The 110273-nt window shown below is 67.4% G+C and carries 111 protein-coding genes, 4 tRNA genes and 8 pseudogenes (2 of these 123 only partly in view); 74 read left to right on the top strand and 49 right to left on the bottom strand.

The genetic code is table 11. The features are described from left to right. From AAG689_RS17120 to pdxA, 3 genes and pseudogenes are all read left to right on the top strand, one after another. Positions 1 to 810 (top strand): annotated as a pseudogene (locus AAG689_RS17120) (MFS transporter); it begins 528 nt to the left of the window's first position. After that, positions 807 to 1556 carry a Nif3-like dinuclear metal center hexameric protein gene (locus AAG689_RS17115; RefSeq protein ID WP_406623007.1) on the top strand — a complete coding sequence of 250 codons (750 nt, stop codon included), beginning with the start codon at positions 807 to 809 and terminating at the stop codon, positions 1554 to 1556. Before AAG689_RS17120 ends, AAG689_RS17115 begins: the two are co-directional and overlap by 4 nt. A 60-nt stretch (positions 1557 to 1616) precedes the next feature. Continuing rightward, a complete protein-coding gene (gene pdxA / locus AAG689_RS17110; RefSeq protein ID WP_406626361.1) occupies positions 1617 to 2636 on the top strand; it encodes a 4-hydroxythreonine-4-phosphate dehydrogenase PdxA in 1020 nt (339 codons plus the stop codon). Between the two features lie 30 nt (positions 2637 to 2666). Here the strand turns inward: pdxA and mscL are convergent, their stop codons facing one another. Beyond that, the gene (gene mscL, locus AAG689_RS17105; protein WP_020229062.1) at positions 2667 to 3095 is read right to left on the bottom strand and encodes a large conductance mechanosensitive channel protein MscL; all 429 of its coding nucleotides are present in this window, start codon (positions 3093 to 3095) and stop codon (positions 2667 to 2669) included. A gap of 137 nt (positions 3096 to 3232) precedes the next feature. On the opposite strand from mscL, the gene petA reads away from it, so the two are divergent. The 6 genes from petA to AAG689_RS17075 all read left to right on the top strand — a co-directional run bounded on the left by petA (position 3233) and on the right by AAG689_RS17075 (position 7418). Continuing rightward, positions 3233 to 3832: a ubiquinol-cytochrome c reductase iron-sulfur subunit gene (petA, locus tag AAG689_RS17100; RefSeq protein ID WP_024001596.1), complete on the top strand. Its 600-nt coding sequence runs from the start codon at positions 3233 to 3235 to the stop codon at positions 3830 to 3832. Positions 3833 to 3846: 14 nt separating this feature from the next. Continuing rightward, positions 3847 to 5268, top strand: a complete 1422-nt coding sequence (locus AAG689_RS17095) for a cytochrome bc complex cytochrome b subunit (protein ID WP_406623006.1) — start codon at positions 3847 to 3849, stop codon at positions 5266 to 5268. A gap of 16 nt (positions 5269 to 5284) precedes the next feature. Then, positions 5285 to 6040, top strand: coding sequence for a cytochrome c1 (locus AAG689_RS17090; protein WP_406623005.1), 756 nt, complete (start codon positions 5285 to 5287; stop codon positions 6038 to 6040). A 95-nt stretch (positions 6041 to 6135) separates the two neighbouring features. Further along, the gene (locus AAG689_RS17085; RefSeq protein ID WP_013517797.1) at positions 6136 to 6747 is read left to right on the top strand and encodes a glutathione S-transferase N-terminal domain-containing protein; all 612 of its coding nucleotides are present in this window, start codon (positions 6136 to 6138) and stop codon (positions 6745 to 6747) included. Positions 6748 to 6769: 22 nt separating this feature from the next. Beyond that, positions 6770 to 7276 (top strand): ClpXP protease specificity-enhancing factor, encoded by a 507-nt coding sequence (locus AAG689_RS17080; protein WP_406623004.1) that lies wholly within the window; start codon positions 6770 to 6772, stop codon positions 7274 to 7276. 66 nt (positions 7277 to 7342) lie between these two features. After that, positions 7343 to 7418: transfer RNA gene (locus tag AAG689_RS17075), tRNA-Thr, on the top strand. 39 nt (positions 7419 to 7457) lie between these two features. Here the strand turns inward: AAG689_RS17075 and AAG689_RS17070 are convergent. Continuing rightward, positions 7458 to 7756 (bottom strand): annotated as a pseudogene (locus AAG689_RS17070) (hypothetical protein). Positions 7757 to 7793: 37 nt separating this feature from the next. Between AAG689_RS17070 and AAG689_RS17065 the strand changes: the two are divergent. From AAG689_RS17065 to AAG689_RS17045, 5 genes are all read left to right on the top strand, one after another. Further along, on the top strand, positions 7794 to 8741 hold the full coding sequence (locus tag AAG689_RS17065) for a M23 family metallopeptidase (protein ID WP_406623003.1): 948 nt from the start codon (positions 7794 to 7796) through the stop codon (positions 8739 to 8741). A gap of 136 nt (positions 8742 to 8877) precedes the next feature. After that, on the top strand, positions 8878 to 11634 hold the full coding sequence (gene secA, locus AAG689_RS17060; protein ID WP_406623002.1) for a preprotein translocase subunit SecA: 2757 nt from the start codon (positions 8878 to 8880) through the stop codon (positions 11632 to 11634). A gap of 62 nt (positions 11635 to 11696) precedes the next feature. After that, a complete protein-coding gene (argJ, locus tag AAG689_RS17055; RefSeq protein ID WP_406623001.1) occupies positions 11697 to 12926 on the top strand; it encodes a bifunctional glutamate N-acetyltransferase/amino-acid acetyltransferase ArgJ in 1230 nt (409 codons plus the stop codon). Between the two features lie 54 nt (positions 12927 to 12980). Next, positions 12981 to 13853, top strand: coding sequence for an ATP-binding protein (locus AAG689_RS17050; protein WP_406623000.1), 873 nt, complete (start codon positions 12981 to 12983; stop codon positions 13851 to 13853). After that, positions 13850 to 14275 (top strand): NUDIX domain-containing protein, encoded by a 426-nt coding sequence (locus AAG689_RS17045; protein WP_020229073.1) that lies wholly within the window; start codon positions 13850 to 13852, stop codon positions 14273 to 14275. Before AAG689_RS17050 ends, AAG689_RS17045 begins: the two co-directional genes overlap by 4 nt. A gap of 63 nt (positions 14276 to 14338) precedes the next feature. Here the strand turns inward: AAG689_RS17045 and AAG689_RS17040 are convergent, their stop codons facing one another. The 8 genes from AAG689_RS17040 to AAG689_RS17005 all read right to left on the bottom strand — a co-directional run bounded on the left by AAG689_RS17040 (position 14339) and on the right by AAG689_RS17005 (position 21124). After that, a complete protein-coding gene (locus AAG689_RS17040) occupies positions 14339 to 14560 on the bottom strand; it encodes a DNA gyrase inhibitor YacG (RefSeq protein ID WP_406622999.1) in 222 nt (73 codons plus the stop codon). Between the two features lie 5 nt (positions 14561 to 14565). After that, positions 14566 to 15321, bottom strand: coding sequence for a cell division protein ZapD (zapD, locus tag AAG689_RS17035; RefSeq protein ID WP_406622998.1), 756 nt, complete (start codon positions 15319 to 15321; stop codon positions 14566 to 14568). Positions 15322 to 15362: 41 nt separating this feature from the next. Further along, a complete protein-coding gene (coaE, locus tag AAG689_RS17030; protein ID WP_406622997.1) occupies positions 15363 to 15974 on the bottom strand; it encodes a dephospho-CoA kinase in 612 nt (203 codons plus the stop codon). Between the two features lie 2 nt (positions 15975 to 15976). Beyond that, positions 15977 to 16855 (bottom strand): prepilin peptidase, encoded by an 879-nt coding sequence (locus tag AAG689_RS17025; RefSeq protein ID WP_406622996.1) that lies wholly within the window; start codon positions 16853 to 16855, stop codon positions 15977 to 15979. A gap of 3 nt (positions 16856 to 16858) precedes the next feature. Continuing rightward, on the bottom strand, positions 16859 to 18076 hold the full coding sequence (locus tag AAG689_RS17020) for a type II secretion system F family protein (RefSeq protein ID WP_406622995.1): 1218 nt from the start codon (positions 18074 to 18076) through the stop codon (positions 16859 to 16861). 19 nt (positions 18077 to 18095) lie between these two features. Next, positions 18096 to 19832, bottom strand: coding sequence for a type IV-A pilus assembly ATPase PilB (pilB, locus tag AAG689_RS17015; RefSeq protein ID WP_406622994.1), 1737 nt, complete (start codon positions 19830 to 19832; stop codon positions 18096 to 18098). 209 nt (positions 19833 to 20041) lie between these two features. Beyond that, positions 20042 to 20118 (bottom strand) — tRNA-Pro (locus AAG689_RS17010). Positions 20119 to 20140: 22 nt separating this feature from the next. Beyond that, a complete protein-coding gene (locus tag AAG689_RS17005) occupies positions 20141 to 21124 on the bottom strand; it encodes a polyprenyl synthetase family protein (protein WP_406622993.1) in 984 nt (327 codons plus the stop codon). Between the two features lie 168 nt (positions 21125 to 21292). Here AAG689_RS17005 and rplU point away from each other — a divergent pair, with 168 nt between their 5' ends. The 6 genes and pseudogenes from rplU to proB all read left to right on the top strand — a co-directional run bounded on the left by rplU (position 21293) and on the right by proB (position 24262). Continuing rightward, positions 21293 to 21604: a 50S ribosomal protein L21 gene (gene rplU, locus AAG689_RS17000; RefSeq protein WP_024001616.1), complete on the top strand. Its 312-nt coding sequence runs from the start codon at positions 21293 to 21295 to the stop codon at positions 21602 to 21604. Between the two features lie 15 nt (positions 21605 to 21619). Next, positions 21620 to 21877 (top strand): 50S ribosomal protein L27, encoded by a 258-nt coding sequence (gene rpmA, locus AAG689_RS16995; RefSeq protein WP_011804286.1) that lies wholly within the window; start codon positions 21620 to 21622, stop codon positions 21875 to 21877. 73 nt (positions 21878 to 21950) lie between these two features. Then, positions 21951 to 22387: pseudogene (locus AAG689_RS16990) on the top strand (hypothetical protein); the annotation flags it as partial. Then, a complete protein-coding gene (locus AAG689_RS16985; RefSeq protein WP_406622992.1) occupies positions 22355 to 22735 on the top strand; it encodes a GTPase in 381 nt (126 codons plus the stop codon). The pseudogene AAG689_RS16990 and the gene AAG689_RS16985, both read left to right, overlap by 33 nt. After that, a complete protein-coding gene (locus AAG689_RS16980; protein ID WP_406622991.1) occupies positions 22705 to 23046 on the top strand; it encodes a hypothetical protein in 342 nt (113 codons plus the stop codon). Before AAG689_RS16985 ends, AAG689_RS16980 begins: the two co-directional genes overlap by 31 nt. A 76-nt stretch (positions 23047 to 23122) precedes the next feature. Then, positions 23123 to 24262, top strand: a complete 1140-nt coding sequence (proB, locus tag AAG689_RS16975; RefSeq protein WP_406622990.1) for a glutamate 5-kinase — start codon at positions 23123 to 23125, stop codon at positions 24260 to 24262. A 52-nt stretch (positions 24263 to 24314) separates the two neighbouring features. On the opposite strand, the pseudogene AAG689_RS16970 reads toward proB, so the two are convergent. Then, positions 24315 to 24984 (bottom strand): annotated as a pseudogene (locus AAG689_RS16970) (RNA pyrophosphohydrolase). A gap of 90 nt (positions 24985 to 25074) precedes the next feature. On the opposite strand from AAG689_RS16970, the gene AAG689_RS16965 reads away from it, so the two are divergent. Together AAG689_RS16965 and AAG689_RS16960 are read left to right on the top strand one after the other, a co-directional pair. Continuing rightward, positions 25075 to 26820 carry a proline--tRNA ligase gene (locus AAG689_RS16965; RefSeq protein ID WP_406622989.1) on the top strand — a complete coding sequence of 582 codons (1746 nt, stop codon included), beginning with the start codon at positions 25075 to 25077 and terminating at the stop codon, positions 26818 to 26820. After that, positions 26817 to 27485 carry a lytic transglycosylase domain-containing protein gene (locus tag AAG689_RS16960; protein ID WP_406622988.1) on the top strand — a complete coding sequence of 223 codons (669 nt, stop codon included), beginning with the start codon at positions 26817 to 26819 and terminating at the stop codon, positions 27483 to 27485. The genes AAG689_RS16965 and AAG689_RS16960 overlap by 4 nt, the downstream gene beginning before the upstream one ends. Here AAG689_RS16960 and AAG689_RS16955 read toward each other — a convergent pair. The 6 genes and pseudogenes from AAG689_RS16955 to hemA form a co-directional block, all read right to left on the bottom strand. Further along, positions 27458 to 28786, bottom strand: coding sequence for a hemolysin family protein (locus AAG689_RS16955; protein WP_020229138.1), 1329 nt, complete (start codon positions 28784 to 28786; stop codon positions 27458 to 27460). The two genes, AAG689_RS16960 and AAG689_RS16955, sit on opposite strands and share 28 nt — an antisense overlap. A 99-nt stretch (positions 28787 to 28885) precedes the next feature. After that, positions 28886 to 29896: an AAA family ATPase gene (locus AAG689_RS16950; RefSeq protein ID WP_406622987.1), complete on the bottom strand. Its 1011-nt coding sequence runs from the start codon at positions 29894 to 29896 to the stop codon at positions 28886 to 28888. A gap of 147 nt (positions 29897 to 30043) precedes the next feature. Beyond that, complete coding sequence (grxD, locus tag AAG689_RS16945; RefSeq protein ID WP_020229136.1) at positions 30044 to 30373, bottom strand: Grx4 family monothiol glutaredoxin; 330 nt, start codon at positions 30371 to 30373, stop codon at positions 30044 to 30046. Positions 30374 to 30440: 67 nt separating this feature from the next. Next, positions 30441 to 31265, bottom strand: a pseudogene (gene prmC, locus AAG689_RS16940) (peptide chain release factor N(5)-glutamine methyltransferase); the annotation flags it as partial. A gap of 43 nt (positions 31266 to 31308) precedes the next feature. After that, positions 31309 to 32391, bottom strand: a complete 1083-nt coding sequence (gene prfA, locus AAG689_RS16935) for a peptide chain release factor 1 (protein WP_024001618.1) — start codon at positions 32389 to 32391, stop codon at positions 31309 to 31311. Positions 32392 to 32491: 100 nt separating this feature from the next. Continuing rightward, a complete protein-coding gene (gene hemA, locus AAG689_RS16930; RefSeq protein ID WP_020230560.1) occupies positions 32492 to 33805 on the bottom strand; it encodes a glutamyl-tRNA reductase in 1314 nt (437 codons plus the stop codon). A 72-nt stretch (positions 33806 to 33877) separates the two neighbouring features. Here hemA and AAG689_RS16925 point away from each other — a divergent pair, with 72 nt between their 5' ends. Next, complete coding sequence (locus AAG689_RS16925) at positions 33878 to 34156, top strand: hypothetical protein (RefSeq protein WP_406622986.1); 279 nt, start codon at positions 33878 to 33880, stop codon at positions 34154 to 34156. Here the strand turns inward: AAG689_RS16925 and AAG689_RS16920 are convergent, their stop codons facing one another. Next, positions 34157 to 35050 carry a LysR substrate-binding domain-containing protein gene (locus tag AAG689_RS16920; RefSeq protein WP_406622985.1) on the bottom strand — a complete coding sequence of 298 codons (894 nt, stop codon included), beginning with the start codon at positions 35048 to 35050 and terminating at the stop codon, positions 34157 to 34159. A gap of 104 nt (positions 35051 to 35154) precedes the next feature. Between AAG689_RS16920 and AAG689_RS16915 the strand changes: the two genes are divergently transcribed. Together AAG689_RS16915 and AAG689_RS16910 are read left to right on the top strand one after the other, a co-directional pair. After that, positions 35155 to 36144, top strand: coding sequence for a tripartite tricarboxylate transporter substrate binding protein BugE (locus AAG689_RS16915; RefSeq protein ID WP_406622984.1), 990 nt, complete (start codon positions 35155 to 35157; stop codon positions 36142 to 36144). Next, entirely contained in the window at positions 36144 to 37037 is an 894-nt protein-coding gene (locus tag AAG689_RS16910; RefSeq protein ID WP_406622983.1) for an N-formylglutamate amidohydrolase, read from the top strand. Before AAG689_RS16915 ends, AAG689_RS16910 begins: the two co-directional genes overlap by 1 nt. A 54-nt stretch (positions 37038 to 37091) precedes the next feature. Here AAG689_RS16910 and AAG689_RS16905 read toward each other — a convergent pair whose 3' ends face one another. The 6 genes and pseudogenes from AAG689_RS16905 to ugpB form a co-directional block, all read right to left on the bottom strand. Beyond that, the gene (locus AAG689_RS16905) at positions 37092 to 39536 is read right to left on the bottom strand and encodes a DUF3772 domain-containing protein (RefSeq protein WP_406622982.1); all 2445 of its coding nucleotides are present in this window, start codon (positions 39534 to 39536) and stop codon (positions 37092 to 37094) included. A 68-nt stretch (positions 39537 to 39604) separates the two neighbouring features. Then, positions 39605 to 40345 (bottom strand): annotated as a pseudogene (ugpQ, locus tag AAG689_RS16900) (glycerophosphodiester phosphodiesterase); the annotation flags it as partial. After that, positions 40342 to 41352 (bottom strand): sn-glycerol-3-phosphate ABC transporter ATP-binding protein UgpC, encoded by a 1011-nt coding sequence (ugpC, locus tag AAG689_RS16895; protein WP_406622981.1) that lies wholly within the window; start codon positions 41350 to 41352, stop codon positions 40342 to 40344. The pseudogene ugpQ and the gene ugpC, both read right to left, overlap by 4 nt. Positions 41353 to 41414: 62 nt before the next feature. Next, entirely contained in the window at positions 41415 to 42269 is an 855-nt protein-coding gene (gene ugpE, locus AAG689_RS16890) for a sn-glycerol-3-phosphate ABC transporter permease UgpE (protein ID WP_034691679.1), read from the bottom strand. Positions 42270 to 42274: 5 nt separating this feature from the next. Continuing rightward, complete coding sequence (ugpA, locus tag AAG689_RS16885) at positions 42275 to 43156, bottom strand: sn-glycerol-3-phosphate ABC transporter permease UgpA (protein WP_406622980.1); 882 nt, start codon at positions 43154 to 43156, stop codon at positions 42275 to 42277. 131 nt (positions 43157 to 43287) lie between these two features. Further along, a complete protein-coding gene (gene ugpB, locus AAG689_RS16880; RefSeq protein ID WP_406622979.1) occupies positions 43288 to 44598 on the bottom strand; it encodes a sn-glycerol-3-phosphate ABC transporter substrate-binding protein UgpB in 1311 nt (436 codons plus the stop codon). Between the two features lie 241 nt (positions 44599 to 44839). Between ugpB and serA the strand changes: the two genes are divergently transcribed. From serA to AAG689_RS16765, 23 genes and pseudogenes are all read left to right on the top strand, one after another. Beyond that, positions 44840 to 46069: a phosphoglycerate dehydrogenase gene (serA, locus tag AAG689_RS16875; RefSeq protein WP_406622978.1), complete on the top strand. Its 1230-nt coding sequence runs from the start codon at positions 44840 to 44842 to the stop codon at positions 46067 to 46069. Between the two features lie 15 nt (positions 46070 to 46084). Next, the gene (locus tag AAG689_RS16870) at positions 46085 to 46972 is read left to right on the top strand and encodes a LysR family transcriptional regulator (protein ID WP_406622977.1); all 888 of its coding nucleotides are present in this window, start codon (positions 46085 to 46087) and stop codon (positions 46970 to 46972) included. Positions 46973 to 47051: 79 nt separating this feature from the next. Then, entirely contained in the window at positions 47052 to 49040 is a 1989-nt protein-coding gene (locus AAG689_RS16865) for an aconitase family protein (protein WP_406622976.1), read from the top strand. A 23-nt stretch (positions 49041 to 49063) separates the two neighbouring features. Continuing rightward, positions 49064 to 50032, top strand: a complete 969-nt coding sequence (locus AAG689_RS16860) for a tripartite tricarboxylate transporter substrate binding protein (RefSeq protein WP_406622975.1) — start codon at positions 49064 to 49066, stop codon at positions 50030 to 50032. 9 nt (positions 50033 to 50041) lie between these two features. Next, positions 50042 to 50539, top strand: coding sequence for a ribonuclease E activity regulator RraA (gene rraA / locus AAG689_RS16855; RefSeq protein WP_406622974.1), 498 nt, complete (start codon positions 50042 to 50044; stop codon positions 50537 to 50539). Positions 50540 to 50675: 136 nt separating this feature from the next. After that, positions 50676 to 54596: a DUF3683 domain-containing protein gene (locus AAG689_RS16850; RefSeq protein WP_406622973.1), complete on the top strand. Its 3921-nt coding sequence runs from the start codon at positions 50676 to 50678 to the stop codon at positions 54594 to 54596. After that, positions 54593 to 55018: an HIT family protein gene (locus AAG689_RS16845; RefSeq protein WP_020230578.1), complete on the top strand. Its 426-nt coding sequence runs from the start codon at positions 54593 to 54595 to the stop codon at positions 55016 to 55018. Before AAG689_RS16850 ends, AAG689_RS16845 begins: the two co-directional genes overlap by 4 nt. Positions 55019 to 55080: 62 nt before the next feature. Beyond that, positions 55081 to 55479 carry a gamma-butyrobetaine hydroxylase-like domain-containing protein gene (locus AAG689_RS16840; protein WP_406622972.1) on the top strand — a complete coding sequence of 133 codons (399 nt, stop codon included), beginning with the start codon at positions 55081 to 55083 and terminating at the stop codon, positions 55477 to 55479. 78 nt (positions 55480 to 55557) lie between these two features. Continuing rightward, positions 55558 to 56289, top strand: a complete 732-nt coding sequence (gene ubiE / locus AAG689_RS16835) for a bifunctional demethylmenaquinone methyltransferase/2-methoxy-6-polyprenyl-1,4-benzoquinol methylase UbiE (protein WP_406622971.1) — start codon at positions 55558 to 55560, stop codon at positions 56287 to 56289. 37 nt (positions 56290 to 56326) lie between these two features. Next, positions 56327 to 57343 (top strand): Tim44 domain-containing protein, encoded by a 1017-nt coding sequence (locus AAG689_RS16830; RefSeq protein WP_406622970.1) that lies wholly within the window; start codon positions 56327 to 56329, stop codon positions 57341 to 57343. Between the two features lie 48 nt (positions 57344 to 57391). Continuing rightward, positions 57392 to 57940 carry an SCP2 domain-containing protein gene (locus tag AAG689_RS16825; RefSeq protein WP_020230582.1) on the top strand — a complete coding sequence of 183 codons (549 nt, stop codon included), beginning with the start codon at positions 57392 to 57394 and terminating at the stop codon, positions 57938 to 57940. Next, complete coding sequence (gene ubiB, locus AAG689_RS16820) at positions 57937 to 59502, top strand: ubiquinone biosynthesis regulatory protein kinase UbiB (protein WP_406622969.1); 1566 nt, start codon at positions 57937 to 57939, stop codon at positions 59500 to 59502. The genes AAG689_RS16825 and ubiB overlap by 4 nt, the downstream gene beginning before the upstream one ends. 38 nt (positions 59503 to 59540) lie before the next feature. Further along, positions 59541 to 60991: pseudogene (locus AAG689_RS16815) on the top strand (sodium:solute symporter family protein). Positions 60992 to 61044: 53 nt separating this feature from the next. Then, positions 61045 to 61188: pseudogene (locus tag AAG689_RS16810) on the top strand (FmdB family zinc ribbon protein); the annotation flags it as partial. 183 nt (positions 61189 to 61371) lie between these two features. Further along, positions 61372 to 61995 (top strand): DUF502 domain-containing protein, encoded by a 624-nt coding sequence (locus AAG689_RS16805; protein WP_406626360.1) that lies wholly within the window; start codon positions 61372 to 61374, stop codon positions 61993 to 61995. A gap of 47 nt (positions 61996 to 62042) precedes the next feature. After that, positions 62043 to 63854, top strand: a complete 1812-nt coding sequence (gene aspS / locus AAG689_RS16800) for an aspartate--tRNA ligase (RefSeq protein ID WP_406622968.1) — start codon at positions 62043 to 62045, stop codon at positions 63852 to 63854. 67 nt (positions 63855 to 63921) lie between these two features. Then, positions 63922 to 64374, top strand: a complete 453-nt coding sequence (gene nudB, locus AAG689_RS16795; RefSeq protein WP_406622967.1) for a dihydroneopterin triphosphate diphosphatase — start codon at positions 63922 to 63924, stop codon at positions 64372 to 64374. After that, positions 64371 to 65144 (top strand): endonuclease/exonuclease/phosphatase family protein, encoded by a 774-nt coding sequence (locus AAG689_RS16790; RefSeq protein WP_020230589.1) that lies wholly within the window; start codon positions 64371 to 64373, stop codon positions 65142 to 65144. Before nudB ends, AAG689_RS16790 begins: the two co-directional genes overlap by 4 nt. 3 nt (positions 65145 to 65147) lie before the next feature. Next, entirely contained in the window at positions 65148 to 66377 is a 1230-nt protein-coding gene (gene clsB / locus AAG689_RS16785) for a cardiolipin synthase ClsB (protein WP_020230590.1), read from the top strand. A gap of 89 nt (positions 66378 to 66466) precedes the next feature. Then, positions 66467 to 67183 carry a GTP cyclohydrolase I gene (gene folE / locus AAG689_RS16780; protein WP_406622966.1) on the top strand — a complete coding sequence of 239 codons (717 nt, stop codon included), beginning with the start codon at positions 66467 to 66469 and terminating at the stop codon, positions 67181 to 67183. Further along, positions 67183 to 67605, top strand: a complete 423-nt coding sequence (locus AAG689_RS16775) for a BLUF domain-containing protein (protein ID WP_020229597.1) — start codon at positions 67183 to 67185, stop codon at positions 67603 to 67605. The genes folE and AAG689_RS16775 overlap by 1 nt, the downstream gene beginning before the upstream one ends. A 64-nt stretch (positions 67606 to 67669) precedes the next feature. After that, positions 67670 to 68551 (top strand): EamA family transporter, encoded by an 882-nt coding sequence (locus tag AAG689_RS16770; RefSeq protein ID WP_406622965.1) that lies wholly within the window; start codon positions 67670 to 67672, stop codon positions 68549 to 68551. Next, on the top strand, positions 68548 to 69369 hold the full coding sequence (locus AAG689_RS16765; RefSeq protein WP_406622964.1) for a DUF429 domain-containing protein: 822 nt from the start codon (positions 68548 to 68550) through the stop codon (positions 69367 to 69369). The genes AAG689_RS16770 and AAG689_RS16765 overlap by 4 nt, the downstream gene beginning before the upstream one ends. Here the strand turns inward: AAG689_RS16765 and AAG689_RS16760 are convergent. Beyond that, positions 69356 to 70033, bottom strand: a complete 678-nt coding sequence (locus tag AAG689_RS16760; RefSeq protein ID WP_406622963.1) for a hypothetical protein — start codon at positions 70031 to 70033, stop codon at positions 69356 to 69358. The genes AAG689_RS16765 and AAG689_RS16760 overlap by 14 nt on opposite strands. Before the next feature lie 52 nt (positions 70034 to 70085). Next, positions 70086 to 70697, bottom strand: a complete 612-nt coding sequence (locus tag AAG689_RS16755; RefSeq protein ID WP_406622962.1) for a hypothetical protein — start codon at positions 70695 to 70697, stop codon at positions 70086 to 70088. An 82-nt stretch (positions 70698 to 70779) separates the two neighbouring features. On the opposite strand from AAG689_RS16755, the gene AAG689_RS16750 reads away from it, so the two are divergent. After that, on the top strand, positions 70780 to 71421 hold the full coding sequence (locus AAG689_RS16750; protein ID WP_406622961.1) for a LysE family translocator: 642 nt from the start codon (positions 70780 to 70782) through the stop codon (positions 71419 to 71421). A 57-nt stretch (positions 71422 to 71478) separates the two neighbouring features. On the opposite strand, the gene AAG689_RS16745 is transcribed toward AAG689_RS16750, so the two are convergent. The 8 genes from AAG689_RS16745 to AAG689_RS16710 all read right to left on the bottom strand — a co-directional run bounded on the left by AAG689_RS16745 (position 71479) and on the right by AAG689_RS16710 (position 78815). After that, entirely contained in the window at positions 71479 to 72882 is a 1404-nt protein-coding gene (locus AAG689_RS16745) for an amidase (protein ID WP_406622960.1), read from the bottom strand. Beyond that, entirely contained in the window at positions 72879 to 74372 is a 1494-nt protein-coding gene (locus AAG689_RS16740) for an ABC transporter substrate-binding protein (protein ID WP_406622959.1), read from the bottom strand. The genes AAG689_RS16745 and AAG689_RS16740 overlap by 4 nt, the downstream gene beginning before the upstream one ends. A 46-nt stretch (positions 74373 to 74418) precedes the next feature. Continuing rightward, the gene (locus tag AAG689_RS16735) at positions 74419 to 75273 is read right to left on the bottom strand and encodes an ATP-binding cassette domain-containing protein (protein ID WP_406622958.1); all 855 of its coding nucleotides are present in this window, start codon (positions 75271 to 75273) and stop codon (positions 74419 to 74421) included. Beyond that, on the bottom strand, positions 75270 to 76235 hold the full coding sequence (locus AAG689_RS16730) for an ABC transporter ATP-binding protein (RefSeq protein ID WP_406622957.1): 966 nt from the start codon (positions 76233 to 76235) through the stop codon (positions 75270 to 75272). Before AAG689_RS16730 ends, AAG689_RS16735 begins: the two co-directional genes overlap by 4 nt. Positions 76236 to 76242: 7 nt before the next feature. Beyond that, a complete protein-coding gene (locus AAG689_RS16725) occupies positions 76243 to 76728 on the bottom strand; it encodes a type II toxin-antitoxin system VapC family toxin (RefSeq protein WP_406622956.1) in 486 nt (161 codons plus the stop codon). Beyond that, positions 76725 to 76988, bottom strand: a complete 264-nt coding sequence (locus AAG689_RS16720) for a ribbon-helix-helix protein, CopG family (protein WP_406622955.1) — start codon at positions 76986 to 76988, stop codon at positions 76725 to 76727. Before AAG689_RS16720 ends, AAG689_RS16725 begins: the two co-directional genes overlap by 4 nt. A 64-nt stretch (positions 76989 to 77052) precedes the next feature. Beyond that, positions 77053 to 77868, bottom strand: coding sequence for an ABC transporter permease (locus tag AAG689_RS16715; RefSeq protein WP_406622954.1), 816 nt, complete (start codon positions 77866 to 77868; stop codon positions 77053 to 77055). Continuing rightward, the gene (locus AAG689_RS16710; RefSeq protein ID WP_406622953.1) at positions 77865 to 78815 is read right to left on the bottom strand and encodes an ABC transporter permease; all 951 of its coding nucleotides are present in this window, start codon (positions 78813 to 78815) and stop codon (positions 77865 to 77867) included. The genes AAG689_RS16715 and AAG689_RS16710 overlap by 4 nt, the downstream gene beginning before the upstream one ends. A 96-nt stretch (positions 78816 to 78911) precedes the next feature. On the opposite strand from AAG689_RS16710, the gene AAG689_RS16705 reads away from it, so the two are divergent. Next, positions 78912 to 79169 (top strand): YfhL family 4Fe-4S dicluster ferredoxin, encoded by a 258-nt coding sequence (locus AAG689_RS16705; RefSeq protein ID WP_020229583.1) that lies wholly within the window; start codon positions 78912 to 78914, stop codon positions 79167 to 79169. A gap of 79 nt (positions 79170 to 79248) precedes the next feature. Here AAG689_RS16705 and pth read toward each other — a convergent pair whose 3' ends face one another. The 7 genes from pth to AAG689_RS16670 all read right to left on the bottom strand — a co-directional run bounded on the left by pth (position 79249) and on the right by AAG689_RS16670 (position 84915). Further along, positions 79249 to 79860, bottom strand: coding sequence for an aminoacyl-tRNA hydrolase (gene pth / locus AAG689_RS16700; protein WP_406622952.1), 612 nt, complete (start codon positions 79858 to 79860; stop codon positions 79249 to 79251). A gap of 73 nt (positions 79861 to 79933) precedes the next feature. Further along, the gene (locus AAG689_RS16695) at positions 79934 to 80566 is read right to left on the bottom strand and encodes a 50S ribosomal protein L25/general stress protein Ctc (RefSeq protein WP_020229542.1); all 633 of its coding nucleotides are present in this window, start codon (positions 80564 to 80566) and stop codon (positions 79934 to 79936) included. A 100-nt stretch (positions 80567 to 80666) separates the two neighbouring features. Continuing rightward, positions 80667 to 81629 carry a ribose-phosphate pyrophosphokinase gene (locus tag AAG689_RS16690; RefSeq protein WP_406622951.1) on the bottom strand — a complete coding sequence of 321 codons (963 nt, stop codon included), beginning with the start codon at positions 81627 to 81629 and terminating at the stop codon, positions 80667 to 80669. A 53-nt stretch (positions 81630 to 81682) separates the two neighbouring features. Further along, positions 81683 to 81759, bottom strand: a tRNA-Gln gene (locus tag AAG689_RS16685). Between the two features lie 23 nt (positions 81760 to 81782). Further along, positions 81783 to 82649, bottom strand: a complete 867-nt coding sequence (ispE, locus tag AAG689_RS16680) for a 4-(cytidine 5'-diphospho)-2-C-methyl-D-erythritol kinase (RefSeq protein ID WP_406622950.1) — start codon at positions 82647 to 82649, stop codon at positions 81783 to 81785. Positions 82650 to 82651: 2 nt separating this feature from the next. Continuing rightward, positions 82652 to 83116, bottom strand: coding sequence for an outer membrane lipoprotein LolB (locus AAG689_RS16675; protein WP_406626359.1), 465 nt, complete (start codon positions 83114 to 83116; stop codon positions 82652 to 82654). 17 nt (positions 83117 to 83133) lie between these two features. Then, positions 83134 to 84915 carry a tetratricopeptide repeat protein gene (locus AAG689_RS16670; protein ID WP_406622949.1) on the bottom strand — a complete coding sequence of 594 codons (1782 nt, stop codon included), beginning with the start codon at positions 84913 to 84915 and terminating at the stop codon, positions 83134 to 83136. Positions 84916 to 84962: 47 nt separating this feature from the next. Here AAG689_RS16670 and mutM point away from each other — a divergent pair, with 47 nt between their 5' ends. From mutM to mutY, 3 genes are all read left to right on the top strand, one after another. After that, positions 84963 to 85778, top strand: a complete 816-nt coding sequence (gene mutM, locus AAG689_RS16665) for a bifunctional DNA-formamidopyrimidine glycosylase/DNA-(apurinic or apyrimidinic site) lyase (RefSeq protein ID WP_406622948.1) — start codon at positions 84963 to 84965, stop codon at positions 85776 to 85778. 67 nt (positions 85779 to 85845) lie between these two features. Beyond that, entirely contained in the window at positions 85846 to 87810 is a 1965-nt protein-coding gene (locus AAG689_RS16660) for a dynamin family protein (RefSeq protein WP_406622947.1), read from the top strand. Then, a complete protein-coding gene (mutY, locus tag AAG689_RS16655; RefSeq protein ID WP_406622946.1) occupies positions 87807 to 88841 on the top strand; it encodes an A/G-specific adenine glycosylase in 1035 nt (344 codons plus the stop codon). Before AAG689_RS16660 ends, mutY begins: the two co-directional genes overlap by 4 nt. Positions 88842 to 88951: 110 nt before the next feature. Here the strand turns inward: mutY and rapZ are convergent, their stop codons facing one another. From rapZ to AAG689_RS16635, 4 genes are read right to left on the bottom strand one after another with little or no spacing between them, the layout of a single operon-like run. After that, a complete protein-coding gene (gene rapZ / locus AAG689_RS16650; protein ID WP_406622945.1) occupies positions 88952 to 89815 on the bottom strand; it encodes an RNase adapter RapZ in 864 nt (287 codons plus the stop codon). Between the two features lie 5 nt (positions 89816 to 89820). Beyond that, positions 89821 to 91488: a DNA repair protein RecN gene (recN, locus tag AAG689_RS16645; protein ID WP_406622944.1), complete on the bottom strand. Its 1668-nt coding sequence runs from the start codon at positions 91486 to 91488 to the stop codon at positions 89821 to 89823. 2 nt (positions 91489 to 91490) lie between these two features. Next, positions 91491 to 92387 carry an NAD kinase gene (locus tag AAG689_RS16640; RefSeq protein ID WP_406622943.1) on the bottom strand — a complete coding sequence of 299 codons (897 nt, stop codon included), beginning with the start codon at positions 92385 to 92387 and terminating at the stop codon, positions 91491 to 91493. A gap of 7 nt (positions 92388 to 92394) precedes the next feature. Further along, on the bottom strand, positions 92395 to 92673 hold the full coding sequence (locus tag AAG689_RS16635) for a hypothetical protein (protein ID WP_406622942.1): 279 nt from the start codon (positions 92671 to 92673) through the stop codon (positions 92395 to 92397). A 199-nt stretch (positions 92674 to 92872) separates the two neighbouring features. On the opposite strand from AAG689_RS16635, the gene AAG689_RS16630 reads away from it, so the two are divergent. The 18 genes from AAG689_RS16630 (at position 92873) to AAG689_RS16545 (ending at position 105849) form a co-directional block, all read left to right on the top strand. Next, positions 92873 to 93265 (top strand): hypothetical protein, encoded by a 393-nt coding sequence (locus tag AAG689_RS16630; RefSeq protein WP_406622941.1) that lies wholly within the window; start codon positions 92873 to 92875, stop codon positions 93263 to 93265. Then, positions 93262 to 93477 carry a hypothetical protein gene (locus AAG689_RS16625; RefSeq protein ID WP_406622940.1) on the top strand — a complete coding sequence of 72 codons (216 nt, stop codon included), beginning with the start codon at positions 93262 to 93264 and terminating at the stop codon, positions 93475 to 93477. The genes AAG689_RS16630 and AAG689_RS16625 overlap by 4 nt, the downstream gene beginning before the upstream one ends. Continuing rightward, the gene (locus tag AAG689_RS16620) at positions 93474 to 93713 is read left to right on the top strand and encodes a multiprotein-bridging factor 1 family protein (RefSeq protein WP_406622939.1); all 240 of its coding nucleotides are present in this window, start codon (positions 93474 to 93476) and stop codon (positions 93711 to 93713) included. The genes AAG689_RS16625 and AAG689_RS16620 overlap by 4 nt, the downstream gene beginning before the upstream one ends. A gap of 577 nt (positions 93714 to 94290) precedes the next feature. Beyond that, on the top strand, positions 94291 to 95553 hold the full coding sequence (locus tag AAG689_RS16615) for a replication initiation factor domain-containing protein (RefSeq protein ID WP_406622938.1): 1263 nt from the start codon (positions 94291 to 94293) through the stop codon (positions 95551 to 95553). A gap of 24 nt (positions 95554 to 95577) precedes the next feature. Continuing rightward, positions 95578 to 95904 (top strand): hypothetical protein, encoded by a 327-nt coding sequence (locus tag AAG689_RS16610; protein ID WP_406622937.1) that lies wholly within the window; start codon positions 95578 to 95580, stop codon positions 95902 to 95904. Positions 95905 to 95913: 9 nt separating this feature from the next. After that, positions 95914 to 96120 (top strand): hypothetical protein, encoded by a 207-nt coding sequence (locus tag AAG689_RS16605; protein WP_406622936.1) that lies wholly within the window; start codon positions 95914 to 95916, stop codon positions 96118 to 96120. 72 nt (positions 96121 to 96192) lie between these two features. Next, the gene (locus AAG689_RS16600; protein WP_406622935.1) at positions 96193 to 96468 is read left to right on the top strand and encodes a hypothetical protein; all 276 of its coding nucleotides are present in this window, start codon (positions 96193 to 96195) and stop codon (positions 96466 to 96468) included. Then, positions 96459 to 96602: a hypothetical protein gene (locus tag AAG689_RS16595; protein ID WP_406622934.1), complete on the top strand. Its 144-nt coding sequence runs from the start codon at positions 96459 to 96461 to the stop codon at positions 96600 to 96602. Before AAG689_RS16600 ends, AAG689_RS16595 begins: the two co-directional genes overlap by 10 nt. Before the next feature lie 66 nt (positions 96603 to 96668). Continuing rightward, on the top strand, positions 96669 to 96881 hold the full coding sequence (locus tag AAG689_RS16590; protein WP_406622933.1) for a major capsid protein: 213 nt from the start codon (positions 96669 to 96671) through the stop codon (positions 96879 to 96881). Positions 96882 to 96883: 2 nt separating this feature from the next. Beyond that, positions 96884 to 97222, top strand: a complete 339-nt coding sequence (locus tag AAG689_RS16585; protein WP_406622932.1) for a hypothetical protein — start codon at positions 96884 to 96886, stop codon at positions 97220 to 97222. A 67-nt stretch (positions 97223 to 97289) separates the two neighbouring features. Continuing rightward, entirely contained in the window at positions 97290 to 98636 is a 1347-nt protein-coding gene (locus AAG689_RS16580; protein ID WP_406622931.1) for a virulence factor TspB C-terminal domain-related protein, read from the top strand. A gap of 4 nt (positions 98637 to 98640) precedes the next feature. Beyond that, positions 98641 to 98934: a DUF2523 domain-containing protein gene (locus tag AAG689_RS16575; RefSeq protein ID WP_406622930.1), complete on the top strand. Its 294-nt coding sequence runs from the start codon at positions 98641 to 98643 to the stop codon at positions 98932 to 98934. Beyond that, positions 98931 to 100118 carry a zonular occludens toxin family protein gene (locus tag AAG689_RS16570; RefSeq protein WP_406622929.1) on the top strand — a complete coding sequence of 396 codons (1188 nt, stop codon included), beginning with the start codon at positions 98931 to 98933 and terminating at the stop codon, positions 100116 to 100118. The genes AAG689_RS16575 and AAG689_RS16570 overlap by 4 nt, the downstream gene beginning before the upstream one ends. Before the next feature lie 684 nt (positions 100119 to 100802). Beyond that, entirely contained in the window at positions 100803 to 101372 is a 570-nt protein-coding gene (locus tag AAG689_RS16565; RefSeq protein WP_406622928.1) for a recombinase family protein, read from the top strand. Between the two features lie 99 nt (positions 101373 to 101471). Next, on the top strand, positions 101472 to 102476 hold the full coding sequence (gene hrcA, locus AAG689_RS16560; protein ID WP_406622927.1) for a heat-inducible transcriptional repressor HrcA: 1005 nt from the start codon (positions 101472 to 101474) through the stop codon (positions 102474 to 102476). Positions 102477 to 102526: 50 nt separating this feature from the next. After that, positions 102527 to 102603: transfer RNA gene (locus AAG689_RS16555), tRNA-Ile, on the top strand. Positions 102604 to 103207: 604 nt separating this feature from the next. Further along, positions 103208 to 105367 (top strand): GNAT family N-acetyltransferase, encoded by a 2160-nt coding sequence (locus AAG689_RS16550; RefSeq protein ID WP_406622926.1) that lies wholly within the window; start codon positions 103208 to 103210, stop codon positions 105365 to 105367. Continuing rightward, the gene (locus AAG689_RS16545; protein WP_406622925.1) at positions 105364 to 105849 is read left to right on the top strand and encodes an ASCH domain-containing protein; all 486 of its coding nucleotides are present in this window, start codon (positions 105364 to 105366) and stop codon (positions 105847 to 105849) included. The genes AAG689_RS16550 and AAG689_RS16545 overlap by 4 nt, the downstream gene beginning before the upstream one ends. A gap of 235 nt (positions 105850 to 106084) precedes the next feature. Here AAG689_RS16545 and AAG689_RS16540 read toward each other — a convergent pair whose 3' ends face one another. From AAG689_RS16540 to AAG689_RS16530, 3 genes are all read right to left on the bottom strand, one after another. Continuing rightward, entirely contained in the window at positions 106085 to 106336 is a 252-nt protein-coding gene (locus tag AAG689_RS16540; protein ID WP_406622924.1) for a hypothetical protein, read from the bottom strand. Positions 106337 to 106483: 147 nt separating this feature from the next. Then, the gene (locus AAG689_RS16535; RefSeq protein ID WP_406622923.1) at positions 106484 to 106684 is read right to left on the bottom strand and encodes a helix-turn-helix domain-containing protein; all 201 of its coding nucleotides are present in this window, start codon (positions 106682 to 106684) and stop codon (positions 106484 to 106486) included. 193 nt (positions 106685 to 106877) lie between these two features. Continuing rightward, positions 106878 to 107168 carry a hypothetical protein gene (locus AAG689_RS16530; protein WP_406622922.1) on the bottom strand — a complete coding sequence of 97 codons (291 nt, stop codon included), beginning with the start codon at positions 107166 to 107168 and terminating at the stop codon, positions 106878 to 106880. A 137-nt stretch (positions 107169 to 107305) separates the two neighbouring features. Here AAG689_RS16530 and AAG689_RS16525 point away from each other — a divergent pair, with 137 nt between their 5' ends. Both AAG689_RS16525 and AAG689_RS16520 read left to right on the top strand, forming a co-directional pair. Further along, positions 107306 to 107659, top strand: a complete 354-nt coding sequence (locus tag AAG689_RS16525) for a hypothetical protein (RefSeq protein ID WP_406622921.1) — start codon at positions 107306 to 107308, stop codon at positions 107657 to 107659. Positions 107660 to 107786: 127 nt separating this feature from the next. Continuing rightward, positions 107787 to 107948: a hypothetical protein gene (locus AAG689_RS16520; protein ID WP_406622920.1), complete on the top strand. Its 162-nt coding sequence runs from the start codon at positions 107787 to 107789 to the stop codon at positions 107946 to 107948. 12 nt (positions 107949 to 107960) lie between these two features. Here the strand turns inward: AAG689_RS16520 and AAG689_RS16515 are convergent, their stop codons facing one another. Beyond that, positions 107961 to 109148, bottom strand: a complete 1188-nt coding sequence (locus AAG689_RS16515) for a hypothetical protein (RefSeq protein ID WP_406622919.1) — start codon at positions 109146 to 109148, stop codon at positions 107961 to 107963. A 96-nt stretch (positions 109149 to 109244) separates the two neighbouring features. On the opposite strand from AAG689_RS16515, the gene AAG689_RS16510 reads away from it, so the two are divergent. After that, positions 109245 to 110273 (top strand): IS3 family transposase gene (locus tag AAG689_RS16510; protein ID WP_406622737.1). Its coding sequence is split into 2 segments (ribosomal slippage): positions 109245 to 109500 and positions 109500 to 110273, totalling 1125 coding nucleotides; it runs 95 nt beyond the window's last position; the frame shifts between segments, so codons are not numbered across the junction.

Raw genomic sequence — 110273 nt, 5'->3', positions numbered from 1 at the left:
GGCATCTTCCTGGGCTCCATCCTCGGCGTGTGGCTCAACAGCACCTACAGCCAGGCGGAGATCCACGACTGGGCCTGGCGCATTCCGTTCATCCTGGGCGGCGTGTTCGGGCTGGTGTCGGTGTACCTGCGCCGCTTCCTCGAAGAAACGCCGATCTTCAAGGAACTGCAGGCGCGCAAGGCCGAGGGGCGCGAACTGCCCATCAAGACCATCCTGCGCGACCACCGTGAGGCCTGCGTGCTGGTGGCGCTCATGACCTGGGTGCTCTCCACCGCCATCGTGGTCGTGGTGCTGCTCGCGCCGTCCTATCTGCAGAAGATGTTCCACATCGAACCGGCGCTGGCGCTCAAGGCCAACGCGGTCGCCACGGTCACGCTCACGCTGGGCTGCGTGTTCTGGGGCTGGCTGTCCGACCGGGCCGGTACGCGCGCCGCCATGATCGTCGGCTGGCTGGGCATGAGCACGACCTGCTACTGGTTCTACCTGGGCCTGCCGGGCGATGCGGCCTCGCTCGTCTGGCAATACGGCCTGGCGGGCTTCTTCGTGGGCGCCATTGCGCTGCTGCCGGTGGTCGGCGTGCGTGCTTTCCCTCCGGCGGTGCGCTTCACGGGCCTGTCGTTCGCCTACAACCTGGCCTATGCCGTGTTCGGCGGGCTCACGCCCATGCTGGTGTCGGTGTAGCAGCAGGCCGACGTGATGGCGCCCGCGCACTACGTGGGCGCGATGGGCGTGCTGGGCGCGGCCATCGGCTTCTGGCCGCTGGCCTGCCGGGGCTGGCAGGCACGATCGGCAGCACAATTGCGGGCATGACCACGCGACAGGAACTGCTCTCCCATTTCGACGCGCTGCTGCAGCCCGAGCGCTTCAAGGACTACGGCCCCAACGGCCTGCAGGTCGAGGGCCGGCCCGAGATCCACCGCATCGTCAGCGGCGTGACGGCCAGCCGCGCACTGATCGATGCTGCGATCGCTGCCGGTGCCGATGCCATCTTCGTGCACCATGGCCTGTTCTGGCGCGGCATGGACGGCCGCGTGACCGGCTGGATGAAGCAGCGCCTGCAGCGGCTGCTGGCGCACGACATCAACCTCTTCGCCTACCACCTGCCGCTGGACGCGCACCCCGAACTGGGCAACAACGCGCAGCTCGGCCGCGTGCTCGGCTGGCAGGCCGACCAGCGCTTCGGCGAGCAGGAGCTGGGCTTCGCCGCGCCCGCCGATTTCGCCGGTGCCGTCGATCTGGCCGCCCATGTGCAGGCCGTGCTGGGCCGCAGCGTGACGTTGGCCGAGCCCGAGGACGCGCGCCCCATCCGCCGCGTGGCCTGGTGCACGGGAGGCGCGCAGGGCTTCTTCGAGGCCGCCATCGTCGCAGGGGCCGACGCCTTCCTCACCGGCGAAATCTCCGAGCCCCAGGCCCATCTGGCGCGCGAGACGGGCGTGGCCTTCATCGCCGCGGGCCACCATGCCACCGAGCGCTACGGCGCGCCCGCCGTCGCGGCGCACGTGGCGGCGCAACTGGGGCTGTCGCATGAATTCATCGAGATCGACAATCCCGCCTGACTATCGTTTTGATAGCTGCTTGCGCTTGTGCATCAAGCGCTGGAGGCTGATTTGACCAATATTCCCCTCATCGCCATCACACAGGGCGACCCCGCAGGCATCGGCCCCGAGATCGTCGCCAAGGCGTTCCGCGACGCGCCGCACGAGATGCGCGGCTGCTTCGCCGTGGGCGACGTGGCCACGCTGCGCCGCGCCGCCGCGTGCATCGGGCGGCCTGGCGTGCCCGTGGCCTGCATCGACGGCCCGCAGGACGCGCATGGCGTGCCGCCGCGCTGCCTGCCCGTGCTGCAGTTGCCCGGCCTCGCGGGGCCGGCGCCGTGGGGCGTGGTGAGTGCGCAGGCCGGGCGCGACGCGGCCGCCTGCGTGGTCTGGGCCGCGCGCGCCGCGCTGCGCGGGGAGATCGCCGCCCTGGTCACTGCACCGCTGCACAAGGAGGCGCTGGCCGCGGCTGGCGTTGACTTTCCCGGTCACACCGAGCTGCTGCAGGCCGAGGCCGCGCACCACGCGGGCGTGCCCGTGGCACGCATGCCGGTGCGCATGATGCTGGCCAACGACGAACTGCGCACGGTGCTGGTCAGCATCCATGTCTCGCTGCGCGAGGCGATCGCCGCCGTCACGCCGGACAACGTGCTGCAGACCCTGCGCATCACGCATGCGGCGCTGTCGCGCAGCCTGGGCCGCGTGCCGCGCATCGGCGTGGCAGGGCTCAACCCGCATGCAGGCGAGGGCGGCCTGTTCGGCCGCGAGGAGCTGGACGCCATCGCCCCGGCCATCGCCGTGGCGCGCGCCGAGGGCATCGACGCGCACGGCCCGCATGCACCCGACACCGTCTTCATGCGCGCACGCAGTGCGCCCGGGCGCGCGGGCGAGTTCGACGTGGTGCTGGCCATGTACCACGACCAGGGGCTGATCCCCGTGAAGTACCTCGGCGTGGACAAGGGCGTGAACGTGACGCTGGGCCTGCCGCTAGTGCGCACCAGCCCGGACCACGGCACTGCGTTCGACATCGCGGGGCAGGGCGTGGCCGATGCCTCCAGCCTCGTCGAGGCCGTGCGCATGGCGCGCAGGCTGGCCGCGTAAAAAAGCCCGCTCATCGGCGGGCTTGGGGGTTCAGCGCTTGAGGCTGTCGCGGATCTCGCGCAGCAGCTGGATGTCCTCCGGCGTGGCCGCCGGTTCGGCCGGCGCGGGAGGCGCCTCGCGCTTGAGGCGGTTGATCTGCTTGACCATCATGAAGATGATGAACGCGAGGATGACGAAGTTCACCAGCACGGTGATGAAGCTGCCATAGGCCAGCACGGGCACGCCGGCCTTGCGCAGCGCATCCAGCGTATGCGGCGTGCCTGCGGGCACGCTGCCCAGCACCAGGAACAGGTTGGAGAAATCCAGCTTGCCGAACACGAGGCCGACGACAGGCATGATGAGGTCGCTGACCACCGAGTCGACGATCTTCCCGAATGCCCCTCCGATGATCACGCCCACGGCCAAGTCGATCACGTTGCCCTTGACCGCAAACTCCCTGAATTCTTGTGCGATGCCCATGCCACTCGTCCTTTGATATAGATGAAAACACTGAAGTATTGCCTAGCTTACTGGGGTTCACCGCGTTGGAATAACCATTTTCACTCCGCTACAATTTGCGGTTGACCCCCCAATAGCGATGCATACCGAGGATCCCCATGAGTGAAACTCCGATCGACTCCAGCAAGCGGACGTGGCTGATTGCGTCCGGCTGCGCTGGTGCGGTGGGCGGCGTGGCGACCGCCGTTCCTTTTGTGAGCACGTTCCAGCCGTCCGAAAAGGCCAAGGCTGCGGGCGCTGCCGTCGAGGTGGATATCTCGGGGCTCAAGCCCGGCGAGAAGATCACCGTGGAATGGCGCGGCAAGCCCGTGTGGATCGTCAAGCGCACGCCCGAGCAACTCGCGGAGCTGCCCAAGCTCGACAGCCAGCTGGCCGACCCGCAGTCCAAGCGCAATCCCGCCGAGCTCACGCCCGAATACGCGCGCAACGAGTGGCGCTCCATCAAGCCTGAGGTGCTGGTGGCCGTGGGCATCTGCTCGCACTTGGGCTGCTCGCCCTCCGACAAGTTCACGCCGGGCGCGCAACCTTCGCTGCCCGACGACTGGAAGGGCGGCTTCCTGTGCCCCTGCCATGGCTCCACCTTCGACATGGCCGGCCGCGTGTTCAAGAACAAGCCCGCGCCCGACAACCTCGAAGTGCCGCCGCACACGTACCTGTCGGAGACCAAGCTCCTGATCGGTGAAGACAAGACGGCTTGAGGGAGACAGAACACATGGCTGCTTACCGCGAATTCAAGGAACTCTCGCCCAACGCCTCGGCGGGCGCGAAGGTCACCAACTGGCTGGAGAACCGTTTCCCCACGGCCTTCGATGCCTACAAGGTGCACATGTCGGAGTACTACGCTCCGAAGAACTTCAACTTCTGGTACATCTTCGGCTCGCTGGCCCTGCTGGTGCTGGTGATCCAGATCGTCACCGGCATCTTCCTCGTGATGCACTACAAGCCCGATGCCGCCAAGGCGTTCGAGTCGGTCGAGTACATCATGCGCGACGTGCCCTGGGGCTGGCTGATCCGCTACATGCACTCCACTGGAGCTTCCGCCTTCTTCGTGGTCGTGTACCTGCACATGTTCCGCGGCCTGCTCTACGGTAGCTACCGCAAGCCGCGTGAGCTGGTCTGGATCTTCGGCTGCGCCATCTTCCTGGCCCTCATGGCCGAGGCCTTCATGGGCTACCTGCTGCCCTGGGGCCAGATGTCGTACTGGGGCGCACAGGTGATCGTGAACCTGTTCTCGGCCATCCCCTTCATCGGCCCCGACCTGGCGCTGCTGATCCGTGGCGACTACGTGGTGGGCGACGCGACGCTGAACCGCTTCTTCAGCTTCCACGTGATCGCTGTGCCGCTGGTGCTGCTGGGCCTGGTGGTGGCGCACTTGCTGGCGCTGCACGACGTGGGCTCCAACAACCCCGACGGCATTGAGATCAAGGGCCCCGGCAAGCCGGTGGACGAGCACGGCCATCCGCTGGACGGCGTGCCCTTCCATCCGTACTACACGGTGCACGACATCCTGGGTGTATGCGTGTTCCTGTTCATCTTCTCGGCCGTGGTGTTCTTCGCACCCGAGTTCGGCGGCTACTTCCTGGAGTACAACAACTTCATTCCCGCCGACCCGCTGAAGACGCCTTCGCACATCGCTCCGGTGTGGTACTTCACGCCGTTCTATTCGATGCTGCGTGCCATCACGAGCGAGATGATGTATGCGCTGATCGCCTGCGTGGTGCTGGGCGCGGGCTACGGCATCCTCAAGGGCAAGCTGCCCGGCTTCGTCAAGGGCGGCATCGCGATCGCCGCCGCCGTAGCCATCGTGCTCATGCTCTCCATCGATGCCAAGTTCTGGGGCGTGGTGGTGATGGGCGGCGCCGTGGTCATTCTGTTCTTCCTGCCCTGGCTCGACCAGAGCCCCGCGCGTTCGATCCGCTACCGTCCAGACTGGCACAAGTACCTGTACGGCGTGTTCGTGATCGTGTTCGTGATCCTGGCCTACTTGGGGGTGCAGCCGCCCTCGCCGATCGGCGAGCGGGTGTCGCAGGTCGGCACGCTGTTCTACTTCGGTTTCTTCCTGCTCATGCCCTGGTGGAGCCGCCTGGGCGAACCCAAGCCCGTGCCCGAGCGCGTGACCTTCGCCCCGCATTGAGCTGGAGAACACAACAATGAAGAAACTCATCCTCACGTTGATCGCTGCGCTGGGCATTGCCTCGGGCGCGCAAGCTGCCGAAGGCGGTATCGCCTGGGACAAGGCGCCCGTCAACACCAGCGACACGGCTTCGCTGCAGAACGGCGCCAAGCTGTTCGTCAACTACTGCCTGAACTGCCACTCGGCAGCCTTCATGCGTTTCAACCGCCTCAAGGACATCGGCCTCACCGACCAGCAGATCAAGGACAACCTGCTGTTCACCACCGACAAGGTGGGCGAGACCATGAAGTCCGCCATCGACCCGCGCCAGGCCAAGGAGTGGTTCGGCGCCAACCCGCCGGACCTCACCGTGATCGCGCGCTCGCGCGCCGGACATGGCGGCACGGGTGCGGACTATCTCTACACCTTCCTGCGCACCTTCTACCGCGACGACACCAAGGCCACCGGCTGGAACAACCTTGCCTTCCCGAGCGTGGGCATGCCCCACGCCCTGTGGCAACTGCAGGGCGACCGCCGCCCGGTCTTCGAGGAGCATCAGAGCCACGGCAGGGTGGAGCATGTCTTCAAGGGCTGGGAGCAGGTCTCGGCCGGCAGCATGACGCCGTTGCAATACGACCAGGCCGTGGGTGATCTCGTCAACTATCTGCAGTGGATGGGCGAGCCGGCGCAAAATACGCGGGTTCGCATCGGCGTCTGGGTGCTGATCTTCCTGGGCGTCTTCATCGTCATCGCCTGGCGGCTGAACGCGGCGTTCTGGAAGGACATCAAGTAAGCGCTAGACTCTCGCCGCGCTTTCCCGGCGCTGCCATGCCTGTACAGAGTGGGTGCTACAGCACCCACTCTTTTGATTTTTAGGAGCTGCCCACCATGATGGTGCTTTATTCGGGTACGACCTGCCCCTTTTCCCATCGCTGCCGTTTTGTCCTGTTCGAGAAGGGCATGGACTTCGAGATCCGCGATGTGGACCTGTACAACAAGCCCGAAGACATCAGCGTGATGAACCCCTACGGCCAGGTGCCCATCCTGGTCGAGCGCGACCTGATCCTCTACGAGTCGAACATCATCAACGAGTACATCGACGAGCGCTTTCCGCACCCGCAGCTGATGCCGGGCGACCCGGTGGACCGCGCGCGCGTGCGCCTGTTCCTGCTGAATTTCGAGAAGGAGCTGTTCGTCCATGTGAACACGCTCGAATCCCGCGCCACCAAAGGCAACGAGAAGGCGCTGGAAAAGGCGCGCGCCCACATCCGCGACCGCCTGACCCAACTGGCGCCCGTGTTCCTCAAGAACAAGTACATGCTGGGCGAAGGCTTTTCCATGCTGGACGTGGCCATCGCGCCGCTGCTGTGGCGCCTGGACTACTACGGCATCGAGCTGTCGAAGAACGCCGCCCCCCTGCTGAAGTATGCGGAGCGCATCTTCTCGCGGCCGGCCTACATCGAGGCGCTGACGCCGTCCGAAAAGGTCATGCGCAAGTAAGCCGCATTCGTCGCCGCGCATCATGAACGCCCAGGATTTCACTTCCACGCGCCCGTACCTCATCCGGGCCCTGTACGAGTGGTGCACGGACAACGGGTTCACGCCCTACCTCGTCGTGCGCGTCAACGACTCCGTGCAGGTACCCCGCGAATACGTCAACAACGGCGAGATCGTGCTGAACGTGAGCTACGACGCCACGAGCGCGCTGCAGCTTGGCAACGATTTCATCGAGTTCAAGGCCCGCTTCGGCGGGGAGCCGCGCGACATCATGGTGCCGGTACGCCGCGTCGTCGCCATCTATGCGCGGGAAAATGGGCAGGGTATGGCCTTCCCGCTGGAAGACGACGTGGTGGCGCCCCAGGATGAGGAGCAAGCCACGGGTGTGGCCACTGTAGCCCCCAGCGCGCCGGAACGCAGCCCGGTGCAGCTCCAGTCCGTGGAGAGCGTGGCAGACGACGGCGAGGAGCCGCCACGTCCGCAGCCGCCTGCTGGCAGCGGTGCCCGACCGTCCTTGAAGCGGGTCAAATAACGCCGTTTCCCGCCGGAGTGCCGAGGGTGAAAACCCCGGCATTTGGCGGCTAGAATGAAGCCTCTCGCCGGTTTAGCTCAGTTGGTAGAGCACCCGCCTTGTAAGCGGTAGGTCGTCAGTTCGAATCCGACAACCGGCACCAACTTCCCCACCGCTTTCGCCCATCGAGCCACCCACCGGCTCAGGTTTGAATTTTCAGGCGAATGGAGGTAACCTCCCACCCCCGATTGCGCAGTTGCGCCTGAAATGCCGGCAGCAACTGCCGCACCTTGGCTGCTGCCGCATTGCTCCGCACCAGCAGGCACCAGCAGGTGCCTTCGATCGGCCCGGCTTGAAGCGCGGGCCGGAGCAAGGGGGAATCAATGTCTCGATGGCTTTCAGCCGGTCGCTGGACTCGCGGGTCAGCGCAGTCAATCGGGCCAGGGTGGGTGACTCCTGGCTGGCCTGCTGGAGCGAGATGGCGTAATGGCGGCGGTTCATGGCAAGAAAGTGATCGCCAACGGAGGGGACACACGTTGTGCATGTGATTATCACGGATGCCCGGCTGGCACGAAGCCGGGCCATACACCTCGGAGGGGGCCAACTGGCCGTGGCTGCAACCCTGCTGTGCCTGCTACTGATGCTGGCTGCGGCCGGTGCGCACCACTGGCTGCGGCAATGGCCCGGCACGGACGGGGGCGCGCCGGCGGCGATGCAGGAGGATGCCCAGCAGCGTGAGCGCTTCATGCGGGCCAACATCGATGCGATGGCCCGCAAGCTGGGGGAGATGCAGGCACGGCTGATGCAGCTTGAATCGCTCGGCGAGCGCGTGATGGGCCTGGCCGGCATGCCGCCGCTCGATACTTCCCGCGTGCCGGGGCAGGGTGGTGCCCTGGTGTCGGGCCATTCCCTGAGCATGCAGGAGCTGGACGCGGCGCTGGACGACCTGGCGGCGCTGACGGACCGGCGCGTAGACCTGATGACCGTGGCGGAGTCGCGTTTGTTCGACCAGCACATCCGCAAGCACCTGGTGCCCACGCAGGCCCCGGTGCTGGGGCGCTCGGTGGGCTCGCCGTTTGGCTGGCGCATCGACCCGCTCACGGGGCAGTCGGCCTTGCATACCGGCCTGGACTTCCCCGCCGACACAGGCACGGCGATCGTGGCGGCGGCCGGGGGCGTGGTGATTGCGCAGGAATACCACCCCGCCTACGGCAACATGGTCGAGATCGACCACGGCAACCAGTTGATCACCCGGTACGCGCATGCTTCCCGCACGATGGTCAAGCTGGGAGACCTGGTCCGGCGCGGGCAGAAGATCGCCGAGGTCGGCACGTCGGGGCGCTCCACCGGTCCCCACCTGCATTTCGAGGTGTGGGTGCAAGGCGTGCCGCAGGACCCGCAGAAATTTCTGACCGCCGGCCAGGACGCGCGGGAGGTGCCCGTGGCGGCTGCCCGCCCTGCCAAGGCTGATGTTGCACGACGGTAGAATCCTCGATCCGTGCCCCGCCGTTCCCGCGTTGCAGTTGCTTGCAATCCAGGCGGTGGCCCCCATCTGAATTCATTCATCTTAGGGATTCCGGCCGCTCTGCCGCTTTCGTGATGCGCAGCGCGGTCCTGTTCGCATGGCCACCAACTTTCTCACCAAACTATTCGGCAGCCGCAACGACCGGCTGCTCAAGCAATACCGCAAGACGGTCGCTCGCATCAATGCGATGGAGCCGGAATACGAGAAGCTGAGTGACGAGGCGCTGCGCGGCAAGACGCAGGAATTCAAGGACCGCATCGCCAAGGGCGAAACGCTCGACGCGCTGCTGCCCGAGGCCTTTGCCGTGGTGCGCGAGGGCTCCAAGCGCATCATGAAGATGCGCCACTTCGACGTGCAGCTCATCGGCGGCATGGCGCTGCACCACGGCAAGATCGCCGAAATGCGCACGGGCGAGGGCAAGACGCTGACGGCCACGCTGCCCGTGTACCTGAACGCGCTTTCGGGCAAGGGCGTGCACGTGGTGACCGTGAACGACTACCTGGCCGGCCGCGACGCGCAGTGGATGGGGCGCCTCTACAACTTCCTGGGCCTCACGGTGGGCATCAACCTGCCGCAGATTCCGCGCGAGGAAAAGCAGGCCGCCTACGGCGCCGACATCACCTACGGCACGAACAACGAGTACGGCTTCGACTACCTGCGCGACAACATGGTCTACGACGCGCGCGAGCGCGTTCAGCGTGCCTTGAACTACGCCATCGTGGACGAGGTGGACTCCATCCTGATCGACGAGGCGCGCACGCCGCTCATCATCAGCGGCCAGGCCGAGGACCACACGGCCATGTACGTCTCCATCAACAAGGTGGTGCCGCTGCTGGTGCGCCAGGAGGGCGAAGCGGACCCGCGCACAGGCGAGGGCGTTGTCAAGCCGGGCGACTTCACGGTGGACGAGAAGACCCACCAGGTGTTCCTGACCGAGCAGGGCCACGAGAACGCCGAGCGCATCCTGGCCAGCCAGGGGCTGCTGCCCGAAGGTGCCTCGCTTTACGACCCGTCGAACATCTCGCTGGTGCACCACCTGTACGCGGCGCTGCGGGCCAACCACCTGTACCACCGCGACCAGCACTACGTGGTGCAGAACGGCGAGATCGTGATCGTGGACGAGTTCACGGGCCGCCTGATGGCCGGCCGCCGCTGGAGCGAGGGCCTGCACCAGGCCGTCGAGGCCAAGGAGGGCGTGGAGATCCAGGCCGAGAACCAGACCATGGCCTCGATCACCTTCCAGAACTATTTCCGCCTCTACGGCAAGCTCGCCGGCATGACCGGCACGGCCGATACCGAAGCCTACGAGTTCCAGGAAATCTACGGTCTGGAAACCGTGGTCATCCCCCCCAACCGCCCGAGCAAGCGCGACGACCAGCTCGACCGCGTGTACAAGACCACGCGCGAGAAGTACGAAGCGGCCATCGCCGACATCCGCGAGTGCCACGAGCGCGGCCAGCCGGTGCTGGTGGGCACTACGTCGATCGAGAACTCCGAAATCATCGACGACCTGCTGAACAAGGCCGGCCTGCCGCACCAGGTGCTCAACGCCAAGCAGCATGCGCGCGAGGCCGACATCGTGGCCCAGGCGGGCCGCCCCGGCATGATCACCATCGCCACCAACATGGCGGGCCGCGGCACCGACATCGTGCTCGGCGGCAACGTGGAGAAGGCCGTGGCCGCGCTGGAGGCCGACGAATCGCTCTCCGAAGCCGAACGCACCCAGCGCATCGAGGAATTGCGCGCGCAGTGGAAGCTCGACCACGAGAAGGTCACGGCGCTGGGCGGCCTGCGCATCATCGCCACCGAACGGCACGAGTCGCGCCGCATCGACAACCAGCTGCGAGGCCGCTCGGGCCGCCAGGGCGACCCCGGCTCCTCGCGCTTCTACCTGAGTCTGGACGACCAGCTCATGCGCATCTTCGCGGGCGACCGCGTCAAGGCCATCATGGACCGGCTGAAGATGCCCGACGGCGAGGCCATCGAGGCGGGCATCGTCACGCGCAGCATCGAGAGTGCGCAGCGCAAGGTCGAGGCGCGCAACTTCGACGTCCGCAAGCAACTGCTCGAATACGACGACGTCGCCAACGACCAGCGCAAGGTCATCTACCAGCAGCGCAACGAGATCCTGGATGCGCCCGACCTGGCCGGCCTGATCTCGGCCATGCGCGACGACTGCCTTACCGACGTGGTGCGCCAGTACGTGCCTGCCGAATCGGTCGAAGAGCAGTGGGACCTGCCGGCGCTGGAGAAGGCGCTGGCCTCCGACTGGCAGGTGCCGCTGGCGCTGCAGCAGGAGGTCGAGGGCTCCGAAGCCATCACGGACGATGAAATCCTGCAGAAGGTGCTGGACGCCGCGCGCGCCGCGTTCGACGGCAAGGTGGCCCAGGTGGGTGGCGACAATTTCACCCAGTTCGAGCGCATGGTGCTGCTGCAGAGCTTCGACACCAGCTGGCGCGACCACCTCAGCGCGCTCGACTACCTGCGCCAGGGCATCCACCTGCGCGGCTATGCGCAGAAGCAGCCCAAGCAGGAGTACAAGCGCGAGGCGTTCGAGCTGTTCCGCCAGCTGATCGACCAGGTCAAGAACGAAGTCACGCGCGTGATGATGACCGTTCAGGTGCAGTCCAGTGCACAGGTGGACGAGGCCGCCCAGGCGCTAGAGCAGCGCGGCGAGAACATCGGCAACGTGACCTACAGCGCGCCCAACGAATCCGGCGGCGTGGACACCACCATCAACGCCGACGGCGCTGCCGCGCTCAACCTGCCCGAAGGCGTGCGCGTGGGCCGCAACGATCCCTGCCCCTGCGGCAGCGGCAAGAAGTTCAAGCAGTGCCACGGCAAGCTGGCCTGATGCTTTCTCTGGACTGAACACGGGCTGCGGCCCGTGTTTTGCATTTTTCAAGGACGACGACCATGCCCGTGAATCTCTCTGCTCCCATCGCATCCGACCTGCATGCCGTGCCCGGCGTGCGCATCGGCGTGGCCGAAGCCGGCGTGCGCAAGGCCCACCGCAAGGACCTGACCGTGTTCCTGCTCGATGAAGGCGCCACGGTCGCGGGCGTGTTCACCAAGAACCGTTTCTGCGCTGCGCCCGTGCAGGTCTGCCGCGAGCACCTGGAGGGCGGCCAGGCCATCCGCGCGATGGTGGTCAACACCGGCAACGCCAACGCCGGCACGGGGGCCGACGGCCTGGCGCGCGCCCGCGCCACCTGCGCGGCGCTCGCGGGCCGCCTGGGGCTGGACGCGCAGCAGGTGCTGCCGTTCTCCACCGGGGTGATCATGGAGCCGCTGCCCGTGGACCGCATCGAGGCCGGCCTGCCCGCCGCGCTGGCCGATGCGCAGCCCGCGCACTGGGCGCGCGCGGCCGAGGGCATCATGACCACCGACACGCTGCCGAAGGCGTTCAGCACGCAGGTACAAATCGGCGGCACCACGGTGACCATCACCGGCATCTCCAAGGGGGCAGGCATGATCCGGCCCAATATGGCGACCATGCTGGGCTTCCTGGCCACCGATGCGTGCATCGCTCCCGCACTGGTGCAGCAGCTCGTGCGCGAGCTGGCCGACCAGTCCTTCAACCGCGTGACCATCGACGGCGACACGTCCACCAATGACTCGTTCGTGCTCGTCGCCACGCACCAGGCCGCGCACGCGCCCATCACATCGCTCGATAGTGACGAAGGTGGCGCGCTCAAGGCCGCGCTGCTGGAAGTGGCGCAGAAACTCGCCCAGGCCATCGTGCGCGACGGCGAGGGAGCGACCAAGTTCATCACCGTGCGCGTCGAGGGCGGCCGCACCGGCGAGGAATGCCGCCAGGTGGCCTACGCCATCGCGCACTCGCCGCTGGTCAAGACGGCCTTCTTCGCCAGCGACCCGAACCTGGGCCGCATTCTCGCGGCCGTGGGCTATGCGGGCATCGAAGACCTCGACCAGACGCTGATCGACCTGTACCTCGACGACGTGCACGTGGCCGTGCAGGGCGGGCGCAACCCCGCCTACCGCGAGGAGGATGGCCAGCGCGTGATGAAGCAAAGCGAGATCACCGTGCGCGTGGTGCTTGGGCGCGGTGACGCGGCCGACACCGTCTGGACCTGCGACCTGAGCCACGAGTACGTGACCATCAACGCCGACTACCGCTCCTGATTGCTATTTGTTTAATAGCTGCTTGCGCTTGATGCGCAAGCGCTAGAGGCCAAAATGAACGAAAAATTCGACCACTTGCTGCTGCGCGCCGAGCAGCTCATCGCCCGCATCGAATCCGTGCTGCCCCAGCCGCTCACCGCGCCCGACTGGAGCCAGTCCGTGGCCTGGCGCTACCGCAAGCGCAGCAGCGGCCACGGCACGCTGGAACCCGTGCGCCAGGTGGCGGTGATGCGCCTGGACGACCTCAAGGAAATCGACGCGCAGAAGGAGAAGGTGCAGCGCAACACCGAGCAGTTCGTCCATGGGCGCACAGCCAACAACATGCTGCTGACGGGGGCGCGCGGCACGGGCAAGTCCTCGCTCATCAAGGCCTGCCTGCACCAGTACGCGCCGCAGGGCCTGCGCCTGATCGAGGTGGACAAGGCCGACCTGACCGACCTGCCCGACATCGTGGACGTGTGCTCGGGCCGGCCCGAGAAATTCATCGTCTACTGCGACGACCTGAGCTTCGAGGAGGGCGAGGCGGGCTACAAGGCGCTCAAGTCCATCCTCGATGGCTCGGTGGCCGCGGCCACGCCCAACGTGCTGGTCTACGCGACGAGCAACCGGCGCCATCTGCTGCCCGAGCAGATGAAGGACAACCTGAGCTACACCACGTCGGCCGACGGCGAGATCCACCCGGGTGAGGTGGTGGAAGAGAAAATCTCCCTGTCCGAGCGCTTTGGCCTCTGGGTGAGCTTCTACCCGTTCAGCCAGGAGGAATACCTGGCCATCGTTGCGCAGTGGCTGTCTGCGCTGGGCGTGTCGCAGGCCACCATCGAGGCGGCGCGGCCCGAGGCGCTGGTCTGGGCGCTGGAGCGCGGCTCGCGCTCGGGCCGTGTGGCCTATCAGTTCGCGCGCGATTTCGCGGGGCGCCAGGGCGCATGAGCCGCAAGCACACCGAGGTGGCCGTCGGCATCCTGTTGCGGGATGACGGTGCGCTGCTGCTGTCCACCCGGCCCGAGGGCAAGCCGTATGCGGGCTACTGGGAGTTTCCTGGCGGCAAGATCGAGGCGGGCGAGACGGTGGAGCAGGCGCTGCGCCGCGAGCTGATCGAGGAGCTGGGCGTGACCATCGGCCCTGCCGAGGTCTGGAAGGTGACGGAGCACGACTATCCGCACGCGCTCGTGCGCCTGCACTGGTGCAAGGTGCATGCATGGCAGGGCGAGTTCGAGATGCGTGAGGGCCAGGCGATGCGCTGGCAGCAGTGGCCGGTGCAGGTGCGGCCCGTGCTGCCCGGTGCCTATCCCGTGCTGCAGTGGCTGGCCGAGGAACGCGGCGAGGCGTTCGACCCGTCCGTGCTGGGTTGATTATCAAAAATCATAGCTGCCAGCGCTTTTCCAGCAAGCGCTAGAGGCTGATTTCTTGCCTATTCAGGAAGCGCGCTTGGGGTCGCCGTATTCGGCGTCCTCGGGCGGCGCTTCGGCCGGCATGCGGAAGTCCTCGTTGGCCCAGGCGCCCAGGTCGATCTGCCGGCAGCGCTCGCTGCAGAACGGGCGGTAGGGGTTGGCCGGGCTGTAGAGGCTGGGGCCGCCGCAGGTGGGGCAGGGCACCTGCCGGGCGCTGGAGGAAGGCTGCTGGGCGGATGTGGCCATGGCGTTCAAGCGCACAGCGTCAGCTCGAAGAACGCATCTTCGGTGCTGGGGGCCAGGCGCCCGTTTTCTTCCTGGCGCATCAGGCGCACCGAGACGATGAGGCGGTTGCCGCTGATTTCGGGGATCACCTGCAGGGCCGGATCCAGCGCCAAGCGCAGCAACTGGAACGTGCGCCCCTGCGGCAGGTTTTGCTGGAACTGTCCGCGCTCGGCCGCCACCTTCTGCGGCAGGCCCGCATCGCGCATGAGGCGCAGCAGCAGGTAGACGGATTCGGCCAGCGGGCCCAGGCTAGCGGCCCAGGTTTCCAGATCGTGCTGCCGCTCCTGGGGCGCATGGTGCTGCCAGGCGTAGTAGGCCGGCAGGTCGAAGCCGCAGGTGCCGCCCGGGATGCCCATGCGGCTGCGGATGCTCATGAGCCAGTCGTTCTCGGTGAGTGCCTGGCCGGCTTTGCCGTTCTGGCCGTTGAGCGCGGCAAAGCAGTGGTCCAACTGGCCGATGACGCCGTCCAGCGCGGCTTCCGAAATGGAGGGGTTGCCCCGGTAGCCGTCGAACTGGTGCTTGTGCCGCTCCAGGTCCTTGAGCACGTCGGCCTTCAGGTCGGCCCGTGCCGCCACGTCCATGATCTCGAACATCGTCACCAGCGCGTAGTGGTGGTCCAGCGGATGCGCGCGGGGCATCAGCTCGCCGAGCCGGCGGAACAGGTGCTCGAGCCGCAGGTAGGTTCTCAGCCGCTCGTTGAAAGGGTATTCGTAAAGGATCACGCTAGGGGGTTCCTGGGGGTGCACGGAACTGCGCCTGGCAATCATAGCCCGAACGATGCGGCGATCCCGTGTACCTTTGTGTGCAAATCCGCGAGCGTCAGGCCGTCGTTGTAGACCACGATGTCGGCCGCCGCACGGCGCACCGCGCGGCTGCTCTGCGTGGCCATGATGGCCTGCACGGCATCGGGGCCGAGCCCGCTGCGCGCCTGCACGCGGGAGATCTGTGTGGCCTCGCGGCAGTCCACCACCAGCACGGCATCGAGTTGGCGAGGCCAGCGGGGCGATTCCGTCAACAACGGGATGTCGAGCACGATGAGGCGGTGGCCGCCCAGGCTGGCCTCATGCACGGCCTGTGCGATGGCGTGGCCCACGAGCGGGTGGACGATGGCTTCGAGCCGCAGCTTGGCGCCGGCGTCGGCGAAAACCAGCGCGCGCATGCGGGCGCGGTCCAGTGCGCCCTGGGCGTCGATGTAGTCGGCGCCGAACGTACTGCGGATGGCGGGGACCGCTGCGCCCCCGGCTTCGGTGACGGAGCGCGCGATGCTGTCGGCATCGACGAGCGCTGCGCCGAACGTGCCCAGCATGGCGGCCACGGTGCTCTTGCCGCTGCCGATGCCGCCCGTCACGCCCAGCCGGAAACTGCGGGGCGGCATGCTCAGAGCCCCAGCAGGGCCAGGATGGCCTGCATGATCTGCTGCGGGCCCCAGAGCATGGCGGCGATTCCCGCGCCCGCGAGGAAGGGGCCGAAGGGGACGTACTTGCCCTCGCGCAGGTGGCTGGCCAGCTTCATCGCAATGCCCACGAGCGCTCCGATGACCGATGCGATCAGGATGATGGGCACCAGCGCCTGCCAGCCGAACCATGCGCCCAGTGCGGCGAACAGCTTGAAGTCGCCATAGCCCATGCCTTCCTTGCCGGTCGCGAGCTTGAAGCCCCAGTACACGGCCCAGAGCGACAGGTAGCCGCCCACGGCGCCCAGGATGGCGTCGGCCGGCGTGACGTCGATCCATCGCAGCGTGGCTGCGGCCAGGCCAGCCCAGAGCAGGGGCAGGGTAATGTCGTCCGGCAGGAGGGTGGTGTCCCAGTCGATGAAGGCCAGGGCCACCAGGGCCGCACAGAAGCCGCACCAGGCTGCCGTGGCCGCGGACCAGCCCCAGTGGGCCGCGCAGGCGTAGAACAGCGCGCCCGTGAGCAGTTCCACCAGCGGATAGCGTGCGCTGATGCGCGTGCCGCAGCCCGAGCAGCGTCCGCGCAGGCCGATGTAGCTGAGTACTGGGATGTTCTCGTACCAGCGCACCTCATGCCCGCAGGAGGGGCAGCGGGAGCGTGGCGCCCAGAGGTTGAAAGTCTCCGTGGGAACGGGGGCGGCCCCTTCGGGAAGCAGGCCGGCATCGCGTGCGTACTGGTCGCACTCCGCTGCCCACTGGCGCTCCATCATGCGGGGCAGCCGGTGGATCACCACGTTGAGAAAACTGCCGATCAGCAGGCCCAGGATGCCGACCAACGCGGCGTCCCATTGCGAAGAGCCCGTCATCGGTCAGACCACCTGGCCCAGCTTGAAGATCGGCAGGTACATGGACACGACGATGCCGCCGATGATCGTCCCGAGGAACACGATGATGATAGGTTCCATCAGGCTGGACAGCCCGGCCACCATTTCATCGACTTCCTGCTCGTAGAAGTCGGCCGCCTTGCCCAGCATGTGGTCGATGGAGCCCGATTCCTCGCCGATGGCGCACATCTGCAGCACCATCGAGGGGAAGACGTTGGCATTGCCCATGGCGGCCGTGAGGCTTGTGCCGGTGGAGACTTCCTGCTGGATCTTGTCCGTGGCGATCGCGTACACGGAGTTGCCGGAGGCGCCGCCCACCGAATCCAGCGCCTCCACCAGCGGCACTCCGGCAGCGAACATGGTGGACAGCGTGCGCGTCCAGCGCGCGACGCAGGACTTGTCGATCAATGCGCCGAAGATGGGCAGCTTCAGCAGCAGGCGGTCCATGAAGCGTTGCATCTTCTCGTTGCGTCTCCATGCCTGCATGAAGAAGTAGAAGCCGCCGCCGATCACGCCGAAGATCAGGTACCAATAGGACACGAAGAATTCACTGATCGCCATCACGAACAACGTGGGAGCCGGCAGATCGGCACCGAACGAGGTGAACACCTCCTTGAAGGCGGGGATCACGAAGATCATGATGATGGTCACCACCACGAACGCGACGATGATCACCGAGATTGGGTACATCAGCGCCGAGCGGATCTTGCCCTTGATGGCCTCCGTCTTTTCCATGTAAGTCGCCAGCCGGTCCAGCAGCGTTTCCAGGATGCCGGCCGCCTCGCCCGCCTCGACGAGGTTGCAGTAAAGGCTGTCGAAGTACATGGGGTACTTGCGGAAGGCCGCGTTCAGCGAAGTACCCGTCTCCACGTCGCTGCGGATGTCGTTGAGCAGCTTGGTGACGCTGGCGTTGGCATTGCCGCGCCCTACGATGTCGAAGGCCTGCAGCAAGGGCACGCCCGCCTTCATCATGGTGGCCATCTGGCGCGTGAAGAGCGCGATGTCCTTGGGCTTGATCTTCTTGCCGGAGCGCATCCGGCGCTTCTTGATCTTCGTGGGCAGCACGCCCTGGCGCCGCAGGGTGGCCTTGACCTGGTTCTCGCCCGAAGCGCGTACCTCGCCGCGGACGACCTTTCCGCTGCGGTCCTTGCCCTCCCACTCAAAGACGAAATCCTTGATGTCCCTCGATGTTGCGGTTGCCATTGGTGTCGTTCCGTCGCGATTATTCGTTGGTGACGGCCAGAACCTCTTCGAGCGAGGTCAGGCCGATCTTCGCTTTGTGCAGGCCGGACTCGCGCAGGGAGCGCACCCCTTCCAGCCGGGCCTGCTCCGCGATTTCCAGGGCACTGCCGTCGCGCAGGATGATGCGTTGCGTCTCTTCGGAAACGGGCATGACCTGGTAGATGCCTACGCGTCCCTTGTAGCCGTTGTTGCAGGCGGAGCATCCGACGGGCTTGTAGGTCACCCAGGAGCCATCGATTTCTTCCTCGCGGTAGCCGGCCTCCAGCAGGGTTTCATGCGGAATGTCGGCCGGGGCCTTGCAGTTGGGGCACAGGCGGCGCGCGAGGCGTTGCGCGGTGATCAGGATGACGCTGGATGCGATGTTGAAGGGGGCGATCCCCATGTTGCGCATGCGCGTCAACGTCGTCGGTGCGTCGTTGGTGTGCAGGGTCGAGAGCACCAGATGGCCTGTCTGTGCGGCCTTGATCGAGATGTCCGCGGTTTCCAGGTCCCGGATTTCGCCGACCATGATGATGTCCGGATCCTGGCGCAGGAAGGCCTTGAGCGCCGTGGCGAAGGTAAGCCCCGCCTTCTCGTTGACGTTGACCTGGTTCACGCCCGGCAGGTTGATTTCCGACGGGTCTTCCGCCGTCGCGATGTTGACGCCGGGCTTGTTCAGCAGGTTCAGGCAGGTGTAGAGGGACACCGTCTTGCCGGAACCCGTGGGTCCGGTCACCAGAATCATGCCGTAGGGCCGGCCGATGGCATGCAGGAGCCGTTCTTTTTCTTCGGGCTCGTACCCCAGCGCGTCGATCCCCAGCTTGGCGCTGCTCGGATCGAGGATACGGATCACGATCTTTTCGCCGAACAAGGTCGGCAGGGTGCTTACACGGAAGTCGATCACCCGGTCGGGGCCCACCTTGAGCTTCATCCGGCCGTCTTGTGGCACTCGTTTCTCGGAAATATCGAGGCGGGAGATGACCTTGATCCGGGAAGCCAGCTTTTCCTTGATCGCAATGGGAGGCGAGGCGATTTCCCGCAATTCCCCGTCGATGCGAAAGCGCACGCGGTAATGGTGCTCGTAAGGTTCGAAATGCAGATCGGATGCCCGCATGTTGAACGCGTCCAGCAGCATCTTGTGCAGAAACTTGACGATGGGGGCATCTTCGACCTCGGTGGTCGCTGCCTCGTTGCTTTCCGATGCCTCTTCGACGGGAATGTCATCGAATTCAAAATCCCCGCCACTGGTAATCGTGTCCAGGGTTTCGCTGACGCTCTTGGAGGTCGCATCGATGAGTTTGATGAGCTTGTCGTGCTCGGCGATGATCCAGTCCACGCCCATCTGGGTCGTGAATTTGATCTTTTCCGCAGCCTCCTGGTCCGTGGGATCGGCCGTTGCGACGATCAGGCGGTTATTGCGCTTATTCAGCGCGACCACCTTGTAAGCCTGGCACAGCTTGGCGTCCAGCAAATCCTTGGGAATGCGCAGCGGATCAATAGCGCTGATATCCACCAAGGGCGCGCCGAAAATCGCAGACACCGTATGTGCCAAATCGCTGGGTGTGATCGTGTTGGATCCCGTCAATTCAGCGATGAAATTGGTGCGGCTCGTTTGTGATTTTTTGTAAATATCCTCGGCGGATTTCTGGCTCAGTTTTCCCACAGACATGAGCGCCCGCGCCAAGCCTGGCAGAGCAATAGAGGGAGACTCTTTCTGAGGGGTACCTACGGCAGCCATGTAACCAGCGGATTCTTAAGACGGAAAAGGAAACCCGCCTATCATCGCCGATGATTTATGGCATGTACAGGTGTGCTCGTCGGTATGCGTTGCCTGGACAACAGGCAGGCCATAAGCCGGGTGTTGGAGGCCGCTTGGTTGACTGTGTTCGGGTGAACAAAAGCGGCGAAAGAAGGGCTCTTGTCATCCAAGCCCAAGACATGCAATCCTGGTCGGGGTGAGAGGATTCGAACCTCCGGCCTCTACGTCCCGAACGTAGCGCTCTACCAGGCTAAGCTACACCCCGCGAGATGCTGGGCCGCCAAGTATCAAACTCGGCGCTCCAGCAGCTGAGCCGCTAATTGTAGCAAACCTTCAGTATAAGAATTGGATGGCAGTGGCGAAAGTGCCTCCATGGCCAGCCGGGCCTGGGTCGCGGCGGCTTCACGCGTGGCGATGAGGGCGCCGGTTCGCCTGACGATGTCGATCACGGCGGGCAGTTCGTCGGTAGAGCCTGTTTCGATCACGCGGCGCAGCAGCGCGCGTTCGGCGTCGCTGCCGCGTTGCATGGCGACGATGAGGGGCAGGGTCACCTTTCCCTCACGCAGGTCGTCACCCAGGTTCTTGCCCATCTCCTGGGCATCGCCGTCATAGTCCAGGACGTCATCGATCACCTGGAAAGCGGTTCCGAGTGCTTGGCCATAGGCGGCGCAGGCCTGCTCGATGGCAGGGGGGCTATCGGAGAGGATGGCCGCGAGCCGGGCGCTGGCTTCGAACAGCTTGGCGGTCTTCGAGCGGATCACGCCCAGGTAGCCTGCCTCGTCCAGCGAGGCGTCGTGCGTGTTCATGAGCTGCTGCACCTCGCCCTCGGCAATCACGTTCGTAGCGTCGGCCAGGACCTGCATCACGCGCATGTTGCCCGTGTCCACCATCATCTGGAAGGCGCGTGAATAGAGAAAGTCGCCCACCAGGACGCTGGCGGGATTGCCGAAGTTCTCGTTGGCGGTGGGGCGGCCTCGGCGCAGCGTGGATTCGTCTACTACGTCGTCGTGCAGCAGCGTGGCCGTATGGATGAACTCGACCACGGCGGCAAGGTTGAAGCGTTGAGCGCCCTGGTACTGCAGCGCGCCGCTCATCAGCAGCAGGAGTGACGGGCGCAACCGCTTTCCGCCTGCCGAGATGATGTATCGCGCCACATCGCCGACCAGCGCGACCGAGGACGTCAAGCGTGAAGCAATGACCTTGTCCACCTCCTGCATGTCGTCGGAAATCAGGGCGAGGGTGGCGGCGGTGCGGGGGGAGTTGGCGGCCAAGGTGGTTGAGGGCTGTGGTGTAAACGAATGATTATAGGAAGCGGTGCCGCATCTCCCGGGAGCACTCGGGTGCCTGCCTTGGTGGTCCTAGGCACGAAAAACAGGTTGTTGTACAATTCGCGGTTCTGCGGAAATCCTTTCGCAGAACTCCAGATCAAAGAGGTTTACATGTACGCGGTCATAAAAACCGGTGGCAAGCAGTATCGCGTTGCCGCTGGCGAAAAAATTAAGGTAGAACAGATTGCTGCGGAAGTGGGCCAGGAGATCGTGATCGACCAGGTTCTGGCTGTCGGCAACGGCGCTGAACTCAAGGTGGGCACGCCCCTGGTGTCCGGCGCAACCGTGAAGGCCACGGTCGTGGCGCACGGCAAGCACGACAAGGTGCGCATCTTCAAGATGCGCCGTCGCAAGCACTATCAGAAACGTCAAGGCCATCGCCAGCAGTTCACCGAGCTGCAGATCGAAGCGATCGCCGCTTAAGCAGGAGCTGATGTCATGGCACAGAAAAAAGGCGGCGGCTCTACGCGAAACGGGCGCGATTCCAAGCCCAAGATGCTCGGCGTGAAGGCCTATGGCGGTGAATTGATCAGCGCTGGCTCGATCATCGTGCGCCAGCGCGGCACGCGCATCCACCCCGGCGTCAACGTCGGCGTGGGCAAGGACCACACCCTGTTCGCGCTGGTGGACGGCCACGTGTCGTTCGGCACGAAGGGTGCACTGTCCAAGCACACGGTGAGCGTGACTCCGGCCTGAGGCCCGTCGCTGCTGGCTCTACCCAAAGCCCCGCTCGTCGGGGCTTTGTCGTTTCCGGAAGCTGTGCTCCCGGATGGCTTTTGTAAACTGGATACCCATGAAGTTCGTCGACGAAGCCTTTATCGACGTTGCCGCAGGTGACGGCGGCAATGGCTGCGTGTCGTTCCGGCACGAGAAATACAAGGAGTTCGGAGGTCCCAACGGCGGAGACGGTGGCCGCGGCGGCCACGTGTTCGCTTTGGCCGACCCCAATCTCAACACGCTGGTGGACTTCCGCTACTCCCGCAGGCACGAGGCCAAGCGGGGCGAGCACGGCATGGGCTCCGACATGTTCGGCGCGGCCGGCGCGGACGTCACGCTGAAGATGCCCGTCGGCACCATCATCAGCGACGCGGATACGGGCGAGGTGCTGTACGAACTGCTGAACCCCGGCGAGGTCACCATGATCGCCAAGGGGGGGACGGCGGCTTCGGCAACATGCGCTTCAAGAGTGCCATCAACCGCGCGCCCCGGCAGAAGACGCCCGGCTGGCCCGGCGAGAAGAAGAACCTCAAGCTGGAACTCAAGGTGCTGGCCGACGTGGGCCTGCTGGGCATGCCCAACGCGGGCAAGTCCACCTTCATCGCTGCCGTTTCCAACGCGCGTCCCAAGATCGCGGACTATCCTTTCACCACGCTGCACCCCAACCTCGGCGTGGTGCGCGTGGGGCCGGAGCAGAGCTTCGTGGTGGCCGACATCCCCGGCCTGATCGAAGGCGCTTCGGAGGGGGGGGCCTGGGGCACCAGTTCCTGCGGCACCTGCAGCGCACCCGCCTGCTGCTGCACGTGGTGGACTTGGCGCCGTTCGACGATTCCGTAGACCCGGTGGCGCAGGCCAAGGCCATCGTCGGCGAGCTCAAGAAATACGACGCGCAGCTCTACGACAAGCCGCGCTGGCTGGTGCTCAACAAGCTGGACATGGTGCCGGCCGAGGAGCGCTCCGCGCGCGTGAAGGACTTCGTCAAGCGCTTCAAGTGGAAGGGCCCGGTGTTTGAAATCTCCGCCCTGACGCGCGAAGGCTGCGAGCCGCTGGTGCAGGCGATCTTCCAGCACGTGCACGCCCAGCAGCAGGCGCTTCAAGCCCCGGTCGAGGTGGATCCCCGCTTCGCGGACGGCGAGACGCAGGCTTGATGGTGGCGTTGGTGCTATTGATTCAATAGCTGGTTGCGCTTGATGGATAAGCGCTAGAGGCTGATTTCATTCAAATATGGTTTCCAGTGTATTGCGCGATGCGCGGCGTATCGTGGTCAAGGTGGGGTCGAGCCTCGTCACCAATGAAGGACGGGGTCTGGACGAGGTTGCCATCGGCGAGTGGAGCCGCCAGCTCGCGGCGCTGGTGCGCGGCGACGGCGGCGCGACACGCGAGGTCATCATGGTCTCCAGCGGCGCGATCGCCGAGGGCATGAAGCGCCTGGGCTGGGCCACGCGCCCCAGCGAGATCCACGAACTGCAGGCCGCTGCCGCCGTCGGGCAGATGGGGCTGGCGCAGATGTACGAAACCAAGCTGCGCGAGCAGGGCATGGGCAGCGCGCAGGTACTGCTCACCCACGGCGACCTGGCCGACCGCGAGCGCTACCTGAACGCCCGCTCCACGCTGCTCACGCTGCTGCGCCTGGGCGTGGTGCCGGTCATCAACGAGAACGACACCGTGGTCACCGACGAGATCAAGTTCGGTGACAACGACACGCTGGGCGCGCTGGTGGCCAACCTGGTGGAGGCTGATGCGCTGGTCATCCTGACCGACCAGAAGGGGCTCTACACGGCCGACCCCCGGCGCGACCCGGCGGCGCAGTTCGTCCATGAGGCCCAGGCGGGCGACGCCGCGCTGGAGGCCATGGCCGGGGGCGCGGGCTCGTCCATCGGCAAGGGCGGCATGATCACCAAGATCCTGGCGGCCAAGCGGGCCGCTGGCTCCGGCGCCTCCACGGTGATCGCCTGGGGGCGCGAGCCCGACGTGCTGCTGCGCCTGGCGCGCGGCGAGGCGATCGGCTCGCTGCTCGTGGCGCAGACGCAGAAGACCCAGGCGCGCAAGCAGTGGATGGCCGACCATCTGCAGCTGCGCGGCTCGGTGACGGTGGATGCCGGCGCCGTGGCCAAGCTGCTGGGCGAGGGCAAAAGCCTGCTGCCCATCGGCATGGTGGCCGTGGAAGGTGACTTTGCACGTGGCGACGTGATCGCCGTGCGCGACGCGGGCGGCTCCGAGATCGCGCGCGGCCTGGCCAACTACGCCAGCGCCGAGGCGCGGCTGCTGTGCCGCAAGCCCTCTACGGAGTTCGAGCGCCTGCTGGGCTATGCGGCGGAGCCGGAAATGGTGCACCGGGACAACCTGGTGCTGACCCACGCCTGAGTTGTGGTGTGCGCATCCCGCGGAAAGTGCGGGACTGCGCTATGCCAGTAGCCTATTCGTCAACGACGGGAGGCGTTTCCGAGAGCGGGGCGGGCATGCTGCTCTGCGGATCGGGGTCGAAGCTGGCGCCCGGAGGCAGTTCCATGCCGGGCTTGACGAACAGCGAACCCGAGCGGTGCAGGGCGGCCGGGCCGCCGCTCTCTGGCTCACGCGAGCGCATGCCGCTGCGCAGGTAGCGGTTGCGCTGTTCGTAGCGAGGAGGAAGCGCGCGAGTTCCGTCAGCGCCATTTCATAGACGCCGCGCTTGAACTCGACCACCACGTCCAGCGGCACCCAGTAGTCGTTCCAGCGCCAGGCGTCGAACTCGGGGTGGTTGGTGGCGCGCAGGTTCAGGTCCCAGTCGTGGCCCAGCAGTTGCAGCAGGTACCAGATCTGCTTCTGTCCCTTGTAGTGGCCGCGCGCATCGCGGCGGATGTACCGGTCCGGCACTTCGTAGCGCAACCAGTCCCGGGTGCGGGCGATCACACGTACCTGGTTGGGGCGCAATCCCACCTCTTCGTGCAGTTCGCGGAACATGGCCTGCTCCGAGACTCTCCGCGGTCGATACCGCCTTGAGGGAACTGCCAGCTGTGGGTGCGTATGCGCTTGCCCCAGAATACCTGGTTTCTTTGGTTGAGCAGGACGATGCCGACGTTCGGCCGGAAGCCGTCGCGGTCAAGCATAATCTAACCCCAAATTTTTAAAACTGTGGTCATTATGCACGCTGCCCCGCCTGCGGCAAGCGAGGGCGCCACGGTCGCCAGGTTCGTTCGATGAAAGCTTCCCAATTCTTCGTTTCCACCTTGAAAGAGGCTCCGGCCGATGCCGAGGTCGTCAGCCACAAGCTCATGATGCGCGCCGGGCTCATCAAGAAGCTGGGCGCCGGGATCTACAACTACATGCCCATGGGGCTGCGCGTGATCCGCAAGGTGGAAGCCATCGTGCGCGAGGAAATGAATCGCGCGGGCGCCGTGGAGTGCACCATGCCCGTGGTGCAGCCGGCCGAGCTGTGGCAGGAGACGGGGCGCTTCGAGAAGATGGGCCCGGAGCTGCTGCGCATCCAGGACCGCCATGGGCGTGACTTCGTGATCCAGCCCACCAGCGAGGAAGTGGTCACTGACATCGCACGCCAGGAGCTGCGCAGCTACAAGCAGCTGCCCAAGAACCTCTACCAGATCCAGACCAAGTTCCGCGACGAGCGCCGCCCGCGCTTCGGCCTGATGCGCGGGCGTGAATTCATCATGAAGGACGCCTACAGCTTCGACCGTGACCAGGCCGGCGCCAAGGCGAGCTACCAGGTGATGGCGCAGGCGTACCGCCGCATCTTCGACCGTTTCGGGCTGCGCTACCGCGCCGTCGCGGCGGACTCCGGTGCCATCGGCGGCGACCTGAGTGAGGAATTCCAGGTGATCGCCGCCACGGGCGAAGACGCCATCGTCTACTGCCCGGCCAGCGACTACGCGGCCAACATGGAAAAAGCCGAGGCTCTGGCGCCTGCCGGGCCACGTCCCGCCGCCAGCCAGCCGCAGGCGCTGACCCCCACGCCCGGCAAGAGCACCTGCGCCGACGTGGCCGCGCTGCTGGGCGTGCCGCTGGCCACCACGGTCAAGTCGCTGGTGCTGGCCACCGACCAGGCCAACGAGTCCGGCGAAATCGTCAAGAGCCAGGTGTGGCTGCTTCTGCTGCGTGGCGACCACGACATGAATGAAGTCAAGGTCTCCAAGGTGCCCGGGCTGGATGCGGGCTTCCGCTTCGCCACCCTGGCCGAGATCGAGGAGCACTTCGGCTGCAAGCCCGGCTACCTGGGCCCGCTCGGCCTGAAGAAACCCGTGAAGACCGTGGCCGACCGCGAGGTGGCCGTGATGGCCGACTGGATCTGCGGCGCCAACCAGGAAGATCACCACATCACCGGCGTGAACTGGGGCCGCGACCTGCCCGAACCCGACCTGGTGGCCGACCTGCGCAACGTGGTGGCAGGCGACCCGTCGCCCGACGGCAAGGGGGAACTCGCCATCGAGCGCGGTATCGAAGTCGGCCATGTGTTCTACCTGGGCACCAAGTATTCCAAGGCCATGAACGCCACCTTCCTCGGCGAGGATGGCAAGCCCGCGTTCTTCGAGATGGGCTGCTACGGCATCGGCGTGACGCGCCTGCCGGCCGCCGCCATCGAGCAGAACCACGACGAGCGCGGCATCATCTGGCCCGACGCGATCGCGCCGTTCACTGTGGTGCTGTGTCCCATCGGCATGGACCGCAGCGACGAAGTCAAGGCCGCCGCCGAGAAGCTCCATGCCGAGCTGCTGACCGCGGGCGTGGACGTGCTGCTGGACGACCGGGGCGAACGGCCCGGCGCCATGTTCGCCGACTGGGAGCTGATCGGCGTGCCGCACCGCGTGGTACTGTCGGACCGCGGCCTCAAGGAAGGGCAGGTGGAATACCAGCACCGCCGCGACGCGGGGGCCACCAAGGTGGCCGTGGGCGAGGTTTTCGATTACGTGAAGAACCGCTTGAAGGTATGAACAACGAGGGGATTGCACGGCGCGGCGGACTGTCGCGCCGCGCCTGTTTGGCATCGCTTGCGGCCGGTCCGGCCGCGTGGCTGGGCGCGCCTGCGGCATCCCATGCGGGCAGCCAGCTGGAAGAGCCGCTGATGGATTCCGTGCGGTCGGCACTCACCTCCGCCGTGGCCGACCTGGCGCCGCCCGAGCCGCTCTTCGCCAGCACCGAGGCGCGCCTGTCGTACCTGCGCTGGCTGGGCACCATGAGCGACCGCCTGCGCAGCCGCAAGCCCGACTGGGAGGTGCGCCGCGATTTCCTGCAGACCGCCTGGTACGAGGCCAAGCGCGCGGGCCTGGACGTGTCCCTGGTCATGGGCCTGATCCAGGTCGAGAGCGCGTTCCGCAAGTTCGCCGTTTCGCCCGTGGGCGCGCGCGGCTACATGCAGGTGATGCCGTTCTGGACGCGCGTGATCGGCGACGGCGATGCGGCCAAGCTGTTCCACATGCAGACCAACCTGCGCTTCGGCTGCGTGATCCTGCGCCACTACCTCGACCGCGAGCGCGGCGACCTATTCATGGCGCTGGGCCGCTACAACGGCAGCCGGGGCAAGGCGCCTTACCCGAGCGCCGTGTTCGCGGCGCAGCGCAACTGGTTCTTTCAGGAGCGCATCGCCTCGGCGGCCTGAGTGCCGGCCGCAGTTGGCTCCAGCCGCGAGACCATCACCTGGTCGATGCGGTAGCTGTCCACGTCCAGCACCTCGAACTTGTAGCCGCCCCAGTTCACGCTGTCGGTGCGGCGGGGCACGCGGCGCAGCATCACCATGAGGAAGCCCGCGAGGGTCTCGTATTCGTCGGCATGCGGCAGCTCGTCGAGGTCGAGCGCGTGCAGCACGTCGTTCACCGGAGTCATGCCGTCGATGAGCCAGGAGTTCTCGTCGCGGCGCACGATCTGCTCCTCGTCGGCGGGACCCACGAGGTCGCCCATCACCGTGCTCATCACGTCGTTGAGCGTCACCACGCCCACGACCAGGCTGTATTCGTTGACGATGACGGCGAAGTCTTCGTGCACCTGGCGGAACTGCTCCAGCACCTCGGCCAGCGAGAGGCGGTCGGGCACGATGAGCACCTTGCGTACCAGGCCGTCTTCGGCCAGCGAGATGGGCTGGTTGTTGAGCACGCGCTGGAACAGGTCCTTGGCGTCCACGTAGCCGACGACGTGGTCGATGTCGCCTTCGCACACGGGATAGGTGGAAAACGGTTCGGCCGCGATGCGCGCGCGGATCACCGTGTCGGGGTCGTCGCGCAGGAAGTAGGCCACGCGGTCGCGCGGCGACATGCTGCTGGCCACGCTGCGCGAGTCGAGCTCGAACACGTTCTCGATCACCTGCTGCTCGCGCGCGGCCAGCACGCCTGAGCGCGTGCCGGCTTCCATCATCGCGAGGATGTCGTCGGAGGTGACACGCTCGTCGCGCAGCGAGGTCAGGCCCAGCAGCCGGAAGACGACGTCGGCACAGCGGCTGTAGAACCACACCACGGGTCGCAGCAGCGCCATGGTGGTCTGCATGGGCGCGATCACGCGCAGGGCCAGGCGCTCGGGTTCGGCCATGCCCAGGCGCTTGGGAAACAGGTCGGCGAACAGGATGAACAGCGAGGTGATGACGGTGAACGAGGCGAGGAAGCCCGCCGTCTGCGCGCGTGCGTCGCTCAGCCACAGGCTGAAGATTTCCGTGAAATGGGGGCTGAGCGCCCCCTCGCCCACGATGCCGCCGAGCACCGCCACGGCGTTCTGGCCGATCTGCACGGCGGTGAAGTAGTCGCCGGGGTCCACCTGCAGGCGCAGCACCTGGTCGGCACGGCGGTCGCCCTCGTCGGCGAGCTGGCGCAGGCGCAGGCGGCGCGAGGCGGCCAGGGAGATCTCCGCCAGCGAGAAGAATGCGCTGGCCGCGATGAGCAGGGCGATGACGAACAGGCTTTGCGAGAGAGACATGGGAAGGCCGTTGGGGCACCGCGCAGGCGCGCGGACGGGCGCCTTGTGGGAGCCGTCCGAGTGTAGCGGGCGCTGGGCGGCGCGCGCCGCCCGGGGGCGCTACTGGGTGAAGCCGATGCGCGGCTTGCGCACCCCGGCAGAGGACGGCAGGTCGGCGGGCTCGATCTGCCCGCGCTGCTCCAGCCGGGCATTGCCGAAGCCGGTCATGAGCGCGCGGCGCATCTCGCGCGGCGGCATGCGGGCCAGCAGGTCCAGCACGTCGGGCGCAGGATCGGGGTCGAAGTGGCGGCCCCAGCCGTGTTCGCCGCGGATGCCCTGGTACAGCCGCAGGGCGATGGCCCGGGCCTGCTCCAGTGTGGGGGCCAGCACCTCGAACACGTTCATGCGGTTCAGGATGGGATCGGGGATGCCGCGCTCGTCGTTGGCGGTGGTGATCCAGATGACCTGGCTCGCGTCGATGGCCACGTCGGCGAACTCGTCGGTGAAGCTCTGCGCGGTGTCGTGCTCCAGCAAGCCGTAGAGGGCGCCCAGCGGGTCGTACTGTGCGTCGCCCGCGGCCTTGTCGATCTCGTCCACCACGATGACCGGGTTGGCGTACTCGCCCTCCACGAGGGCCTCGAACACCTTGCCGGGCCGCGCGCCCTTCCATTGCGAAGACGCGCCCGACAGAAGCCAGCCCGCGGTCATCGAACTCATGGGCACGAGGTTCATGCCCGTGCCCAGCAGTTCGGCGAGATGGCGCGCGAAGTGGGTCTTGCCGATGCCGGGCGGCCCCAGCAGCAGCATGGGGGTCACCTCCAGCCCGTCGCGGCTGTCCTGTGCCAGGGCCACGTGGCGCTTGACGTCGTCCAGCACTTCGGTGAAGTTGGGCAGCTGCTCGTACAAGCCTGCCATGTCGGGAACGCCCGAGGGCTTGACCTGGAAGCGCTCGGGGCCGCGCTCGAGCATGCGTTCGTACACCGTGCGCAGGTTCTCGTAGTCGCGCTGGCTGCCGGCTTCCTGCAGGCGCGCGAGCTTGCGCTCGACGTCGCCGGGGTGGAACACGCTGCGCATCTGCGCCACCGGCAGCGACAGGGCCGGGGGCTGGGGTACGAGGCTGTGGCTGGTCATGGCGCGCTCCTTGGAACGGGTCCTCATCCCGTCGATACGCAGCCATTCAAGCACGGCGGCGGCGCTCCGGTCGTCGGAGGAATCCCGCATTCGCCGGACAGAAAAAACCGCTCCAGGGAGCGGCTGGTTCCTACGCGCGGCGGTGGTTCAGCCGGCCTGCTGGGCGCCCAGCACCTGCTGCAGTTCGCCCGACTCGTACATCTCCATCATGATGTCCGAGCCGCCGATGAATTCGCCCTTCACGTAGAGCTGCGGGATGGTGGGCCAGCTGCTGTAGTCCTTGATGCCCTGGCGGATTTCCTGGTCTTCCAGCACGTTCACGGTGGCGATGTCCTTGGGGTCCACGCCGCAGGCCTTGATGATCTGCACGGCGCGGCCGGAGAAGCCGCACATGGGGAAGCTGGCGCTGCCCTTCATGAACAGCAGGATGTCGTTGGTCTTGACCAGTTGGTCGATGCGTTGCTGGACGTCGCTCATGGAATTCTCCTGGAATGGGCGCCCCGGGGGAGGGCGGCGATGGGGCGATTATTTCACTCCCCGGCTGTCCGGGCATTGACCCGCCGCTGCATCGGGCTATGCCGGCCAAATCATGGCGGCTGTGGACCTGCCCAAAGCCCGCCGCGCGCAGCAGCGCCTGCACGGCCTCGGCCTGGTCCCAGCCGTGCTCCAGCAGCAGCCAGCCGCCGGGCGCGAGGCGCGAGGGGGCCTGCGCGGCGATGGCGCGGATATCTTGAAGGCCGTCGTCGCCGCTGGCCAGGGCCGACAGCGGTTCGTGCGTGAGCGCGGCCAGGTGCGGGTCGGTGGCGGGGATGTAGGGCGGGTTGCTCACGATCAGGTCGAACGGGCCGGCAATGCCGTCCAGCCAGTGGCCCTGGACGAACCGCACGGGCAGGCCCAGCCGCCAGGCGTTGGCGCGGGCGACGGCGAGGGCGTCGGCGCTGGCGTCCACGGCCAGCACCTGGGCCTGCGGGCGCCGGCTTTGCAGGGCCAGGGCGATGGCGCCGCTGCCGGTGCCCAGGTCCGCCATGCGGGCGGTGGGCGCGGCGAGCGCCAAAGCCCAGTCCACCAGCGTCTCGGTATCGGGGCGCGGGTCGAGCACGCGGGCGTCCACCTGCAGCGGCAGGCCGTAGAACTCCTTGGTGCCCGTGAGATAGGCCACGGGTTCGCCCGCCGTGCGGCGGGCGCACAGGGCCTGGTAGCGGGCCAGGATGGCTTCGGGCAGCGCATCGCCGTCGTGCGTGAGCAGCCAGGCGCGGTCGTGCAGGGGGCGCTGCAGCAGGTGCAGCAGCAGCATCTGCGCGTCGATGCGCGCCAGGCCCTGGGCCTGCGCCTGCGCGAGGGCCTGGGCGACAGTTGCTATTGACTTCATAGCTGCTTGCGCTTGCTGTGTATGCGCTGGAGGCCTATTTGCTTCAAACCGCGGTTTCCAGCTCGGCCAGCAGTTCGGCTTCGCGCGCGTGCTGCAGGGCCTGCAGCACTTCGCCCAGGTCGCCTTCCATGATGGCCAGCAGCTTGTAGAGCGTGAGGTTGATGCGGTGGTCTGTGAGCCGCCCCTGCGGGAAGTTGTAGGTGCGGATGCGGTCGCTGCGGTCGCCGCTGCCGATCAGGCCCTTGCGCAGCGCCGCCTCCTTGGCGGCGCGCTCGCTGCGCTCCTTTTCCTGGATGCGCGCCTGCAGCACCTGCAGCGCCTTGGCCTTGTTGCTGTGCTGGCTGCGGCCGTCCTGGCACTCGGCCACGATGCCCGTGGGCAGATGCACCACGCGCACGGCGGAGTCGGTCTTGTTGATGTGCTGGCCGCCCGCGCCGCTGGCGCGGAAGGTGTCGATGCGCAGGTCGGCCGGGTTGAGGGTGATGGCCTGCTGCTCGTCGGGCTCGGGCATCACGGCCACGGTGCAGGCGCTGGTGTGGATGCGGCCCTGCGTCTCGGTGGCGGGCACGCGCTGCACGCGGTGGCCGCCGGATTCAAAGCGCAGGGCGCCATAGACATGGTCGCCCTCGATGCGCAGCACCACTTCCTTGTAGCCGCCCAGCTCGCTTTCGTTGGCGCTCATGATCTCCACGCGCCAGCCCACGGTGGCGGCGTAGCGCGTGTACATGCGCGCGAGGTCGCCCGCGAACAGGGCCGATTCGTCGCCGCCCGTGCCTGCGCGGATTTCCATGAAGGCGTTGCGCGCGTCGTCGGGGTCCTTGGGCAGCAGCAGGCGTTGCAGTTCGTCTTCGAGCTGCACCAGTTCGGCCTCGGCGGCGGTGATTTCCTCCTGCGCCATCTCGGCCATGTCGGGCTCATGAAGCATCTCGCGCGCGCCTTGCAGGTCGGCCTCGCGCTGCTGGTAGCGCGCGTAGCGGCCGGCCACGGCGGTCACGTCGGCGTGCTCGCGCGAGATGGCGCGGTACTGCGCCATGTCGGCCATGATGTCTTCGCGCGAGAGCAGGAAGTCCAGCTCTTGCAGGCGCTGCGCGTAGCGTTCCAACTGGCTGCGGAGAAAGGGTTTCATGGGGAGGAGGATCCAGGGTTTGCTACTGTTTCAGTAGCTGTTTGCGCTTGGTAGGCAAGCGCTGGAGGCCGATTTGGCCTTTGATTCGCGGCGAGCGCCGCTACAGGCCGGTCTTGGAGGACGAGCGCAGGAACAGGCGCGAGACGGTCTGCGCCGTCTGTGCGCGCGCGTCGGCGTCGCCCGCGCGCAGCTCGGCCATGGTGCCGTGCAGCATCTTCTGCGTGAGGCCGCGCGAGAGGGCTTCGAGCACCACGTCGATGTCCTCGCCCTTGGCCAGCAGCTTCTTGGCGCGGGCGATCTCCAGCGAGCGCCATTCGTCGGCCTGGGTGTTGAGCTGCTGGATCAGCGGCACCACGCCGCCCGTCTGGCCCACGGGGCTGCTGCGCAGGTCCATCCAGTGCATGAAGCTCTGCACGCCGGCGTCGATGATGGCCTCGGCCTGCGCCACGGCGGCCTGGCGGTTGGCCTGGGCGGTCTGCACCACGCTGGCGAGGTCGTCCACGGTGTAGAGGTACACGTCCTCCAGCGCCTTCACCTCGGGCTCGATGTCGCGCGGCACGGCCAGGTCCACCATGAAGATCGGGCGGTGGCGGCGTTTCTTGAGCGCACGCTCCACCGCGCCCAGGCCGATGATGGGCAGGGTGCTGGCGGTGCAGCTGATGACCGCGTCGAACTCGTGCAGGTGGTCGGGCAGGTCGGCCAGGCGCATCACCTCGCCGCCGAAGCGGGTGGCGAGCTTCTCGCCGCGCTCCAGCGTGCGGTTGGCGATGGAGAGCTGCTTCGGGTTCTTGGCCGCGAAGTGCGTGGCGCACAGCTCGATCATCTCGCCCGCGCCCACGAACAGCACGCGGATCTGGGACAGGTCCTCGAAGAGCTGCCCGGCCAGCCGCACGGCGGCGGCGGCCATGCTGATGCTGTGGGCGCCGATGTCGGTGCTGGTGCGCACCTCCTTGGCGACGGCGAAGCTGCGCTGGAAGAGCTGGTTGAGCGTGGTGCCCAGGGCGCCCGCGCCCTCGGCGGCGCGCACCGCGTCCTTCATCTGGCCGAGGATCTGCGCCTCGCCCAGCACCATGGAGTCGAGCCCGCTGGCCACGCGGAAGGCGTGGCGCGCGGCCAGGCCGTTTTCGAGCAGGTAGGAGTGCGAGCGCAGCAGCGAGGGGCTCACGCCGCCGCTGTGGGCGAGCCAGTCCACGGTGTGGTCCAGCGCCGGGGCCTCGGCCGCGCAGTAGATCTCGGTGCGGTTGCAGGTGGAGATGATGGCCGTCTCCACCCCCGGATGGCGGGCCGCGCCGCCGGCCAGCGACTGGCGCAGGCCCAGCAGCGTCGGCGCGATCTGGTCGATCGCGAACGCGAAGCGGCCCCGCAGGTCCAGCGGAGCGGTCGTGTGGTTGATGCCGAGGGCCCAGACTGCCATGGAGGGGGATTATAAAATTCGCGCAGCGGTCAGGCAGGCGCACGCGTACAAGGCTTGATCTGCGTCATGTCCATGGACCCGCTTTCCTTCCTGAACCACCTGCTGAACTTCCTCGCGCCGGCCTTCGCCGTGGCCGTGGGGCTGGTGGCGTGCAGCCATGTTTTCATGCGCAAAAGGGCCAGGCCGCACGGCTGGCTTGCGCCGATGGCGCTGCATTTCGCCGTGGGCGCTGCCGTGCTGGCGGCGGGCCTGGCGGTGTGGGGGCGCGACGGCCGCATGCTCACCTATGCGGCGCTGGTGCTGGCCTGCGCCAGCAGCCAGTGGCTCTGGCTGCGCGCCTGGAAGGGCTGACTACACGGGCTGCGCCTGGGCGAGCAGCCACTGGCGCAGCGTCTCCAGCGCCGGGTGCGCGGGCCGGCCCGTGGGGCGGCACAGGTGGTAGCCGCGCTCCAGGTTCACCGGCCGCTCCAGCGCCACGGCGATGCGGCCGGCGGCCAATTCCGCCTCCACCAGGCAGCGCTGCACCACGGCCACGCCCAGCCCCGCCATCACGGCCTGCGCCAGCAGGCCCACCTGGTCGAAGTCCGCCGCGGGCACGAGCGGCCCGTGGGCGCAGCCCAGCTGGGCGAACCAGTGCGCCCAGTTGCCCGGGTAGTGGGTGTGGAAGAGCAGCGGGTGGCGCAGCAGGTCCTGCGGCGTGCGGATGGCGTGCGGGCCCTGCAGGTCTTCCGGGCGGCAGATGGGCACCAGCTCGCGGCCCACGAGGTATTCCCCCGCGATGCCGGCGGGCCAGTCGGGCCGGCCCACGCGGATCCAGGCGTCGATTGCGGGCGCGGTGAGCGGGTCGTCGCGCTGGTAGGGGGCGAAGGCCAGCGCCACTCCGGGGTGGCGCGCGCTGAAGTCGGGCAGGCGCGGGATCAGCCAGTGGCTGAACAGCGTGGGCGGCACCGACAGGCGCAGGGGCCGCGCGGCGCGTCCCTGGCGCAGGGCCAGGGAGGCCGCCTCGATGGCGGCGACGCCCGGGCCCACGGCCTCCAGGTACTGCGCGCCCTCGCGCGTGAGCACGCTGCGCCGCCCTTCGCGCGTGAACAGCTGCACGCCCAGGTGCTCCTCCAGCCGGGCGATGGCGCGGCTCACGGCGCCCTGGGTGACGTGCAGGTCCTCGGCCGCGCGCGAGAAGCTGCCCAGGCGCGCGGCGGCGGCAAAGGCGTGGAGCTCGGGCAGGGACGGGGAGTGCATGCGCATGGACGTATGAGCATTGGTAATGGGTGGGGGCGATTTTGTCGCTTTTCGCCGGGGCCCGGGCCGCCAAGAATGGCCGCGCAACACAACACCCCGAGGAGAACGCCATGGCCCTGCGCCGCACCCTGCTGCTATCCACCCTTTGCACGGCGGCCGCCGCCCTTGCGCCGCTGGGGCATGCTCAGGCCCAGGCGGGCGACTACCCCAACCGCCCCATCAAGTTGATCGTGCCGTTCGCGCCCGGCGGCTCCACCGACATGGTGGCCCGCCTGCTGGCCGACAAGATGGGCCCCATCCTGGGCAAGGCCGTGGTGGTGGACAACAAGGGTGGCGCGGGCGGCTCCATCGGCGCCGACGCGATCGCCAAGGCCGCGCCCGACGGCTACACCATCGGCATGGCCACGGTGAGCACGCACGGCGCCAACCCTGCCATCTATGCCAGGCTGCCCTACGACGCGGTGAAGGACTTCGCCCCCATCACCAACGTGATGAGCGTGCCCAGCGTCTTCGTGGTGCACCCCAGCGTGCCCGCCAGGAGCATGAAGGAGTTCGTGGCGCTGGCCAAGGCCAACCCGGGCAAGTACACCTTCGCGTCGCCCGGCACCGGCTCGCTGGGCCACGCCAACATCGAGAACTTCATGAACCTGGCGGGCATCGAGCTGCTGCACATCCCCTACAAGGGCGCGGGCCAGGCCGCGACCGATGCACTGGCGGGCCAGGTGAATGCGATGACGGACAACCTGCCCTCCACGCTGGCCAACATCCAGTCGGGCAAGCTGCGCCCGCTGGCCGTGCTGGCCCTCAAGCGCAGCCCCGTGCTGCCCGACGTGCCCACCTACACCGAGCTGGGCTACGCCGGCATGGGCGATGGCGGGTGGTTCGGCCTGGTAGCGCCCGCGGGCACGCCCAAGGAGATCATCGCCAGGCTCAACGCCGCCGCGCACAAGGCCATGGCCATGCCCGACTACCTGGAGAAGCAGAAGGGCATCTCCGGCGAATCCATGGCGAACACGCCCGAGGAATTCGCCAAGCAGATCGATGCCGCCATCGCGCGCTACACCGCCGTGGCCAAGCGCGCCAACATCAAGCTCGACTGATGGCCGAAGACGACCTGAGCCCCCGGCCGGACACGCCGGTCGAGGTCTGGCTGCCCACGGGCGGGGCGCTGCCGCTGGTGTGCGACTCGCCGCACAGCGGCACCGCCTACCCCGCGGATTTCGGCCACGCCGTGCCGCTGGCGCTGCTGCGCCGCGGCGAGGACACGCACGTGCACCGGCTCTGGCACAGCGCCCCGGCGCACGGCGCGACGCTGATCGCCGCGACCTTTCCGCGCACCTACATCGACGTGAACCGCGCCGAGACCGATCTGGACCCGGCGCAGATCGACGGCGCCTGGCCCGTGCCGCTGCAGCCCGGCCCCAAGACCCGGCAGGGCCTGGGCTTGGTCTGGCAGCGCATCGTCAAGGACGGCGTGCCCACGCCGCTCTATGCGCGCAAGCGCACCGTGGCCGAGGTGCAGCACCGCATCGAGCGCTACTGGCGGCCCTACCACGCGCAGCTGCAGCAGGCCATCGACGCCAGCGTGCAGCGCTTCGGCTGCGTGTGGCACCTGAATCTGCACTCCATGCCCAACGACGTGTACCTGCGCCTGGGCCGCACGGACGCGCCGCCGCTGGCCGACTTCGTGCTGGGCGACCGCGACGGCACCACCTGCGCGCCGGAGTTCATCCGCCTGATCGGCGACACCCTGCAGGGCTTCGGCTACAGCGTGGCCTACAACGAGCCCTACAAGGGCGTGGAGCTGATCGGCCGCATCGGCCAGCCGCACCTGCGCCGCCACAGCCTGCAGATCGAGATCCGCCGCCCCGTGTACATGGACGAGGACACGCGCGCGCCCAACGCCGGCTTCGCCCCGCTGCAGCAGCACCTGGACCGCCTGCTGGCCGTGGTGGCGGAGTACGTGCGCGGGCAGCTGCAGAAATACCAGTGAAATAGGCCTCCAGCGCTTATCCAGCAAGCGCTGGCAGCTATTGAAAGAGAAGCGTCAGAGCTTTTCCGAGAGCGGCGGCGGCTCCTGCGCGCTCTCGCGCTGCGCCTGCGCCACCGACGTGGTGGCGGGCGGCGACAGGGCTAGGCCCGCCTCGCGCAGCGCGTCGAGGATGGCGAACAGCACGTCGCTCTTCACCCCGCCCGCGCTGCGCGGGCTGCCCACGTAGCCGATCGCCAGGAAGGTGAGCGTGCCGTTCTGGATGCCCTCCAGCGTGACCGAGGGTGCGGGCGTCTCCAGGATGCCCTCGTGCGCCTCGAAGGCCTGCAGGATCAGCGCGCGCATGCGCCGCGCGTCGGTGTCCAGCGGCGCGGGCAGGCGCAGCAGCACGCGGCCCTGGGCGCCGCCCAGCGTCATGTTGCGCACGGTCTTGGTGATGAATTCCGAGTTCGGCACGATGACCGTGGAGCGGTCGCCCAGCTGGATCTCGGTGGCGCGCACGTTCACGCGGCGCACGTCCCCCTCGGTGTCGCCCAGCACCACCCAGTCGCCCACCTTCACCGGCCGCTCTGCCAGCAGGATCAGGCCCGAGATGAAGTTCTGCACGATGGCCTGCAGCCCGAAGCCGATGCCCACCGACAGCGCGCTGGCCACCCAGGCGATGCGCTCCACGCTGATGCCCAGGCCCGCCAGCGCCACGGCGATCACCACCACGCCGCCCACGTAGCCCAGCAGCGTGACGATGGAGCTGCGCATGCCCGGCTCCAGCGCGGTTTGGGGAAAGTAGCGGTCGCTCAGCCAGTGCTGGACGACGCGGATGGCCGCGAAGCCCGCGCAGGCCACCGCCAGCGCCGTGAGCAGGGCGGTGGGGGCCAGCGTGAACTCGCCGATCTTCAGGCTGTGGTCCACGGTGCTGCCCCGGCGGAAGACCTCGTCCGGGCCGGTGCCCAGCGGCGCCATGAGCGCGATCGCCATGTAGAAGAACAGCAGCAGCCGCAGCACGCCCGAGGCGAGCACTGCGGCCTGGTCCAGCAGCCGCGCATCGAGGCCCAGCGCGGTGTGCACGTGCGTGCCCAGGCTGCCCTTGGACGACAGCAGCGCCTCGCTCAGGTCGTCCACCAGCATGCACAGCAGGTAGACGGTGGCGAAGACCACGCCGGACCACACCATCTGCCGTGCCACCAGGCCCGCCAGCGCGATGAAGCCGAACGCCACCGCCAGCACGATGGCCACCACCGCCACCCCCGCGCAGGCCAGCACCAGCCCGAGCCACAGGGGGCGGGCGGGCGGGCCCTCCCGCGGCGCGCCCTCCTGGGGCGGGGGCGCGTCTGCCTCGCGCGTGCGCACGTGGCGCAATGCCGTGGCCACGGCGGCGGCGAGCAGCAGCGCGAAGAACGCGAGCGTGAGCGCCTCGCTGGCGAGGCTGGCGCCGACGAGGGCGTTCACGTCCGCTACCAGCGCGCCCGCCGCCGACAGCAGCGCGATCCACCAGGGGAAGGGGGCGAGGCGCTCGGCCTGCGCGTCCGACAGCGGCAGCGGGCGCCAGGAGCTGCGCCGGCGCGCCAGCAGCATGTGCCCCAGCGTGATGACGAAGGCCGCATAGGCGGCGGTGCGCACGCTGGCCTGTTGCAGCGCCTGCAGAGGCTCGGACAGCGTGCCGCCCAGCCGCAGCGCGCCCCAGGCCATCTGCAGCGCCGCGCCGATGAGCAGCATGTTGGCCACGATGGCCGCCGCCGCCAGCAGCGAGCGGCGCAGGCGCGCGGCGGGCAGGCGCGGCGGCAGCACGCGCACCAGCAGGCGCTCGGCCACCCAGGGGCCGGCCACGGCCAGCAGCAGGGCCAGCAGCAGCGAGCCTGCGAACGCGCCGCGGCGCGGCGAGTCCAGCGCGGCCGTGGCGGCTCCGCGCAGGTCCTGCCACAGCACCTGCAGGCGCGCGCGGTCGCCGGGCACGGCCGCCTGCAGGTTGCGCCAGAAGCTGGCGCTCAGGGGCGAGTCGGTGCGCGAGGTGAGCGCGGCCTGGAACTGCGCGCGGCGCTGGCGGATGAGGTCGGTGGCACGCTGCTCGGCGTCCACGGCGATCAGGCGCGCGAGCTTCAGCTCGCTGTCGATGGCGGCGCGCTGCTTGGCCAGGGCGGTGCGCTGTTCCACCACGTCGGGCGCGTCGACCGGCTTGCCCTTGTCGGGCGCAGGGCCCAGGCCCTCCAGGCGCAGGTCCACGTCGGCCAGGTCGGCGGCGCGCAGCGCGGCCAGCCGCTCGGCGGCGGTGCCGATGGCGTTGACCCGGGCGACCAGCTTGCGCCCGTCGTCGTCTTCGCCGAGCTGCGCGGGGATGGCGTCGAGCTGCCGGCGCAGCTCGTCCACGTCGGGCGGCGGGGCCTCGCTGTCGGCCTTGGCGGCGGTCGCCTGCGCCGCAGGGGGCGCCGCCTGCGCGGCCCGTGCCTGCGGCAGGCCGGCCAGCGCGCAGGCCAGCAGCAGGGAGGAGAGAAAAAGGCGGATCTGCATCGCGCGCATTGTCGGGCCGCGCCGGGCCGCCGCGTGCAGGAAGAGGCCGCGAATGGGTCAGCCGGCGGCGGGGGGAAGAGGTCCACGCGGTCGGTGATGATGCCGTCGGTGTTCAGGCCGACCAGGCGCTCGGCGGCCCACTCGTCGTTCACGGTGTAGCTCAGTGCGCGCAGGCCGGCCAGGTGCACCTCGGCCACCAGGGCGCTGGTCCACAGCGCGTGGTTGCACACCACCGCCACGCAGCCGAGCTGGCGCGCGGTGTCCAGCCAGCCGCCGTGCAACTGGTCCAGCAGCAGGCCGCGCGGCAGGTGGGGCGCGGTATCGCGCGCACCGGCCAGCGCCTGCGGCTGGAACGAGGTCAGCAGCGGGGGCACGGCCTGCCCGTGCCACAGGCGCGCGGCGAGCAGCGCCACGGCGCGGCCGGTGGCGTCCTCGGTGCCGGGCGTGGGCTTGATCTCGATGTTGAGGTGGTGGCCGTTGGCGATGCACCAGTGCGCCACGTTGGCCAGCAGGGGCAGGGGTTCGCCCGCGTACTGGCGCGAATGCCAGGCGCCCGCGTCCAGCTGGGCCAGCGCGCTCCAGGGCTGCTCGCCGCCGATGCCCTGGCCGTTGGTCGTGCGCTCGAGCGTGGCGTCGTGCATCAGGAAGACCACGCCGTCGCTGCTCAGCTTGGCGTCGCACTCGAACATGCGGTAGCCGTGCTGCGCGCCCAGGCGGAAGGCGGCCAGCGTGTTCTCGGGCGCGAGCCGGCCGGCGCCGCGGTGGGCGATCCAGCGCGGGTAGGGCCAGGGGGTGCGCGAAGGGGTCATGCCATGCGCTTGCCGGTGGCGGCCTCGAAATGGTGGATGCGGTCTGCGCGCGGCGTGACCTGCAGCGTGTCGCCCGGCCGGGGCGCGGGCGCGCCTTCCTCGATGCGCACGGTGATCGCGTCGTCGCCCACGCGGCCGTAGACCAGGCGCTCGGCGCCCAGCAGCTCCACCGTGTCCACCCGCATGGTCCAGCCGCCGGAGGGCACCACGTCCAGGTGCTCGGGGCGGATGCCGAGGATAGCGCCTTGCTTGCCGCCCGGCGCGTTCTTGAGCAGGTTCATGGGCGGCGAACCGATGAAGCTGGCGACGAAGGTGGAGGCGGGCGTGTGGTAGACCTCCTCGGGCGTGCCGAACTGCTCCATGTTGCCGGCGTTCATCACGATCATGCGCTGCGCGAGCGTCATGGCCTCGACCTGGTCGTGGGTCACGAACAGGCTGGTGATGCCCAGCTCGCGGTGCAGCTTCTGGATCTCGATGCGGGTCTGGGCGCGCAGCTTGGCGTCGAGGTTGGACAGGGGCTCGTCGAACAGGAACACCTGCGGCTGGCGCACGATGGCGCGGCCCATGGCCACGCGCTGGCGCTGGCCGCCGGAGAGTTCGCGCGGCTTGCGCTCCAGCAGGTGACTCAGTTCGAGGATCTTGGCGGCCTTGTCCACGCGCGCCTTGATCTCGTCCTTGGGCACCTTTGCGATCTTCAGGCCGTAGGCCATGTTCTCGAAGTTCGTCATGTGCGGGTAGAGCGCGTAGTTCTGGAACACCATCGCGATGTCGCGCTGGGCGGGCTCCAGGTTGTTGACCACGCGCGGGCCGATGGCGATCTCGCCGCCGCTGATTTCCTCCAGCCCTGCGACCATGCGCAGCAGCGTGGACTTGCCGCAGCCCGAGGGGCCGACGATGACGATGAATTCGCCGTCCTTGATCTCGGCGTTCACGCCGTGGATGACCTGGTTGGCCTTGGGCCCGTGGCCGTAGCGCTTGACGACGTTGCGAAGGGAAAGAGATGCCATGATGCTAGTCTTTTAATAGCTGCTTGCGCTCTATGGATAAGCGCTGGAGGCTGATTCGATGCTTATTTCTCGGTGTCGACCAGGCCCTTGACGAACCACTTCTGCATGAGGATCACCACCAGCGCCGGCGGCAGCATGGCGAGGATGGCGGTGGCCATGACCACGTTCCATTCCACGTACACCTCGCCGAAGATGGCGCGCTTGATGCCGAGCACGATGGGGTACATGTCTTCGCTGGTGGTCACCATCAGCGGCCACAGGTACTGGTTCCATCCGTAGATGAACTGGATCACGAAGAGCGCGGCCATGGTGGTCTTGGACAGGGGCAGCAGCACGTCGAGGAAGAAGCGCATGGGCCCCGCGCCGTCGATGCGCGCGGCCTCCACCAGTTCGTCGGGCACGGTCAGGAAGAACTGGCGGAACAGGAACGTGGCCGTGGCCGAGGCGATCAGCGGCACGGTGAGGCCCGCGTAGCTGTTGAGCATGCCGAGGTTGGAGATGACCTCGTACGTGGGCCCGATGCGCACCTCCACCGGCAGCATCAGCGTGATGAAGATCATCCAGAACACCACGGTCTTGAGCGGAAAGCGGAAGTAGACGATGGCGAAGGCCGAGAGCAGCGAGATGGCGATCTTGCCCACGGCGATGACCACGGCCATCACTAGGCTCACCCACATCATGGGCCAGCCGGCGGCTATTGTTGAGCCCGCATGCGTCTTGCCGCCGAAGAGGGCGAGGCGATAGGTTTCGATGAAGTTGTCGCCCGGCAGCAGCGACAGCGGGTGGCTGGAGGCGATCTGCTCGGCCGACTGCGTGGAGGCGATGAAGGCCAGGTAGACCGGGAAGGCGATGACCAGCACGCCCACCACCAGCACGGCGTGGGCGACGAAGTCGAGGACGGGGCGGCGTTCGACCATCATGATCAGTATTGAACCTTTTTCTCGACGAAGCGGAACTGCACCACCGTGAGCGCGATGACCACGGCCATCAGCACCACCGACTGCGCGGCCGAGCCGCCCATGTCCAGCGCCTTGAAGCCGTCGTAGTACACCTTGTAGACCAGGATGGCCGTCTCCTTGCCGGGGCCGCCGTGTGTGGCGGCATCCACCGTGCCGAAGGTGTCGAAGAACGCGTAGATCACGTTCATCACCAGCAGGAAGAAGGTGGTGGGCGAGAGCAGCGGGAACACGATGGTCCAGAAGCGCCGCCAGGGCGAGGCGCCGTCGATGGTGGCGGCCTCGATGAGCGAATGGGGGATGGACTGCAGGCCCGCGAGGAAGAACAGGAAGTTGTAGGAGATCTGCTTCCACGCCGCGGCCATGACGATCAGCGCCATGGCATGGTTGGCATTGAGCAGGTGGTTCCAGTCGAGGCCCATGGACTGCAGCGCGAACGAAATCACGCCGTAGGGCGAGGCGAACAGCATCAGCCACAGCACGCCGGCCACCACGGGCGCGACGGCGTAGGGCCAGATGAGCAGCGTCTTGTAGAAGCCCGCGCCGCGGATCACGCGGTTGGCCATGACGGCCAGCAGCAGCGCCAGCGTCATGGACGAGGCGGCCACCAGCACCGAGAAGATGGCGGTGGTCTTGAACGAGTCGAGGTAGCTCGGGTCGTTCCACAGGCGCTCGAAGTTGGCCATGCCCACGAATTCGCGGCTGGTGCCGAAGGCGTCTTCCTGCAGCACGCTCTGGTAGAGCGCCTGGCCCGCGGGCCAGAAGAAGAACACCACGATGATGGCCATCTGCGGCACGATCAGGAGCCAGGGCAGCCAGGCGGATTGGAAGAGAACGCGTTTTTCCATGGGGTGGCGCGGTGGGGTGGAGAGTGCTGGCCCTCAAACAGAAAATGCAGATGGGCTGCATCTGCATTTTTGCGGGAGGAAGCGTGCAAAGGGGCGTGAAGGGGGCGCAGTGTACTGCGCCCGCCGTCGCGTCAGCCCTTGTTGGCCTTCTGGAAGCGCTCGAGCTGCTCGTTGCCGCGCTTGATGGCGGTGTCCACCGCTTCCTTGGGCGTCTTCTTGCCGCTCCACACGCCTTCCATCTCCTCGTCGATGATGGTGCGGATCTGCACGAAGTTGCCCAGGCGCACGCCGCGCGACTTGTCGGTGGTCTTGCGGATCATCTGCTCCACCGACACGTCGGTGCCCGGGTTCTGCTTGTAGAAGCCGGACTTCTCGGTCAGCTCGTACGACGCCTTGGTCACTGGCAGGTAGCCGGTGCGCTGGTGGCTCTTGGCCGCCACCTCGGGCTGCGACAGGTAGGCGAAGAACTGGGCCACGCCCTTGTACTCGGACGCCTTCTTGCCGCTCATGACCCACAGGCTGGCGCCGCCGATCACGGTGTTCTGCGGCGCGCCCGGCACGTCGGGGTAGTAGGGCAGGGTGCCGATGCCGTAGTCGAACTTGCCGTTGCGCTTGACGTTGCCGTACAGCGCCGAGGAGCCGGTGGCCATGGCGCACTCGCCCGAGACGAAGGTGGCGTCGGCCGCGTTGCCCCGGCCCTTGTAGACGAACAGGCCCTGCTTGGCCATGTTGGCCAGGTTCTCGATGTGGCGCAGGTGCAGCGGCGTGTTGAACGCCAGGCGCGTGTCCAGGCCGCCGAAGCCGTTGTTCTTGGTGGCGAACAGCACGTTGTGCCAGGCGGAGAAGGTCTCCAACTGCGTCCAGCTGATCCAGCTCGTGGTGAAGGGGCACTTGTGGCCGCTGGCCTTGAGCTTGGCGGCGGCGGAGGCCACTTCGGGCCAGGTCGTGGGCGGCTTGTTCGGGTCCAGGCCCGCGGCCTTGAAGGCGTCCTTGTTGTAGTGGAACACCGGCGTGGAGCTGTTGAAGGGGAAGCTCAGCATCTGCCCGTTGGGCGCGGTGTAGTAGCCGGCCACGGCGGGCACGTAGTCGTTCGGGTTGAATTTCACGCCGCCGTCCTGCATCACCTTGCCCACGGGCACGATGGCGCCCTTGCTGGCCATCATGGTGGCGGTGCCCACCTCGAACACCTGCAGGATGTGCGGCGCGTTGCCGGCGCGGAAGGCGGCAATGGCGGCGGTCATCGACTCGTCGTAGCTGCCCTTGAAGGTGGGCACGATCTTGTAATCCTTCTGGCTGGCGTTGAAGTCCTTGGCCAGGTCGTTGACCCACTCGCCCAGGGCGCCGCCCATGGAGTGCCACCACTGGATCTCGGTCTGCGCCTGCGCGGGAAGGCAGACCGATGCGGCGACGGCGGCGGCAAGCGCCAGTTGTTTGAATTGCATGAATACTCCTTGTGTATGCGGTCGAAGGCACGGCGCACGGTAGGCGGCCTGCGTGACAAGAATATGACGTTTTCGCACAAGTCACGCCCATGTCACAACCGGGGTAACCCCTCGGCGCGGCCGGCGCGCTCGCCAAAGATGGACGGTTCATAGGGACTTTGCTGCGATGCACAATGCTCCGAGACCGCGCTGCACTCTGCCAGCGCACCGCCCGCCCTGCAACCCATCCCGCTCAAAGGCCATGCTCAAGACTTCCCTGGACAAAGCCAAGATCAAGTTCCTGCTGCTCGAAGGCATCCACCCCTCCGCCGTGCGGGTGCTGCACGATGCGGGCTACACGCAGGTGGAGGCGCTCTCCGGCGCATTGGAAGGCGAGGAGCTGCGCCGCAAGATCGCGGACGTGCACTTCCTCGGCATCCGCTCGCGCACCCAGCTCACGGCCGACGTGTTCGCGCATGCGCACAAGCTGGTGGCCGTGGGGGCGTTCTGCATCGGCACCAACCAGATCGACCTGGACGCGGCGCGCGAGCGCGGCATCGCCGTGTTCAACGCGCCGTATTCCAACACCCGCTCCGTGGCCGAGCTGGTGCTGGCCGAGGCCATCCTGCTGCTGCGCGGCGTGCCCGCCAAGAATGCCGCCGCGCACCGCGGCGGCTGGCTCAAGAGCGCCGACAACGCCTACGAGATCCGCGGCAAGACGCTGGGCATCGTGGGCTACGGCTCCATCGGCACGCAGCTCTCGGTGCTGGCCGAAGGGCTGGGCATGCATGTGGTCTTCCACGACGTGGTCAACAAGCTGCCGCTGGGCAACGCGCGCCAGGCGCCGTCGCTGAAGGCGCTGCTGGAGCAGGCCGACATCGTGAGCCTGCACGTGCCCGAGCTGCCCTCCACGCAGTGGATGATCGGCCCGGCCGAGATCGCGGCCATGAAGCCGGGCGCCATCCTCATCAACGCCTCGCGCGGCACGGTGGTGGAGATCGAGCCGCTGGCCGAGGCCGTCAAGGCCGGCAGGCTGCTGGGCGCGGCGGTGGACGTGTTTCCCGTCGAGCCCAAGAGCAACAAGGACGAGTTCACCTCGCCCCTGCGCGGGCTGGACAACGTCATCCTCACGCCGCACATCGGCGGCTCCACCATGGAGGCGCAGGCCAACATCGGCCTGGAGGTGGCGGAAAAGCTGGTCAAGTACAGCGACAACGGCACCAGCATCACCTCGGTGAACTTCCCCGAGGTGGCGCTGCCCGCACACCCCGGCAGGCACCGCATCCTGCACGTGCACCGCAACGTGCCCGGCGTGCTCTCGGCCATCAACCAGGTGTTCGCCGACAACCACATCAACATCTCGTCGCAGTACCTGCAGACCAACGAGAAGGTGGGCTACGTGGTGATCGACCTGGACGCGCAGTCGTCCGAGCTGGCGCAGGAAAAGCTCGCCCACATCCCCGGCACCATCCGCAGCCGCGTGCTGTTTTGAGCCCGGTTCAAGAGGGTGGCCCGCCGCATCGATCCTTACAGCGTGCGACTGCTGGTCGCCGCTGTCCAGACGGGGTCGATCGTCCGGGCGGCTGCGCAGGAGCACATCGCTCCCTCGGCGCTGAGCCGGCGGCTGGCGGATCTTGAACATGCCTTTGGCACGCCGCTGCTGATCCGCTCGCCACGCGGCGTGACGCCCACCGATGCCGGGCGCATGGTGCTTGAGCGTGGCGAAAAGATCGACGATGAACTGCAGGCGCTGGCACGCGACGTGCAGACCATGGGCAGCGAGGTGCGTGGCACCGTGCGCCTCTACGCCAACATGTCGGCCGTGATCGGCTTTCTGCCCGAGCGCTTGCGCGACTTCATGGCGCGTTATCCCGCCGTGCAGGTATCACTGCTGGAGTGCGATACCCGCGACGTGATCCGGGCTTGCCTCGACGACTTGGCCGATGCCGGCGTCGGTGTTGGCGTGCCCGCGCAGGCGGGCCTCGAATCCTGGCCATTCGCCTTGGACCCGCTGCAGGTGGTGTTGCCCGCAAGCCACGCACTCGTGGGGTGCGAGGCCCTGGGTTTTGCCCAAGTGCTCAATCTCCCCCTGATCGGCGTGAACCAGGGTGGTGCGCTGGACCGCTCGTTGCACGAGCGCGCCGCGGCATTGCAGCGGCCGCTGTCCATGAAGGTTTCGGTAAGCAGCTTCGATGCCGTCTGCCGCATGGTAGAGGCCGGGCTGGGCATTGCCGTGATCCCGCGCAGTGCCGCCGCGGCCTACGCCGGTAGCCCCCGCTTTGTGCGGCTGCCGCTGGATGAACCCTGGGCCATGCGCGAGCTGCGGCTGTTCGCCCTGCGCAAATCGCCCCGGCCGCGTGCCGTCGAAGCCCTGATCCACGTGCTTCGTGGGTAAACCCGGATATCGCGTTTTGCGCGACCCGGTCTGACGCATCAGCGCTTTGCGGTGCCCATCCGGCTGGCGAAGATGAGGCATGCCAGCTTCATCGCCAGCCATTGCGGATGCAATCCGCTTCTCGCCCCACGTGCTCTTTCTGAGCCAGTCGTTTGATGCCGTCCACCGCAGCCTGCAGGGCGAGCGGCTGCGGCTGGACGAGGCCATGCCGCTGCGCGACGATGTTTCGACTGACGAGATCACGCCGCTGCCCATCCTCACGCACTATGACGACAAGCTGGGCCGCTATCCGTACACAGGCTTGCGGGCGGGCGGTGCCATGCCGATCGGCATGGACGCCATACGACTGCACGGCGTCGAAGTGGTGGTGGCCGGCCGGCGCTATGGCAAGGGTTCATCGCGCGAACACAGCCCGGCTGCGGAAAAGCTCGCCGGCGTGCAGCTGGTCATTGCCGAGAGCTTCGAGCGCATCTACCGCCAGAACGCCGACAACATCGGGCTCTTCACCTCGACCGACTTCGGGTTGATCGAACGCATCCAGGCCGGTGCGGCGATCCCGGTGGCTGAATTGGTGGCTGACCGCGACGCGTTGGCCGCGGCCATCCTCGAAAGCGGCGGACTCCTGCGCTTCGGCCAGAGCCGCATGCAGGACGTGCGCCCGGCTTCCGAGGTGGATGGTGGGCGGCCCCGCACGCTGTTCGAGAAGATCGTGGCCCGCCACGCACTGGCGACCGCGTTGACCGGTGCGCACCCTGCGCCCGGCGAAGGGGCCTTCGTGCGGGCCGACTGGCGCTTCATCCACGAGTACTACACCGGCATGGCGGCGCACATGCTGCATGCCACTTTCGGCCGCCCGCTCGCGCTGCACGATCCGGCATCGGTCATCGTCTTCGAGGATCACACTTCCTACGTGGAGGAAAGCCCCGCGCACATGCGCGGCGGCCTGGTGCCGAACGTGCACCGCATGGTCGAGGCGCAGCGCGCGTTCGCTTTGGCCTATGGTCTGCGCTCGCACCGCACGCTGACCGAGGCAGAGGCCGCGCGGGACGACGGGTCGAACCAGGCCGGCATCTCGCATGCCATGGTGGCCGAGCATTACGCGCTGCCCGGCCAGCTCGTCGTCGGCACCGACTCGCACACGCCCCACAGCGGCGCATTGGGCTGCGTGGCCTTCGGCGTGGGAACGACCGACATGGCCAACGCCTTCATGACGGGCGCCGTGCGCATGACCATGCCGCAATCGCTGCGCATCGAACTGGGCGGCCGCGTGCCCGCGGGCGTGACGGCCAAGGACATCGTGCTGCACCTGCTGGCGCTGCCCTTCATCCGCGAAGGCGGCGGCGTCGGCAAAGTGTTCGAATTCTGCGGCGAGGCCATCGCGCAGCTCTCCACCGACGAGCGGGCCACGCTGACCAACATGACGGCCGAGCTGGGCGGCTTCACCGGCATCGTCGCGCCCGACGCGGAAACCGTGCGCTTCCTGCGCGAGCGGCGCGGCGTCGATTGCGTGATCGAACCCTGGATGCACAGCGATGAAGGAGCTGCCTATGCCGGCACCCTCCACGTCGATTGTGGCGCCGTGCCGCCCATGGTGGCACGCCCGGGTGACCCGGGCAATGGCTTGCCGCTGTCGCAGGTGCGGGAGCCGGTGCGCATCGATATTGCCTACGGCGGCTCGTGCACCGCGGGCAAGCGTGAGGATTTCGACCACTACCACGCGGTGCTGCGCTGGGCGGCTGACCGGGGGCTGAAGGTCGCGCCGCACGTGGCGCTGTTCCTGCAGTTCGGTACGACGGCCGTGCGCAACCACTGCATCGCGCAGGGCTATATGGATGCCTTCGAGAAGGTAGGCGCGCGCATGTTGCAGCCGTCCTGTGGCGCCTGCGGCAACTGCGGCCCGGGCGGTTCGGTGCATGAGAACCAGGTCACGGTCAGCGCCATCAACCGCAACTTTCCCGGCCGTGGCGGCCCGGGTCAGGTCTGGCTGGCCAGCCCGCCCACCGTGGCGGCCAGCGCCATCGCCGGAGAGCTGCTGTCCTTCGCCGCGCTGCAGCAGCGGCACCCCTAGATTCATACCACCAGGAGACCCCCATGTCCTTCATCCGCTCCAGGCGGGGCGCGCTCGCGGCCCTGCTCGCTCTGGGCTGCCTTGGCACCGCCCACGCACAATCCGACAAACCGCTTCGACTGGTCGTGCCACTTGCGGCCGGCTCTACCGTGGATGCGGTTGCACGGGCCCTCGCGCCTGGCTTCGGCAAGGCTGCGGGGCGTCCCGTCGTGGTCGAGAACATCGTGGGCGCCGGCGGCATACCAGGCACCAGCCAGATCGTGAAGGCTCCGAAGGACGGGCTCACGCTTGGCATGATTTCCTCCAACCACGTCATCAATCCCGGCATCTACAAGTCGATTCCCTACGACACCCTGAAGGACATCACCCCCATTGCCGTGCTCGCCACGGTGCCGCTGGTGCTCGTCGCCCATCCAACGCTGCCCGTCAAAAGCGTGAAGGAACTCCTGGCCTACGCCAAGAACCACCCGGGGCAGTTGAACTACGGCTCGGCTGGCAATGGCAGCACGCTGCACCTGGCAGGCGAACTGCTCATCAGTGAAACCGGCATCGACATGCGGCACGTGCCTTACCGCGGGACCGGCCCGCTCGTCACCGACCTGATTGGCGGGCAAGTGCAACTGGGCTTCGTCTCGATCTCGCAGGTCAGCCCGCACGTGAAGTCTGGGGCGCTGCGGGCACTGGCCGTGTCGACGCCGTCGCGTTCCGCCGCGCTGCCCGACCTGCCGACCTTGGCGGAGGCAGGGGTGGCGAACTACAGTTTCGACGCGTGGATTGCGCTGATCGGGCCTGGTGGCCTGCCGAAACCGGCCGTGGAAAGCAGCCACGCCGCCGTGCAGGCCGCGCTGGCCTCGCCCGAGGCGAAGGCGTCCATGGCGGCGCAGGGGCTCACGATATTGGATATCGGCCCCGATGCGGCGCCTGCCTTCTTCGAGTCCGAGCTGGCAAAGCACCAGAAGCTGGTCAGGCAATCGGGTGCCACCATCGATTGAGCGCCCCAGATGACGACGTATGCCACAGCCGACCTGTGCGACCGCTTCGGCGCACAGGCACAGGTGTGCCGCGCCCCTCTGCGGCCTTATGGGAGGCACAGGGCCGCGCAGGGGCTCATCGACTGCCTCCAGTGCTGCGAGGACGCCGCATCGCTGCGCACGCAGTTGGCGCGGCCTGGGAATGGCCGCATTCTCGTGGTCGATGGGGGCGCGTCGCTGCGCGTGGCGCTCCTTGGCGATCGCATGGCCCGGATGGCCATCGACAACGGCTGGGGCGGCGTCGTCATCAACGGCGCGGTGCGCGACGTGGGTCACCTGCAATCGATGGACGTCGCGGTGTGGGCGCTCGGCCATGTGCCCTTGCGGGCGGATGCGCCGGAGCGGGGAAGGTCAGGCGTCGAGGTCAGCTTTGGGCAGGCGGTGTTCCGGCCGGGCGATTTCATTTGCCTGGATCAGGATGGTGTCGTGGTTCTATCGCAGGCGCTGCTGAATGGATTTGCTATATAAACAGTAGCTGCTTGCGCTTTATGGGCAGGTGCTGAAGGGCATTTTTGCCATGGATGGGCGGCCGTAGGGGCGGTCGCATAAAATTTCGACCCCCGAGGCACAGGGGCGCCGCCCGCGCCCGACCCAGGTTGATCCCATGAATGTTCCGATAGCGCTGGCCGCCCTGCAGCAAGCCCAGGGCGCCGAGCCCGCCCGCCTGCGCGAGATTCCGTACAACTACACCTCGTTTTCCGACCGGGAAATCGTCATCCGCCTGCTGGGCGCTTCCGCCTGGGACGTGCTGGACCAGCTGCGCCGCGAGCGCCGCACGGGCCGCTCCGCGCGCATGCTCTACGAAGTGCTGGGCGACATCTGGGCCGTGCAGCGCAACCCCTACCTGCAGGACGACCTGCTGCACAACCCGGCGCGGCGCAAGCTGCTGGTGGACGCCATGCTGCACCGCATGGCCGACATCGAGAAGCGCCGCCTGCCGCAGGAAGACGCCGGGCGCGACCGCCTCGTGGGCCAGCTCGTCGAGGCCGCGCGCCGCGCCATCGCCGAGTTCGACGCCACGCTGGTCGCGGTGGGCGAGCTGCGCCGCAAGGTGCAGCGCCGCCTGAGGCCGCACACGGCCAAGGACAACATCAAGTTCGACGGCCTCTCGCGCGTGAGCCACGTGACCGACGCGACCGACTGGCGCGTGGAATACCCCTTCGTCGTGCTCACGCCCGACACCGAGGCCGAGATGGCCGAGCTGGTCAAGGCCTGCACCGAGCTGGAGCTGACCATCATCCCGCGTGGCGGCGGCACGGGCTACACGGGCGGCGCCATTCCGCTCACCTGGCGCAGCGCTGTCATCAACACCGAGAAGCTGGAGGCCATGACCGAGGTGGAGATGCGCCGCCTGCCGGGCCTGGATGGCGAAGTGGGCACGATCTGGACCGAGGCCGGCGTGGTCACCCAGCGCGTGGCCGACGCGGCCGAACGCGCGGGCTTCGTCTTCGCGGTCGATCCGACGAGTGCGGAGGCGAGCTGCATCGGCGGCAACATCGCCATGAACGCGGGCGGCAAGAAGGCCGTGCTGTGGGGCACGGCGCTGGACAACCTGGCGAGCTGGCGCATGGTCACGCCCGACGCCGAGTGGCTGGAGGTCACGCGCATCGGGCACAACCTGGGCAAGATCCATGACGCCGAGGTGGCCAGCTTCGAGCTGCAATATTTCGCCGCCGACGGCAGGACGCCGCTGCGCACCGAGCGCCTGGACATCCCCGGCAAGACCTTCCGCAAGGAGGGCCTGGGCAAGGACGTGACGGACAAGTTCCTCTCCGGCCTGCCCGGCATCCAGAAGGAGGGCACGGACGGTCTCATCACCAGCGCGCGCTGGGTGGTGCACCGCATGCCGGACCACACGCGCACCGTGTGCCTGGAATTCTTCGGCAACGCCAAGGACGCGGTGCCCAGCATCGTCGAGATCAAGGATTTCATGTTCGCCGAACAGAAGCGCTCGGGCGTGCTGCTGGCCGGCCTGGAGCACCTGGACGACCGCTACCTGAAGGCCGTGGGCTACGCCACCAAGAGCAAGAAGGGCAACGGCGGCCTGCCCAAGATGGTGCTGATCGGCGACCTCGTGGGCGACGACCCGGACGCCGTGGCCCGCGCTGCCGCAGAGGTGGTGCGCATCGCCAACTCGCGCAACGGCGAGGGCTTCACGGCCGTGAGCGCCGAGGCGCGCAAGAAGTTCTGGCTGGATCGCAAGCGCACGGCCGCCATCAGCCGCCACACCAACGCCTTCAAGATCAACGAGGACGTGGTCATCCCGCTGCCGCGCATGGCGGAGTACACCGATGGCATCGAGCGCATCAACATCGAACTGAGCCTGCGCAACAAGCTCAAGCTGTGCGACGCGCTGCAGGACTTCTTCGCCCACGGCAACCTGCCGCTGGGCCGGCAGGACGACGCGGGCGAGATTCCTTCGGCCGAGCTGCTGGAAGACCGCGTGCAGCAGGCCCTGGCCCTGGTGGCCGAGGTGCGCGCGCTGTGGCAGGGCTGGCTGGATGGGGTGGAGGCGCTGTTCCCCCAGTTGCAGGATCACACGCTGCGCGCGAGCTGGAAGACCCAGCTCAAGAAGCCCCTGGCCGGCATCTTCGCCGGCGCCGCCTTCCAGCCCATCCTCGACGAGGCCGCGGCCATCCACAAGCGCGTGCTCAAGGGCCGCGTGTGGGTGGCGCTGCACATGCACGCGGGCGACGGCAACGTGCACACCAACATCCCGGTCAACAGCGACGACTACGAGATGCTGCAGACCGCGCACGAGGCCGTGGCCCGCATCATGGTGCTGGCGCGCCGCCTGGACGGCGTGATCTCCGGCGAGCACGGCATCGGCATCACCAAGCTGGAGTTCCTCACCGACGAGGAGCTGGCGCCGTTCGCCGAGTACAAGCGCCGGGTCGATCCGCAGGGCCGCTTCAACCGCGGCAAGCTGCTACGTAATCAGGAGCTGCTCGCGCAGGATGGACGGGCGCTGGAGGGCGATTTGACGCGCAAGTCGCTGATGTTCGCGGACCTCACCAACGCCTACACGCCCAGCTTCGGCCTCATGGGGCACGAGTCGATCATCATGCAGCAGAGCGACATCGGCGACATCGTCGCCAGCGTCAAGGACTGCCTGCGCTGCGGCAAGTGCAAGCCCGTGTGCTCCACCCACGTGCCGCGCGCCAACCTGCTCTACAGCCCGCGCAACAAGATCCTGGCCACCTCGCTGCTGGCCGAGGCGTTCCTCTACGAAGAGCAGACGCGCCGGGGCGTCAGCATCCAGCACTGGCAGGAGTTCGAGGACGTGGCCGACCACTGCACCGTCTGCCACAAGTGCTACACGCCGTGCCCGGTCAAGATCGACTTCGGCGACGTGACCATGGCCATGCGCAACCTGCTGCGCAAGATGGGCAAGAAGAGCTTCCGCCCCGGCAACAAGCTGGCCATGGCCATGCTCAACGCGACGAACCCCGACACCATCAACCTGCTGCGCGCGGGCATGGTCAACGTGGGCTTCAAGGCGCAGCGCCTGGCCGTGGACGCCCTGCGCGGCCTGGGCCGCGCGCAGACCGCGCGCCCGCCCGCCACCGTGGGCACAGCGCCGGTCAAGGAGCAGGTGATCCACTTCGTCAACAAGAAGCTGCCCGGCGGCCTGCCCAAGAAGACGGCGCGCGCGCTGCTGGACATCGAGAACAAGGACTACGTGCCCATCATCCGCGACCCGCAGGCCACCGGCGCGGACACCGAGGCGGTGTTCTACTTCCCCGGCTGCGGCTCCGAACGCCTGTTCAGCCAGGTGGGCCTGGCCACGCAGGCCATGCTGTGGCACGCGGGCGTGCAGACCGTGCTGCCGCCCGGCTACCTGTGCTGCGGCTACCCGCAGCGCGGCAGCGGCCAGTTCGACAAGGCCGACAAGATGATCACCGACAACCGGGTGCTGTTCCACCGCGTGGCCACCACGCTGAACTACCTGGACATCAAGACGGTGGTCGTTAGCTGTGGCACCTGCTACGACCAGCTCCAGGGCTACCAGTTCGACAAGATCTTCCCCGGCTGCCGCATCGTGGACATCCACGAATACCTGCTCGAAAAAGGCATCAAGCTGCCCGAGGGGCAGGGCGGCTACCTGTACCACGAGCCCTGCCACAACCCGATGAAGCAGGGCGACTCGATGAAGACCGTGCGCGCGCTGGTGGGCGACAAGGTGCTCAAGAGCGACCGCTGCTGCGGCGAATCGGGCACGCTGGGCGTCACGCGGCCGGACATCTCCACCCAGGTGCGCTTCCGCAAGACGGAGGAGATCCGCAAGGGCGAGGCGCAACTGCGCGCCAGCGGCGCCGTGGGCGCGCAGGACAACATCAAGATCCTCACGAGCTGCCCGAGCTGCCTGCAGGGCATCTCGCGCTACCAGGACGACCTGCAGAACGGCCTGCTCGAAGCCGACTACATCGTCATCGAGATGGCCCGCCAGATCCTGGGTGAGAACTGGCTGCCCGAGTACGTGCAGCGCGCCAATGCGGGCGGCATCGAAAGGGTGCTGGTATGACCTGCCCGCTGTGCGCATCGGACGGCGGCGCGCTGGTCTGGCGCGGCGAGCGGCTGCGCGTGATCCGCGCCGACGAGGCCGGCTTTCCCGCCTTCTACCGCGTGGTCTGGAACGCGCATGCGGCGGAGTTCTCCGACCTGGGCTCCGCCGACCGCCAGCACTGCATGGACGCCGTGGCCCTCGTCGAGCAGGCGCTGCGCGCAGCCGTGCAGCCCGACAAGATCAACCTGGCCGCGCTGGGCAACATGGTACCGCACCTGCACTGGCACGTCATCGCGCGCCATGCGTGGGACAGCCACTTTCCCGCGCCCGTGTGGGCCGCGCCCCAGCGCGCGCGCGACGCGCAGCGCGAAGCGCAGGTGCGTGCCGCGCTGCCGCAGGCCGAGGCGGCCATGCGCGCCGGGCTTGAACTATTGAATTGATAGCTGCCAGCGCTTTTCCATCAAGCGCTGGAGGCCATTTTGGTTATGAAAAGGTGACAACCATGGGCACCCCCCAGCCAGAGTCGATCACGTTGCACGGGCAGTCCCGCGTGCTGGAGGTGGCGTTCTCCGACGGCGCGCGCTTTCGCATCCCTTTCGAGCTGATGCGTGTGTATTCGCCCTCGGCCGAGGTGCAGGGCCATGGCCCGGGCCAGGAAGTGCTGCAGACGGGCAAGCGCGACGTCACCGTGGTGGGCCTGGAGCCCGTGGGCCACTACGCCGTCAAGCCCACGTTCTCCGACGGGCACGACAGCGGCCTCTTCACCTGGGAATACCTCTACGAGCTGGGCCGCGACGAGCAGGCGCTGTGGGCCGCGTACACGCAGCGCCTGGCCGAGGCCGGCGTGGACCGCGACGCGCCCATGCCGGCCAAGGTCGGCCACGGCTGCGGCGGGCACTGAGCACAATAACGACAGATGCCCCACGCGGGCGCGGGGTTGTCGCTGTACGCGGGGCTGGCGCTTGCCTAGCATCGCGCCATGAGCACCACCCATTTCGGATTTGAAACCGTCGACGAACACGACAAGGCGCGCCGAGTGCGCGGCGTGTTCGACTCCGTCGCGTCGAAGTACGACGTGATGAACGACCTGATGTCGGGCGGCCTGCACCGCGCCTGGAAGGCCTACACGGTGATGGTGGCCAACCTGAAGGAGGGCGACCAGGTGCTGGACATCGCCGGCGGCACGGGCGACCTGGCGCTGGCGTTCGCCAAGAAGGTAGGCGCCACCGGCCGCGTGGTGCACACCGACATCAACGAGGCCATGCTGCGCGTGGGCCGCGACCGGCTGATCGACAAGGGGCTGGTCCTGCCTACGCTGGTGTGCGACGCCGAGCACCTGCCGTTCCCCGACAACCATTTCGACCTCGTGAGCGTCGCCTTCGGCCTGCGCAACATGACGCACAAGGAAGCCGCCCTCGCCGAGATGGCGCGCGTGCTCAAGCCGCGCGGCCGGCTGCTGGTGCTGGAGTTCTCCAAGGTGGCCCAGCCTTTGGCGCAGGCCTACGACTGGTACTCCTTCAGCGTGCTGCCCCGCCTGGGCAAGCTGGTGGCGGGCGACGATGCCAGCTACCGCTACCTGGCCGAATCGATCCGCATGCACCCCGGCCAGGAGGAACTCAAAACCCTGATGCAACAAACTGGCTTTGGGCATGTGGACTATCACAACATGACTGGCGGCATCGTGGCCTTGCATGTTGGAATCAAGTGCTGAAGCACCTTTTTGCATTCACAAGAAAAGTGGAGAAGACATGATGAAACTGTGGTCTGTGGTCCTGGTGGCCCTGCTGGCGGTGGCGCACACCGATGCGGATGCCCGCCGCATGGGCGGCGGCAAATCCATGGGCAAGCAGTCGGGCAACGTCACCCAGCGCGAAGCAGTACGCCCGGCCGCGCCGGCTGCGCCCGCGCAGAACGCGGCCAATACCGCCGCTCCCAAGCCCGCGGCGGCACCCAACGCGGCTGCGGCCGCGCCCAAGAAGCCCTGGGGCGCCATGCTGGGCGGCCTGGCCGCGGGCCTGGGCCTGGCCTGGCTGGCCAGCTCCCTCGGCCTGGGCGCCGAATTCGGCCAGTTCCTTCTGATCGCGCTGCTGGCCCTGGTGGTCATGGCCGTGGTGGGCATGGTCATGCGTGCGCGCAAATCCGCCGCTGCCGCGCCCGGCGCGGGCGGTGCGCCGTTCGCCTTCCAGGGTGCCTCTGCGGGAGCGGGCGCAGCCACCCCGGCACAGGCCCAGACGCCGCGCCAGTACAGCCCCGACAAGGTCGGCAACGACGCTTCGGCGCGCCCCTGGGAGCGCAGCAGCATGGCCTTCCAGTCGCCTGGTGCGGGCAGCGGCGTGATGATCGGCTCGGCGCTCGCCGGTTCGCAGAACTGGGGCATTCCCGAGGGCTTCGACACCGAGGGTTTCCTGTCGGCCGCCAAGCGCAACTTCACCACGCTGCAGGCCGCCTGGGACCGCTCCGATATCGCCACCCTGCGCTCCATGATGACCGACGGCATGGTCGACGAGATCCGCGCCCAGCTCAACGAGCGCGAGCAGCACCGTGGCGGCGGCCAGCCCAACCAGACCGACGTGGTCATGCTCGAAGCGCAGCTGCTCGGCATCGAGGACCTGGGCGGCGACTACATGGCCAGCGTGGAGTTCTCCGGCATGATCCGCGAGGAGCCCTCGGCCGGCCCGAGCCCGTTCCGCGAGGTCTGGAACATGACCAAGCCCAAGAGCGGCGCCAGCGGCTGGCTGGTGGCGGGCGTGCAGGCGCTGCAATAAATGGCGCGCGCCAGCCGGGCCTTTGCGCCCGGTAATAATCGGGGGACTATGGCAACACAGTCCCCTTTTTCTTTTCTGGACGGGTTCTTCGAGCGCGTCCTGGCCGGTCCCCAGCCGCCGCAATGGCTGGTGCACGAGGTGCAGCACCGCCTGGTGCTGTTTCTCAACCACGTGCTGATGCAGGAGAAAGAGGCCATGGACCGCCTGGCCCGCCAGAGCGGCCGCGTGGCGCGGGTGCAGTGGCGCGTCTTCTCCATGGCGCTGCGCATCACGCCGGCGGGCCTGTTCGACCTGGCCCCGCCGGACGCGCAGCCCGATCTGCGGCTCGAAGTCTCCGAAACCTCGCCGCTGGCCCTGGCCCGCGGCGCGCTGGGCGGTGACCGTCCGACGATCCGTATCGAGGGCGACGTGCAACTGGCCGGCGACATCCAATGGCTGGTGGACCACGTGCGCTGGGACGTCGAGGAAGACCTGGCGCGCGTGATCGGCGATGCGCCGGCGCATGCCGTCGCGTCGGTGGCCGGCCGGGCCGCCGAGGCGCTGCGCCGCTTCGTGGGCGGGCGCGTGGCCGCCGCTTCGGACCGCTCGCCGCCATGAGCCGCTTCCTGCGGGGCGTCACCATCGTCTGGGTGGTGCTGCGCTACGGGCTGGACGAGCTGGTCCTGTCCAGTTTCTCCAAGCCCTGGCTGCGCCGGGTGACGCGCGTCATCACCGTGGGCCGCAAGCTGGACGCGCCGCGCGGCCAGCGCCTGCGCGAGGCGCTGGAGCAACTGGGCCCCATCTTCGTGAAGTTCGGCCAGGTGCTGTCCACCCGGCGCGACCTCATGCCCCCGGACATCGCCGACGAGCTGGCGCTGCTGCAGGACCGGGTGCCACCGTTCGACCCCGCGATCGCCATCGCCACCATCGAGCGCGCCTTCCGCCGGCCGCTGGAGGAGGTGTTCGTCTCGTTCGAGCGGACGCCCGTGGCCAGTGCGTCCATTGCGCAGGTGCACTTCGCGGTGATCCGCGACCGGCAGGGCCGCGAGCGCGACGTGGCCGTCAAGGTGCTGCGTCCGGGCATGCTGCCCGTGATCGACAAGGACCTGGCCCTGATGCGCATGATGGCCGGCTGGGTGGAAGGCCTGTCGGCCGACGGCAAGCGCCTGAAGCCGCGCGAGGTGGTGGCCGAGTTCGACAACTACCTGCACGACGAGCTGGACCTGATACGCGAGGCGGCCAACGCGGCGCAACTGCGGCGCAACATGGAGGGGCTGGACCTCGTGCTCGTCCCCGAGATCTTCTGGGACTTCTGCCATCCCGACGTGCTGGTCATGGAGCGCATGCACGGCATGCCCATCAGCCAGGTCGAGCAACTGCGCGCCGCAGGCGTGGACATCCCGAAGCTGGCGCGCGACGGCGTGACCATCTTCTTCACCCAGGTGTTCCGCGACGGCTTCTTCCACGCCGACATGCACCCGGGCAACATCATGGTCAGCGTGAACCCGGCCACGTTCGGCCGCTATATATCTCTGGATTTCGGCATCGTCGGCACGCTGACGGAGTTCGACAAGGAATACCTCGCGCAGAATTTCACCGCGTTCTTCCGGCGCGACTACAAGCGCGTGGCCGAGCTGCACATCGAAAGCGGCTGGGTGCCTGCCAGCACGCGCGTGAACGAGCTGGAGTCGGCCATCCGCGCGGTGTGCGAGCCGTACTTCGACCGCCCGCTCAAGGAGATTTCGCTGGGCATGGTGCTGCTGCGGCTGTTCCAGACCTCGCGCCGCTTCCAGGTGGAGATCCAGCCGCAGCTCGTGCTGCTGCAAAAGACGCTGCTCAACATCGAGGGCCTGGGGCGCCAGCTCGACCCCGACCTGGACCTGTGGAGCACGGCCAAGCCCTTCCTGGAAAAGTGGATGCTCGAGCAGATGGGCCCGCAGCGCCTTTGGCGCGAGCTGCGCGCCGAGGCGCCGCGCTACGCCAAGATCCTGCCCGACCTGCCGCGCCTGGTGCACGATTACCTGCGCCGCACGCCGCACGAGGGCCGCGCGGAGCTGCAGGAACTGCTGGCGGCGCAAAAGCGCACCAACCGGCTGCTGCAGGGCATCATCTACGGCGGCCTGGGCTTCGTGCTGGGGCTGCTGTTCATGCAGCTCTTCGTGCGCATCCGCATCTTCTAGTCCTCCCCCTCTTCATCATCTTCCTCAGGAGTACCAGCGTGTTGCTCTTCATGGTGATTGCCTACCTGTTCGTCACCATCGGCATCGGCCTGTGGGCCGCCCGGCGGGTGCAGAACACGGCCGATTTCGCGATCGCGGGCCGGCATCTGCCGATGTACATGATCATCACCGTCACGTTCGCCACGTGGTTCGGTTCCGAGATCGTGCTGGGCGTTCCTGCCAAGTTCATCGAAGGGGGCTGCACGCCGTGGTCGAGGACCCGTTCGGCGCGGGCATGTGCCTGATCCTGGTGGGCGTGTTCTTCGCGGGCAAGCTCTACCGCATGACGCTGCTGACCATCAGCGACTATTACCGCGAGCGCTACGGGCGCACCATCGAAGTCATCTGCTCGCTCATCATCATGCTCAGCTACCTGGGCTGGGTATCGGCGCAGGTCACGGCGCTGGGGCTGGTGTTCAACCTGCTGTCCGGTGGCACGGTGAGCATTCCCTGGGGCATGGCCATCGGCGTGGCGTCCATCCTGGTCTATACGCTCTGGGGCGGCATGTGGTCGGTGGCGGTGACCGACTTCATCCAGATGATCATCCTGGTCGCCGGCCTCGTGGTGCTGGCGTGGTTCGCCGCCGACATGGCGGGCGGCGCCGGCAAGGTGATCGACCTGGCCACCAGCCGCGACCTGTTCAAGTTCTGGCCCGAGCCGAGCTGGCACGAGATCATCTTCTTCATCGGCGCCGCGGTCACCATGATGCTGGGCTCCATTCCCCAGCAGGACGTGTTCCAGCGCGTGATGTCGGCCAACTCCGAGCGCGCGGCCACCCATGGCACGGTGATCGGCGGAACGGCCTACATCCTGTTCGCCTTCGTGCCCATGTTCCTGGTGGCCAGCGCCTTGCTCATCATGCCCGAGCAGACCGCCACACTGCTCAAGGACGACCCGCAGAAGGTGCTGCCTACGCTGGTGATGGACAAGATGCCGCTCGTCATGCAGGTGCTGTTCTTCGGCGCGCTGCTGTCGGCCATCAAGTCGTGCGCGTCGGCCACGCTGCTCGCGCCCAGCGTGACCTTCACCGAGAACATCTGGCGCCAGTTCCGCCCCGAGCAGACCAGCGACCGCGAGAACCTGCTGGTCATGCGCATCAGCGTGCTGGTGTTCGCCATCTGCGTGCTGGCCTATTCCATCAAGATGGAAGGCACGCCCATCTACGAACTGGTTTCCAGCGCCTACCAGGTGCCGCTGGTGGGCGCCTTCGTGCCGCTGGTCTTCGGCCTGTACTGGAAGCGCGCCAACACCCAGGGCGCGCTGTGCGCGGCGGTGCTGGGCATCGGCGTGTGGGTGGTGTTCATGGTCACGCCGGCGCTGCACGAGGCGTTTCCACAGCAATTGGCGGGCCTGCTGGCCGCCTGTGCGGGCATGGTGGCCGGCTCGCTGGGCCCCCAGGTCGTGCGCAATGCGCACGCCTCGCACCACCGCATCGTGGGCGTCGAGTGATGGGTGCCTGCCTATAATCAAAGGTTTTGCATCTTCCAGCGCCTCTTTTCGCAATGCCTATTTACGCCTACCGATGCGGCTCCTGCGGCCATGCCAAGGATGTGCTGCAGAAGATTTCCGACGCGCCGCTCACCACCTGCCCCGCCTGCGGGGCCGAGGCCTTTTCCAAGCAGCTGACGGCCGCGGGCTTCCAGCTCAAGGGCACGGGCTGGTACGCCACCGACTTCAGCGGCCGCAAGAGCGCGCCGGTGGATGCGCCTGCCGCCGCGCCGGCGGCCCCCGCGCCGGATGCTCCTAAAAGGAAGCTGCCAGCGCAAGCCCGGCAAGCGCTCCGGCCGCTTCCGACGCATAATCTCTATACAGAAGGCAAGAGCGCTTCCATGGCTGCACTGCGCAAGTGGCTGTTCACGGGTCTGCTGGTCGTCGTGCCCGGCGTCATCACCGCCTGGGTGCTCAACTGGATCGTGGGCATGCTGGACCAGACTCTGCTGATCCTGCCCGTCTCCTGGCATCCCGACAAGGTGCTGGGTTTCCACATCCCCGGCTTCGGCGTGCTGCTCACGCTGTCCATCCTGCTGATCGTGGGCGCCTTCGCCAGCAACTTCGCGGGGCGCAAGCTCGTGGAGTGGGGCGACCGGCTGGTCAGCCGCATCCCCGTGGTGCGCTCCATCTATTCGAGCGTCAAGCAGGTGTCGGACACGCTGTTCTCCGAGAGCGGCAACGCCTTCCGCACCGCCGTGCTGGTGCAGTGGCCGCGCGAGGGCGTGTGGACGGTGGCCTTCATCACCGGCACGCCCACGGGCGAAGTGGCGGGCTACCTGCGCGACGAATACGTGAGCGTCTACGTGCCCACCACGCCCAATCCCACGGGCGGGTATTTCGTGCTCATGCGCAAGAGCGACTGCGTAGAGCTGGACATGAGCATCGATGCAGCCCTCAAGTACATTGTGTCCATGGGGGTGGTGGCGCCGCCCGACTCCCTGGCACCCGAAGCCATCAAATGAATACACCCCTATCGACGCGCTCCACGAGAGCGCAGGAAGACTGATCCATGGCCATGCGTTCCCACTATTGCGGTCTTGTGACCGAAGCCCTCCTGGGCCAAACCGTCACCCTGTGCGGCTGGGTGAACCGCCGCCGCGACCACGGTGGCGTGATCTTCATCGATCTGCGCGACCGCGAAGGCTACGTGCAGGTGGTGTGCGACCCCGACCGCCCCGACATGTTCAAGACCGCCGAGGACGTGCGCAATGAGTTCTGCGTGCAGGTGGTGGGCCTGGTGCGCGCGCGTCCCGAGGGCACGACCAACGATGGCTTGGCCAGCGGCAAGATCGAGGTGCTGTGCCAGCAACTCGACGTGCTCAACCCCTCCGTCACGCCGCCGTTCCAGATGGACGACGACAACCTGTCGGAAACCACGCGCCTCACGCACCGCGTGATGGATCTGCGCCGCCCCCACATGCAGCGCAACATGATGCTGCGCTACAAGACCGCCATCCAGGTGCGCAACTTCCTGGACAAGGAAGGCTTCATCGACATCGAGACGCCCATGCTGGGCAAGAGCACGCCCGAGGGCGCGCGCGACTACCTCGTTCCCAGCCGCGTGCACGACGGCCAGTTCTTCGCGCTGCCCCAGTCGCCCCAGCTCTACAAGCAGATGCTGATGGTGGCCGGCTACGACCGCTACTACCAGATCACCAAGTGCTTCCGCGACGAGGACCTGCGCGCCGACCGCCAGCCCGAGTTCACGCAGATCGACTGCGAGACCTCCTTCCTGAATGAAGAGGAAATCCGTGCCATCTTCCAGCGCATGATCACCGAGGTGTTCAAGGCGCAGTTGGGCGTGGACCTGGGGGAATTCCCTATCATGACCTACCACGACGCTGCGCACCGCTTCGGCTCCGACAAGCCCGACCTGCGCGTGAAGCTCGAATTCACCGAGCTGACCGATGTGATGAAGGACGTGGATTTCAAGGTGTTCTCCGGTGCAGCCAACATGAAGGGCGGCCGCGTGGTCGCGCTGCGCGTGCCCAGCGGCTCGGCCGAGAACGGCGGCATCAGCCGCGGCGAGATCGACGCCTACACCGAGTTCGTGAAGATCTATGGTGCCAAGGGCCTCGCCTACATCCGTGTGAACGACCTCGCCAAGGGCCGTGACGGGCTTCAATCGCCCATCGTCAAGAACATCCACGATGCGGCGCTGGCCGAAGTGCTCAAGCGCTCCGGCGCGCAGAACGGCGACCTGATCTTTTTCGGCGCCGACAAGGAAAAGATCGTCAACGACGCCATCGGCGCGCTGCGCCTGAAGATCGGCCACAGCGAGTTCGGCAAGAAGAACGGCCTGTTCGAGAACCGCTGGGCGCCCCTGTGGGTGGTGGACTTCCCTATGTTCGAACACGACGAGGAAGAAGACCGCTGGGTGGCCGTGCACCACCCCTTCACCAGCCCGAAGGACGGCCACGAAGACCTGATGGACACCGACCCCGGCAAGTGCATCGCCAAGGCCTACGACATGGTCCTGAACGGCTGGGAGCTGGGCGGTGGCTCGGTGCGTATCCACCGCGCCGAGGTGCAGAGCAAGGTGTTCAGCGCCCTCAAGATCAACCCGGAGGACGCGCGCGCCAAGTTCGGCTACCTGCTCGACGCGCTGCAGTACGGCGCGCCCCCGCACGGCGGCCTGGCCTTCGGCCTGGACCGCCTCATTACGCTGATGACCGGCGCCGAGTCGATCCGCGACGTGATCGCCTTCCCCAAGACCCAGCGCGCGCAGGACCTGCTCACCCAGGCGCCTTCGCCCGTGGACGAGAAGCAGTTGCGCGAGCTGCACATCCGCCTGCGCAACCCGGTACCCGCTGCGGGCTGAGGACGCTCCGCGGAACCGCACAACGGCAGGAACGGAGACGCTCCTGCCGTTTTTCCTTGCCACGGCGATGTACAAGATTCCCGAATCCGTGCTGGTGGTGGTGCACACCGCGCAGCTCGACGTGCTCCTGATCCGCCGCGCGGACTCGGCCGTGGATTTCTGGCAGTCCGTCACCGGCAGCAAGGACCATCCCGACGAGGACTGGCACGCCACCGCCGCGCGCGAGGCGGCCGAGGAAACCGGCCTGCGCGCCGACGCGCCCGGCTGCCGGCTCACCGACTGGGGCCTGGAGAACGTCTACACCATCTACCCCCAGTGGCTGCACCGCTACGCGCCCGGCGTGACGCGCAATACCGAGCGCGTCTTCGGCCTGCAGGTTCCCCCGGATGCGCCCGTGGTCTTGAATCCGCGCGAACACACGGCATATGCTTGGATGGACTGGCGTGCCGCGGCCGACCGCTGCTACTCGCCCTCCAACGCCGAGGCCATCCTCTGGCTCCCCCGACTCGTACACCGATGACTGCCGCCGCCACACCCATCGAACTGCCCCACGAGCACTCCGGCATCCTGCGCGTGGCCACCTACAACATCCACAAGGGTGTGCAGGGCCTGGGGCCTGCGCGCCGCCTGGAGATCCACAACCTGGGCCTGGCCGTGGAGCAGCTCGACGCAGACATCGTCTGCCTGCAGGAAGTGCGCAAGCTCAACCGGCGCGAGGCGCTGTACTTCGACCGCTGGCCCGAGGTGCCGCAGGCCGACTATCTGGCGCCCGAGGGCTACGAGGCCGTCTACCGCACCAACGCCTACACGCGCGATGGCGAGCACGGCAACGCGCTGCTCACCCGCTGGCCCGTGATCGGGCACCAGCACGAGGACATCTCCGACCACCGCTTCGAGCAGCGCGGCCTGTTGCACGTGGAGGTGGACGTGCAGGGCAAGCGCGTGCACGCCATCGTGGTGCACCTGGGCCTGATCGCCGGCAGCCGCCTGCGCCAGGTGGCGCAGCTGCAGCGCTTCATCGCGCGCGAGGTGCCCGACGACGCGCCGCTCGTCGTCGCGGGCGACTTCAACGACTGGGGCCTGCAGATCAAGCGCATGCTGGCCGGCTTCGGCCTCTTCGAGTACGACGAGGCGCACCAGTCCTTCACCTATCCGGCGCGGCTGCCCATGGTGCAGCTCGACCACGTCTACGTGCGCGGCCTCACGCCGCTGTCGCTGCACGTGCCGCGCGGGCGCATCTGGTGGCGCATGTCCGACCACCTGCCGCTGATCGCGGAATTCCGCCTGTAGGCGATGGCGCGCCGCCGCCAGCCCCGCTACGCCGGGACCGACCACCAGATCCAGCTGCTGCAGGGCACGCAGGAGTTCTTCCCGGCGCTCATCGCCGAGATGGACGCCGCGCTGTCCGACATCCAGTTCGAGACCTACATCTTCGACTGCACGGGCTCCGGCGCCGACGTGGCCGAGGCGCTCATCCGCGCCGCCCTGCGCGGCGTGCGCGTGCACCTGGCGGTGGACGGCGTGGGCACGGGGCGCCTGCCGCAGCCTTGGGGCCAGCGCATGGCCGAGGCCGGCGTGCGCGTGCAGGTGTACTCGCCGCTGGGCCCCCTGGGCCTGCTGCTGCCCAAGCGCTGGCGCCGCCTGCACCGCAAGCTCTGCGCGGTGGACGGGCGGGTGCTGTTCTGCGGCGGCATCAACGTGCTCGACGACTTCCACGACCCCCACCATGGGCAGCTGCAAGCGCCGCGCTTCGACTTCGCCGTGCGCGTGCAGGGCACGCTGGTGCGCCACGCCAGCGAGACCATGGAGCAGCTCTGGTGGCGCATGCTGGCCGTGCGCGACGCGCGCCGCCGGCGCCTGTCCATGGCGCTGGCCGACCTGCGCGTGGCCCACGCGGCGCAGATCGAGGCACGCCTGGCCGAAAACGCCGGCCGGCGCATGCGCGCCGCGCTGGTACTGCGCGACAACGTGCGCCACCGCGGCCGCATCGAGCGCGCCTACCGCCGCGCGATCGGCAACGCGCGCCACGAGATCATCATCGCCAACGCCTACTTCGTGCCCGGCGGCAAGCTGCGCCGCGCGCTGGTGCTGGCCGCGCGCCGCGGCGTGCGCGTGCGCCTGCTGCTGCAGGGGCGCTACGAATACTTCATGCAGTACCATGCCGCGCGGCCGGTCTACGGCGCGCTGCTGGCCGCCGGCGTGGAGATCCACGAATACGCCCCCAGCTTCCTGCACGCCAAGGTGGCGGTGATCGACGCCCAGGGCGACCGCCCCTGGGCCACCGTGGGCTCCAGCAACCTCGACCCGCTGTCGCTGCTGCTGGCGCGCGAGGCCAATGTGGTGGTGCGCGACGCCGCCTTCGCCCGGGAGCTGCGCGAGCGCCTGTCGCAGGCCATGGACAGCGGCGGCGGCCCGCTGGACGCGGCCCGCTATGCCAGCCGTCCCTGGCGCGTGCGCGTGCTCGACCGCATCGCCTTCGGCATCATGCGCGCGGCGCTGTGGGTGACGGGCAATCGCTATTGAATATGTAGCTGCCTGCGCTTGATGCATAAGCGCTGGGGGCAAAAATCACCCATAGAGAAGCCGGCCGTATTCGCTGGTACCATGCCGGCATGTCTTCCGAACCGAACGCCCACGTGCCCGACGAGGGCACGCCCGTCTCCGTCAAGATCCGTGAGCGCTTGAACGCGGCCCGCAAGCGCTTCCATGCGAACGACAACATCGCCGAGTTCATCCAGCCGGGCGAGCTGGAGCAACTGCTCGACGAGGTGGAGTCCAAGATGCAGGGCGTGCTGGATGCCATGGTCATCGACACGGCCGGCGACCACAACACGCGCAGCACCGCGCGGCGGGTGGCGAAGATGTACCTGAACGAGGTGTTCAAGGGCCGCTACGTGCAGCCGCCCGCGATCACCGAGTTTCCGAACGCCGAGCACCTGAACGAGCTGATGATCGTCGGCCCCATCACCGTGCGCAGCGCCTGCAGCCACCACTTCTGCCCGGTGATCGGCAAGATCTGGATTGGCATCCTGCCCAACGAGCACACCAACGTGATCGGGCTGTCGAAGTATGCGCGGCTGGTGGACTGGGTGATGGGCCGCCCGCAGATCCAGGAAGAAGCCGTGGTGCAGCTGGCCGACCTCATCATGGAGAAGACCCAGCCCGACGGCCTGGCCGTGGTGATGGAGGCGAGCCATTTCTGCATGTCCTGGCGCGGGGTGCGCGAGATGGACAGCAAGATGATCAACTCCGTGATGCGCGGCGTGTTCCTCAAGGACCCGGCGCTGCGACGCGAATTTCTCTCACTCATACCCGGAAGGAATGGATGATGCTCGTGCGCCTGCTTTACGTCAGCCGTGCCGTGGACACTTCGCCCGCGGCCATCGAGGCCATCCTTGCGGAAGGCCGTGAACACAACCCCGCCTGCGGCATCACCGGCGTGCTGTGCTACGGCGGCGGCATCTTCCTGCAGGCTATCGAAGGCGGGCGCTCGGCCGTGAGCCGGCTGTACGCCAGCATCCAGAAGGACGTGCGGCACAAGGACGTGGAGCTGCTGCACTTCGAGGAGATCGACGAGCGGCGCTTCTCCGGCTGGTCCATGGGCCAGGTGAACCTGGCCAAGCTCAACCATTCCATCGTGCTCAAGTATTCGGAGCGGCCCGAGCTGGACCCGTACGCTGTGTCCGGCCGCGTGTCGTTCGCGCTGTTGGAGGAGCTCATGGCCACGGCTTCGATCATCGGCAGGGCCTGATTCCCGCTGCACCTTCTGCTGCCAGGGCGCCGCTGCGGCGCCCTTTTCCTTTCGTGACCTCCCGATGTCCCTCAACGCGTTCGCCCTCATCATCCTGGCCGGCCTGATCCACGCGGGCTGGAACATCGCCGCCAAGAAGGCGGGTGGCGACGCGCGCTTCGCGTTCTTCACCTCGACGCTGATGGCGGTGGTCTGGGCGCCGCTGGGCTGGTGGATGGGGCGCGACGCCGTGCCGCTCTGGGGCACGCGCGAGTGGGGCATCGTGGTGTTCAGCGGCGTGCTGCACGTGCTGTATTACGTGATATTGCTGCGCGGCTACCGCAAGGCCGACCTGACGGTGGTCTACCCGCTCGCGCGCGGCACGGGGCCGCTGCTGTCGTCGCTGGTGGCCGTGACGCTGCTGGGCGAGCAGTTGTCGGCGCTGGGCGCCGTGGGCATCGCGGGCGTGGTGGGCGGCGTGTTCCTGATCGCCGGCGGGCCGGGCCTGCTGCGCGCGGCGCACGATCCGCAGGCGCGCCGGCGCGTGCGCAAGGGCATGCTCTACGGCGTGCTGACCGGCGTGTTCATCGCCAGCTATACGGTGGTGGACGGCTATGCGGTCAAGTTCATGCTGCTCTCGCCCATCCTCGTGGACTACATGGGCAACTTCGTGCGCGTGGCGGTGCTGGCACCCGTGGCCCTGCGCGACCGTGCGGAGCTGGCGCGGCTGTGGGCCGTGCAGTGGCGCTTCGCGCTGCTGGTGGCCGCCGTGAGCCCCATCGCCTACGTGCTGGTGCTCTACGCCATGCAGGAGGCGCCCATGGCCCACGTGGCCCCCGCGCGCGAGGTGTCCATGCTGTTCGCTGCGCTCATCGGTGGGCACTTGCTGGGCGAGGGCGACCGCGCCGCGCGCATCGCCGGCGCGCTGCTGATCGCGGCAGGCGTGGCGGCGCTGGCATTGGGATGATGCTCGCCGGCTGCGACTTCTCAAGCAGCCCGGGGCCGCGCAAGCCCATCGTGCTGGCGCTGGGGGAGTTGCAGGGCGCGCAGGTGGTGCTGCACGGACTGCAGCGCTTCGGCACCCTGCAGGCATGGGGCGAGTGGCTGCGCCAGCCGGGCGACTGGGTAGGCGGCTTCGATTTGCCGTTCGGCCTGCCGCGCGAACTGGTGGCGGCGCTGGGCTGGCCGCTGGCGTGGGAGGACTGCATGCAGCACTACCGCGCGCTCACGCGTGCGCAGATCCGCGCGGCGTTCGCCGCGTTCTGCGCCGCGCGTCCCGTGGGCGCCAAGTTCGCCCACCGCGCAACCGACGGGCCCGCGGGCTCCAGCCCCTCGATGAAATGGGTCAACCCGCCCGTGGCTTACATGCTCCATGCAGGCGTGCCCCTGCTGCTGGATGCAGGCGTGCACCTGCCGGGCCTGCACGGCGGCGACCCGCGCCGCGTGGCGCTGGAAGCCTACCCCGGCCTGCTGGCGCGCGAGCTGGTCGGCCGGCGCAGCTACAAGAGCGACGACCGCCAGCGCCGGACCCCCGAGCGGCTGGCTGCGCGCGCCGACATCCTGGATGGCCTGGAACACGGCGCCACGCGCCTGGGCCTGGCACTGGTGGCGGCGCAGCCGCTGCGCGAAACCCTGCTGCACGATGCCAGCGGCGACAGCCTGGATGCCGTGCTGTGCATGGTGCAGGCCGGCTGGGCGCTGCAGCGGCAGCAGCAGGGCGATGCGCGCTACGGCCTGCCGGCGGACCTGGATCCGCTGGAGGGCTGGATCGTCACGGCGCAGTGACCTCCACCCACCCGTCGCCCCAGCGCAGGTCGGCGCCGCCATGGCGCGCCAGGTGCTGCAGCGCGGCGCCGTCCAGCGGCGGCATGCCCTGCGCCTGCGGCGCGGGCAGGGATTGCTCGGCCAGCCCCTGATGGGCCAGCCCCTCGGCCTGCACGCGCAGGGCGTTTGCCTGGTCCGGCACGGGGCCGATGCGGATGCAGGCGGGCGCTGCGGGCGCCTCCGCCAGGAGGTGAACCGCACCCAGCAGCAGGCACAGCAGGAGGTGCTGGGCGACGGGCGTGTCGGGCAGGGTGTCGCCGTCCGCCAGCTCCACCGCCAGGCCGCGCAGGGCCAGCAGCGGCTGCGCCCACTGCTGCGCCAGCTGCGCCGTGGCGCGCAGCGGTGCGCTGGCGGGCGGGGCCTGCAGGTCCCAGTGGCGCAGGCGCCGGGCGCTGTCGGTCAGGCTGGCGAGATGGGTTTCGAGCTGCTCCACGCGCTCCACCGCCTGCGCGGGCGGCAGTTCGCCGTCGGCCAGGCGCCGCTTGAGCACCGTGGTGCCCATGCGCATCACGGACAAGGGGGCGGCCAGGTCGTGGCGCACGGCGGGCATGGCGCGCGCCAGCACCGCGTGCTGCACGCCCAGCGCAATCCAGGCGGAGGAGGAAGGGAGGTCGGGCATTGTCATGGCGCTGTGCGCATTGGAACGCCGCAAGGCGCGTTGCGGGGTAGGACGCGGACTACTGCCGCGCGCCCGTCAGCGCCATGTAGGCCGAGCGGGTCTCCGGCGAGACCGAGGCCACGATCTGCGCATGGGCCGTCTGGTGGCGCGCCATCACGCGGGCGGAGGCCACGGCTTTGGATTTGCAGAACCAGTGGCAGGTGTGCTGCATCAGCAGCAGCTCGGCGGTCATGGTGAAAGCCTTGTCGCGCGGGGCCAGGCCCGCCTCGTTGCGCGACACGCGGGCAATGCCGCGCGCGTGCAGGGCCAGGGCGTCGCGCATGTCGAACGATGCGCCGGAAAAGAGCTGCAGCGCGAACGGCAGGCCCAGCGGCAGCTGGCTCACGCGCGCCAGCGGCGCGGGCACGCGCCGGAAGTCGGCCACCAGGCGCTCGAACTGCTCGCACAGCTGCGCCTCGCTGCCTTCCAGCATGTGCAGCACCTGGGCGCGGCGCTCGGCGTCCTGCTCGCCCATGGCGCGCAGATAGCCCTGGATGAGCGTCTCCATGAGCCGTTCGATCTGGTAGGGCTGCAGGTGGCGGCCCAGCAGCGCGATGCGCCGGTGCTGCTGCTGGGTGTTGAGCATGTAGGCGCCGGTGGCGGCCAGCGCCACCAGGAGGAAGAAGTCCATTGCGAAGCGATCCGTGGAAGCCGGCGGATGTGCCGGCGCAGGCCTGGGATTGTGCGGCCAACCGGGGGGCACAATGCGTGCCATGCCTTCCACCGAAACCCTCGCCGCGTTCTTCGGCGTCTCCGTCATCCTGGGTCTCACGCCCGGGCCCGACAACCTCTTCGTGCTGCTGCAGTCCGCGCAGCGCGGCTGGCGCGCGGGCATGTGCGTGGTGCTGGGCCTGTGCCTGGGGCTCGTCGGACACACGGCGGCGGTGGCGCTGGGGCTGGCGGCGGTGTTCGCGGCTTCCAGCACGGCGTTCACGGTGCTCAAGTTCGCAGGCGCGGCCTACCTGGCCTGGCTGGCCTGGGGCGCCCTGCGCGCGCCGGCTGGCACACCGGGCGCGCCGCAGGCTGCCAACGCCGGCCAGGGCCGCGGCAGCGCGTTGCGCATGGTGGGGCGCGGGGTGGTGATGAACCTCACCAATCCCAAGGTGCTGATCTTCTTCCTGGCCTTCCTGCCCCAGTTCGCCGATCCGGCGCGCGGCGGCATGGCGCAGCAGATCATGGTGCTGGGCGTGGTGTTCATGCTGGCCACGCTGTTGGTGTTCGGCGCGATCGCCTGCTTCTCGGGTGCGTTCGGCACGCTGCTGCTGCGCTCGGCCCGCGCCCAGCGGCTGCTGAACCGCGTGGCCGGCGTGGTGTTCCTGGGGCTGGCCGTGCGGCTGGCCACGGCGCAGCGCTGACGCTTCAGGTTTGATAGCTGCTAGCGCTTGCTGGATAAGCGCTGGAGCCGTTTTTACTCATATTGACGCTGCGGGAGGCAGGGGCCAAGGCCGCTGCGGCCCGCGCATCTGCTCGAACGCATGGGCCACCTGCAGCACGCCCAGGTCGTCGAAGCGCCGGCCCGCGATCTGCAGGCCGATGGGCAGGCCGCCAGCCGTGTAGCCGCAGTTGACCGAGGCGGCGGGTTGCTCCGACATGTTGAACGACACGGTGAAGGCGATGTGCTCCAGCGGGCGCAGCGGGTCATTGGTGGGCGAGGGCAGCTCGGCCGGGAACGCGGGGATGGGCGCGACGGGCGAGAGCACGTAGTCGAATGGCGCGCAGGCGCGCACGGTGGCCACGCGCGTGGCGTGGAACTGCTGGCTGGCGTCGAACACCTGCGCTCCGTCCAAGGCGGCGGCGCTCGCGGCCCAGTCGCGGATGAAGGGCAGCACCTGGGCCTGCCGTTCGGGCGCGAGCGTGCGCAGGTCCATGTGCGAGCGCATGCGCCAGAAGTGGTCCATGCCGTCGAGCATCTGCCGCGTGAGGAAGGGGCGCATGGGCACGACGATGGCGCCCGCCTGCTCGAAGAGGCGCGCGGCGGATGCGACGGCGGCACGCACCTCGGGGTCGGTGGGCAGGCCGCAGCCCGCGTCGAGCAGCAGGCCCACGCGAAGCCCTTGCAGGCTGCGTTCGGCGTAGCGTTCCCACGCAATGGGCTCGGGCGGCAGGCTCATGCTGTCGCGTGCATCGGGCTGGCTCAGCACCTGCATCATGAGCGCCGCATCGGCCGCGCTGCGCGTCATGGGGCCGGCGGCGCGGCCGGTGTAGGGTGGGTCGATGGGCACGCGGCCCAGGCTGGGCTTGAGGCCGAAGACCCCGCACCAGCCCGCGGGCAGGCGGATGGAGCCGCCGATGTCGGTGCCCAGGTGCAGCGGCCCGTAGCCCGCGGCGGCGGCGGCGCCCGCGCCCGCGCTCGACCCGCCGGGCGTCTTGCCCAGGTCCCACGGGTTGCGCGCGAGCTGGTGGAACGACGACAGGCCCGAGGAGAGCATGCCGTAGTCGGGCATGGTGGTCTTGCAGACGATGACGGCGCCGGCCTCGCGCAGCCGCGCGGCGGGCGGCGCGTCGGCCGCAGCGGGCAGCAGTTCGGCGGCGGCGGTGCCCAGCGGCGTGGGATCGCCCTGGGTGGCGATGTTGTCCTTGACGGTGGCGGGCACGCCGTCCAGCGGGCCGCAGGGCGCGCCGCGCAGCCAGCGCGCCTCGCTGGCGCGGGCCTGGGCCAGGGCGGCCTCGGGGCGCAGCAGCCAGGTGGCGGCGATGTGCGGCTCCCAGCGCGCGATGTGGTCGAGCAGCGCCTGCGTGACTTCGACGGGAGAGAGGCTGCGCGCGCGATAGGCGGCGAGCAGTTCGCGGGCGGAGAGGTCGTGCAATGCGTTCATGCCCAGGACATGGTGGAGAGGTCGTTGACGAACACCGGCATGTCCTTCCACAGCCCGCGCAGGTTCTTGTTGGCGACGGTGACCCACTGCGGCTGGTAGAGGAAGGCGTGCGCCGCGTCCTCGGCCAGCAGGCGCTGTGCATCGCCCAGCAGGCGCGCGCGGTCGGCGGGGCGGGTGGTGGTCTTGATCTTGTCGTAGAGCTGGTCGAACTTCTCGGAGCGGTAGCCCCAGTAGTAGTCGGGCTTGGCGAAGTTCTCCAGGTCGAAGGGTTCGACGTGGGAGATCAGCGTCAGGTCGTAGTTCTTGTTGCCGTAGGTGCCTGAGAGCCACTGCGCCCATTCCACGTTCTGCAGCTTGGCGGTGATGCCCACCTTGGCGAGTTGCGCGGCGATCACCTCGCCGCCCTGGCGCGCGTAGGGCGCGGGCGGCAGCGTCATGGTGAGCGTGAGCGGCAGCTTCACGCCGGCCTCGGCCAGGAGCTTCTTGGCTTTTTCCACGTCGTAGGGGTTGATGCCGGTGGTGTCCACGTAGCCGAAGGCGCCGGGCACGTAGTGGCTGCCGATGGGCACGCCCAGCCCGTCGGCCGCACCCTGGATGACGGCCTTGCGGTCGATGGCGGCGGCGATGGCGCGGCGCACGCGCACATCATGAAGGGGCTTGCGTGCGTTGTTGATCGCCAGGATGGTCTTGGCGCGCGAGCCGCTCACGATGACCTGGAAGCGCGGGTTGCCCTTGAATTGCGCCATGCTGCGCGGCGTGACGCGCGGGAAGGCGTCCACGTCGCCCGCGAGCAGCGCGGCTACCTGGGCCGCGGGGTCGGGGATGAAGCGGAACGTGGCGCGCCGGATCTTGACCTGCGCCGCCTGGCGCCAGCCGGGCCACGCTGTGAGCGAGATGGACGCGCCGCGGCTCCATGCCGTGAGCTTGTAGGGGCCCGTGCCCACGGGCTTGGCGGCGTTGGTGTCGGCGCTCTTGGGCTCGACGATGACGGCCGTGGCCTGGCCCAGCAGGAACAGCAGGTCGGGGTCGATGTCCTTGTTGATGACCACCACGGTGTAGTCGTCCACCACCTGGGTGCTCAGGTTGGCGAAGGTGCGCTTGTCCTTGTTGGTGCTCTTGGCGGCGCCCGCGCGGTCCAGGGAGAACTTGACGGCCGCGGCGTTGAAGGGCTCGTTGTTGTGGAAGGTGATGCCGCGGCGCAGCTTGAAGGTGTAGGTCTTGAGGTCGGGCGAGACTTCCCAGCTCTCGGCCAGTAGGGGCGAGACACTGCCGTCGGCGTTGATCTTGGTCAGCGTCTCGTAGATGTTGTAGAGCGTGACCTCGGCGATGGACGAGGCCGCGCCGGCCGTGGGGTCCAGGCCCGGGGGCTCCAGCACCAGCGCCAGCGTGACGCTGTCCTTCTTGCCCTGCTGCGCCAGCGCGTGCAGGGGCACGGCCAGCGCGGTGGCGGCCAGGGCGCCGGAGGCGAGGGCTGAGCGGCGGGTGAACATGGGGGTCTCCTCCTTATATGGAATGTGTATGGCTGTGCCCTTTTTACTACAGGAGGCGCGGTACCGCCGCCACCAGCGCTCGCGTATAGGGATGCTCCGGATGGCTGAACAGCGCCTGCGGCGCGCCGCGCTCCACCACCGTGCCCTGGTGCATCACCAGCACCTCGTCGCACAGGTGGCCGACCACCGCGAGGTCATGGCTGATGAGCAGGTAGCTGAGCCCCAGGCGCTCCTGCAGGTCCTGCATCAGGTTGAGCACCTGGGCCTGCACGGAAACGTCGAGCGCGCTCACCGGCTCGTCGGCCACGATGAGGCGCGGGCGGGTGATGAGCGCGCGGGCGATGGCGATGCGCTGGCGCTGGCCGCCGGAGAATTCGTGCGGGTACTTGTGCGCGTCGCCCGCGCGCAGGCCCACCTGGGCCAGCGCCTCGGCCGCGCACTCGCGCTGCTCTGCGCGCGGGGCCAGGCCCAGGGCCTGCAGCGGCTCGGCCACGATGCGCTCCACCGTGTGGCGCGGGTCCAGGGAGCCGTAGGGGTCCTGGAACACCATCTGGAAATCGCGCCGTGCGGCGCGCAGCGCAGGCGCCGGCAGCCGGTGCAGGTCGCGGCCCAGCAGCTCCACGGTGCCGCGGCTGGGCGTGTCCAGCGCCATCACCAGCCGCGCCAGCGTGGACTTGCCCGAGCCCGATTCGCCCACGACGCCCAGGCTGCGCCCGGCGGCCAGGTCGAAATCCACGCCGCGCAGCGCATGAAGCACGGGGCGCGGCCCGAGGAGCCGCGTGCGCGGCAGCGGGTAGCTGCGCTCCAGGCCGCGCACGCGCAGCAGGGGAGGGTCAGCATCAAATTGGCCTCCAGCGCTTGCTGGACAAGCGTAAGCAGCTATGAAATCGGTAGTGCTCATGCGGCGTGGCCGTCCAGGCGGATGCAGCGCGCCGTGTGGCCCGGGCCCAGCGCCACGGCGGGCGGCAGGGCCGTGCGGCAGGCGTCGATGGTGAGGGCGCAGCGCCCGGCGAAGGGGCAGCCGGCCGGCAGGTCGGCCAGCTCGGGCACGGTGCCGGCGATGGTGGGCAGGCGCGTGCCCCGTGCGGCGCCCAGGCGCGGGCGCGCGGCGAACAGCCCCCGCGTGTAGGGATGGGCCTGCGCGGTGAACACGGCGCGCGTGGGGCCGCTTTCGACCACCGTGCCGCCGTACATGACCAGCGTGCGCTGCACGGTCTGTGCGATCACGCCCAGGTCGTGCGACACCAGGATCAGCGCCATGCCGCGCTCGGCCACCAGCGCGGCGATCAGGTCGAGGATCTGGCGCTGCAGCGTCACGTCCAGCGCCGTGGTGGGTTCGTCGGCGATCAGCAGGTCGGGCCCGCAGGCCAGCGCCATGGCGATGGTGATGCGCTGGCGCTGCCCGCCCGAGAACTGGTGCGGGTAGGCGCCCCAGCGCTGGGCCGCCTGCGCGATGCCCACGCGCTCCAGCAGCGCGATGGCTTCGGCGCGTGCCTGCCGGGCCGTCAGGCCCTGGTGCAGGCGCAGCGGCTCGGCCACCTGGCGGCCGATGGGGTGCACGGGGTTGAGGGCGGTCATGGGCTCCTGGAAGACCATGGCGATGCGGTTGCCGCGCAGGCGGCAGAGCTGCGCGTCGGGCTGGCCCAGCAGCTCCTGGCCATCGAAACGGATGCTGCCCGTGGCCTGCGCGCCCTCGGGCAGCAGGCCCATGAGCGCCAGGGCAGTGAGCGACTTGCCGCAGCCCGACTCGCCGATCAGCCCCAGCGTCTCGCCGCGCGCGAGCGCGATGTCCAGCCCGCGCACGGCCTCGGCCCTGCCGCGCCGCGTGGGCACGGTGATGCGTAGGTTGTCGACGCGCAGCATCAGGCTCTCAGGAACGGAGCAGATTGACCAGCGGGCGGCCCCGCATGTCGCGGTAGATGTCGAAGTCGGCATCGATGCTCAGGATGCGGCGCAGGCCCAGGCGCTCGGCAGCCTCGGCGATGGAGGCGTCGGCCAGGTCCAGCGGCAGGCTGGCGAAGCGCTGCGCGATGCGGCGCATCTGCGCCAGGCCGGCCTCGCCGGGCACATCGACGCACAGCGCGCCGCGCTCCACCCACAGCAGGAAGTCGAGCGCCGCCTGGTTGTGCACGCGCCGTACCAGCAGCGCGCAGACCTCGGTCAGCACCGGCCAGGTGCTGACCAGGGCTGCGTCGGGGTTCGCCTTCAGCCACGAGACGACCGGCGCGTGCCAGTCGTCGGCGGCGTTGAACAGGGCCAGCAGCGGGCCGCTGTCCACCAGCACCTGCCCGCGCGGGGGCATTGCTCTCGTCGCCCAGGGCGCGGGCGGCTCGGCGATGTGGCGCGCGTCGCTCATCGGCCGGCGCGGCGCGCGTGCTTCTGTTCCCACGCATCGCCTGCGTGGGTGCGGCGGGCGCTTGCCAGATCGGCCGGGCCGGCATGGCGGCCGAACAGGTCGGCCCCCAGCGACCAGGCCGACGCGGGCGCGGCGGGCACGCTGGCCAGATAGGCCGCCAGCGCGTCGCGCATCACCTCGCTGATGCCGCGGCCCGCGGCGGCGCAGTGCTGGCGCAGCGACTGTTCCAGATCGGGCGGGAGTTTGACGGTGGTGGTCATGGCATGGCCTCCTTGGTAATAATGCGAGTATTACCTTTGAACGACGTTTTGGCAAGCGGCCGTTCTACCGCTGCATCCTCGGGTCGAGCAGGTCGCGCAGCCCGTCCCCCAGCAGGTTCAATCCCAGCACGGCCAGCGCGATGGCGGCGCCGGGCCACACCGCCAGCAGCGGCGCCTGGAACATAAGCGTCTGCGCCTCGGCCAGCATGCGGCCCCACGAGGGCTGGGGCGGCTGCGTACCCAGGCCCAGGTACGACAGGGCCGCCTCGGCCAGGATGGCGAGCGCGAACTGCACCGTGGCCTGCACGATGAGCAGTGGCGCGATGTTGGGCAGCACGTGGTCCAGGGTGATGCGCCATGCGCCCTTGCCGCAGGCGCGCGCGGCCAGCACGTAGTCGCGCGCCCAGACGGACGTGGCCGCCGCGCGCGTGACCCGCGCGAACGTGGGCACGTAGAAGATGCCGATGGCGACCATGGCGTTCACCATGCCCGGGCCGAATACGGCCGTGAGCATGATGGCCAGCAGCAGCGCAGGGAAGGCGAAGGTGAAGTCCGCCAGGCGCATCACGGCTTCCTCCACCCAGCCGCGCCGCGCTGCCGCCAGCAGCCCGAGGGCCGTGCCCAGCACCAGGCCGATGCCCACCGCGACCACGCCCACCAACAGCGAGGCGCGCGCGCCCACCAGCAGCAGCGAGGTCACGTTGCGGCCATAGGCGTCCGTGCCCAGCCAATGGCCGGGGCCGGGGGGCTGCAGGGCGGCATCCATGTCGATCTCGTAGGGAGGCCAGGGCGTCCAGGCCAGCGAGAGTGCGGCAGCGATCAGCAGCGCCAGCGTGAGCGCGGCGCCGACGGCGAAGCTGCGGTGGCGCAGCACGGTCATGCGCGCGTGGCCTTCACGCGCGGGTCGATGGCCGCGTAGAGCAGGTCCACCACGAAGTTCACGACCACCACCATGGCGGCCAGCAGCATCACGCAGTTACGCACCACCACGAGGTCGCGGTTGGCGATGGACTGGAAGATCAGCCGGCCCAGGCCGGGAAGGTAGAAGACGTTTTCCACCACGATGGTGCCGGCCAGCAGGTTGGCGAACTGCAGGCCCATCACGGTGACCACGGGGATCATGGCGTTGCGCAGCACGTGGCACCAGAGCACGGCACGGCGCGTGAGCCCCTTGGCGCGCGCGGTGCGCACGAAGTCCTCGCGCAGCACATCCAGCACGGCCGAGCGCGTGATGCGCGCCAGGATCGCCCCCTGCACCACGGCCAGCGCCACGGCGGGCAGCAGCAGCGACTGGAGGGCGGGGAGCACGCCCTCGCCCCAGCCCGGAAAGCCCCCGGCCGAGAACCATTGCAGCTTCACCGAGAACACCAGGATGAGCAGGATGGCGAACCAGAAGTTCGGGATGGCGATGCCGATCTGCGCCAGCCCCATCACGCCCACGTCGCCCAGGCGGTTGTGGCGCGATGCCGCATAGACGCCCGCCGCCAGCGCCAGGGCCGAGGCCAGCACCATGGCCAGCAGCGCCAGGGGAACGGTCAGCGCCAGCCGCTCCAGGATGAGGCCGAGCACGGGCGTGCTGTAGGCGTGGCTGTCGCCCAGGTCGCCCGTGAGCAGGCCGGCCAGCCACTGGCCGTAGCGCTGCCAGGCCGGCTGGTCCAGCCCGAGCTGCACGGCCAGCGCGGCCACGGCCTCGGGCGCGGCGTCCGGCCCCAGCAGCACTTCGGCCGCATTGCCGGGCAGGATTTCCAGCACCACGAACACGACCAGGGACGCGCCCAGCAGTGTCAGGAGGAAGGTGAACAGCCGTTGCAGGAGGAACAGGGGCATAGGGCGAGCGCGAGCATAGCGGCAAAACCCGCGGGGCCTTCGCGGCAGGCGGATAATCCGGCCCATGCCCGCCCTTCAGTCCCCCGGAGGCCTGCCATGGCGCTGATGATCACCGAGGAGTGCATCAACTGCGACGTGTGCGAGCCCGAGTGCCCCAACCAGGCCATCCACCTGGGCGAGGTGCACTACGACATCGATCCTGCGAAGTGCACCGAATGCGTGGGCCACTTCGACGAGCCGCAGTGCGTGGCGATCTGCCCCGTGGCCTGCATCCCCGTGGATCCCGCGCACACGGAAAGCCGCGAGACGCTGTGGCAGAAGTTCCACCGGCTGCAGGCCGTGCCGTCGGCCTGAAGTTTCAAGTCTTTTTGGTCTCTGGCGCTTACTGGGTAAGCGCAAGCAGCTATCAAAACAGGAGTAAACCTGCGGCGCTTTAGGGTGGCGCGGCAGGGCGGGGCGGCTTGGGGCGCGGCGGCTTGGTGGTGTGAACGAGCTGCATGGCCTTGTCCATGTCGCCGGCCAGCAGGGCCGGGCAGGCCTTGAGCGAGTGGGCGATGCTGTCCTCGATCAGCGTGCGCTGGTCGGGCGCGGGCTTCTTGAGCACCCAGTTCGCCACTTCGGCCTTCGCGCCGGGATGGCCGATGCCGATGCGCAGGCGCCAGTAGTCGCTGCTGCCGAGCTGGGCGTGGATGTCGCGCAGCCCGTTGTGGCCGCCGTGGCTGCCGCCACGCTTGAGCTTGACCTGGCCGGGGGCGAAGTCCAGCTCGTCGTGCACCACCAGGATCTCCTCGGGGGCGATCTTGAAGAAGCGCGCCAGCGCCGCCACCGACTTGCCCGACAGGTTCATGAACGTCTGCGGCTGCAGCAGCCAGACGCTCTGCCCCGCGACACTGGTGCGCGCCACGAGGCCATGGTAGGCGCGCTCGGGCGCGGGCATGACCTTGAGTTCGCGCGCCAGCGCGTCCACCCACCAGAAGCCTGCGTTGTGGCGCGTGCTCTCGTACTCCGGCCCGGGATTGCCCAAGCCTACAAACAATCTGATCATGTGCGCGATTATCCTGGGCCGAAAAAACAAACGGCCCGCGCAGGGGCGGGCCGTCGGCTAGGGGCGAAGCGGATTACTTCTTGCCCTTCTTGGCGGGAGCTGCTGCAGGAGCGGCCTCGCCTTCGGCAGGTGCCGGAGCCTCGGCGGCCGGGGCCACCACGGACACCAGCACGGGGTTGGTCTGGCTGCCACGGATCACGGCAGAGACGCCCTTGGGCAGCTTGATGTCCTTGAGGTGCAGGGACACGTTCTTCTGCAGGTTGCTCAGGTCCACGTTGATGAACTCGGGCAGGTCCGAAGGCATGCAGCTCACGTTCAGCTCGGTCACCACGGGGGTCACCAGGCACTTGTCCACCTTCACGGCGGGCGACTCTTCAGCGCCGCTGTAGTGGAGCGGCACCTTCATGTGCAGCTTGGTCTTGGCGTCCACGCGCTGGAAGTCCACGTGCAGCACCAACTGCTTGAAGGGGTGGTACTGCACGTCGCGCAGCAGCACCTTGGTGGTCTGGCCGTTGATTTCCATGTCCAGCACGCTGGAGTGGAACGCTTCCTTCTTCAGGGCGTGCCACAGGGCGTTGTGGTCCAGCTCGATCTGCTGGGGTTCGGCGGCGCCGCCGTAAACGATGCCGGGGGTCTTGCCGGAAATGCGCAGGCGGCGGCTCGCACCCGTACCTTGCTTGGCGCGCTCAAAAGCGACGAATTGCATGGATTTACTCCTGTTGGGGCCGGCCGCGACCAGCCTGGCCCATCGTTGAAAAAGACCCCATGCCCGAAAGGGCGTGGGGCCTGCTTGTCGTTCCGGAAGCTCAGGCTTCCGAGAACAGGCTCATCACCGACTCGCCCTTGGCGATGCGCTGGATCGTCTCGCCGATCAGCGGCGCCACGGAGAGCTGGCGAATCTTGGAACACCCCTTGGCGGCATCGCTCAAGGGAATGGTGTTGGTCACGACCACTTCGTCGAGCGCCGAGCCCTGGGCGATGCGCTCGATGGCGGGACCGGAAAAGATGGGGTGCGTGCAGTAGGCGTAGACGTTCTTGGCGCCGCGCTCCTTGAGCACCTCGGCGGCCTTCACCAGCGTGCCGGCGGTGTCGATCATGTCGTCCATGATCACGCAGTTGCGGCCCTCGATGTCGCCGATCACGTGCATCACTTCGGACACGTTGGCCTTGGGGCGGCGCTTGTCGATGATGGCAAGGTCCGTGCCGAGCTGCTTGGCCAGCGCGCGGGCGCGCACCACGCCGCCCACGTCGGGGGAAACGACGATCAGGTTCTCGTACTTCTTCTGGTTCAGGTCGCCCAGCAGCACCGGCGAGGCGTAGATGTTGTCCACCGGAATGTCGAAGAAGCCCTGGATCTGGTCGGCGTGCAGGTCCATGGTCAGCACGCGGGCCACGCCCACGGCCTGCAGCATGTTGGCGACGACCTTCGCCGAGATCGGCACGCGCGTGGAGCGCGGGCGGCGGTCCTGGCGGGCGTAGCCGAAGTAGGGGATCACGGCGCTGATGCGTTCGGCCGAGGCGCGCTTGAGCGCATCGACCATGATCAGCAGTTCCATCAAATTCTCGTTGGTCGGCGCGCAGGTGGATTGCACGACGAACACGTCGCGGGCACGCACGTTCTGCTTGATCTCGACGGTGACTTCGCCGTCGGAGAAACGCCCCACGTCGACAGCGCCGAGCGAGGTGCCCAGGTGCTGGACGATCTCAGCAGCCAAGCCAGGGTTGGCGTTGCCCGTGAAAACCATGAAATCGGGGGAATTGGCTTGCATGAGCGACTCGGCAGTCTGGCTGGTATTAGACCCCGTGGGGGAAATAAGAAATTTGGCAGGGGAGGAAGGACTCGAACCCTCGCATGCCGGAATCAAAATCCGGTGCCTTAACCAACTTGGCGACTCCCCTACACGGGTCGACCGTGGACACGGTCAACCGTATATTTCTTCATCTGCGGCCCAATCCGCGAGCGGATGAACCTTCAGATTTTCACACACTTTGACTTGCCATGCGGCGGGCGCATCGTGCAGGTCAACTGCGTGTGTGATTTGCGCAAACACTGCACTTCCAGAGCCTGTCATCCGCCCTTGCAACCCTTTCGACGCAAGCCACTGAACGGCTTGATCGACCTCGGGGCACAAGGCCTGAGCGACCGACTGCAGGTCGTTTTTACCGAATCGGTAGTGTGCTGCAGCAAAGCCTGAGATTGTAGCACAGCCTGAGTCGCGTTTAAGGAGAGGATTCGAAAAAATCGCTTTCGTATCCAGGCCCGCTGCGGGCTTGACCACTGCGAAGTGCGCATGTGGCGGTTGGTGCTCCAACTCAAGAGGCGAGATTATGTCACCGATTCCTTCCACCCAGGCGTTTTGGCCACGCAAAAAGAACGGCACGTCGGCGCCCAGCGACAGGCCGATGGCTTCCAGCCGCGCGCGCGGCAGATGCAGCTCCCAGAGCCGGTTGAGCGCCAGCAGCGTGCTGGCCGCATCGGAGGAACCGCCGCCCATGCCGGCTTGCGCGGGAACGCGCTTGTGCACGCCGATGTGTGCACCCAGCGTGCACCCCGTGGCCGCCTGCAGCGCGCGCGCCGCGCGCACACTCAGGTCGTCGGCGGGCAGGGCCTGCGTCAGGTCCTCGCGGCTGACGCGGCCGTCGGCACGCCGCTCGAAGTGCAGGGTGTCGCACCAGTCGATGAGCATGAACACCGACTGCAGCAGGTGGTAGCCATCGGCACGGCGGCCGGTGATGTGCAGGAACAGGTTGAGTTTGGCCGGCGCCGGCACGTCGTACAGCGCGTGCATGGTCACAGGCTCAGGATGATGCGCAGGACGGCCTGCGGCGCAGGCGTGTGGCGCGTGGCCGCCAGCCGGCCCTGGTCGAGTGCGCTCAGGTCCGCCTGCCAGCCGGTGGCCTGCACGGCTTCTCCCTTGAGCCAGCCGAACAGCGCGGCGATGGGCAATTCGCTGCCCGTGAGCTCTTGCGTGAGGGCCTGCAGCGACGAGGATTCCCGGCGCTCCTGCCCCTGGACCAGCAATGCGCGGCCGGGGGCCCACTCCAGCAGGGCGAGCGTGCTGCCCAAGGGGGTGAACAGAAGCAGTTCGCCGCGCTCGGGGTTGCCCTTGAGTTCGAAGCCCGCGCTGAAGGACTGCGCCGCCGCGTCGTCCACCTGCAGCGCCAGCCGGCCGCTCCAATGGTCGGATGCCCCCTCGGCGGGGCGGGGCGGCTGCGCGCATGCCGCCAGCAGCAGGCAGGCCAGACCCGTGGCCATCGACCGGCGCTGCGTGTTCAAGGACGCGCTCCCAGCCGCTTCAATGTGCTTTGCAGGGCGGTATCGTCCTTGTCGAGGCGCAGGCCCTCGCGCCATACGGCCAGGGCGCGTTCGCGCTCGCCCAGCGTCCACAGCACTTCGCCGAGGTGGGCAGCGACCTCGGCATTGGGCTGCTTCTGGAAGGCGGTTTCGAGCAGGCGCAGTGCTTCCTGGGTGTTGCCCAGCCGGAATTCGACCCAGCCGAGGCTGTCGGTGATGAAGGGGTCTTCGGGAGCGTATTCCAGGGCCTTGTTGATGAGGGCCTTGGCCTCCTGCAGGCGAACGCCCCGGTCGGCCATGGAAAATCCCAGCGCATTGAGCGCATGGTGGTAGTCGGGCTTGCGGGCGATGATCTCGCGCAGCAGGCTCTCCATCTCGTCGGTGCGCCCTGCTTTCTCCGCCAGCATGGCGCGGTCGTATGCCAGGTCGTTGTCTTGCGGCGCGAGCGCCGCGGCGCGGGACTGGGCCTCGTAGGCCTTCTGGTACTGCCCCGCGTCGCGCAGCAGTTGGGCTTCGGCCTGGAGCTTGAGGCGCTCGTCGTCCTGGTCTTTGGTGGGAATGGTGCGGATCAGGGCCAGCGCTTCGTCCAGCTTGCCTTGGCGGGCCAGCAGGGAGGCGCGGCGGCTCTGGGCGCCCAGCAGGTCGGAGGCGTTGTCGATGCGCGCCAGCCAGCTTTCGGCCTGCGGGAAATCGCCGCGCTTTTCGGCGATCTGCGCCTGCATGAGGTAGGCCTGTGTCAGGGCCCGCTGGCGCTGCTCCGATGCCGGCAGGGCGTCCAGCAACTGCATGAAACGCTGCAGCGAAGTTTGCGCGGCATCCAGCTGCTGGGCCTGCAGGTGGAGCGAGGCCTGGACCAGCCAGGCTTCGGGCGCGTCGGGGCGCTCGCGCGTCACGGCTTCCACCTGGGTCTGGGCTTCGCTCAAGCGCTGGGATTCCAGCAGCAAACGCGCGTAAGCCATGCGCACCTCGGGCAGGGGCGTGCCGGCGAGATAGCCCGTCAGCAAGGGCTCGGCCTCCGTCACGCCGTCTTCCAGGAGCTGCAGCGCCAGCATGGCCGCGCCGTCGTCGGTGGCGTCCAGCGCCTGGGCGCGCTGCACGGCTTGCAGCGCGCCGGGCTTGTCCGAGGCCGCCAGGCGCAGCCGGCCCACGGTGGTCCACGCGACGGGACCCACGGCCGGGTGGGTGAGGTCGTCCGCCACGGCCTGCTCCACCACGCGGGCGGCGAGCGCCTTGTCGCTCACGCGTGCATAGAGCTGGGGAAGCGAGTGGAGCGAGGAAATCTTGTCCCGCGTCGGTACCTGCGTCAGTTCCTGCCGAAGCGGGCCCGCGGTGTCCGCGACGCGGTTGAGCAGCACCAGGATGCGCAGCATGTAGCGATTGGCGTCGCGCGACTGCGGCTGCGCCTGCTGCCAGGCGCGGGCGGCGATCAGCGCGTATTCGGCCGAGCGCGATTCCAGAGCGATTTCGGTGGCGCGGCGGTACAGCCGCGTGTCGCCGCTGCGGCGGGCGGCGTCCAGCATCAGCGCATAGCCGGTGCCGGGGTCGCCCTGGCTGGTGGTCATTTCGCTGAGCAGCAGCTCGTAGAACAGCTCGGCGTTGAGTGCGGCGGCGGCGTCGCTGGAGTTGTCGTCAGGGGCCTCCATCTCGGCCGGTGGTGCGGGGATGTTCGCCTGCGGGGGCGTCTGGGCCAGGGCAGGGGCCATGCCGGCCGCGATGGCGCATGCCAGCGCCACGGCCCTAAAACGAAGAGATTGCACCATCGGGCCATGATAATCCACGCCTTCAGGACTTTTTGACGGGTGGTGGCATGCCTGAGTTGCCCGAGGTGGAGGTGACGCGGCGCGGTTTCGCCGAGGCGATCCGGGGCGCCGAGGTCCGGGCGGTTCTGCTGGGCAAGCCCTTGCGCTGGCCGCTGGGTATCGCGCCCGGCCTGCTCGCCGGGCGGCGCGTGCGGGAGGTGCGCCGCCGCGGCAAATACCTGCTGGTGGACCTGGGCGAGGGCCTGTTGCTGATCCACCTGGGCATGTCGGGCAGTCTGCGCTTCGCTGCGGAGCTGCCGGAGCTGGGCGTGCACGACCATTTCGAGATGCAGACCGATCAGGGCACGCTGCGCCTGCACGACCCGCGTCGGTTCGGCGCGGTGGTGTGGGTGGCCGGCGAGGACGATCCGCTGGCGCGCAAGCTGCTGGGTGGCCTGGGCGTGGAGCCGCTGGAGGAGGCCTTCGGCTTCGACGCCTTCCACGCGGGCCTGCGCGCGAGCCGCCAGCCCATCAAGCAGTTGCTGCTGGCGGGCAAGCTGGTGGTGGGCGTGGGCAACATCTATGCGTCGGAGGTGCTGTTCCTCGCGGGCATCCGGCCCACGACGCGCGCCAGCGCCATCGGACCGCAGCGCGCCCGGCGGCTGCATGCGGCGATCCGCGACGTACTGGCGCGGGCGGTGGAGCGCGGCGGCAGCACCTTGCGCGACTTTTCCGGGGTGGATGGCAACGCCGGCCACTTCCAGCTGGACGCGAACGTCTACGGGCGCGACGGGCTGCCGTGCCGCACCTGCGGCACGCCTGTGCGCCTGCTGCGCCAGGGGCAGCGCAGCACCTATTTCTGCGTGCGCTGTCAGAGAGCGTAGCCGTAGTGGCGGTGCTAGTATTGCGCGAAGCCCCGCCCTGGCGGGGCTATCGACATCCGGGAGCACAGTGGGACCTTCTTTCAACGAACAGTTCGACCAGCATGGCGCTTGGAGGCGTGCTTTTGCCCACCAGCTCAAGCAGCTCAGCCAGTGGATGGGTTCGCACGACCTCATGGATGCGGCCGTGGAAGAACGCCTGCACCGCCTGGAGGAGCAGGTCCGCGGCGACAAGGTCACCGTGGCGTTCGTGGCCGAGTTCTCGCGCGGCAAGTCGGAACTGATCAACGCCATCTTCTTCGCCGGCTATGGGCGCCGCATCATGCCGGCCAGCGCCGGGCGCACGACCATGTGCCCGACCGAGCTGGGCTACGAGCCCGACACGCCGCCCAGCCTGCGCCTGCTGCCCATCGAGACGCGCATGCAGGCGCCGGGACTGGCCGAATGGAGGCTCAAGCCCGAGCGCTGGGTGACCGTGGCACTGGACATGGACGACGCGCAGCAGATGGCCCGGGCATTGGAAAAAGTGTCGGAAGTGCGCCGCGTGCCGCTGGACGAGGCGCGCGCGCTGGGATTCTGGGACGACGAGGCGCCAGACGACAACCCCGTGCCCGACGCCGCCGGACTGGTCGAGGTGCCGATGTGGCGCCACGCCATCATCAACATTCCCCACCCGCTGCTGCGCCAGGGGCTGGTGATCCTGGACACGCCCGGGCTCAATGCCGTGGGCGCGGAGCCGGAGCTGACCATCAACCTCATCCCGCAGGCGCATGCCGTGGTGTTCATCCTGGGCGCGGACACCGGCGTGACGCGCTCGGACCTGTCCATCTGGCGCGATCACCTGGGCGACGCCGAGGACGCCGCCGACACCCGCCTAGTGGTGCTCAACAAGATCGACACGCTGTGGGACACGCTCAACTCGCCCTCGCAGGTGCAGGCGCAGATCGAGCGCCAGCGCCACACGTCGGCCGAGATGCTGGGCATGCCCGTGGCGCGCGTGGTGCCCGTGTCCGCCCAGAAGGGGCTGGTGGCCAAGATCAACTGCGACGACGTGCTGCTGGAGTCCAGCGGCCTGCCGCAGCTCGAGGAGGCGCTGGCCGAGGGCATCATGGGCCGGCGCCAGGCGATCCTGCGCTCCGCGGTCGCCGGCGGCGTGGCCGGGCTGCGGGCCGAGACAACGCGCGTGATCAACATCCGCCGCCGCGACCTGGACGACCAGATGCTGGAGCTGCGCAGCCTGCGCGGCAAGAACGCCTCGGTGATCGAGGCCATGCGCGGGCGCATCGAACAGGAGCAGCGGGAGTTCGACCACAGCGCGGCCAAGATTCAGGCCGTGCGCGCGGTTCACTTGAAGATGCTGCAGGGCGTCTTCCAGCAACTGGGCTCGCGTGCGCTCAAGGCCGAGCTGGCCGAGCTGGCCGAGGCGCTGCAGGCCAAGGGCCTGAAGCTCGGCGTGCGTAAGGTCTATGGCGACACGTTCGCGCGCCTGCGCACCGCCATGGAGGCGGCCCAGGCCTCGGGCATCGAGATCCAAGCCATGCTGGGCGGCACCTTCCGCCAGCTCAACGCCGAGTTCGGCTTCTCGCTGCAGGTGCCGCCGGCGCCGCAGCTGGCGTCCTACGTGCAGGACATCGTGGCGATCGAGCAGCGCCACCTGCAGTACGTGGGCATGGGCAATGCGCTGCGCCTGGCGCAGCCGGAATTCGCCCAGCGCCTGGCGCGCGCGCTGATGTTGCGCCTGCGCACGGTGTTCGAGTCCGCTGCCAACGAGCTGGAGATGTGGAGCAAGACCGCCACGGCGCAGCTGGACGCGCAGCTGCGCGAGCGCAAGCGCAGCTTCTCGCGGCGCATCGAGGCGGTGAACCGCATCCAGGAGGCCGCCAACGGGCTGGCCGACCGCATCGCCGAGATCGAGCAGGCCGAGCGCCACCTTGCCGGCCTGGAAACGCGCCTGCAGGAACTCACCGCCGGCATCGTGCCGCCGGGCGTGCATTCCGAAGCGGTCGACACGACTCCCTTGCCCCTGACGGCATGAGCGGGCCGGCGGTGGAGATCGCGGCGCAGGTGGTGCGCTGGCAGGCTGGGCACGGCCGCAACCATCTGCCCTGGCAGAACACGCGCGATGCCTACCGCGTGTGGCTCTCCGAAATCATGCTGCAGCAGACCCAGGTGGCCACGGTGCTGGAGTACTACGCACGCTTCCTGCAGCGCTTTCCCACCGTGCACGACCTGGCGGCCGCGCCGCAGGACGAGGTGCTGGCGCTATGGAGCGGCCTGGGCTACTACAGCCGCGCGCGCAACCTGCACCGCTGCGCGCAGATCGTGGTGGAGCAGCACGGCGGCGCGTTCCCGCGCACCGTGGAGGCGCTGGCGGCGCTGCCGGGCATCGGCCGTTCCACGGCGGGGGCCATCGCGTCGTTCTGCTTCGGCGTGCGCGCGCCGATCCTCGACGCCAACGTGCGGCGCGTGCTCACGCGGGTGCTGGGCTTCGGCGGCGACCTGGCCGAGGCGCGCAACGAGCGCGCGCTGTGGACGCTGGCCGAGGACCTGCTGCCGCGCGAGGACCTGGAGCAGGCCATGCCGCGCTACACGCAGGGGTTGATGGACCTGGGTGCGGGCATCTGCCTGCCGCGCAACCCTGCTTGTCTGCTGTGCCCGCTGCAGGGCGCATGCACCGCGCAGCGCCGGGGCAACCCGCAGGACTACCCGGTGCGCACGCGCAAGCTCAAGCGCAGCGCGCAGGCATGGTGGCTGCTGCTGCGCGAGGATGGCGGGGGCCGGCTGTGGCTGGAGCGCCGCCCGTCCACGGGCATCTGGGCCGGGCTCTACTGCCCGCCCGTGTTCATGAGCCGCGAGGCGTTGGACGCCGCGCTGGGCGCGGATGCCGCCCGCGCGCAGGACCTGCCCGCCTTCACCCACGTGCTGACCCACCGCGACCTGCACCTGCATCCGGTGCTGCTGCGCAGTGGCGCAACGGCCGGAATGCAGGGAGATTGGTACACGGCGCCGCAGTGGGGCGCCCTGGGGCTGCCTGCGCCCGTGCGCAAGCTGCTGGACGGCCTGTAGTTCAAAAACAATAGCTGCTTGCGCTTTTTGTCCAACGGATTCGGATGCTTTTCATACTGAATACCCCGCTGGACAAGCGCGACCAGCTACGAATTGAATAGCGGAAAGGCTTACCGTCCATCCAGTTCGCGGTGCCGCCGCAGGGTATTCCAGCGGCTGGCGAAGTGCTCCGCCAATTGCTCCACCAGGTACACCGAGCGGTGTTGCCCGCCGGTGCAGCCGATGGCCACCGTGACGTAGCTGCGGTGGTTGTGCGCCAGCGCCTGCAGCCAGTGGTCCAGGAACTGCTCGATGTGTGCGAGCATGGTCAGCACCTCGGGCTGCTGGCGCAGGAAGGCGGCCACGGGCGCGTCCTTGCCGGTCTGGTTGCGCAGCTGCGGCTCGTAGTGCGGGTTGGGCAGCATGCGCACGTCGAACACGTAGTCCGCATCCACGGGAATGCCGCGCTTGAACGCGAACGACTGGAACACCAGCGTGAGCCGCCCCGGCGGCACCGACAGCAGGCCCTTCACGTAGCTCTGCAACTGCGAGGCCCGGATGGCACTGGTATCGATGACGTGCGAGGTCTCGCGCAGCTCGGCCAGCAACTCGCGCTCCAGCTCGATGGTCTGCAGCAGCGCGCGCTGGCCGTCGCGCAGCTCATCCTTGGACAGCGGGTGGCGCCGGCGCGTCTCGGAAAAGCGCCGCACCAGCGTGTCGGTGGTGGCGTCGAGGAACAGCGACTGCACCTGCACGCCCTGTTCGCGCAGCAGCGCGAGCTGGCGCGGTACCAGGGGCAGGGCGGTGGCGCTGCGCACGTCCATGGCGATGGCCACTCGGTTGCCGTGGTGCGTGTGCTCCAGCGCTACGAACGACGACAGCAGCTCCGGCGGCAGGTTGTCCACGCAGTAGTAGCCCGCATCCTCCAGCGCGTGCAGCGCCACGGACTTGCCCGAGCCGGACATGCCGGTGATGACGACGATTTCGAGTGCCATGGCGGCTAGCGCTCCACGGCGCGCGCGCCTTCGAGCATCTCGCGTGCGTGCGCCAGCGTGGTGGGCGATTGCTGCTGCCCGCCCAGCATGCGCGCCAGCTCGGCCACGCGCTCGTCCTGCGCTGCGGGCGCCACCGAGCTGGTCGTGCCGCCGGCGCGCTTGTGCTTGGCGACCACCAGGTGGTGGTCCGCGCAGGCCGCCACCTGCGGCAGGTGCGTGACGGCCAGCACCTGGCGGGCCTGGCCGAGCTGCTGCATCAGTCGCCCCACGGTCTCGGCCACTGCGCCGCCCACGCCGGAATCCACCTCGTCGAAGATCAGCGTGGGCGCCTCGCCCAGCTCGCTGGTGGTGACCGAGATGGCCAGCGAGATGCGTGACAGCTCGCCGCCCGAGGCCACCTTGCCGATGGGCCGCGGCGTCATGCCCGGGTGGCTGCTGACCAGGAAGGCCACCTGGTCCATGCCTTGGGGGCCGGGCTCTGCCGCCTTGTCGACCTGCGCCTCGAACCGCCCTCCGGCCATACCCAGCCCCTGCATGGCCTGGGTGATGGCCTGGGCCAGGCCCGGCGCCGCCTTGGCGCGCTGGCGCGACAGGGCGGTGGCGGCCTTGCGGTAGGCGGCGGCGTGGGTGTGTTCGGCCGCCTCCAGCGCGGCCAGGTCGGCGGCGCTGTCGAGCTGGCGCAGCTCGCGCTTCCAGCCGTCGAGCAACGCCGGCAACTCCTGCGGCGTGCGCTTGTAGCGCCGCGCGAGCGACAGCCATTGCGACAGGCGCGCGTCCAGCGCCTGCAACTGGTCCGGGTCGGGCTCGGCATCGCGCAGGTAGCTCTGCAGCGAGTGGGCCACGTCGTTGGCCTGGGCGATGCAGGAAGCCAGCACCTCGCCCATGGCGCGGAATTCATCGTCTACGTGCGCATAGCCTTCCAGCAGGTGCTGCGCCTGCGCCAGCGCGTGCAGCGCGCCGCCCCCCTCGTCGTCCTCCAGTGCGCCCAGGGCCCCCTGGGCGTTGTCCAGCAGGGCCTGGGCGTTGGACAGGCGCGCGTGCCGGGCGTTGAGGTCGTCCCATTCGTCCGGCTGGGGCGCGAGCTTGTCCATCTCGCCGATCTGCCACTGCAGGCGCTCGCGCTCCTGCTGCAGCGTGTCCTGCGCGGTGCGCGCATGGGCCAGCGCCTTGTGCGCGTCGCGCCAGGCCGTCCACAGCGCCGCCAGGGGCTGCGCCTGCACGCCGGCATAGGCATCGAGCAGGCCGCGCACGGCCTCGGGGCGGGTCAGGCTCTGCCAGGCGTGCTGGCCGTGGATGTCCAGCAGGTACTCGCCCAGCGCACGCATCTGCGCCGCCGTGGCCGGGATACCGTTGATCCACGCGCGGCTCTTGCCCTGCAGGTCGATGGTGCGGCGCAGCAGCAACGCGTCGTCCTGCGGAATGCCGGCTTCGTCCAGCCAGGCGGCCAGTGCGGACGGGCCGGCGTCGAATTCGGCGCAGATGTCGGTGCGCTGCGCGCCCTCGCGGATCACGCCGGTGTCGGCGCGCGCGCCCAGCAGCAGTTGCAGCGCATCGATGAGAATGGACTTGCCCGCGCCGGTCTCGCCCGTGAGCACCGTGAAGCCGGCATGCAGGTCCAGATCCAGCGACTGCACGATCACGAAATCGCGCAGCGCGATCCGCTTCAAGGCCATGTTCAGGAACCTCCTTCGTTCCAGCGCAGCTTCTTGCGCAGGGTGGCAAAGTAACTCCATCCGAGCGGATGCAGGAAGCATACGCGGTGCGCCGAGCGGCGCACCAGCACGCGGTCGCCGTGCTGCAGCGAGGCGAGCGACTGCATGTCGAAGCTGGCGCTGACGTCGCGTCCGCTCACCACCTCGATCGCCACCTCGGTCTCGTCGGGCAGCACGATGGGCCGGTTGGACAGCGTGTGCGGTGCGATCGGCACCAGCACCCAGCCCGGGATCGACGGGTGCAGGATGGGCCCGCCCGCCGACAGCGAATAGGCGGTGGAGCCGGTGGGCGAGGCGACGATGAGGCCGTCGGCGCGCTGGTTGGAGACGAACACCCCGTCCACCTCCACGCGCAGCTCCACCATGCCGGAGGTGGAGCCGCGGTTGACCACCACGTCGTTGAGGGCCAGCGCCTCGAACACGCACTCCGCGCCGCGCATTACCCGCGCGTGCATGAGCGGGCGCACGTCTTCCTCGTAGTCGCCCGCCAGCATGGAGGTCAGCGCGGCCTGGTAGCCGTCCAGCGGAATGTCGGTGATGAAGCCCAGCCGCCCCTTGTTGATGCCCGCCAGCGGCGTGCCGTAGCTGGCCAGCCGCCGCCCTACGCCGAGCATGGTGCCGTCGCCGCCCACCACCAGGCCCAGGTCGCAATGGCGGCCGATGCCGTCGATGTCCAGCGTGGCATAGCCCGTCAGGCCGGTGTTGGCCGCCGTGCCGGCCTCCAGCGTCAGCTCGCAGCCCTGCTGCTCCACGAAGCCTGCGATGTTCTTGATCGCCTGGCGCAGCGTGTCGGGGGTGGCGCCGGCGGCGGGCCCCTGGTACTTGCCGATGAGTGCGACGCTGCGGAAGATAGGCTTCATGCGGTAATTACATCATTAGTGTGATGTAACGCTCTCGAGCTCGATTGAGTAGTTCGCGTGCTTCTGGCTTCCGCTCGGCTTCTTTCTCTGTTTCGATCAGCATTAGCTCTCGCTCGAGGGCGATCGGGTCGATGTTCTTTACCAGCGCCAATGCGAGTGTTTGGGGGCGTGTAGGTAGGCGAAATCCGGTTTTCCATTCTGAAACCCGAGAGGCGGGCACGCCTTGGGCAGCGAGTGCTTTGCGGTCGTCGGCTGTCAGGTTGGCGATTAGTTCTGCATATGACATGTGAATCTCCATAGGAAATATCAAATTACGTTTCTGGTAATTTGTGGTAAATTACACATTACGTAATCCGGATGCAGTAAAGCGTTTCTGGTAACGGACTTTATCACCATTGGGCATTCCCGGCCAGTCGCAGTGATCAACGGCGCGGCCTACAGCCAGAAGCAGGGCGTGTTCTTTGGTTTAACCCATGGAGCTACCCATGCCAGCCCTCCAACTCCTTCTTCCCGAAATCGCCGCCCCCGAAGCGGCAAACGATTGCCACCCTCCCGTCTGTGCGGGTGCATCCGCAGCCCTGGTAGCTCAGGTTGGCGGCGAGGGTGGCAACCAATGCGAGCCCGGGAACGAAAAGCGACGGGGGCGCAAGGCAGTCCATGCCAGCGCAGCAGCTCGCAAGGCTGCCTATCGCGCTGAAAAGGCCCGAGTTGATTTCACCGACAAGCCCGAAATCGTTGCGACCCTGAACGAGATCGCCGCCGACTTGGATTGCAGCAAGAACGAACTGCTGCAGTCTCTGGTGCGCTTCGCCCTGACCAATCGCAACTGGAAACAGGTCGGCCTGTACGGTGCCCGCCGCAATGGGGTTCTGCAATGAGCCCGGAGGCCAAACGCGACCTGCAATACCGCTGCCGCCGCGCCCTTGCGGCCCCGGTGCCTGCCTCCATCCGCGACGGCAATGCCCGCTCTGCTGCCGACTACAAAACCGCCGCGCAGGCCTGCGCCGCGTACCTGCGCGACGGCAAGACGCCAGATCGCGCCCGCCTGCACGTCCTGCGCCTCGAAGGTGCGCAAGGGCTGCTCCCATGATCGGCATCTTCACGAATCCCGCCATCGAGGCCGGCGCCGGCCGTCGCGGCCCCTATGAGGCCCCGCGCGGCGCGACGTTCATTCGCCGCCAGCGCGTGGCGCAGGGCCTCACGCAACCCGAAGCCGCCAAGCGCTGCCGCGTGAGCCTGCGCACCTTCCAGCGCGCCGAATCCGGTGACTACGTGGACTGGTCCACGCGCCGCGCCATTGAGCGCGCGTTGGGGGCGGCATGGTGAAACCCGCCAATAGCCAGGCACAAGCTGCGGCCGCGAAACCCGCCACCGCGGCCGTGAGCATGAAACACGTCCTCGCCTGCCTGCCATCGTGCGCCGCGCCCCTGCGGGGTATGGGGTGCAGCCCCATGTCCCCGGCCAGTTGCGCCCCGTGCCCCCCGCTGCCGGGCGCAACGCATGCCGAAGCCCTCGCAGTCCCCGCCGCTGGCCGCGTAGTGCCCGCCACGCGCACGGCAGAGGTCCCGCTGCGCGCCCTGGAAGACAAGCCCGCCGCAGGCGCTGAGTCTGGTCCTCCCTGCGCCGATTGCGCTGTCTGCGGGCCTGTGTGCCCCCCCGCGCAAGGGATCGTCACCCGAATGGGCCAAGACCCGCGTGCGGGGCTTGGTGGCGAAGCCATAGAGCCCGGTCCCGCAGGGATGCGCCCTGCATCTTGTGCTCCCTGCTGGGGTGCCTGCGGCGTGTGTGACTGCGGCGCCGATGCCGGCGCGGCGCGCGCGCACGGAAAGCGGAGCGCGGGCGCGCGCGCCGGGGCGGGGCAGGCGCAAGCCCTCCCCGATGGTAATCACGGGGAGAACCTTCAATGACCCGCCCGACACGCTCCGTCCTGAACAAGCATTCCAAAACTTGCTCCCTGGTCCTCGAAGGCAACGAAATCAAATTCCGCCTTCTGGCCGAGCGCACCGAAACCGGCAACATCGTGCATGTGGACTGGGTGCGCTTCACCTGCCTGCTGCGCAACGCCCCGATGCCCGGCATCGAAACCCTGTTCCCCACGCCCACGCCCGACGTGGACATGGAGCCTGTCAGCGAACAGGAGCGCAGCGAACGGGGTCAACGCCTCATGCGCCTTCGCAAGCTCCTGGCCAAGCTCCCGAACGCCGAATTCGCTCCAAGCGCGCAAGCCATGGAGCTGGCCGAACGCGTAGCGGAAACCTTGGGCGAAGACTTCACCGTCGCCCCCGAACTGCGCAAAGGCCACGACTTCTACCGTCACCGCTGGAGCATCGAGCGCAACGGCAGTGAAGTCGGTTGGGTCGGCTTCCTCGCAAGCGGCGACAGCCCGCGCCAGCAAGCCCAGGCCAAAACCATGCACGTCAACCTCTATGGCACGGCCTGCACCTTCGCCCAAAACGGCTGGCGCGATCACCTCGCAAACCTCATCGATGACGTGGGCGGCACCATGACCCGCATCGATCTCGCCCTGGACTTCTTCGAAGGCATCACAGGCGGCATGGAGCGCATCAAGCGGGACTACGAAAACGGCCTGTGCGACGTGGCAGGCAAGCGCCCGAAATGCAACATGGTCGGAGACTGGTGCAACGGCAAGGCGCGCAGCTTCTACATGGGCAGCAAGGAAGCGGGCAAGCAAACCAACTTCTACGAAAAAGGCCACCAGCTCTTCGGAGAAAAAGACGCCACCAACTGGCTGCGCGCGGAACTGCGCTACGGCAACAAACTGCGCGTACTGAACACCGACATGCTGCGCCGCCCGCAAGACTACTTCGCAGGCGCCAGCGACTACCACGCGGCCATCTTGCGCGAAGCCAAACCCGCCGCGCAGGCCCTGCCCGAGCCCGTGCCCTGCGAAGCAAAGCTCGCGGCCCAAACCATCGAAGCCGAAGTCACCCGCAACGTGCGTTGGCTGCGCGACGTCGCCGCACCCAGCATGGCCCTGGCATTCGAACACCTCGGCACTGACGCCTTCCTTGAAATGGTCACGAACCAAAACGTTCCCGGTCGTCTGCGCCGATTCAAGCAAACCGAAATCCGCCGCGCCTACAGCAGCGCGCACCACAGAACCCGCAAGGCCGAAAGCGCTGGTCACGCATTCGCACAGGCCTAAACCAAAGACCACAAAGGAAACACCATGCAATTCAAATCCGAAGTCATCGTCCACGGCGTCAAGGAAAGCAAGGGCGTCATTGAAGGCCGCGAATACAACAATACCGTCTTCCACTGCGAAGTCGACCTTGCGGAAAACGGCTCTGGTCGCTCCATCGGCCGCGCCACGCGCCCTTTCAAACTGGCTGATGCCAGTAATTTCGACAAGTGGGCGCACCTCGGCCAATCCATGCCCGTGAAGGCCATCGCCACCTTCGAAATGGCAGCAGCAGCGCAGGACGGCACAAAGATGGTCCTGGTCGACATCCGCCCCCTGGAGCAAGCCAAACCGGCCGCTCCGAAGGCATCGTAAGAGGCTGGCATGTACGTCATCCAATCGGCGTTCACGGGCTGCTTCCTGGCCCCCTCGTATGAGGACGGACAGCCCGAATGGGTGCTCCTGCTGCGCGAAGCGGTAGCGGTCGAAGACCTCGAAACCTGCGCGCAGCTGATCGAAGACCACGTAGAGCCGTGCCATCAGGTGCAGGTCGTGGACCTGTCCAAATTGCACCGCCCTGTAGAGCTTTAACCCGATGTATGGCACCTCACCATCAGGCGCCAAACATCGCAATTCGTTCCCGGAGACCAAATGCCAATAGGAATGACAGAAACCGAGCTGCAAGCCTTAGGGGCATCCATCGTGAAGCTGTCGATGCTCGGCGGCGTCCTGGGCGCCATCTGCTGGTCGCTCCTCATGCGCGCCTTGTTGCGCGTCGCTGACGCTATCCAGGCGTGGGAAGACAAGCGCATCCGCATCGCCACGGCGCGCATGCGCAACGTGCACGGTCCCCTGCTGCTGCCCGGTATGTCCAGCAGCGTGCGCCGCGCCATGGCGAACGTCCTGCGCAAGCGCCACGCGAGCACCGCATGCCAGTAGCGGTACTTGAAATCCTCCTCGGCATGGCCCTGAACGGCTCCCGTGCTGCGGCCATGGTCATGACAGCCATAGCCGCAGTGCGCGCCGTCCGGTTCATCCGCGAGGCGATCCAGGGCAAGAGGGATTCCGGCTGACTGCCTCGCGTGCGGGGCACTCGGACGCAATCCGCGTCATTCCATGAACCTTTTAGGAGCATCAACATGAACCGTTTCAACACGCAAACCCGCCGTCTGGCTCAGGCCGCATCCGCTGGCGCGCTCGCCCTGGCATCGCAGGCGCACGCCGCACTGCCCGCTGAAGTCACCACCGCCCTGGGCGACATGAAAACGGACGGCGTCAGCGCTGCAACTCTGGTCATCGTGGCCGTCATCGCCGTGGCCGCCATCCTGTTCCTGCGTCGCGCGGTGCGCTGACCATGTGGCAGTTTGCGGGCCAGTGCTACGGCACGCCACAAGCTGCCAATGAGGCCGCAGCCGCTGCGGTCTCCGGCACTGTGCAGGATGGCTACGCCATCGCCGCCAGTGCTGTCACGCCCACCTCGATCACCTACGAGGCCACAAACATAAGCACTGGCGCAGTGCTTATGCGTGTGGTGGCGGTCGATCCGCAGCCCTGCGGGCTCATGCAGCGCGAGGAGGCCATGGAACTGGCCTGGGCCGTGGCTGCTGTCCTGCTGTCGGTTGGTGCGGTCACGTTCCTGGGCCGCGTCGTCTGGCACGCGGTCACCAATTGGGGCAACCAGGGGGAAACATGACACCAGATGCATTGATGCTCACCGTGGCCGTGCTCGGCATGGCCGCGCTGCTTTTGAGGGGCTTGTGATGGTCCGCGTCTTCGTCGCGTTGGTTATCTGGGTGCTTGGCTGCGTTTCGCCGGTCCATGCGTTCCCGCCAATCGTCACCCAGCCCGATGGCAGTTGCACGCCGGCTAATTTTCCGCGGGGTTACGTCAGTAATCCGTCAATTACAGCTAAGTGGGTCTGCGGCTTTGAGGGGCGGTCCGCGCGTGAGTGCGGCTGGTCTTACTCGTCGGCGGCGCTCGGCTGGGATGGGTCTAGTGCTAAGGGCGTCTATTCTTCAATGTGCACTAAGCCCGAGTCCGTCTATTCCTGTCCTGCTAACTCGGTCAAGGTAGGCGATGGCTGCTTCTGCGAAGCCGGCTTTGAGGAGAAGGACGGCCAGTGCGTAAAGCCTCCGAAGTGCGAGGCGGGGAAGCAGGCGAATTACACATTTTTCAGCAGCTGGTGGACTGACGTGCCTCCGGACGGTAAGCCCATCGGCGATCCGGTTTCGCCTCCCGGCTCTTACTGCGACGGTGCCTGTGTGTGGGCGCACCAGGGTGTCCAGGATTGTTCGATCGAGACTGTTCCCGAGGAGGGTGTCCCCCATAAGTCGTTCTGCGAGCACGCGTACACCAGCACGGGCGCGCAGTGCACGCAAAAGACCCCTGACCCGTCTAGCCCTCCGCCCCAGACTGGCGGCTCGGGTAGCGGCGGAAGCGGCGGCGGTGGCGAAGGCGGCGGCGGTGAAGGTGGCGGCGAGGGCGGCGGTGGCGAAGGCGGCGGCGGTGAGGGCGGCGGCGAAGGTGGCGGCGGGGGCGGGAATGGTGATGATGACGATGATGAGCCTGTCGGCCCTCCTGATGATGGCGGGTGTACTGCTGGTGTCTGCCCTCCTGGCGAAGGCGAAGGCGAAGGCGAAGGTGGCGGTGGCGGTGGCGGTGGCGGTGGTGGGGGCGACGGCGAAGGTGACGGCGAGGGCGAAGGCGGCGGCGGTGGTGGTGGCGGTGGTGGTGGTGGTGGCGGCGGCGGTGGCGGCGGCGGTGGCGGCGGCGGTGGTGGCGGGAACGGTGATGGTGACGGCGATAAGGACGACAGCCTGTTGTGCAAGCTGTTCCCGGAGACCTTCGTGTGCCAGAAACCGGGCTCTGCTGGTGAGGCCGAGCCAGTCAAGAACCGTGACATCAACACCGGGACCATTGCACCCCAATCCGGGTTTGGCACCCCTGGCCAGTCTTGCCCGCCCCCGCTCACGGTGGTTACCCGCATCGGCAAGCTGGAATGGCCGTGGGATGCATGGTGCCAATGGGCGGATGGCGTGCGTCCCGTAGTGATAGCGCTCGCGTGGCTCTCGGTCGCGCTCGGCATGGTCGGATTTCTGAGGAGGTAGCGGCATGGATGGCTTGGCAAAGTGGCTCTCGGATATCTCCTGGCCCATCGTCTCCCGCGTCCTGGCCGCGCTCGGCGTCGGCACGGTCACCTATACCGGTGTCACCGAAGGGCTGAATAACGTGCTCGGTTCGGCGAAGGCGGCGACGCAAGGCATCCTGCCGGTGGCCGCCCAGCTCGCCGCCCGCGCTGGCTTCTTCGATTACATGAGCATCACTAGCGGCGGCTTGGTTGCGGGCATTTCATGGCTGGTGCTCAAGCACTTCGCCCTGCAAACCGGCACGGCGTCTAACCCATGATCACGCTCTTGACGGGTGCTCCCGGCACCGGCAAAACCGCTGCTCTTGTGGACCTGCTGCGTACGGTCGGCGCGGATCGTCCGCTCTTCGTCTTCGGCCTGAACGGCCTCAAGCTGGCGCACGTGCCTCTCGAGGACCCCACGAAATGGATGGATGAGGTCCCGGACGGCGCGGCCATCGTCATTGATGAAGTGCAGCAGGTATGGCGCCCACGTGGCGCGGGAAAGTCCGTCCCTGACCATATCGCCGCCCTGGAAACCCACCGGCATCGGGGCTTGGACTTCTTCCTGACCACGCAAGGCCCAAACCTGCTGGACTCCAACGTCCGCGCCCTGGTCGGCCGCCATATCCACCTGCGGGACCTGGGCTGGCTCGGCCGCTGGTGGTACGAATGGCCCGAGTGCGCCGACCAGTGCCGTACCGGCTGGCGCTCGGCCCCCATCAAGAAGCGTTACAAGCTGCCCAAGCGCATCTTTGACAGCTACACGTCGGCGTCTATCCACATCAAGCCGATCCGCAGCTTCCCCACCGCCCTGGTTGTGGCAGTGACGGCCCTCGGCGGCACCGGCTACCTCGCGTGGCACATGTACGGGCGTCTCGCGTCCAACATGGATCCGACAGCAGCGGGTGTACCGGCGAAACCCGCCAAGAGCCAGGCACAAGCTGAGCCCGCGAAACCCGCCATGCAGGCCGGCGCGGACCGTGAGCGGGCAAAGCCGCTCAAAGTGGTGTCCGACGATCCCATGGCGGAGCGTGGTTTGCATCTGCTCGGCTGCGCGGCCATGGGTGAGAAAACCGTCTGCACCCTCGCGGTGAGCCAGGGCGGTCAACCCGCCTTCACGGTCACGAACCGCGACCTCGAGGAAATGGGCTACAAGTTCGCCCGCAACGGCGAGTGCATCGTGACGGTCACGTGGAAGGGGGTAGTCCGCACGGCCATCTGCGATCTGCCGCACCTGGGCCAGGGCGGCACGATGCTCGCTAGCGCCGCCCTGCAGGGCTCTGGTGCTCCACCGCCATCCTTTACCCCTCCACGGGTGCGCGTGTCGCCAGAAGCGGTGTTCACCGGCGGCAACGTCCAGGCCTCGCCCCAGCAGTCCCGGCAACCGCAGCAGCCGCGATCGCAGTGGGAACAGGAGCTGGCCGCGCGCAATGCTCAGGTGCGCTCTAGCCTGACGCGCTGACTTATGGCTGACACCCTGCCCGCAGGTCTCAATATTGCCGGTAGCGTTTTGTTTCACATAATGAGGCGATGCTTTGGATGTTTTTTGGAGTTCTGCTTCTGGGTGTGTCGGGCGCATCTGACGCGCAGGTTTTCCGGTGTGGCAATGCTTACAGCACTGAGCCTTGCCCGGGTGCTGTCACGGTGGACGTGTCCCCGGCGCTTTCCGATCCCTCTGGGCCTAGTAGCACGCTGGTTTATCTCTGCCGTACGGCGGGCGATGGGTTGTTCTGGTTGCCTAAGCCGTGTTCTACGCGGGGCTGGTCATTGGTTCGCAAGGAGCGTGTGCCCATTGGAATGCCTTGGGAGGATCAGCTCCGGATCGCGCGAAGTCAAAAGCGTGCTGCGGATGCGTTGGAGCGGGATCGTCGCGCCGTACCTTCATCTTCGCGTTCGTCGGCGTCTGTCACAGCTCGTCCTGCTCCAGGCCTTCGTGATGAGATGGAATGTAGGCTCCTGGATCAGAGAATTCGCGCTCTTGATGCGCAGGGGCGGCAAGGCAGTACGCATTACAGCTTGGAGCGAATTAGGGAGGAGCGAAAGAAGGCGCGGGACAGGCAATTTAGGCTTGGTTGTTAGCGCTTGGGGGTATGGGTGCGGGTGGCCCCTTTTCTCTTTTCGTTCCCGGTGATGCGTAGGAGTTTGGATGCTGGTGGGGTATGCCCGTGTGTCCACGCAAGATCAAGATACGGCGCTGCAGCGTGATGCGTTGGAGCGGCACGGCGTGCGGCGTGTTTTCGTGGAGTCGGGTTCGGGTGTAGGGCCTCGGCCTGAGTTGCAGCGCGCCCTTGCGTTGCTGGGTACGGGTGATACGTTGGTGGTGTGGAAGTTGGACCGGATCGCGCGCAGCCTGCCTGATCTGCTTGCTATTCAGGGGCGGCTCAAGGGCGCGGGCGCTTGTATCCGTAGCTTGACTGAGCCGCTTGATACGACCAGTCCGTTCGGTGAGTTCACGTTTCAGGTGCTGGGCGCGGTGGCGCAATTGGAGCGCTCGATGATTCGTGAGCGGGTCATGGCTGGGCAGGCTGCTGCACGTGCGCGTGGCAAGGTCTGGGGCAGGGCTCGCACTATCCCGGATGAGGATGTGGCGCACATAGTGGCCATGTGGCGCTCGGGTGTGTTGTCTCAGGCGCAGCTTGCGGATTTGTGGGGTGTTACGGTGTCCTGTCTGCGCGATACGATCCACCGTTTTGAAAGGCGTGGCCGCTGGCGATGATGGGGTTCATGCGGTACCGGGGCGCGGCCCCGGTTTTGCCCAAAAAAATAGCCCGAATGGCCGGGCTATTTGTTTCAGGTACATGACTAGAATGATTCGATGCTCGATGACCGCTCCAAGTTGTTGTTGAAGGCGCTGGTAGAACGCTACATCGCCGACGGACAGCCAGTGGGTTCCAGAACCCTGTCGCGGGCATCGGGCCTCGAATTGTCGCCTGCCACGATACGCAACGTGATGGCAGACCTGGAAGAGCTGGGGTTGATCGCCAGCCCCCACACCTCTGCTGGGCGCATTCCCACGGCCAAGGGCTACCGGCTCTTCGTCGACACCATGCTCACCGTGCAGAAGGAGCAACTGCCCGAACTGCAACTGCGGCCCGAGCAGCCGCAGAAGGTGATCGCCAACGCGGCGCAGCTGCTGTCCAGCCTGTCGCAGTTCGTGGGCGTGGTCATGGCGCCGCGCCGCGCATCGGTGTTCCGGCACATCGAGTTCCTGCGCCTGTCCGAGCGGCGGCTGCTCGTCATCATCGTCTCGCCGGACGGCGACGTGCAGAACCGGGTGATCTTCACCGAGTCGGACTATGCGCAATCGCAACTGGTGGAAGCCGCGAATTTCCTCAACGCCCACTATGCGGGCCTGACCATGGAGCAAGTGCGCGAGCGCCTCAAGTCCGAGGTGGACACGCTGCGCCGCGAAATCGCCGTGCTGATGCAGGCGGCGGTCAACGTGGGCACCGAGGCCATGTCCGAATCCCAGGAGGAGGTGGTTTTCTCCGGTGAGCGCAACCTGCTGGCGGTGAGCGACTTCTCCGGCGACATGGGCAACCTGCGCCGGGCCTTCGACCTGTTCGAGCAAAAGACGCAGATCCTGCGGCTGCTGGACATCTCCAGCCGGGCCGAGGGCGTGCGCATCTTCATCGGCGGCGAGAGCCAGGTCGTTCCATTTGAGGAACTGTCCGTCGTCAGCGCGCCCTACGAGGTCGACGGCCAGGTGGTCGGCACACTGGGCGTGATCGGCCCCACGCGCATGCCCTACGACCGGATGATCCAGATCGTGGACATCACCTCCAAGCTGGTCACCAACGCCCTGAGCCACCGGAAGTAACCCCTACAATAGCGCCCGCTGCCCTGCCGACGAGGCGCTGGCGCAACCCTGGGGCGTTAGCTCAGTTGGTTAGAGCAGAGGACTCATAATCCTTTGGTCGTCGGTTCAAGTCCGCCACGCCCTACCAAGTGCACATAAGGAAACCATGCTGCTTAATTGATAGCATGGTTTTCTTTTTTCTGTTGTTTGTAGGCGATTTGTAGGCAACTTGCTTGGGACAACCCAGCCCAGCAACAAAAGAGTCCATGGTGGGGGCTTAGGCTTGTTTGGTCGCGGGCGTGAAAAGTAAGGCAGAAGAGGGGGCGCAGGCTAACGAGGGGCACCAAGGTAATGCCACACGGCAGTAGGTGTCATCACGTTGGCACGGCAAGCTTGTGAAGCAGATTGCAAGGTACATCACTGTGCGGCAGATTGTCGCGCCGGGGACGGCGGCTTCAGGCTGCGAGCCGCCGGTTGTGTATCCAACTACGAACGACTGCTTCGACCAACAGCTACAGTTGCAAGAGCCAGATCAGTTAGGCGGTCACTGCTATATCTGACAAATTGACCAAAAAACTGTTTAAATATACAGTGACCGCATGGCCGCCGTCTTCATCGTCCGGTTTTCTCCATGTCGCTCCCGCGCGCTGATCTGCCTATATGAAGCGCTCGTACAAAGTCTCCTGATCGCGAGACGTAACAATTTGGATACAGTCACCTCCATCGTTCGCCACAGGTGGAGAGATGACAGCATGAGCTCTGAACCCCTCACTATCGCGTTGCTTTTGAAACGCCAAGACGTGTTGCCCTTGGTGGAGCAAGTGGTCCTAGCCGCGGAAAGCGATCGGCCCGCTTTGGGCTGGTACGCGCGCAAGGTTTACCAGGAAGCCGCGATCGCCGAGCGGCTGATCGTGGCAGTGGCCGGTAAGGACGGTGACGTGCGCTACGCGGGGCATCTGCTGTTCGCCACCACCTTTCCGCGTGGCTATGTCATGCAGATTCATGTCGATGCGGCCCACCGACGCCACGGCGTTGCGCAGCGCATGCTGGACGCACTTAAGGCGCAGCTCAGTGCCTTGAACTACATTGCCATCAGCGCACGGGTGGCCGAAGACTTGCGGCAGTCGCAGGAGTTCTGGGAGAGCCAAGGTTTTTATGCGCATGGCACCGCGCCTGGCGGCAAGACACGCGGGCGAACCCTGGTCCTGCGCAGCCATGAGTTGCCGACGCAGCAACTCTTCGCCGCCAGCGGCTTGACTCATCGTGATCCCCTGGGGCTGGCGGCCGACCCGTGCACGGCCACCAAGCTTTACCTTCTGGACCTCAATGTGATCTTCGACCTGGGGCCGCGCCGCGCGCGCCACCAGGACGTAGTCGATCTCTTCGCGCTTGAGCGCCTGGGGGTCTGCCGCCTTGCCCTCAGTACGGAGTTCGATGCCGAGCTCAAGCGCTCGGCTACGAGCGCCAAGACCGACCCCATGCAGGGTCTGGGTCAGGTCTTTCCAAAGTTTTCCGTGCCACCGGACGACGTCATGGCGCGGCTCACCCATGAGATCGCACCGGCGATCTTTCCAGAACGCTTCGCCGCAGATGCGTTGACCGCCAATGACCACTCCGACCTACGGCATCTGGGCACGGTCATCCATCACAACTTGGCGGGGCTGGTCACCAGCGATGGGGACATCCGCGACGCCGCGGCCTTGCTCCGTCAGCGCTATGGAATCGAAGTGCTTTCGCCCTCTGCGTTCAAGATCCTGGGAGAGTTGGACACAGGCATCGGCGCGGTGACCGCCAGCACGCGAGACACCTTGTCGCTGGTGCCGCTTGCGCTTGGGCGCGAGGCGCAGGTTCGCGCGCTACTCTCGAGCCTGAGTGTATCGCTGGCCGATCAGACCACGGTGTGGGCGGCAGACGACGGCAGCAGCCGGGCGCGCCATCGCTGCGTCGTGCTCGAAAGCGATCGCGTCATCGGCTACCTGATGTGGCCCAGCAACTTGCGCGGGGGAACCTGGGAGGCCAGCTTGGCCGTGGACGAGCATGTGTCATGTGCGCCAGACGCCGCAAGGCTGATGATCGTTCACCTGATGGGATGCGCCCGCGAGGAGGTGCAACGCATGCGTTTGAACCTGGCGCCCGCCCAGGCCTGCGTGCGAGAGGTAGCGCTGGAAATGGGTTTCACAGGAACGCCCGAAACGCAGGCACTTCACAAGGTGTCGCTGCATGCGGCGCTGCTGCCGCATAACTGGTCGGCGCTGCGCACTCGCCTGCAGGCTGTGAGCGACATCACGCTCCCTACGGCCATGCCCGTTTTCCGGCAGGCCGACCAGTATATCGAGCTGATGCGCCCGGACGGACAACGCACGCAAGTGACGGCCTTTGCGTTGGAGACCTTGCTGTCGCCCGCGCTGCTGTGCCTGCCGGGCCGACCAGCCGTGCTCGTCCCGATCCAGCGCGACTATGCCGAGCACTTGCTCGACCACTTGGAGCAGATGCAGTTGCTGCCGCGCGCAAAGGCGCTGCTGTACCAGCAGCGTCACTACCTGAGCGCCCCACAGTCCTTAAAGGTCTTCGCGCGCGGCCACCTGATGTTTTTCTATGAGTCCACCCGCGGCCACGGCCAGAAGGCCGTAGTGGCAATGGCCCGCGTGGTCAATGCCTATCTGAGCGCCGAAGGCGCGATCGACAAGGCCGACCTAGATCGCTCCGTGCTCGAGGCGGCCGACCTGGCAGCTATTGGCAAGTCGGAGATCAAGACCGTGGTCGTCTTCGACAATGTCAAAACCCTACCTCGACCGGTGCCACTGGAGAGCCTGAAGCGATTGGGCTGCGGTAAGGCGACGCAGTTGCTGACGAGCCGTCTTCTCACACCCGAGCAAACGCACAGCATTATTCTTGAAGGATTTCCGCCGTGAGCGCCCCGCAAAACTTTCTAATCTCTCTCGAGGCGCGACACGCGGACCGGATTTTTGACGGCACGAAGACGGTCGAGCTTCGTCGCCGCGCAATGCATGTGGCCATTGGTGCGAACGTTTGGATCTACGTAAAGATGCCCGTGGGCAGCGTGCTTGGGTGTGCCAAGGTGACCGCACTGCACACACTGTCTCCGCGCACACTGTGGAGCCGCTTTGGCGCCGTGTCGGGTCTGCAGCGGCAGGAGTTCTTCGCATACTTCGAAGGTCTGTCCAAGGCTTTTGCGCTGGGCCTGGGCGAGCCAATGCGGCTGGCCTCACCTATCGCGCTCGACCGACTGCGTGAGGTCTCCAACGGCTTTCATCCCCCGCAGTTCTTCGCCAATGTCGCAAGTGATGGTCCACTGCTGCAGGCGATGAATCGGGCCCGCTATTCAGAGCCTTCGGCGCCAGCGCGCCGCGCACGCGTAGCCGAAATGGTCTGAGCTTTGATCGCCACGCTGTGCGAAGCAATCGAAGCCGGCGCGTCAACGGCGGCGAGCCTCCGCGAAAACCGGGTCGGTTCACTGCACTGCTGGAGACTTGGTTGAAGCGGCTCTCGAAAGACGCAGGCGTTTCTCGCCAATAGCCGAGTATCGAAGGAGAGAAAACTGCGTTGCCTCTTTTGCGCTGCCGCATCGCTGGCAGCCGGACTGACGTCCAGCGTTTGCCTGTCGTCAATCAGCGGTTGATAGCATCCAATAAGCGGCCAATACTCTCGCGAAACGGCTCGCGATCAGGCACCATGTCCTCCAGCGTCACCATGAGGCTGGGCCAGTACAGGCCATCGTTTCGGGCGATCTCGCTGTGTGCAGCCAGACGCAAGGCTTGCACGAGTGCCCTGAGCTTGTCGAAATCCTCATCTAGATGGCTGAGTTGGAGGCGGACTTCGCGGACAAGATCGTCCAATTCTGCTGGAACTGCGTCGCTCATAGCACTCTTTGAACAAAGCAAATTGGGCGGCATCGGGAGATGGCGTGCAGCTCAAGATGATTCCCGCAGAAAGTGTTAGCGATAACCGTTCCTTGGCGGCAAGTCCACGCCTCTTGCGAGACGCGACAAACACCCTTCGGGCACTGTCTATGCCCCTTTCCGCTCGTTCTCCAGCGGCTGCAAAAGATCCACAACATCGACCCCAAGCGCGGCAGCCAGCCGCTCCAACCCATCAATGGAGATATTGGTGACGCAGCGCTCCAACTGCGACACATAAGTGCGATGGAAATCAGCATGCTCTCCCAATTTTTCCTGACTCAGGCCGCGTGCCTCGCGCAGGCGCTTCATGTTGGTCGATATGCGCTGGCGCGCCAAGCCGGGGGAGACGGAGGCCGAAGACGTTGACATCCCCAGAAGAGTCTTTCATCTCCGCCTTTTAATCTACAGCATGTTAATCTACTGTTTTTAAATCTCATGATGGATTGGAGGACAGATGCTCTGGTGGGGTTTGCTCTTGGTGGCTATTGGACTGCTGGGATCGCTATGGCTCAAGCGGTTGCGGCGACGTGCAGCTGTAGAGCCGGTTGACGACCTCGTCAGGCTTTGGTTCGGTGCGCGTGGTATCAACCCAGCCACGCTCATGTTCAACATCCATGACGATGCACGCCTCGCACGGCACGCTCAGGCGATCGTGATGGTGGGTGTGGGAACGCAATACGTCGATGCAAAGCAGGTTGGGTTCGTGGTCGAAATAGAGCCAGGGGTCGGCGTTGTCGAAGGAGCGCTTCTGCAGCCCGCCAATCTCGTGCTGCGCGACCGTGCTGTAGCCCATGAGGCCAAGCTTCACCGCTTTAAATTGATGGACGGTTTGCTGGAACTACAACGGCAGGTACAGCGTGGCGCCTGACTGCCGAGTATCAAAGCACTCGGCAGCAGACACAACAAGTTCGATAACGATGAGGGGAAACCATGAACGGAATCATTAAGGCCGCAATGACTGGAACGCTGGTGATATGGCTCTCAGGTTGCGCGCAATCCAGCGGCGTGTTGCAACTTGGGCCTGATACGTACACAGTATCCGTCCATGCCGCCCCAGCCCGAGGTGGAGAGGCTGGTGCGCGCAAACAGGCTTTGACCGAAGCAGCCCAGCAATGCCAGGCGATGGGACGGAATATCCTGGTGGACAACCTCAGTTCCGGCCCATCCACCCACCTTCCTGGTGGTACAGCCAATGTCGCGTTCAAGTGCCTTGCCACTGGGGATCGAGACCTCCATCGGCCAACTTATGAACCCAAGCCGGATACCGTGATTCGGTTCAGGTGATAGACCCAAACCCTTTGCTCCAGACCAACTAAGTTGGCATGCGGTGGCAGAGAACTTTCTTGGCTCTGCGTACCGCAATGGAGCGAAATGCGCCAGTACCAGGCCCAAGTGCCCGTTTGAAAGCGGTATGACCTCGGCAACCTCCTTGGGCAGCGCGATGACGATGAGCGTTATTGTCGAATCCGAGTGTTCCGCCACCTTTTCCCGCATGCGCGAACTTCTGCTCGGTGTTCCAGCTTCGGACATTCAGGCTCGCATCCAATCCTGGATGCCGGTCACGCCTGCTTGATGTTGTACGCCTTTAAGTTTCCTCAAGCTCTCGCTGTTCGGATCGCATTGCGCTGCTTCCTTCGATCTGCGCTTTCATCACGGCGAATGCCCCCAGGGCGATCCGATCGTGCCGAAAGGAAAGGAGCCAAAAAGTCTGCCAGTGCATGCCCTTCGGCTTGTTACCCGAAGGATTGGCGATCCCCGGTCCCCATCCCAATTTGCACCGTATCTTGTCGGCCTTGGTCATGAGCCGGAAAGCAGGTTTCTCGTACTGCACTTCATAGACCAGCCGCTGGCAGTGGCGGCACGCATAGCTCCGCGAGGGCGCGAGGTAGAGGCAAGCGACACGCCGCCCACAGCCCGCGATGGGGCAGCGAAACCACGGACGTTTCCCCCCGAGATGGCATGCCGTCCACTCCAGCAGAATTTCACTGTTCCAACACTGCCGTTGATCCGGCGCAACCTGCAAAAAGCGGTAGACATCGATCTTGTTCGACCTGACCACAGCGTGGTTGGTGTGCGCAGCGCCGTCTGCAGCATAGTCCGTCCACTGCAGCTGGTATCCCGGCTGAAGCAAGCCCTGGCGATGGAGTGCGCGCACATCCAGCACTTTGACCTCCGAGGTCTTGCGGCGGGCACTGTTCGGCCGCCGCCCACTTCCTACACCACCCATATCAGCCTCCAAATTTTTCTCGAAATCAATTGGCAAATTGCACTTCTCAGCAACCAGCCAATAGGCCCGCTGGCTTCCTGCCAGGGGCCGGTTCTTGGGCATCAAGCCGAAGAAGTTGCTGACGTCGACAGGGTGCTCCTGCGGCCGCCCGCCCGTGAAGCCCTGTCGCTCCAGCGCGTTCCACATGACCAAGCCCCTCTCGAGGCTCGCGTGTTGGGCGTTGCGGGCATCGCTGTAGATCTGCCCCCACTTGGACTTCCTGCGCGAGTGGGTGGTGGCCACCTTGTCGGCGGTGAAGAGCTTGTTGCCCGCGATGAGGTTGGCTATATTGCCTCCCGTGTCGGCCCCCTGTTCCACGGGAGGCGTGGATTCAGCGCGGTTGGTGACGCCAGTCCTCCCGCCAGCCGCAGCCGGCACACCCTTCTCATCCGCGCTCAACAGCCACGGTTTTTGCGGGCTGTTCCAATCGAGTCGCTTCACGCCCGGCTTCCCCACAAAGCAGCGCAAATCGTCAAGCCCAGGCAGCGTCAGGTCGGGCGTTGCCACCTTCGGTGTTGTTGCAGGCGTGGCGCAGTTGACCTGCTCCCTATAGGGCGTACCAGTTGAAGGTTAGTAGAGTCCGTTTTCAGAGGAAGAACGGACATGAAGAAGAGCAGATTCACCGACGAGCAGATCATCGGATTTCTCAAGCAGGCCGAGGGCGGCATGCCGGTCAAGGAACTGTGCCGCCTGGGCGGCTTCAGCGATGCGACCTTCTACAAGTGGCGTGCCAAGTTCGGTGGCATGCAGGCTAGCGAGGCCACGCGGCTGCGCGAGATCGAGGGCGAGAACGCCAAGCTCAAGAAACTGCTGGCCGAGGCCCATCTACACATCGAAGCGCTGAAGGTGGGCTTCGGGGTAAAGCGCTGACCCCGCAGGCCAGGCGCGAGGCCGCTGCCAGGATGGTTCAAGAACTGTCCATCAGCGAGCGCCGCGCCTGTCGCTATGCGGGGTTGTCCAGAACCAGCTACCGGGAGCCGCCCAGCATGAACGAGTCCACAGCCAGCCTGAGCACGCGCATCGTCGAGTTGGCGCATGAGCGCCGGCGCTTCGGCTACCGGCGCATCCATGACCTGTTGGCCCTGGAAGGCCATCAGGTGAACCACAAGCGCGTGTGGCGCCTGTACAAGCTGGCCAACCTGTCGGTGCGCAAGCGCCGCAAGGTCAAGCGTCCCACGGGCGAGCGTCAGCCCTTGGTGAGCAGCCGCCATGTCAATGACACCTGGAGCACGGACTTCGTGATGGACGCACTGACCAATGGCCGGCGCATCAAGTGCCTGACGGTGGTCGATGACTTCAGCCGCGAGTGCGTGGACATCGCGGTGGATCACGGCATGGGCGGCGAGTACGTCGTGCGCTTGCTGGACCAGGCCGCGCAGTTCCGAGGCTATCCACTGGCCATCCGCACCGATCAGGGGCCGGAGTTCACCAGCCGGGCTTTCATTGCGTGGGCAGCGGCACGAGGCGTGCGGCACCTGCTCAACGATGCAGGCTGTCCGACCCAGAACGCCTACATCGAGAGCTTCAACGGCAAATTCAGGGATGAGTGCTTGAACGAGCAATGGTTCGAGACGCTGGTGCAGGCTCGCCAGGAGGTGGCCCGATGGCGGCGTGACTACAACGAGGTGCGGC

Source organism: Acidovorax sp. SDU_ACID1, assembly GCF_045291395.1.
In the GTDB taxonomy this organism is placed as follows: domain Bacteria; phylum Pseudomonadota; class Gammaproteobacteria; order Burkholderiales; family Burkholderiaceae_C; genus MR-S7.
Note: the sequence above shows the minus strand (reverse complement) of the source record. Positions and strands in the feature narration are given on the sequence as shown.

Coding starts and splice junctions, on each gene's coding strand:
- AAG689_RS17085 (WP_013517797.1), top strand. CDS start 6,136: ATGATGGTGCTTTATTCGGGTACGACCTGCCCCTTTTCCCATCGCTGC.
- AAG689_RS16620 (WP_406622939.1), top strand. CDS start 93,474: ATGATCGGCATCTTCACGAATCCCGCCATCGAGGCCGGCGCCGGCCGT.
- AAG689_RS16950 (WP_406622987.1), bottom strand. CDS start 29,896: ATGACCAGCCACAGCCTCGTACCCCAGCCCCCGGCCCTGTCGCTGCCG.
- ugpA (WP_406622980.1), bottom strand. CDS start 43,156: ATGGAAAAACGCGTTCTCTTCCAATCCGCCTGGCTGCCCTGGCTCCTG.
- AAG689_RS17080 (WP_406623004.1), top strand. CDS start 6,770: ATGAACGCCCAGGATTTCACTTCCACGCGCCCGTACCTCATCCGGGCC.
- AAG689_RS16595 (WP_406622934.1), top strand. CDS start 96,459: ATGCCAGTAGCGGTACTTGAAATCCTCCTCGGCATGGCCCTGAACGGC.
- AAG689_RS16635 (WP_406622942.1), bottom strand. CDS start 92,673: ATGTCATATGCAGAACTAATCGCCAACCTGACAGCCGACGACCGCAAA.
- ispE (WP_406622950.1), bottom strand. CDS start 82,649: ATGCACGCGCTGTACGACGTGCCGGCGCCGGCCAAACTCAACCTGTTC.
- AAG689_RS16585 (WP_406622932.1), top strand. CDS start 96,884: ATGTGGCAGTTTGCGGGCCAGTGCTACGGCACGCCACAAGCTGCCAAT.
- AAG689_RS16985 (WP_406622992.1), top strand. CDS start 22,355: ATGCGCTTCAAGAGTGCCATCAACCGCGCGCCCCGGCAGAAGACGCCC.
- rraA (WP_406622974.1), top strand. CDS start 50,042: ATGACGACGTATGCCACAGCCGACCTGTGCGACCGCTTCGGCGCACAG.
- hemA (WP_020230560.1), bottom strand. CDS start 33,805: ATGGCAGTCTGGGCCCTCGGCATCAACCACACGACCGCTCCGCTGGAC.
- clsB (WP_020230590.1), top strand. CDS start 65,148: ATGGCGCGCCGCCGCCAGCCCCGCTACGCCGGGACCGACCACCAGATC.
- AAG689_RS17025 (WP_406622996.1), bottom strand. CDS start 16,855: ATGACGGGCTCTTCGCAATGGGACGCCGCGTTGGTCGGCATCCTGGGC.
- AAG689_RS16775 (WP_020229597.1), top strand. CDS start 67,183: ATGCTCGTGCGCCTGCTTTACGTCAGCCGTGCCGTGGACACTTCGCCC.
- nudB (WP_406622967.1), top strand. CDS start 63,922: ATGTACAAGATTCCCGAATCCGTGCTGGTGGTGGTGCACACCGCGCAG.
- AAG689_RS16760 (WP_406622963.1), bottom strand. CDS start 70,033: ATGACAATGCCCGACCTCCCTTCCTCCTCCGCCTGGATTGCGCTGGGC.
- AAG689_RS16860 (WP_406622975.1), top strand. CDS start 49,064: ATGTCCTTCATCCGCTCCAGGCGGGGCGCGCTCGCGGCCCTGCTCGCT.
- AAG689_RS16565 (WP_406622928.1), top strand. CDS start 100,803: ATGCTGGTGGGGTATGCCCGTGTGTCCACGCAAGATCAAGATACGGCG.
- coaE (WP_406622997.1), bottom strand. CDS start 15,974: ATGCCGCCCCGCAGTTTCCGGCTGGGCGTGACGGGCGGCATCGGCAGC.
- AAG689_RS16720 (WP_406622955.1), bottom strand. CDS start 76,988: ATGACCACCACCGTCAAACTCCCGCCCGATCTGGAACAGTCGCTGCGC.
- AAG689_RS17040 (WP_406622999.1), bottom strand. CDS start 14,560: ATGGCCACATCCGCCCAGCAGCCTTCCTCCAGCGCCCGGCAGGTGCCC.
- rpmA (WP_011804286.1), top strand. CDS start 21,620: ATGGCACAGAAAAAAGGCGGCGGCTCTACGCGAAACGGGCGCGATTCC.
- AAG689_RS16910 (WP_406622983.1), top strand. CDS start 36,144: ATGGCCGAAGACGACCTGAGCCCCCGGCCGGACACGCCGGTCGAGGTC.
- AAG689_RS16615 (WP_406622938.1), top strand. CDS start 94,291: ATGACCCGCCCGACACGCTCCGTCCTGAACAAGCATTCCAAAACTTGC.
- AAG689_RS16790 (WP_020230589.1), top strand. CDS start 64,371: ATGACTGCCGCCGCCACACCCATCGAACTGCCCCACGAGCACTCCGGC.
- AAG689_RS16850 (WP_406622973.1), top strand. CDS start 50,676: ATGAATGTTCCGATAGCGCTGGCCGCCCTGCAGCAAGCCCAGGGCGCC.
- AAG689_RS16905 (WP_406622982.1), bottom strand. CDS start 39,536: ATGCAGATCCGCCTTTTTCTCTCCTCCCTGCTGCTGGCCTGCGCGCTG.
- AAG689_RS16770 (WP_406622965.1), top strand. CDS start 67,670: ATGTCCCTCAACGCGTTCGCCCTCATCATCCTGGCCGGCCTGATCCAC.
- AAG689_RS16840 (WP_406622972.1), top strand. CDS start 55,081: ATGGGCACCCCCCAGCCAGAGTCGATCACGTTGCACGGGCAGTCCCGC.
- ugpC (WP_406622981.1), bottom strand. CDS start 41,352: ATGGCATCTCTTTCCCTTCGCAACGTCGTCAAGCGCTACGGCCACGGG.
- pth (WP_406622952.1), bottom strand. CDS start 79,860: ATGATCAGATTGTTTGTAGGCTTGGGCAATCCCGGGCCGGAGTACGAG.
- AAG689_RS16610 (WP_406622937.1), top strand. CDS start 95,578: ATGCAATTCAAATCCGAAGTCATCGTCCACGGCGTCAAGGAAAGCAAG.
- AAG689_RS17095 (WP_406623006.1), top strand. CDS start 3,847: ATGGCTGCTTACCGCGAATTCAAGGAACTCTCGCCCAACGCCTCGGCG.
- AAG689_RS16825 (WP_020230582.1), top strand. CDS start 57,392: ATGGCAACACAGTCCCCTTTTTCTTTTCTGGACGGGTTCTTCGAGCGC.
- AAG689_RS16715 (WP_406622954.1), bottom strand. CDS start 77,868: ATGACCGTGCTGCGCCACCGCAGCTTCGCCGTCGGCGCCGCGCTCACG.
- mutM (WP_406622948.1), top strand. CDS start 84,963: ATGCCTGAGTTGCCCGAGGTGGAGGTGACGCGGCGCGGTTTCGCCGAG.
- AAG689_RS16960 (WP_406622988.1), top strand. CDS start 26,817: ATGAACAACGAGGGGATTGCACGGCGCGGCGGACTGTCGCGCCGCGCC.
- proB (WP_406622990.1), top strand. CDS start 23,123: ATGGTTTCCAGTGTATTGCGCGATGCGCGGCGTATCGTGGTCAAGGTG.
- AAG689_RS16755 (WP_406622962.1), bottom strand. CDS start 70,697: ATGGACTTCTTCCTCCTGGTGGCGCTGGCCGCCACCGGCGCCTACATG.
- AAG689_RS16575 (WP_406622930.1), top strand. CDS start 98,641: ATGGATGGCTTGGCAAAGTGGCTCTCGGATATCTCCTGGCCCATCGTC.
- AAG689_RS16705 (WP_020229583.1), top strand. CDS start 78,912: ATGGCGCTGATGATCACCGAGGAGTGCATCAACTGCGACGTGTGCGAG.
- AAG689_RS17050 (WP_406623000.1), top strand. CDS start 12,981: ATGAACGAAAAATTCGACCACTTGCTGCTGCGCGCCGAGCAGCTCATC.
- AAG689_RS16690 (WP_406622951.1), bottom strand. CDS start 81,629: ATGCAAGCCAATTCCCCCGATTTCATGGTTTTCACGGGCAACGCCAAC.
- AAG689_RS16740 (WP_406622959.1), bottom strand. CDS start 74,372: ATGTTCACCCGCCGCTCAGCCCTCGCCTCCGGCGCCCTGGCCGCCACC.
- AAG689_RS16765 (WP_406622964.1), top strand. CDS start 68,548: ATGATGCTCGCCGGCTGCGACTTCTCAAGCAGCCCGGGGCCGCGCAAG.
- AAG689_RS16530 (WP_406622922.1), bottom strand. CDS start 107,168: ATGGGCTACAGCACGGTCGCGCAGCACGAGATTGGCGGGCTGCAGAAG.
- AAG689_RS16865 (WP_406622976.1), top strand. CDS start 47,052: ATGCCAGCTTCATCGCCAGCCATTGCGGATGCAATCCGCTTCTCGCCC.
- AAG689_RS16540 (WP_406622924.1), bottom strand. CDS start 106,336: ATGAGCGACGCAGTTCCAGCAGAATTGGACGATCTTGTCCGCGAAGTC.
- AAG689_RS17115 (WP_406623007.1), top strand. CDS start 807: ATGACCACGCGACAGGAACTGCTCTCCCATTTCGACGCGCTGCTGCAG.
- mutY (WP_406622946.1), top strand. CDS start 87,807: ATGAGCGGGCCGGCGGTGGAGATCGCGGCGCAGGTGGTGCGCTGGCAG.
- AAG689_RS16955 (WP_020229138.1), bottom strand. CDS start 28,786: ATGTCTCTCTCGCAAAGCCTGTTCGTCATCGCCCTGCTCATCGCGGCC.
- AAG689_RS16590 (WP_406622933.1), top strand. CDS start 96,669: ATGAACCGTTTCAACACGCAAACCCGCCGTCTGGCTCAGGCCGCATCC.
- AAG689_RS16675 (WP_406626359.1), bottom strand. CDS start 83,116: ATGGCCACGGGTCTGGCCTGCCTGCTGCTGGCGGCATGCGCGCAGCCG.
- aspS (WP_406622968.1), top strand. CDS start 62,043: ATGGCCATGCGTTCCCACTATTGCGGTCTTGTGACCGAAGCCCTCCTG.
- AAG689_RS17020 (WP_406622995.1), bottom strand. CDS start 18,076: ATGGCAACCGCAACATCGAGGGACATCAAGGATTTCGTCTTTGAGTGG.
- recN (WP_406622944.1), bottom strand. CDS start 91,488: ATGGCCTTGAAGCGGATCGCGCTGCGCGATTTCGTGATCGTGCAGTCG.
- AAG689_RS16535 (WP_406622923.1), bottom strand. CDS start 106,684: ATGAAGCGCCTGCGCGAGGCACGCGGCCTGAGTCAGGAAAAATTGGGA.
- ugpE (WP_034691679.1), bottom strand. CDS start 42,269: ATGGTCGAACGCCGCCCCGTCCTCGACTTCGTCGCCCACGCCGTGCTG.
- AAG689_RS16915 (WP_406622984.1), top strand. CDS start 35,155: ATGGCCCTGCGCCGCACCCTGCTGCTATCCACCCTTTGCACGGCGGCC.
- mscL (WP_020229062.1), bottom strand. CDS start 3,095: ATGGGCATCGCACAAGAATTCAGGGAGTTTGCGGTCAAGGGCAACGTG.
- prfA (WP_024001618.1), bottom strand. CDS start 32,391: ATGAAACCCTTTCTCCGCAGCCAGTTGGAACGCTACGCGCAGCGCCTG.
- AAG689_RS16745 (WP_406622960.1), bottom strand. CDS start 72,882: ATGAACGCATTGCACGACCTCTCCGCCCGCGAACTGCTCGCCGCCTAT.
- AAG689_RS16735 (WP_406622958.1), bottom strand. CDS start 75,273: ATGAGCACTACCGATTTCATAGCTGCTTACGCTTGTCCAGCAAGCGCT.
- AAG689_RS16920 (WP_406622985.1), bottom strand. CDS start 35,050: ATGCGCATGCACTCCCCGTCCCTGCCCGAGCTCCACGCCTTTGCCGCC.
- AAG689_RS16520 (WP_406622920.1), top strand. CDS start 107,787: ATGACCTCGGCAACCTCCTTGGGCAGCGCGATGACGATGAGCGTTATT.
- rapZ (WP_406622945.1), bottom strand. CDS start 89,815: ATGGCACTCGAAATCGTCGTCATCACCGGCATGTCCGGCTCGGGCAAG.
- ubiE (WP_406622971.1), top strand. CDS start 55,558: ATGAGCACCACCCATTTCGGATTTGAAACCGTCGACGAACACGACAAG.
- hrcA (WP_406622927.1), top strand. CDS start 101,472: ATGCTCGATGACCGCTCCAAGTTGTTGTTGAAGGCGCTGGTAGAACGC.
- serA (WP_406622978.1), top strand. CDS start 44,840: ATGCTCAAGACTTCCCTGGACAAAGCCAAGATCAAGTTCCTGCTGCTC.
- pilB (WP_406622994.1), bottom strand. CDS start 19,832: ATGGCTGCCGTAGGTACCCCTCAGAAAGAGTCTCCCTCTATTGCTCTG.
- AAG689_RS16805 (WP_406626360.1), top strand. CDS start 61,372: ATGGCTGCACTGCGCAAGTGGCTGTTCACGGGTCTGCTGGTCGTCGTG.
- AAG689_RS16625 (WP_406622940.1), top strand. CDS start 93,262: ATGAGCCCGGAGGCCAAACGCGACCTGCAATACCGCTGCCGCCGCGCC.
- AAG689_RS16710 (WP_406622953.1), bottom strand. CDS start 78,815: ATGCCCCTGTTCCTCCTGCAACGGCTGTTCACCTTCCTCCTGACACTG.
- AAG689_RS16570 (WP_406622929.1), top strand. CDS start 98,931: ATGATCACGCTCTTGACGGGTGCTCCCGGCACCGGCAAAACCGCTGCT.
- AAG689_RS16925 (WP_406622986.1), top strand. CDS start 33,878: ATGGACCCGCTTTCCTTCCTGAACCACCTGCTGAACTTCCTCGCGCCG.
- argJ (WP_406623001.1), top strand. CDS start 11,697: ATGCCCGTGAATCTCTCTGCTCCCATCGCATCCGACCTGCATGCCGTG.
- AAG689_RS16670 (WP_406622949.1), bottom strand. CDS start 84,915: ATGGTGCAATCTCTTCGTTTTAGGGCCGTGGCGCTGGCATGCGCCATC.
- AAG689_RS16640 (WP_406622943.1), bottom strand. CDS start 92,387: ATGAAGCCTATCTTCCGCAGCGTCGCACTCATCGGCAAGTACCAGGGG.
- secA (WP_406623002.1), top strand. CDS start 8,878: ATGGCCACCAACTTTCTCACCAAACTATTCGGCAGCCGCAACGACCGG.
- AAG689_RS16730 (WP_406622957.1), bottom strand. CDS start 76,235: ATGCTGCGCGTCGACAACCTACGCATCACCGTGCCCACGCGGCGCGGC.
- AAG689_RS16830 (WP_406622970.1), top strand. CDS start 56,327: ATGATGAAACTGTGGTCTGTGGTCCTGGTGGCCCTGCTGGCGGTGGCG.
- AAG689_RS16605 (WP_406622936.1), top strand. CDS start 95,914: ATGTACGTCATCCAATCGGCGTTCACGGGCTGCTTCCTGGCCCCCTCG.
- AAG689_RS16695 (WP_020229542.1), bottom strand. CDS start 80,566: ATGCAATTCGTCGCTTTTGAGCGCGCCAAGCAAGGTACGGGTGCGAGC.
- AAG689_RS16550 (WP_406622926.1), top strand. CDS start 103,208: ATGAGCTCTGAACCCCTCACTATCGCGTTGCTTTTGAAACGCCAAGAC.
- AAG689_RS16580 (WP_406622931.1), top strand. CDS start 97,290: ATGGTCCGCGTCTTCGTCGCGTTGGTTATCTGGGTGCTTGGCTGCGTT.
- petA (WP_024001596.1), top strand. CDS start 3,233: ATGAGTGAAACTCCGATCGACTCCAGCAAGCGGACGTGGCTGATTGCG.
- ubiB (WP_406622969.1), top strand. CDS start 57,937: ATGAGCCGCTTCCTGCGGGGCGTCACCATCGTCTGGGTGGTGCTGCGC.
- grxD (WP_020229136.1), bottom strand. CDS start 30,373: ATGAGCGACGTCCAGCAACGCATCGACCAACTGGTCAAGACCAACGAC.
- AAG689_RS16600 (WP_406622935.1), top strand. CDS start 96,193: ATGACAGAAACCGAGCTGCAAGCCTTAGGGGCATCCATCGTGAAGCTG.
- AAG689_RS17045 (WP_020229073.1), top strand. CDS start 13,850: ATGAGCCGCAAGCACACCGAGGTGGCCGTCGGCATCCTGTTGCGGGAT.
- AAG689_RS16750 (WP_406622961.1), top strand. CDS start 70,780: ATGCCTTCCACCGAAACCCTCGCCGCGTTCTTCGGCGTCTCCGTCATC.
- AAG689_RS16725 (WP_406622956.1), bottom strand. CDS start 76,728: ATGAGCGACGCGCGCCACATCGCCGAGCCGCCCGCGCCCTGGGCGACG.
- folE (WP_406622966.1), top strand. CDS start 66,467: ATGTCTTCCGAACCGAACGCCCACGTGCCCGACGAGGGCACGCCCGTC.
- AAG689_RS16525 (WP_406622921.1), top strand. CDS start 107,306: ATGAACGGAATCATTAAGGCCGCAATGACTGGAACGCTGGTGATATGG.
- AAG689_RS16965 (WP_406622989.1), top strand. CDS start 25,075: ATGAAAGCTTCCCAATTCTTCGTTTCCACCTTGAAAGAGGCTCCGGCC.
- AAG689_RS17090 (WP_406623005.1), top strand. CDS start 5,285: ATGAAGAAACTCATCCTCACGTTGATCGCTGCGCTGGGCATTGCCTCG.
- AAG689_RS16630 (WP_406622941.1), top strand. CDS start 92,873: ATGCCAGCCCTCCAACTCCTTCTTCCCGAAATCGCCGCCCCCGAAGCG.
- rplU (WP_024001616.1), top strand. CDS start 21,293: ATGTACGCGGTCATAAAAACCGGTGGCAAGCAGTATCGCGTTGCCGCT.
- ugpB (WP_406622979.1), bottom strand. CDS start 44,598: ATGCAATTCAAACAACTGGCGCTTGCCGCCGCCGTCGCCGCATCGGTC.
- AAG689_RS16845 (WP_020230578.1), top strand. CDS start 54,593: ATGACCTGCCCGCTGTGCGCATCGGACGGCGGCGCGCTGGTCTGGCGC.